The following is a 110,300-nucleotide window of genomic DNA, read 5'->3' on the forward strand; positions in this document are numbered from 1 at the left end:
AGTTCATTGGCTGCTTGGTTCGGTCGCATCAACTGACCAAGCAGCCCGTTCATCTAACCCGCTTTGTGAGGTACTGAGATTCTTTCCTCCCCGAGGTGCTCTGGAGTCTCCCGGACCCGACGACCGAAATCGAGCTGTGACTGGTGGTATAGCCCGCCGAAAAACAGACGGGACGGAGACGGTATTGGTGATGCCACGCAACGGACCGCCCGGGACCGTCCCATTACTTGGTTGTCGAGCGACAAACTAAACGGTCGTCCCTGATAGTCGAGGCGAACGTCATCCGAAGCGGTCGTCGACGAGCCGTCCACAGCCGCGGCGTACCCGCTCGGAGGCGGCCTGATTCGAGATATCGAGTTCCGCGGCGATGTCGCCGAGCGTCGTTCCGCGCGGAATCCCGAAGTAGCCACCCTCGTGGGCCAGTCGGAGTGCCTCGCGCTGGTGGCTCGTGAGGCGCTCGCGCGACTGCTCGCGCTCGGGGTCGCTGTCGTAGAGTCGATGGAGCCGGAAGTCGAGATCGCGGTCGAGACAGAACGTTCGAAAGGTGCCAAGCGCCTCACGGCCGGGAAAGCGCATCCGGGCGTGCCAGCGCCCGTCGTGATAGCACATTTCGAGCCGCGCGGCCCCGAGGTCTATCCACGTATCGTAGGTCACGACTGGGGCCGCGCCGGTCAGTCGCACGCGATAGAGCCGCCGGTCGCCCACACCGCTCACCTGATGGACGTCACTCACGGTTTCGTCCTCGTCGAGCGCTCGCTCGAAGCCATCGAGGTCGTCGCCGTGTGCCCAGCAGAACACGACCGGCATCGCAGAGCGCGTCCCGTACTCCCGCTCGATCTCGAGTTCGATGGACGAAACCGCCGTGAGCGCCGCCGTGAACGAGAGCCGGCCCGGGGCGAGGCTGTACTCGGCGATGACACTCATGCCGAGCATTATGATATCGAATGGCAAAAGGGGCTTGCCGACCCGGGTCGGTGCGGTGGCGTTGTGTCGAATCAGTTCGTCCCGGTGCGGGCGTCCGGCAACGACGCTCATACCGTCGGTCGGATGTGTTCGAGTATTGGAAACCAGCGCGACGGCGACCGAATTTTTCTTCGACGGCCGCCGGTTTTCCGACCGACGGTATCAGGCGACCAGCAACCACGCGAGCGCCACCGCGCCCGCGCCGACGACCGTGCTCGCCACGGCATGGACGCGCAACCGGTCGAGCCGTGCGTGGGCCTCGCCGTGAACGTGTTCGCCGCCGGTCTCACACTCGGGCAGGAAGTCCATGGCGATGTGGAGAAAGATGCCAGCGGCAAAGCCGAAAACGACAGCGTTGAGCGCCAGCGAACTCGGCGGTTCGGCCAGTCCCACGAGCAGCGCTGTGATACCGACGCCGGCAGCCGGCAGCGCGAGCACACCAACCGGTAACCCTTCCGCCCGGAGGCGGCCGGCGGCGGCATACCCCGCAGGGGCCTTGTGTGAGACGATGCTCAGCCCGAGCAACAGCCCGAGGTCCGGCAGGAGCGTGTACACCGTGCCGATGACGACGCCGGCGGCCAGCGCGTGGGCGGTGAGCTGTGCAGTCGTCGTTTCGAGCGGGAGGTCGAGATGCGTGAGGCGATGGCCGATGGTGTGGCCGGCGTAGCCAGCGAGCAGGCCGACCGCGATGCCGAACCCGCCTAGCTGGGGCTGGTAGCCGATGGCTTGGGGCACCAAGAAGACGGCAGCGCTCGTGACCATCGCGCCGCTTGCGAGACCGTCGGCCCGGACCGACCGCGCCGCTCCCCGCTCCCGCGAACGCCTGCTGACGGCCGCCCCGCCGACCATCGCGGCGAAGGCGACCCAGCCGACGACCAACAGTTTCCAGAGACCCGCGAACGCCCCGATTCCCGTCAGGACGACGAACACTACTGTTCCGACGACGCCGACCCACGATACCTGCTCGCGCCGTTCGAGACCGACTGCTCCGATGTTCTCCATTCTGTTAGCAATATCGGTGCGGAAGTTAATAAAACCGTCGAGCGCCGCCTCGGCACGTCACCCATCCGACGTGCCGGTGTCAGTCGTCTTTTATACGCGCCGCCATATCATCCACCATGAATCCGCTCGCGGCAGGGTCGGACGCCGAAGCGCTCGTCGGTCGGACGGTCTCGGTGGTCGGCGGGGGCTTCGGCGGGCTGTCGGCGGCGTGTTATCTCGCCGCTGCGGGGGCCGACGTCACGGTGCTCGAAAAGAACGGGCAGGTCGGCGGTCGTGCCTCGCAGTTCGAACAGGAGGGGTTTCGCTTCGACATGGGACCGTCGTGGTATCTGATGCCGGACGTCTTCGAGCGGTTTTTCGGCCACTTCGACGCCGACCGGGCGGACTACTACGGTCTCGAACGGCTCGACCCCCACTACCGAGTGTTCTTCAAGGACGGCGACCGCGTGGATTTGACGCCCGACCGCGACCAAGTCCGGGCCGTCTTCGAATCCTACGAAGAGGGCGGGGCCGCCGCGTTCGACGACTACCTCGACCGGAGCGAGCGCACCTACGAGGCGGCGATGGAGCGGTTCGTCTACACGGACCGCCCCCGACTCCGCGATTGGGTCGACACTGAGGTGTTTCGGTCCGCACCGGTCGGTCTGAACCTGCTGCGCTCGATGGAGTCCCATGTCTCGAACTACTTCGAGCATCCGAAGCTCCAGCAGATAATGCAGTACACGCTCGTCTTCCTCGGTGGCTCGCCCAAGAACACGCCCGCGCTCTATACGATGATGAGCCACGTCGACTTCAACCTCGGCGTCCACTATCCCGAAGGTGGGTTCGGCGGCGTCGTCGCCGGCATCGCCGACCTCGCCGAAGAACTCGGCGTCACCATCGAGACCGACGCCGAAGTGGCCGAAATCACCCGCCGGCGCGACGGCTTCTCGCTCGCTACCGCTGCGGGCGAGCACACACCGGACATCGTCGTCTCCGACGCCGATTACGCCCACACCGAACAGGACCTGCTCCCCGAGCACGAGCGCCAGTACTCCGAGGAGTACTGGGACGAGCGCACGCTCGCGCCCTCTGCCTTCCTGCTCTATCTCGGCGTCGAGGGCGACGTCGAACCGCTCGCCCACCACACGCTCGTCCTTCCCACGGATTGGGATGGCCATTTCGAGCAAATCTTCGAGGAGCCGGCGTGGCCCGACGACCCCGCGTACTACCTCTGTGTCCCCTCGAAAACCGACGACAGCGTCGCGCCGGAGGGTCACTCGAACCTCTTCGCGCTCGTACCCATCGCGCCGGATCTCGACGATACCCCCGAAATCCGCGAGCGCTACCGCGAGAAAATTCTCGACGATATCGCGACGAACACCGGTGTGGGCCTCCGTGGGCGCATCGTTCTCGAAGAGACCTTCTCAATCGACGACTTCGCCGAACGCTACAACAGTTTGCAGGGCACGGCGCTCGGGCTGGCTCACACCCTCCGCCAGACCGCGCTCTTCCGGCCGCCCCATCGCTCGGAAACCGTCCCGGACCTCTACTTCTCGGGGTCGTATACGACTCCCGGAATCGGCGTACCGATGTGTCTCATCAGCGGCGAGCACGCGGCGAACGCCGTCGTCGACGACCACGGATGAACCGCGAGCGCGTCCGTCGCGGGTTGAGTCGGTACAAAGAGCACATCCCGCCCGAAACGACCACCACGGGCTATCTCCTCCGACTCTCCCGGCCCCGATTCTGGTTTTACCTCGCCGGCCCGGTCATCGTCGGCGTGGTCTATGCCGTCGACGGTCTCTCCGACCTGTTCTCCCCGCTGGCGCTCGCGCTGTTTGCCTACTTCCTCGTGCCGGCGAACGTCTTCCTCTACGGTGTCAACGATGTCTTCGATGCCGACATCGACGAAGCGAATCCCAAGAAGGACGACCGTGAGGTGCGTTACACGGGCGACAGAACTGTTCTCGTTGCCGTTCTCGTGAGCGGCCTTCTCGCCGTCGGGTTCGTTCCACTCCTTCCGTCGGCAGCGCTCGCGGCGCTGGCGCTCTTTTTCTTCCTCGCCGTCGAGTACAGCGCGCCGCCGCTCAGGTTCAAGACCACACCGCTGTTCGATTCGCTGTCGAATGGGTTGTACGTGCTGCCGGGTGTGGTCGCCTATACGGCCATCACCGGCGAGCTGCCGTCCCTTTTCGCCGTGGCGGGCGGGTGGCTCTGGACGATGGGGATGCACACCTTCTCGGCGATTCCGGACATCGAGCCGGACAGGGAAGCAGGCGTTCGGACGACGGCGACGGCACTCGGCGAGCGCCGAACGTATGGCTACTGTGCGCTCTGCTGGCTCGCGGCCGCCGTTGCGTTCGCGTTCGTCCACGTTTTCTTCGCATTGCTCCTGCTTGCCTACCCAGTTTTAGTCTTCGCCATCGCCCGCTCGTCGGTCGATGTCGAGCGCGCGTACTGGTGGTATCCGGCGGTGAACACGCTCGTCGGGATGGTGATGACCCTCGGCGGGCTGTGGATGGTGGTCTATGGCGGCTGAACGCGCGACTCGGCAGCGAATCGAGGCACGGCTCGACAGGGCGGTCGCCGACAATCGCTTCACCATCGCGGTGGTCTTTCCGGTGGTCGGCGCGGCCCTCCTGCTGGCGAGCGCCACCGGTCTCCTCGACCCGCCGCTGCGATACAACCCGTATCTCATCCTCTTCGGCACAGTGATAATGCGCCTGCCGCTCGTGGCGGGTCTCGCGCCGCTTTACGACCGCCGGGCGGCCCTCGGCACGGGCGTGCTCGTCGCCTACGCCTTCGGCATCGAACTCGTCGGCGTCGTAACCGGGTGGCCCTACGGCGCGTTCGAATACACCATCGAACTCGGGCCGATGCTGTTCGGGGCTGTGCCGCTCGGTCTCCCCGTCTTCTTCCTGCCGCTGGTGTTCAACAGCTACCTGCTCTGTCTGCTCGTGCTCGGCGACACGGCCAACCGGCGCGCGGTGCGCCTCGTCGCGGTCATCTGTACGGTGTTGCTCGTCGACGTCGTGCTCGACCCCGGTGCGGTCGCCATCGGCTTCTGGAGCTACTCTGGAGGGGTCTTCTACGGCGTTCCCGCCTCGAACTACCTCGGGTGGGTGCTCTCGGCCACCGTATCGGTGTTCGTCCTCGACTACTCCTTCGACCGCACACGATTGAGGGAGCGCCTCGAAACCTGCGCGTTCATGCTCGACGACCTCGTGAGTTTCGTGGTGCTCTGGGGAACCATCAACGCCGTCTTCGGCAACTGGATTCCGGTGGGTATCGCGCTGGTGCTGGCCGGCGGTCTCATCGGAACTGAGCGCTTCGACGTGGCGGGCATCGGCGCGAGCGACCTGTGGAGCGGTTAGCGTGTGGGCGTCGCATCCTCGGGACCGTGGTGGCGACTCGGGCTGTGTGAGACGGTGCTCACCTTCGCAAAGACCGTCTCGGGGTCCTTGTTCCAGAGCCAATGCCAGCGGGTGCGCACGAGGAGGGAGAGCTTTCGCGCCGAGGAGAGTTCGGGCGTCACGGAGAGGGTGTCGTACCCACGCTCTCTGATGAGGCGGTGGTGGTCGGCATAGAGCACGGCCGCGAGCAGCACGGGAAACTGACAGTCATCGGGAAGGTATTTGATGCCGGCGACGCCTTCGCGGTAGCGCGTTTCCGTCCGTTCGAGTTCGCTCCGCATCAGCGCGGCGAAATCGCCGTCCATCCCGAAGCGTTGTATCTGTGCCTCGGTGACGCCGTGCTCTTCGAGGGCGGTTCGCGGAAGGTAGATGCGGTCGCGCTCGACGACGTCCTCGCGCACGTCGCGCAGGAAGTTGGTGAGCTGGAACGCCTCACCCAGTCGGCGAGCGTGCGGGCGCGCGATATCGGGGTCGTCGGGCTGCATGACCGCGGTCATCATCTCGCCGACGGCGGCCGCCGACCCGCCCATGTATTCGTCGAGTTCCTCGTGGGTTTCATACCTATCCGTGTCGATATCGGTTGCCATCGCCTCGACGAACTCCTCGACGGCGGTGTCGGGAATGTCGTACCGTTGTCGGAGGTCGCTGAACGCCGCCACGACCGAGTCCTCAGTTTCGCCACCGAGCGCTCCGTCCCGGAGTCGGTCGAGCTGCTCGCGTTGCTCGGACGGCGGCGGTCCGTTCGGGTCGTCGACGATCTCGTCGGCAACCCGGAAAAAGGCGTAGAGGACGTACGTCGCGTGGCGAACGCGCTCGGGGAGCAGTCGCGTCGCTACGTAAAAGGTCGTCCCCGTTCGCCGATGGATTGCCTTGCTCTCGGCAAGCTGTGTGTCGTCGACCATGTCAGTGAGTTTCGTTGGGGCGAGAGCGACTTATGTGTTTGTACGCTGGGAAGTCTAAGAACGAATTATAATAGAACCAACTGTTTTTCCGGCGATGAGCGACCCTCTCGGTCGGTCTGTCGAGCCGTGAACCGCTCGCCGTCAGAAATGTTTATCCATCCCAATACCATACACAGCGATACCGATGTTCGGAACAACCACGGCCAGAGACCTCGCCACGCGGCTCGATGCGAATGCTGACGATTACGTGCTCATCGACACGCGCCCGGCCGAGAGCTACGACTCGTGGCGCGTGAGGGGTGCCGAGAACGTCCCGTTCGGTCCGACCGAAACCCTAAGCGACGACCAGCGAGAACGGGTCAGCGAGTTGTCAAACGGCGACGAGATACTCACCATCTGCGGCAAGGGCGCGACATCGGCGCGGTTCGCCTCCGAACTCGATGCCAGCGGCTTCGAGAACGTCGCGGTCGTCACTGGCGGCATGCGCGAGTGGAACGAACTGTACGAGACCGCCGTGGTCGAGACCGGGACCGAGGACCTCCTGATCACCCAGTTCCAGCGCCGCGCGAAGGGCTGTCTCTCCTATCTCGTCGGCTCGAAGCGTGCGGGCGAGGCCGTCATCGTCGACCCCACCCGCCACACCGACCAGTACATCACTGCTGCCGCCGAGCACGGAATGGAAATCACGGACGTGCTCGACACGCACGTCCACGCCGACCACATCTCCGGCGGCCGCGACCTCGCGGCCAGACTCGACGTTCCCTACCGTCTCGGCGAGAGAGCGACCGAGCGCGACCTCGATTACGGCTTCGAGCCACTCGCCGACGGCGAGACGCTCTCTGTGGGGACCATCGACCTCGAAACGCTCGCGGCACCCGGCCACACCACCGAGATGGTCGCCTATCGCGTCGGCGACGAGGCGGTTCTGACTGGTGACAGCCTCTTCCTCGATTCGGTCGGCCGCACCGAACTCGAATTCGGCGAGGAAGGGGCCGAGACGGGCGCACGGATGCAGTACGAGACCCTCCACGACACGTTGCTCGAACTCCCTGAAGAACTCACCGTCCTGCCGGGCCACGTCACGGTCGAAAACGACGGGAGCTACGCCAACGCCGCGCCGGGCGACCTCGTCGCCGCCAGTCTCGACGACGTACAGAGCCGCCTCGACCTCGCGGCCCTCGACGAGGAGTCCTTCGTCGAGCGGATGGTCGAGAACGTCCCCAAGAAACCCGACAACTACGAGACGGTCATCGCCATCAACCGGGGCGTCGAGACCGTCGGGAGCGCTACCGAGGCGACGACCCTCGAAACGGGCGCGAACAACTGCGCGGCCTAACCAGTATAGACGCTACGCCGCTTCTCAAATCGTGTCGTCGGGGTCGTGTTCGTCGGCCATGCGTTCGACCTCGTCGGCGTATCGCTCGCGGCGGTCGGTATCGTCGACGGCTTCGAGGTCCGCGGGCGAGACGTCCTTCGCGGCGGTCACGGTGTCGACGCCGATGGCCTGTGCGGACAGCTCCCGCCGAAAGAGCCGCTCGCCGTCGGGCGTCGCGTACTTGAGGACGATGAGGTCCCGGTTGTTGTAACCGCGCTCGACGAGCCAGACGCGAACCGTCCCGCTTTCGTCCGTCATACCACCGAAAACGGCGACCACGCGGTTAGGCGGTTCGGTCCTGACCGTTCAGTCCATCTGTGAGGGGTCGCTCATACCCTCTTTGACCCCGAAGCTCACGAGACCGACGTTCACCGGCCACGCGACGAGGAAGCCAATCGACAGCGAGAACGCGAGCGCGAGCCAGAAGAGCGTCTCACCCATCGCCGCCTGACTCGCCAACAGCAGGTCCGTGCCGATGGCGGCGATCTCCATCAGCGTTATCGAGGGCGTCTCGCTCCAGAGCGCGTCCACGAACGCCTCTTTGAACCCGACGCCGTCCTGCATGAGCGGACCGACCGTCAGCGCGAAGCCGAAGACGTACGCGAGCGCGAACGTGACGCCGGCGACGGCGACGACACCCAATCCGAGAATCCCCTGCGCGAGCGTGATGCCGACGATTTCGCCCGCGCCACAGCCCGAATAGCAGTGCGAGGTCGAGCGAAAGCCCCGCTTCCACAGCGAGTCATGGTCGATCTGCGTGCGCCCGGTGTACCAGTAGACGGTGAGTCCGAGCGGCCCCGAATACGCCACCGTAAGGGTCCAGACGAACTTCATGAGCGAGCCGATGGCCCGATTGTGCTCGCGGAGGTCCCACCAGAGCACGCCGAGCGAGAGGGCAACGATGGCCACCCAGACGGCGAGCACGGTGGGATTCGAGAGAATCGGGCGCAGTACCTCGCGGATGGGTTCGAAGGCCCGTTCGATTGCCCTGACGATGCCGCCGGTGGCTGCGACGGGCGCATCGACCGCCGGTGCGGACGCTATCGTCTCCACTACGAACTCACTCATCGCCGGCGCTAAACCGGGCGTCGCCTATTGGGTTTTGGCTTGCGTTCTAAACCACAGATTCCTGCTGGTCGGGCTGACCAAACTACTGGGGGTTTAACGGTGTGGGTCCCAGCGACGACGTTCGGCTCACGCGAGCGACGCAGTCCCACTGAGAACCCGCTGGATGGCCCGCTCGGCGAGCAGCGTCGTCGAGCCGCTACCGCAGGTGCAGCCGCTGAGGACCGTCACCGTTCCGGCGGCCGCCACGCCGACCAGCACGGCGGCCGGAAGGCTCCACCACCGGCCGGTCAGCCCGACGGCGACGCCCACAAGCCCCACCAACACTGTGCCCGCGGTGAGATACAGCCGCTCCATCCCGACGCCGAGATAGCCGAGGACGAACAGCCGGTTCGCGCCGGCAACCGCCAGTGCAATCGAGCCGACCGCCGACTCGACAGACACCACCGGCCCGCGCGTACCGAGCCGGACGAACAGCCCGCCGGCCGCGAGCGCCCCGACGGCCACCGCCAGCACGGCCACCCCGAGCCCCATCTCCGAAATCCGTCCACCGAGCCGCGACCGTGCGGATGCCATACCGGTCGAAACGGTCCCTCGGCCTTCTATCCGTCGGCGGGTCGCGCCCGTCTCGCCGCTCGGTCACTCCTCACACAGCTGCTCGGCGAGTATCGGCACGAAGGTCCCGATGTCGGTGACCATGCCGACCGCCTGCGCGCTCCCGCGGTCGAGCAGTTGGGTGACGGTCGCCGGATTGATATCGACGCAGACGACCCGCGTCGATGAGGGTAGGCAGTTGCCGACCGCGACCGAGTGCAAGAGGGTCGAAAGCATGAGTACCATGTCGGCCTCGTGGGCCTGCTCGCGGATGGCGTTCTGCGCCTCGACCGAATCCGTGATGGTATCGGGCAGCGGGCCGTCGTCGCGTATCGACCCCGCGAGCACGAACGGACGGTCGTTCTCGATGCACTCGTACATCACGCCCGACTCCACCAATCCCCTATCGACCGCCTCCTCGATGCCACCGGCGCGGATGATTTCGCTGATGGTGTAGATGTGGTGTTTGTGGCCCTTGCGGGGGTGGTCGAGGGTTTCGGTGTTCATCCCGAGCGAGGTGCCGTAGAGGTCGCGTTCGAGGTCGTGAACCGCGAAGCCGTTACCCGCCGAGAGCATGTCGATGTACCCCTCACGGACCAGTCGGGCGAGGTCCTCGCGCGCGCCGGAGTGGACCAGCGCCGGCCCACAGACGGCGAGCACTGACCCGCCCTCGCGTTTGGTCTCGGCGATGGCCTCGGCGACTTTGGCGATGGTCGACTCCGATGGTCGCTCAGAGGAGACACCACCCTGCATGAAGCCAAAGGCCCCCTCACGATTTCGGGGCCGTTCGGGTGGGCGAACGCGAATACCGGTCTCGCCAGTCACGACCAGCTCGCCTTCCTCGATTGCGTTGAGCACTTTCGTGTATGCGCGCGGCCCGTCATCCTCGCGCTCGACGACCACCACACAATCCATCTCGATGCGCTCGACGGGAATCCATTCGCCGTCGTGGCGAATCTCCGTGTGGTGGTTCGTCGTCGAGTAGAAGTTCGGGGGGACGACCTGGTCGTCGGGGGCGGGTTCGAGCGTCGCGTCGACGGGATGGGCCGGCGTCGCGCCGTTCTGGTGGAGTTCGTGGACGATGGAGCGGAGGTCGTCTTCGGTGTCTGCAAGCACCGTGAGACGGGCGTACGACTCCTCGACTTCGCTTCGGCCGATTCGGAACTCATCGACCTCGAAGGAGCCTCCCAAATCCATGATGGCCCCGAAACACGCCTGCATCATCCCCGAGTCGATGATGTGTCCCGAGAGTTCGACCTCGCGCGAGATGGTCATGGGAAGGGATTTCCGCCGGCAGGTAAGTCGGTTGTGGGTCTCATATTGTCGGTCAGAAATCCGCCATTATTCGATTCGATCCATTCGGCCGCAATCTCTGGGTTTCCGACGGCGGCTGACGAAGTACGTCTGACCGACAATATCAGACGTCGGTCTGACGGTCCACGACCCAGTCGTCGTCGCTCCGCTCGGCGAGCCGGCCGTAGAGTGCGCGTAGCCCTTCCGGGTCGGTCCCGGGCAGGACGTGAAATTCGATTGCTCCGTCCCGAACTGAGACTCGAAAGACGTCGCCGGTCCCGGTGTCGTGGACGAGATACAGCGCCATCGGCAGGTCGAACCAGTCGCCGTAGATGTAGGCGTCGCCGTCGAGCACGCTCTTGAGAAGGTCGTCCAGCGTGCCGTTCTCGCGTTCGGCGGTGGGCGACAGCGAGAAGACGGTGGTCCCCTCGTATTCGAGACCCGCGTGACGCGAGTAGCGCCGTTCCGGGTGACGAGGAATGGCGAACGAGGGGTCCTCGGTCATGGATACGGGCGAATACGGCGTGATATCGTTTATATGTACGGGCGGGAGGTGGCGTCAGTCGAACTCGACCGGACAGTCGTTGATCTCGCCGCCGCGCATGCCGCGGGCGAGCCAGAACACCGAGAGGACGAGCGCGAGAAGCGAAAGCGCAGCGAATTCGAGTCCCTCGAAGGGCAACACCGTGAGCGAAGCCGTCACGCCGAACAGCGAGAGCACGCCCGCGAGCACGGCCGAGCCACAGGCCGCACAGCCAGCGCCGAGCGTGCCCAAGAGGACACCGGCGACGCTCGTCGTGCCCTGTGCAGCAGAGAGGGCGTGCTCGCGGAGGTGATAGACGACCATCGCCACGTTGACCCCGATGAGCACCGCGGTCACGACGAGCAAGATACCTTGGAGCACACCGTAGTTCGTCCCGATAAAGGGATACTGCTCGGCGAGAACCACGAACCGGCTGTCGAGCGGGAGCGCCCCCGAGAGGAGGAAGCCGGCGAGCGGGAGGTTCTGTGAGAGGACAAAGAGGGTTAGGCCGGCGAGCGAGGAGACGAGCGCGAGGAGCGTGTAGATGGGGATGGTGACGACCAACCGAACCGTGCGGGCCATCAGCCGCCAGTCGCGGGCACGGGTCGGCAATCGAACCGAGCGCGAGCGAGTGCTCATTTCGCCCCCAGTGCCTGCGCGAACACCTGATAGCTCTGTGCGCCACGGACTTCGGTCAGAAATTTCCCATCCCGGAAGAGATAGAACGTCGGCGTGCTCACGACGCCCGCGGCGTTGCCGGCGTCGGTGTCGCGCTGTACAGCCATATCGAACTTCTTCGCCTCCGCATCCGCGACGACCGCGGCGGCATCGACCCCCGTTTCAGCCGTGAGGAACTCCCGCGTGCGGTCGAGGACGTTTTCCTCCGAGAACTCCTCTTGGGTGGCGAAGTAGTGGTGTTCGAGCGCCCAGAACGGCTCTTCGCCGCGGGCGAGCGTGGCTTCGAGCGCCTGCATCGCGGGTTTGCCCCACGCGAAGGCGTGGGGGAAGTTCCGATAGACGAAACTCGCCTCTCCGGGGGCGACGAGCTTCGATTCGAGTTCGGGAAACGTGTTCTCGTTGAAGCGCCGGCAGTTGTGACAGGATGGGTCCTCGAAGGCGATGATGGTCCCGCGGGCGGCTCCGGGGGCTGGACCGAGAAACGGCTGGCCCGCGAGGGCCGCGGCCGCCGGATGGCCGAGGCTCCGAGCCGCCGGCTCCGTGGCCGCCCGTGACCCGTTCGACCCGTCGGTTTCGGTCGCCACGTTCGAGTTGCCGGCTGACCCCGAGCTTCCGCTCCCGAGGCAGCCGGCGAGCGCACCGGCCGTCACGGCGCTTGCGAGAAACGCTCGCCGTCGTAGTTTCATGGGTGTCACTCACGACGGGAGCGAGTATAGCCCTCCCTCGAACTGGCGTGGTGTGCGCACAAGCGCCGGCGGCTTTCCGACCGTCCTATGCACACAGCACATCGTCGTGGCCGATGGCGTTATTCCGGCTGCGCCCCTCTTTCGCGTCATGTGCGGGCGCTACACCCTCTTCACGCCGCCGGCCGACCTCGAAGAGCGCTTCGGTGCGAGCTTCGAGCACCAACCGACACCGCGGTACAACGCCGCGCCCGGCCAGTCCCTTCCCGTCATCACGAACGACGCACCAGAGACCATCGACACGTTCGAATGGGGATTGATTCCTCACTGGGCCGAAACCGCGAGCGGGAACCGCCCCATCAACGCCCGCGCCGAGACCGTCGCCGAGAAGCGGAGCTTTCGTGACGCCTACGAGAAACGGCGCTGTCTCGTGCTCGCCGACGGGTTCTACGAGTGGCAGGGTACGAGTGAGGGAAAACAGCCATACCGGGTGACGCTCGAAAGTGATGGACCGTTCGCGATGGCCGGACTGTGGGAGCGCTGGCAGCCGACCCAAAAGCAGACCGGACTGGGCAAGTTCGGCGATGGTGGACCCGAGACCGAGACCGACCTTGTCGAGACGTTCACCGTCATCACGACCGAGCCGAACGACGTGGTGGGGGAACTCCACGACCGGATGGCGGTCGTCCTCTCTCCGGACGAGGAGCGGCGGTGGCTCGCCGAGGGCGGCGCGGACCTGCTTCGGCCCTCCCCCGACGAGATGAGGGCCTACCCGGTCTCGACGGCCGTCAACGACCCCTCGAACGACTCGCCGGAACTCGTCGAGGAAGTCGATGCGGCCGCCTGAAAATCAGCGCTCGAAGAGGTCCTCGTGGCGCTCGGCGAGGTCGGTGTACGCTCCCGACGAATGGGCCTCGAATATCACCTCCGGGTCGAGCGTCGTCTCCGAAAGCGGCGTCACGGTCGCGGGCACGCCCCGGACGAACGACTCCGGCGGGATGTCGTAGCCCTCCGGTACCGTGGTCCCGCTCGCGACGACGCTGCCGGCCCCGACGGCGACATCGGAGTTCACCGTCGCGTTGAAGCCCACGAGCGCGCCGTCGCCGACCGTGGCGTCGTTGAGTATCGCGCCGTGGCCGACCATCACCCGCTCGCCGACACGCGAGGCGTGGAGGACAGCGTTGTCACCGACGTGTGACTGTGAGCCGATTTCGACCGGCGCGACATCGCCGCGGAGCACGACGCCCGGCCAGACGCTCGCGTTCGCCCCGACGGTGACATCGCCGACGAGCGTCGCGCCGTGGCTCACGGAGGCGTCCGCATCGATTTCGGGTGCTGCTCCCTCGAAGGCGTACTGGTTGCCCGCCATACACGACGAACGCACCCCGCGGATATACATCTATGGGGGTCGGTGACAGGGCGAACGGAAGCGATATGACCACGCCGTGTGGCGGATGGGTATGCAGCTGGCGCGCATCCGCACTTCGGAGGGAACTATCACCGGCGAACACCGCGATGGCGTCGTTCATACCGACCACGAGACGCACCGCCTCCCCGACGAGGGCGTCGAACTGCTCGCGCCGTGTGCGCCGTCGGCGCTCTACTGTGTGGGTCGCAATTTCGCGACGACGCTCGACCAGATGGACTACGAGCGCCCCGAGCGTCCGGACTTCTTCATCAAGCCGCCCGTCTCGGTGCTTCCCCCTGACCGCGAGATTCGGTATCCGCGCTTCACCGAGGAATTCACCTATGCGGGCGAACTCGCGGCCGTCATCGACCACTCGTGTACTGGCCTCGCCCCGGAAGAGGTGTCCGATGCGGTGCGTGGCTACACGATACTGAACGACCTCGACGCACTCGACCAGGACGGCCGCACGGCCAGAAAGGCCTTCGACGGCTCCGCCCCGCTCGGGCCGTGGGTCGAGACCGACGTCGACCCCGGCGGCATCGACATGAAAACCGAAATCAACGGCGAGGTTCGTCAGGAGGCCAACACCGACCGGATGCTGTTCGAACCGCACGAGGTGATTTCCTTTCTCTCCGAGCGGTTCACCTTCCGCGCGGGCGACGTGATTTCGTTCGGCAGCCCGGCCAATCCAGGACTGCTCGAACCGGGCGACGACATCACCATCACTTACGAGGGGGTCGGCACGCTCGAAAACTCCGTCGGGACCTAATCGACGTCGGCAGCCGCCGGCGCGGTCTCATCGTCCCGGTCGCCGATGCGATAGCGCGTTTCGAGGGGATAGCTCTCGTGGCGAAAGAGGACGAAATGGACCGCGAGCGCCACGGCCAGGAGCCCGAAATTCCACAGCGGCGAATCGTAGTAGATGACGTCGATGGCCATGGGTTTGTCATAGAGCGGCCAGAGCGGTTCGAGTGGCTGGGCAACGTCGGGTGCCGAGAGGAGGTCGGCGAAGATGTGGCTCAATCCACCGGTGAGAAAACCGCTCGTGGCGAAGACGAACACCGTCTCCTCGGTGATGGTTTCACTGTGTATCAAGCGGTTGGCGTTGAACCGCTCGGTGAGCATGTGCGCGGCAATGGCACCGCCGAGAACGCTCATGACCGCGACGAACAGTATCGTGTGGGTGATGCCGTGGTGTCGTATCGGAAGGAACGTCTTGAGCACGAGGTCAACGTCCGGAAGCATCGCCGTCACGAGCGCGAAGCCGGCAAAGGCGAGCGCGCCACGTCGCTTCCAGATGATCCATGCTGGTGCGGCGAACAGTAGCGCCATCGCCAGATGGCCGCTCACATCGACCATACGGGGTACACCGAGCGCTCCGATATACGGGTTTGGCTTTCGAAAGCCATCGAGTAAGCACGCGAAAAACGAGGCCTCGGTACTCATAGGGGTCGTCATCGCCGGGTGCCGAGTCCGGCTCGGAACGCGTCTCGTCATCGGCCATCGGCCGTTCGTCCGCCGGTCGAAAAAGGTGCCTCGTTCAGCCGATGGTGAACTCGTTGCCACAGTCGGTGCAGGCGAACGTGAAGGCACCCTGCTGGGTGAGGTCGAGGTCGTGGACGGTCTCCGCGTCGCACTCGCGGCAGTGGACGACCGATTCCATCTCGTCGAAGTCGTGGCGGGACTTCGGCGCGCCGAGGGCGAAGCCCACCACGCGCTCCTCGGAGTCGTTCTTGCCCACCTGGAACTCCCCGCGCTCGAAGCGGATGAGTTCGCCCGCCCCCACCTCGTGCTCCTCGCGTTCACGACCTACCTCGAAGGTCGCCGTGCCTTCCTGCACGTAAAAGACCTCCTCCTGGTCGTGATGGGCGTGAAGTCCGCCGGAAAATGACTCGCCCGGTTGGAGTTCGAAGTAGTTCATCGCGAAGTCCTCTGTTCCGAGGTCCCGCGAGACCGGCTTGCGCACCGAATGCACGCCCAAGGGATTGTTGACGACGGACACATCATCGATTGTGACCTTTTCCATATGCCGGCTACTGCTGGCCCCAACAAAAAGGTTCGTCCACCCACCGTTTGCTACGGTCGCTCACTCCGTTCGCTCCCTCGCAAAAGGTGGATCAAAAGCCAATGTCGCCCCCGCTCGCTCCCTTCGGTCGCTCGCGATACAGTTGCTGGCGAAACCGCCTCCGCTACCGCACCACAACCGTCTACTCGCCGACAGCCTCCACGATTTCGATCTCACTCCGACCTTTTTCCGCCTCGGGTTCGCCTCCGGCGAACCACTCGGCGCAAAAACGTCGATGAAAAAGTCCCGAACCCCACTTCGTTCGGCTCGGTGAACCGCTCGCTTCGCTCGCGGATGCTCACCCACCGACAGCCCCTTCTACGATTTCGATTTCCTCGTCAGTCAACCCATACAACTCGTACACGATTTCGTCGATCAACTCGTCCGTCCGCTCGATTTTCTCGTCGAACTCCGCCGCGCGCTCGCGGGCATCCATGTAGCGCTCGATGCCACCCTCGACATCTGCAAGCTTCGGCAGCGTCAGCCCCTCCAGCCTGTCGAGCGGCGAAATCGTCGCCGTGGCGTTGTCCCGATAGCCCGCAAACCCACCGGCCTCATCGACCGCGTGGGGCACGAACGCTGCGATGAGGTCGGCCTTGGCCTCACTCAGCCCGACGAACTCCATCGCCGGCACGGGGTCGAGCGTGGCATACCCCCGACCGTTCGTCTCGTACTCCTCGGGATTCTCGGGCTTCACGTACGGCACCGCCAGCACCCGCAGGCGGTCGCCATCGCGCTCGACCTGCGCGCCCGTCACCCGCAACTTCTCGAACTCGCTGTCGGCTGCGGTGTCAGTCAGCACCGACTCGGCCAGCCCGCTCGCCGGCTGGTAGAACTCCCCGAGGGTCGGGCCATCCTCGTAATTTCCGAGGTAATCGAGGAGGTCGAGATTGAGATTGCGACGCTGACTGTGTGTCTCATACATTTCACCTGCTAAGTGAGCAAGAAAGTCCGCAGGTTGTTCCACCGTAGAAATCGCGCTACTCTGCGCATGTTCTTCAGATAATTCCAAAAATTCCTCCTTGCGCTCGTCAGTAATACTTTGCTTTGGAACTTCATCCGGGAGCGGAACTGGTGCAAGATACGATGTCATGAATCGTCTGAAATCACCACGGAGGACAGGGCTGGTATGATAAATGTAGAACCACGTCAGTGAACTGTTCAACACCGCGAGCAAGTAACGTCGATTTCGGTTGTGGTTCTCCTCAGGAACGACTCCATATGCACTATTTGGGAGGTGAATGCCGCCGTTTTTGTCTAGTGTAAACTCTGACCGCTGGCAGACATCTGGGACGATGAGTTTCGCAGATTCGAATAATTGTTTCGTTCGAGGGCACCAGAGCGAGTACCACATCGGGTAATTCATCGACTCCGATCCACGATTTTCTAGTCGTTCACGGAACTCAGAGAGATAGCTGTATACCTTCGGGTAATTGCTCTCCAGCCGTTTTTCTGGCATTTCCTCCGAATTATCGTCCGTTGCGCGGTACGGATATATTACTGCCAAGTCAGTCTCGATTCCACCGTACCGTTCTATTTTGTCGCCATCCACGAGTGGTCGGACGATTTCGCTCTCGACTGCATACGTTTCGTCGTTTGCTCGGCTCCTGATTATATGCTGGTCGTCGTCCCACTCTTCGACTTCTACGAAGAGAACATCATTGTCGCCCGAAACAATCCCTTCTGATAGATATTCCGTCCTCTCATCAACAGTCACACCAGACGACTGCATCTTTTGTATTGCCTCTCGTTCAATCGGACCGGTAAGAATCCAACCAGCCTCATCCAATTCATCGGAAGGGATTTCACCCAACTCTACATCCGGAAGAGTTTGCTCCAGAGCGCTAGACTTGATCACTTCACCGTACTCCAAAGACTCCGAGCCAGACAAAAATAGTAAACAGGTGTACGTAGTTGCCCCCTCAAACACCTGACCCTGTCCAAAATCGATTATTTTGTCAAGTCTTTTGGTATCTGTAAGGAATGTCCTGAGTCCTTCGCCTGCGCCAGACTCGAAAAACTTGTTCGGTAGAATATATCCAAGATGGCCGGAGCGAGCCAGTTTAGAACCCTGTTCCGTGAAGAGCGCGTACAAATCGAATCGGCCTGTCGCTGTTCGATATTGCTCGGTTGCGTATTCGGCGAGTCGGCTATTTGTTTGTCTGATGTTCTGAATTTTCACATACGGCGGATTCCCCACAACTGCATCGAAACCCGCACTCGCCAGTCGCTCGCCGTCGCCGTCGAAGAAGACCGCGGGGAATTCGAGTTCCCAGTGGAAAAAGCCCTCCTCGTCGGCCATCGCCTGCGCCGTGCGGAACCAGTCGCTCGCCTCGATGTCGGCCCACTCGCCCTCGTCCTCGATGGCGCGGGCCATGCGCTCGATGGCATCCTCGGGCACGTCGAGTCCGAACTCACCGGCCGTGTGGACCGTCGCCATCGCCTGCAAGTGCTCGTAGAGCGGGTCCTCGCGGATTTCCGCATAGAGGTCTTCCATCGAGTGCACGTCGTCCAAGGTCTCGTTGTCGATGGCGAGCAGTTCGCCCATCCGGTCCATCACCTGCCCGAGCGCGCGCCGGCGAGTCTGGGCGAAGTCATACGCCAGCGTCACCTGCCCCGGCTCGTCCTCGTCGGCGAGCACCTCGGTGATGTCCGACCCAACCAAGGAATTCCCGGCTTTGAGGTGGTGGTCCAGAAAGGCAAGGGGCTGGTCGGCGGCGAGCGTTTCGAGCCACATCGAGAGTTTGGCCAACTCGACGGCCATCCCGTTGACGTCCACGCCATAGATGCATTCCCGCGAAATCGTGCGCCGGACCAACTCCTCGTCGAACAGCGACCCCGACTCCAACTCCCGGACGCGCTCCATCACCGCGTCGGCGAGATACCCCGTCGCCTTCGTCAGGAAGTGCCCGCTGCCCATCGCCGGGTCCAAAATCTTGAGGTCGGTCACGCGCTCCCAGAAGGCAATCACGTACTCCTCGGTGCCCGGCTCCAATCCGTCAAGCTCCTCCTCGATATCGTCCAACAGCGGCCCGACGGTCTCCTCGATGATGTACGTCACCACGTAGTCGGGCGTGTAGTACGCACCCGTGGCCTTGCGCTCGCCGTCGTCGTTCACGACATAGAGTTCGCCCTCCTCGACCGTCTCGACCGCCTCGGCCACGCTCACCTCGTCGGCGGGCTTCCAGACCTGTCCCCCGTCGCCCGCGACGGCGGCCTGCGCTTCGGGCGCGACGGCGAACTCGTGTTCGAGCAGGCCTTCATAAATCGTTCCCAGATGCCGGGTATCGAGGTCGGCGTAGTCCGCGGCGACGTGACCCTCGTCGGTCTCGGTCGTCGAGAGTCGATAGATGACTTCGGCGAGATGGCGGTCCGACACCTCGTTTGCGGCGAGAAATCTATGACTGTCCTCGTCGAACAATCCTCCATTGTACGCCGGAATCCCCAGTTCGTCGTTGCCCGAATCCACGAGCGCGAAGAGGTTTTCGAGCTGGCCCCACATCCGGGTCGCGTAGGAGGAAAACTCACGCTCGAAGTCCGCCTCGTCGGCGCGCTCGCCCACCTCGTCGATGACCTCGCGCCGGAGCGCGTCGAGGCTGAAGTTCTCCTCGTACTCCCGCGCGCTATCGGGGTCGTCCGGGTCGATGAGACCGCGCGACTCCGCATAGAGAACGAACATCAGTCGATAGAGCAACACCAACGAGTGCTCCTTCAACGCGGCGAGCCGCTGGTCGTCCGCGGGGTCGATGTCCAATCCATTGGTTGCGACGAACCCCTCGCCGAGCACTCGCAGCGCGGTGAACACGTTGTCCTGCAAGTCCTCGCCCAGTTCTTGGGCAGCGGTCTCGCTCTCGGACCACACCGTGTCGAGAAACGTCGTTCCCGACGATTCCCGGAACGCGGCCGGCCGGAAGAACACATAGAAGTATTTGAACACCTCGACACTGTCGGATTCGAGCAGGTCGACCAGATCGACCTCGTAGTAGGTTTCGGTTTCGTAGTCCTTCGTGCCGTACAGCCGCCACTTCTTCCCGTTCGTCAGGATGCCCCACGAGACCGATTCCGGCGTGTGTTCGAGGTAATACTTTATCTGGTGGGAGGCGTCCCGATAGGAGCGCGCCTCGCCGAACCGTTCGGTGAAATCGGCGTCCCACTGTTTGGCTTCGAGCACCGACAGCGATTGCCCATAGATTCCGGCGTACTCCCCGTCGGCTTTCATCGCCGCGGCGTGCCGGCGCTCGTCGGCGGAATCGTACAGCGCTCGGTCGATGGAGCCGCGCGCGTCGAGAATCGGCGTCTCCGGAAGCGATTCGTAGCCGAGAATCGAGAGCACTTCGTCTATCCAGTGTCGCCGGAGCGGGTCCTCGTCGTAGCTTTCGAGCGTGTCCCCTTCGGCCTCGTAGAGCGTCTGCAACTCTTCGAAGGCTTGCTCGGCTTCCGCGTCGCAGTCCCACTCGTCCAGTCCGAAGACGCGCTCGTCGAGATAGTAGCCCGAAAAGAGGTTCGAGTTGCGATACCGACCCGGAAGCGTCGCCTGACTCATTAGCCATTCGTCCAGCACCGCTGCCCATGAAACCTCGGGATCCGTCATCGGAGTCGACGGATAGTATATACTCCTCCGGGGCCAACGCCCGGTATGCCCGTGCCCGGCTACGACCCGGAGGACCTCGACGAGGAACTCGAAGCCACGGCCAGCGACGGGGAACTCCGCGCGCGCATGACCGACGAGGAGTTCCGGGAGTACGAAAACGGCGCACACCTCATCGAACTGCTCGACGAGGAGGACATCGACGACCTGCTACACGGCGAGTAGCCCGCATCCGAACGGTTTTGTCGCCGACCGTCCATCACCGTTCGTGGAATACAAAACCCTTGGCTCGACGGGACTGCGAGTCTCGGAACTCTGTTTCGGCACGTGGCGTTTCGGCAAACACACCGGCGACGTGCTCGAAACCGACGAAGAGGAGGCCCACGCTTTGCTCGACCGCGCGGCCGACCACGGCATCAACTTCATCGATACCGCGAACGTCTACGGCGATCCCTCCGGTACTGCCGAGGAGTACATCGGCAACTGGCTCGACGACCGCGACCGCAACGACTACGTGCTCGCCTCGAAGGTCTACTTCGACTACGGCGACGGCCCGAACGAGAGCGGTCTCGGTCGCAAGCACATCCGGACCCAAATCGAGGGTACCCTCGACAGGCTCGGTACTGACTATCTGGACCTCTACTATATCCACCGCTTCGACGAGGACACCCCTATCCGCGAGACCCTCCGCACCCTGAACGACCTCGTTCGCAAGGGGAAGGTCAACCACCTCGGCGCGAGCACGATGGCCGGCTGGCAGCTCACGAAGGCGCTCTGGCAGTCCGACGTCGAGAACCTCGAACGGTTCGACGTCACCCAGCCGCTCTTCCACGCCGCCTACTACGAGGACGTCTCCGAGTACCTGGAGGTCTGTGCCGACCAGGACCTCGCCGTCTGCCCGTACTCGCCGCTCGCGGGTGGGTTCCTCACGGGCAAGTACGAACGCGCCGGCGAGGACGTCCACGACGTCGAGTCGCCCGACGGCTCGCGGGGCACTTTCGACGAACTGTTCGACGACTACTACGTCTCCGAACGTGGCTGGGACGTGCTCGATGCCGTCCGCGAGGTCGCCGACGAACTGGACGCCAGCCCCGCACAGGTCGCGCTGCGCTGGCTCATCGCACAGGAGAGATTTACCTGCGTGCCCATCGTCGGCGCACGCACGACCGACCAGCTCGACGAGAACGTGGGTGCGGTCGAACTCTCCCTCAGCGACGACCAGCGCGAGCGTATCGACGCCGCGCGCGAGGGCGAGCAGTAACTCAGTCGCCGGTCGCGTTCGGTGCCTGTCCGGTTTCGAGACCCTCCTCTTCGGGCACGGTCTCGGTTTCCTCGAACGGCGTCCCCGTCTCGTCTGGCGGTGCTTGCCCCGTTTCGAGCGCCTCGCCGTCGGTCGAAAGTGCGTCGACGGACTCGCCATCCGTGCCCGCTCCGCGTTCGCCCTCACCGCTGGTTTCGTCACCACCACCGTTGCCATCACCACCACTTTCACCATCGTCGCTCGAACAGCCAGCGAGCGCGGCGATTCCAACCGTGACGAGGCCCGCAAGGTACGCTCGTCGCTCCATATCGTTCACCTCGACCGAGTGGGTGAACAAAAGCGTTCGGAGTTCGTGTCGGCGCGGCCGTATCGTTTAGTACTCACGTCGCCAACCGCCGCCGATGGCGTCAAACGACTACCGTGCCATCCGCTCGATTGCCGTCAACGCCGAGGACGTCGTGACGGCGCTCGAAGCCACCCGGCGGGGTGAATCGGCGGTGTTCCGGGTGACGCCGCCGTTCAGCGGGCGGATGCGCGCCCGCATCCACGTCGAGCACGCCGGCGAGTACGATACGACGCCGGAGCCGGTTCACATCGCACCCGCCCGCTTCGTTCCGGATGCGCCCGACTATCCGACGCCGGATGCGACCGAAGGGCGGCTTCGAGCGGATTCCGATGTCGAGTACACCGTCGAGCACCACCACGAACACCACACCGCGGCCGTGGCGGCGTGGCGCGAGACCGTCACCGATGCGATTACCGACTCGGTCACGCTCGACGGCGAATTCGGTCCGCATCGGGTCGCCGTCTCGGCGCTCGGGTAGTCGTCACGTTTTATCGGTCGCGTCACCCAGCACCAGTATGCCCGACGAACCGTCGATACTCAGCCACGAGGAGCGCGCGGTCGCCGCTGCCCTCGATGCGGGGACCGACCCGGTGACGATTGCCAACGAGCGCGACAGCTCCATCGAGGAGGTCGAGGCGGCCGTCGACCGCATCCGCGAGAAGACCGAGCGTGCGTTCGCCACGCTCACAGAAAGCCCCTTTACGGGGGACCTCGCCGCGGACCTCGACCCCGAGCGCCGCGCCGCACTCCGTACCGCGCTCGCTGAGGACTGAATCCCGTCGGGCGACAGTGTGATTCAAGACGAGCGCCGACCGAGCGCGGACATGGACATCGAGGGCACGATACTCGCCGGAACGGACTTCGACCCAATCGAGGGCCGAATCGTCATCGAGGACGGCCGCATCGAAACCATCGAGGAGACCACGACCGATTCGGAAAAGGTCGTCCTGCCGGCGTTCGTCAACGCCCACACCCACATCGGCGACTCCATCGCTAAGGAGGCCGGCGGCGGATTGGACCTCGACGAACTCGTCGCACCCCCCGATGGGCTGAAACACCGGCTGCTCCGGGCGGCGAGCCACGAGGAACTCGTCGCCAGCATGGGACGGACCATCGCGTTCATGCGCGAGGGCGGCACGGGCGCGTTCTGTGAGTTCCGCGAGGGCGGCGTCGAAGGCGTGCGCGCCATCGAGGACGCCCTCGCCGAATCGCCCATCGCGGCGACGGTGCTCGGCCGCGAGTCGGTCGCGGCGATGGAAGCCAGTCAGGGATTCGGTGCGAGCGGCGCGCGCGACGCCGATTTCGCGGACGAGCGCGAGGCGACGCGCGAGGCCGGGAAACTGTTCGGCATCCACGCCGGCGAGCGCGACGCCGAGGACATCGACGCGGCGTTCGCACTCGACCCCGACTTTCTGGTGCACATGGTTCATGCCGACGCCGACCATCTCGACCGGCTCGAAGCGGAGGGGTGGCCGGTCGTCGTCTGTCCCCGTTCGAACCTCGTGACCGGCGTCGGCCTGCCGCCAGTCGAGGACCTCACCGCCCACACCACCGTGGCGCTCGGGACCGACAACGCGATGCTCGACAGCCCGTCGATGTTCCGCGAGATGGAGTTCACCGCGAAGCTCACAGGGGTGTCGGCTCACGAGGTCCTCCGGATGGCGACCCTCAACGGGGCGGACCTCTTGGACATCGACGTCGGTATCGAGGCGGGCAACGCGGCGCGGTTGTGCGTGCTCGATGGCGACTCGCACAACCTCGCCGGCGCGCGCGACCCGGTGCGGGCGGTCGTCCGCCGGGCGGGCGTGAACGACGTCGAAGGGGTGGTGCTTCCCGCGGAAACCGACGACAACAGTTAACACGAAACGGTGCGAACAGTGTGGTATGTACGAGCGGATTCTCGTGCCGACCGACGGTTCGCCGGAGGCCGATGCCGTCGTCGACCACGCTGCCGGTCTCGCGGCCGTCCACGACGCCGACCTCCACGCGGTGTACGTCGTCAACACGGCGGGGTATGCCGGGCTGCCGGGCGACGGTGCGGTTGGCGGGCTGAGCGCGATGATGAACGAACAGGGCGAGACGGCGCTCGACCGGGCCGCCGAACGCGCCGGCGATAGCCCCACCGAGCGCGTGCTGGTCGAAGGCTCCCCGAGCGCGGAGATCGTCGATTACGCCGATGAGGCGGGCTGTGACCTCATCGTGATGGGAACGCATGGTCGCGGCGGCATCGACCGCCTCCTGTTGGGAAGCGTCGCCGAACGCGTCGTCCGCACCTCTCCAGTCCCCGTGCTCACCGTGCGCGTCGGCGGGAACCCCGACAACGGAACCGACGAGAGCGCCTAGGCGGGGCGCAGGTGTTCGCAATCACCGGCGTGAACGCGGACAGGTCCGTCGTCGGTCGTGACGACCAGCGTGCCCGGAAATTCGATTTCACGAGCTGTACCCACGACATCGCCCGTCGACGTCTCGACGCGCACTCGTCGCCCGAGCGTGAGCGCGTGGTCGCGCCACGCCGCGAGCACCTCTTCGGGGTCGGTGCCGAGTTCGTCGAACCGTTCGAGAAGGGTCTGGACGAACGCGCGGCGGTCGATTTCCTCGGTATGCGCGCACAGTCCGGTCGCGCCGTCGGGAAGCCCCTCCTCGTGGACGTTGATGCCGATGCCGACGACGACCCACGCGACGCGGTCGGCCTCGCCCTCCATCTCGGTGAGGATGCCCGCGAGCTTTTCCTCGCCGACGAGCACGTCGTTGGGCCACTTGATACCCGCATCGACGCCGTGCTCGCGGGCGGTTTCCGTGACTGCGACCGCCGCCGCGAGCGTCATTGTTGGGGCGTGGGCCGGCGGCACATCGGGTCGACAGAGGGCGCTCAGCCAGATACCGCCCGGCGGCGAGTGCCACGCGCGGTCGAGCCGGCCGCGGCCGCCGGTCTGTTCGTCCGCGACCACCGCGACATCGGTTTCGCCCTCGGTGGCGAGGTCGCGCGCGCGGGCGTTCGTGCTCGGCAGGCTGTCGTGATATTCGACATCGAAGGGTGCGTCGAGACCGAACGCGATGGCCGGGCCGCCGTAGTCCGGGATTTCGACCAAGCGATAACCGTCTCCGCCGCTCTCGATGGAAAATCCGGCCTCGCGGAGCGCCTCGATGTGCTTCCAGACTGCCGCGCGCGAGACGCCGAGGCGGGTGGCGAGGGCGGGTCCCGAGACCGCCTCGTCGGCGATGGCAGCGAGCACCGCACGGCGCGTTTCGTTCATGGAACGGCTACGACCGCCGAAGGATAAATGATGGCCGATGGCGCTGGCCGGCGCAGCGGCGGTCGCGGTTGCGGCGCGGTTGCGGTGCGGGTGCGGATGCGGTCCCTGGCGGATGAAGGGCGAGCGAACGGAGTGAGCGAGGGCTTCTGCGGTGCTGTGTGGTTGGTGGGTACGGTGTGGAGGGTGGTGGCATCCGCGCGAGCGCAGTGAGCGCGGTTTACCGCTCGCGCGGTTTGCGAGCGGGAGTTTTTAGTCCAGGTTTTTGCGAGGGGTTGAGCGCGCCTGCGGCGCGCGATCCCCCGAAGTAAAAACGTGGGGCCGGTCGGCGCGCGAGGGCGGCGGAATCATCTCGTCGGTGTCGAAGGTGGCAGGGAGCACACACCGGTTTGGCTCGTCGTTGACGTGGCTGTATTGGGTGGGTGCGTTCGCCAGCGGATGAGCGGGGTTGTCGGCGCTCTCGATGCGTGCCACCCGACAGTCGGCGAAGCCGCGCAGGCGTGCCTGGATGCCGCGCCAGTGATGGCGGGAGCGGTCGGGTATCGTGAGCGGCTCGTCTGGACACCAGCCCTCGTCGGTGGCGAGCAGCGTTCTGTTGGCGTTCGCCGCGAGCGCGTCGTGGTCGACGAGCACGCCCACACGGGCGTCGCGTGGTGCTCTGGCGGCGAGCACGTCGAGACCGAGATGCAGCGCGCGGTACTCGGCGACGTTGTTGTCGGGCGCGTGGTCGGGAAGGGCGAGCCGGGCGACGCGCTCGCCGTCGCGGGTCTCGATGACGACGCCGAGACCGCCGCCCGCGGCGCGAAAGGAGCCATCGGTGGCGACGTAGAACCCCCGGTGGTGGGTTCGCGGCGGGTGGGCGATGTGCGGGGTGGGCGAGTCGTCGAAGAGGTCACGCAGCGCCGGCCGGCCGTATGCGGCCATGCGATTCGTTGGCGCTACCGCAACTTAAAATATACGGCGGCACGCGCCGGGAGCGAAACGTTCAGGCGATGGTCAATCGGAGACACGCCATGCGCTATCGGAACCTGCTGGCGTTTCTCGCGCTCGCGTTCGTCTGGGGTACCGCGTTCATGGCCATCAAGGCCGGGCTGGGATATTTCCCACCCGTCCTCTTCGCGGCGTTTCGCTTCGACCTCGCGGCCATCATTATGCTCGGGTATGCGGTGTACGCGACCGACCGCTGGCGACCCAAAGGGAGAGACGAGTGGTTGCTGGTCGCCGTCGGCGGCGTGTTCATCATCGCGGGCTATCACGCCCTGCTGTTCATCGGCGAGCAGAACACCACGAGCGCCACCGCGGCGGTCATCGTCAGCCTCTCGCCGGTGCTGACGCCGGCGCTCGCCCGCGCGTTCCTCCCGAACGAGCGCCTCTCCAGAGTCGGCGTCGCCGGCATCCTCCTCGGACTGGTCGGCGTCGCCGTCCTCACGCGCCCGACGCCGGAGAACCTCCTCGGCGGGGACCTCCTCCCCAAGGCGTTCGTCTTCGCGGCGGCGGTCTCCTTCGCGCTCGGCAGCGTCACCTCGGAGCGGATTTCGGCGGCCCTCCCTGCGCCGACGATGGAGGCGTGGTCGATGGCCCTCGGAGCCATCGTGTTACACGCCGCGAGCGTGCTTTCGTCAGAATCGCTCGCGGGCGTCGAGGTCGCCATCCCCGGACTCGCGGCACTGGGCTATCTCTCGGTCGCCTCAAGCGCGGTCGGCTTTCTCATCTACTTCGACCTGCTCTCCAGACTCGGCCCGGTCGAAATCAACCTCGTCTCCTACGTCGCGCCGGTGTTCGCCGCGCTTTCGGGCGCGCTGCTGCTGGGCGAGGTCATCGACGCCGTCACCGTCGTCGGCTTCGTCGTCATCTTCTCGGGGTTCGTTCTGCTGAAACGCCGCGCCATCGCCGCCGAACTGCCGAGGGTTCGCGCCGCACTCTCCGGCGAGTGAGCACAGCGAGGGTATCGACTGCGGGGACGACGTTTTCGATTGCTGTCGTCGCCATCACTCCGTCGAGAACTCGTCGAGCGTCGCATGAACGCCCGGACGGACATCCGAGACGAGCGTGCCCTCGATGTCGAGACCGAGCACCGAGACGGCCACCGTCCCAATCCGCTCGGCGTCGTCGGCCGGCGCATAGACGCCGAGTCGCCACTGTTCGCGTTGGGTGGTCTTGAGCGCCTCGACAAGCGTCGACTGCCGGCCGAGCGGGCGAATCTCGCCGCTCACGACGACGCGCGTGGAGGATTCGGTCATGGTCGGGCGCGCCGGTACGTCGAGAATCACGCTCTCGGCATCGACGCCTGCCCGCTCGGCGATTTCGGCTTCCCACTCGCGGACCGTAGTGTGGTCGGCATCGACGAGTTCGTCGGGCGTGTCGCGGAGTTCGGCCCAGACCGCCCGCTTGTAGAGGTCGCGCCGGCCGAGGCGTTCTGCGTCCCTCGACGTGCGCTCGTCGTTCCGCAGCGTCACCAGTAGGTCGTGGTCGTCCATCCGGCGCAGTTCTGTCCCACTCAGGTCGCCGTCGAGCAGGCGCTCGGTCGCCCGGCGAAGCATCGCCTTGCCGATGCGGGCGACCGGGTGGTTGTAGACGACGGGGTTCATCAGCGCGCGCGCGAGCAACAGCGCCTCGGCCGTCTGGACGTTGCCCGCCGCGAGCGCGAGTTCGCCATCGACGAAGCGAAGTTCACGGACCAACCGGCCGTGGTCGATGGTGCCGTAGGGAACGCCGGTGTGGTGGGCATCGCGCACCAGATAGTCCATCCGGTCGACGTCGAGTTCGCCCGAGACCAGTTGACCGAGCCGGCCCTCGCCGGCGACCAGCCCCGCGATGCGTTCGGGGTCGAGGTCGTGGGCTTCGAGGATTTCGGCGACCTCGCCACGCGAAAGGAGTTCGTCCACGTCGTCGTGGTAGTCGCCGGTGTGGCGGTGGATGAGGGCTTCGAGGTTGTGGCTGTAGGGTCCGTGGCCCACGTCGTGGAGCAGCGCGGCCGCACGGACGCGCTCGGCCTGTCTGCCCTCGATACCGAGATGCGAGAGCGCGCGGTCGGCGAGGTGATACACCCCGAGACTGTGCTCGAAGCGGGTGTGGTTGGCCGAGGGGTAGACCAGATCGACGGTGCCGAGTTGGCGGATGTGGCGCAAACGCTGGACGGGTTTGGTATCGAGGAGGTCCTGTGCCACCTCCGAAACCTCGATGTGGTCGTGGACGCTGTCCTTGATGGTCTTCATTGGGCCTATTTTCGGCGCGTTCGGTGAAAAACTTCGGCCCTGTTCGTGTTTGTTGGCTCTCTCAGTGTCGGCTCTCCTGTAATCATCGACTCGATATTCACGCTACGACAGCCGACCACAACGAGAGGCCGCAAGCCACACCCTCCCCAACCGATTCGCTCACTCGCTGCGCTCGTTCGCTCATCCCTCGCACGAGTCGCACGTCTCCGACGTGCTCACGGGTCGCTTGCGCTCCCCGTTCGCATCCACGGCGCTCCCTTCGGTCGCACCGCGCTGCTCCCGCGCGCCGACGCCACCGCCCCGCTATCGAACGGTGGATTCCGTCGGCTGCGGTGAGCACAAGCGTTTACTCCGCCCGTCGTGGAGTCGGCGTATGGTGACGTTTCTCTCCGGGGGCACCGGCACGCCGAAGCTACTGGCCGGAGCGAGGGAGGTCTTCGACCCGGCGGACCTCACGGTGGTCGGGAACACCGGCGACGACGTGGAACTCGGCGGGTTGATGGTCTGTCCGGACCTCGATACCGTCCTGTTCGAGCGGGGCGGCGTCCTCGACCGCGAGCACTGGTGGGGCATCGACGGCGATAGTACCACTACTCACGACGAACTCCGCGACCTCTCGGCGCGGGCGGGCTTCGAGGCAGGCCCGCGGTATCTCGCCGACGAGCGCCAGACCGATGGTCCACGACTCGCACGCTGGCGACGCTTTTCGGCCGTGGGTGAGTTCATGACCATCGGCGACCGCGACAGGGCTATGCATCTCCTGCGGACGAGCCTCCTCAATGAGGGACACATGCTTACCGACGTCACGAAGCGCCTCGCCGACGCGTTCTCGCTCGATATCTCACTGCTGCCGATGAGCGACGACCCGGTGGCGACGATGGTTCACACCTCTGAGAGCGCGATGCACTTCCAGGAGTTCTGGGTCGCACACGGTGGCGAGCCGACGGTCGAAGACGTCGAGTTTCGGGGTGGCGAGCGCGCCGAGCCGACCGAGGAGGTGCTGGAGGCGCTCTCCGAGCCGGTGGTCATCGGCCCGTCGAACCCCGTGACGAGCATCGGGCCGCTGCTCGCGCTCGATGGCGTTCCCGAAGCGCTCGCCGAGACCACCGTGGTCGCCGTCTCGCCGTTCGTCGGCGACCGGCTGTTTTCGGGACCGGCGGCGAAACTCATGGAGAGCACGAACGTGGAGGCGAGCACCGCGGGAATGGTCGAATCGTACCCCTTCGCGGATGCGTTCGTCGTCGACGAGCGCGACCCCACCAGTCTCGGTCGGCCGACGGTCACGACCGACATCACCATCGAAAACCGAGAAGACTCGATGCGTGTCGTGCGGGCGGTTGCGGACGCGCTCGACCTCGCACAGGAGGCGGTCTGATGTTCGACCCTCGCCTCGCACTCGCGAGTCTGAGCGGCGAATCGGACGCCGCGTGGGCACGCCGAGCGGAAGCCCACGCCGGCGCGGCGTTTCTCGGCGGCATCGCCATCGACAAACCATCGAGGCGGGCCGCTCGGCAACTGGTCGACCGCGACCGCGAGGAGTTTCTGCCATCGGACCCGCTGGCGTTCGTCGACCGCGAACTCGGCGCACTCGACGACGCCCCGATTCGGGCGGGTTTCAACGTTCGCAGCGGCTCGCGCGCGCCCATCAGGGAGGCGGCCGAAACCTGCCACGAGCACGACGCCATCATCGAACTCAACGCCCACTGCCGACAGGACGAGCTGTGCGCGGTCGGCTGTGGCGAGACCCTGCTCCGGGACGCCCACCGCCTCTGCGAGCAGGTCGAGACCGCCGCCGACACAGGCGCAACGGTGAGCGTGAAGGTCCGAGCGGAGGTCCCCGGCGTCTCGCTGCCCGACACCGCGCGCTGGGTCGCGGCGGCCGGTGCAGACATCATCCACGTCGACGCAATGGATTCCGAATCCGTGATTCGTGATGTGGCGGACGCGACCGACCTGTTCGTCATCGCCAACAACGGCGTGCGCGACACCGCAACCGCCCGGGAGTACCTCGACGACGGTGCTGACGCCGTGAGCGTCGGCCGTCCAAGCGACCGGCCCGCGGTTCTCCGGCATGTACGCGAAGCGGTCGACGAGTGGTTCGAGACGCGAGTCGAGCAGGCGGGAGCGGGCGGATGAGAACCCCAGTCCAGAACGCCCAATTGGCACTGTTGCTGGAGGTCACGGGCACGCCCAAACCCGGCAACGTCGACCGCGCTCGCGAGTATCCCGACCTCCGTTTCGAGCACTTCATGGCCGGCGCGGTCGGGGCGAACGATGGACTCCGGATGGTCGGTACGGGCGAACCAGTCGGTGAGTCCTTCGAGCGAGCGGTCGCGGGAATGGCCGACCAGCGCGGCGGCAACACCCAGTTCGGCGCACTCTTGTTGCTCGTCCCGCTCGTCCGGGCGAGCGCGACCGGCGAACTGACGCCCGAGCATGCGGCCGAAGTGGTCGAGGAGACAACCGTCGCCGACGCCGCGGGGTTCTATCGCGCCTTCGAGCACGTCGACATGGGTATCGGCGACCCGCCCAAGGGAATGGAGGACCTCGACGTTCGCCGCGGCGCGGACGCGATTCCGGAACTCGAAGCGCGCGAACTGACGCTCGAAGACGTGCTCGCGGCGAGCGTCGAGTACGATGGCGTGGCCCGCGAGTGGGTCTCGCGCTTTTCGCGGAGTTTCGAGACCGCCGAGCGCATCGTGAGCGCCAATGGTCCGGTGCCGGACCGCGCTGCACGGGCCTTCCTCGAAGCGCTCGCGAGCGAACCGGACACCTTCGTCGTGAAGCGCCACGACGAGGCGACTGCCCGCGAAGTCACCGAGGCTGCGCGGGCAGCTCTCCGCGGCGATGTCGACCCCGAAACGCTCGCCGAGGAACTCGTCGCCGCCGAGGTGAATCCGGGAACGACGGCGGACCTCGTCGCGGCCGGGCTGTTCATCGCGCTCGAAGACGGACTCGCGGTATGACCGACTCGCAGGAGGTGGTCGAGTGGCCAGTCGAGCTTCGGGGCGTTACCGAATCGGTCGTGGGGACGCTCGGTCCCAATGGGCAGTGGAACTTCGCGGCGCTCGGTCTCCACGCCGGCGAACCGGTCACGGCACGCACGTGGGGGCGCACGCGAACGCGGCGCAACTTCCACGAAGAGGGCGGGGGCGTCGTCCAATTCTTGTGCGACCCGGTAGTGTTCGTCGAGAGCGCGCTCTCGATTCACGAACGCTCCTCGCCCGTGCATCCGGCGGCAGCGGCATGGGCGCGCGTCACAGTCGAATCGGTGGATGAAGGCGAATCGGACGGCACGGGATGGGAGCAGTGGGAACTCACGCCGGTCGAGACGGGTATCGAGCAACGGACTGTGCCGACGACCAGCCGCGGCTACGGCGCGGTCATCGAGGCCACCGTCGCGACTTCCCGGCTCGACGTGCCGGCCTACGATACCGACGAACTCCGCGAGCGACTCGACTACTTCGCCGACGTGGTCGCAACCTGCGGCGGCGAGCGCGAACGCGAGGCGATGGCACGCATCGGTGAACTCACGGCGTGGAACGACGAAATCGGGTGAACGTTACATACCGTCCGTGAATGACTGCCCCGACAGTTGATGATATCACGTCTTTCGTGAGATTTCTTCGATGGCGACAACGAATCGCCAGAATAGGTACAAACCCAAGATGGAGACGCAAACGATAACGATTTCGGCAATTGGGACGAACCACAGGAGTCGTGATGCAATCACGAGCAATACTGCGGCGGCGAGCGAACCAACGACAATGCGCTGATGACTGATTTCCGATTGTTGTTTCGTATCCATGACAAAATCGGTTTTCCTCCACCATACTATCGGTTTCGGCAACTATATTTATATTGACTCGTGTTCCGAATCGACGGTCGAACCATCTTCGAGCGGAGTGGCACGAGCGAGAACGGGCCGTTTATACGCCGGGCGAAGAAGGATTGGATATGGCAATCAAACCGGCCTACATCAAGAAGACGGGCAACCTGCTGCTCGAACGGTATCCGGAGGCGTTCTCGACCGACTTCGAGCACAACAAGGAGAGCGTCACTGCGCTGACGAACGTCGAGTCGAAGGGCGTTCGCAATCGCATCGCGGGCTACGTCGCGCGCAAGCAGCAGGGCGCTGTCGCCCAGTAGAACCTGCACCGACCAGAACAGTTTTCATCGGGTTTGTCCTACGTCGGGCAATGACACACGTTGGCGTCCTCGGTGCGACCGGAGCCGTCGGACAGCGGCTGATTCAACTGCTCGACCCGCATCCCGAGTTCGAACTAGCCTGCGTGACCGCGAGCGAGACGAGTGCGGGTCGGTCCTACCGTGACGCCGCGAAATGGCGCATCGAAACGCCGATTCCGGAGGAGGTGGCCAACTTGGAAGTTCGCCAGACCGACCCCGCGGCGATCCCCGACGACATCGACTTGCTGTTCTCGTCGCTGCCCTCCTCGGTCGGCGAGCGCGTCGAACCCGACCTCTGTGAGGCCGGTTATGTCGTCTCGTCGAACTCCTCGAACGCACGAATGGCCGAGGACGTGCCGCTGACGATTCCCGAACTCAACCACGACCACCTCGACTTGCTCGAAGTCCAGCGCGACGAGCGGGGCTGGGACGGCGCGCTCGTGAAGAATCCCAACTGCTCGACCATCACCGCAGTGCCGACGCTCGCGGCGCTCGATTCGTTCGGACTGGAGACCGCCCACGTCGCCACCCTGCAAGCGGTCTCCGGCGGCGGCTACTCGGGCGTGACCTCGATGGAGATCATCGACAACGTGCTGCCCCACATCGGCGGCGAGGAGGAAAAAATCGAGACCGAATCTCGCAAGCTTCTTGGCGAGTTCGACGGCGCGGAACTCAGCCATCACGATGCTGACGTGGCCGCCTCCTGCAATCGCGTGCCCACCCTCGACGGCCACCTCGAAAACGTCTGGGCCGAAACCAACGAGGAGGTCACCGCCGAGGACGCGGCGGCGGCCATGCGCGAGGCTCCCTCGCTCGACCTCCACAGCTCGCCCGCCCAGTTCATCGAGGTCTTCGAAGAGCCGGACCGCCCACAGCCGCGCCTCGACCGGATGGTCGGCGACGGGATGGGCGTCGCGGCCGGCGGCATCCGCGAGACGAGCAATGGAGTGCAGTACAACTGCCTCGCCCACAACACCCTGCGCGGGGCGGCCGGCGCGAGCGTGCTGAACGGCGAGTTACTCCTCGAAGAGGGTTGGGTCTGAGGCGACTACGCGACCTGATTCTTCAGGCCATCGTACTCGCCAGTGTCGGCCACGCGTCGCATGTTCTCGGCGAGGATGTCCGCGAGGCGCTCGTAATATTTCGGCGTGTTGCCGGCGTTGTGCGGCGTAATCAGGACGTTCTCGAAGCCCCAGAGCGGGTGGTCTTCGGGCAGCGGTTCGGGGTCGGTCACGTCGAGGGCCGCCCCGCCGATGGCGTTCGACTGAATCGCCGAGACGAGCGCCGCCGTGTCGATGACCGGTCCGCGCGCGACGTTCACGACCGTTGCATCCGGCGGCAGCGTCGTGAACTCCGCCTCGCCGATCATGCCCTCCGTCTCGTCGGTCAGCGGCACCGTGAGCACGAGGTGGTCGGTGCGAGCGAGCGCCTCGTGCAGGCGGTCGGGACCCACCACCTCGTCGGTCGGGCCACCCTTCTCGGGCGAGTGACGAATCCCGATGGTATCGACGTCGAAGCCCTGTAGCCGTTCGACGACGGCACTCCCGAGCGCGCCGAGTCCCGCGACCGTGACCGTCGAGCCGGCGAACTCGCCGACCGGGTAGGCACGCCACTCCCGGCGCTGTTTGCGTCGCCAGCCCTCGTGATGGCGGCGGGTGAGCGTGAGCAGGTATCCGAGCACGTCCTCGGCGATGTTGGGGCCGTGAACACCCGAAGCGGTCGTCACGCTCACCCCATGCCGTTCGATGGCGTCCATCGGGAGGTGGCCGTAGCCCGCGTACGAACAGGCGAGCAGTTCGAGGCTCTCAGCGCTGTCGAGGAGTTCCTCGTCGACCGTCTTGCCGGCGACCACTTGCGTCCGCGTGATGAGCTTTCGCTCCTCTTCGGGCGTGCGCGCCAACCGGATGTCGTACTCCGGGAGGCGCTCGCGCAGCGCCGCCGCGTACTCGCTGGCCGGGATGCCGTGGACGCCCTCACGGCGCACCACGATGTCCGGTTCGTCGCCGCTCATCGTCCATCCCTCGTTCGGGTCATGGCCGGTGTTCGGCGGCCACCGTCATTAAGTCCATCCGTTGGACCCGTCCTTTGGGACGACCGCCGAGCGGGAGACATTTATTCGCGGCGCTGGCCGGACTCGTATGGAGCGGATTGACGTGGCGGTCGTCGGCGGTGGCCCGGCGGGTACTTCGGCCGGACGGGCAGCGGCGCGACAGGACGCCGAGACGGTGGTGTTCGAGAAGGGCGTCCCGCGCGAGGACCGCGAAGCGTTGGGACCCGATTCGACCGACGCCGCGGGAATGCTCGACTACTGGGTCGACCTGATGGACCTCCCGGAGGCGGTTCCCGACGACGTGATCCTGCGCGAACTGGACGGGGCGACGTTCGCCGGCCCTACCGAGCGCATCACGATTCGGGAGACAGGGATGGACAGTTCGTCTCCCGATTTCGGCTTTACCTTCCATCGCGCGCGCTTCGACGACTGGCTGCGCGAGCGCTGTGAGGACGCTGGCGCTGCCTATCGGGTCGGCACGAGCGTCAAGGACGTCGACATCGACCGCCGCGGGAGCCACACACTCACGCTGCACGACGGTCACGAAATCGAGACCGAATACTTGATTCTCGCCGACGGGCCACAGCGGACGGTTACTCGTGGAGTGCTCGCCGAGTTCGTCGCGGAGCAACGGCTGGAGGACCTCGCCTCGAACCGCGCGAACCACATCGCCTATCAGGAGTATCGGGAGTTTCCGCCCGAACTGTTCGACGACGACCTCCTCAAATTCTGGTGGGGCGCGATGCCGGGCCACACCGCCTACCCGTGGGTATTCCCGAACGAGGGCCGTGTGGCCCGCGTGGGCCTCACGATGCCCATCGGTCTCGACATCGACGAGGTGCACAACCCCGGAAGCTACCGACTGCTCGAACCCGGCGACACGACGGTTCCCTCTGGAAAGAAGTACGTCGAACGGCTGCTCGAAACCGAGTATCCGGATTACGACCTCGCGGACTTCCCACTGGTCGAGAACCGGGGCAAGCGCGGCGGCACCGAGACCTATCCCATCTCCTCGACACGGCCAATCGATTCACCCACCGGCGCGAACGTCGCCATCGTCGGCGGTGCAATGGGTGCGACCTCCGCCTTCCACGAGGGCGGCGACCACGTGGCGGTGCGCACCGGCAAAATCGCGGGGTCGCTGGCGGGTGCGGGCGCACTCTCGGCGTACAACCGCGAGTGGAAGCGCGCGGTCGGCGACGAAATCCTCCGGAACGTCGCGATGGCCGACGTCGTGGCCGGCTTCGAACCCCCGGACTGGGACCGTGCGTTCGCAGCGGTCGGCCGCATGCTCGACGACGGACGGTATCGCGCGCTGCGAGCGCCGTTTGCCGGTCGCGCCGGTCTCTCGGTGCTCGCACGCTACGGCAAAGCGAAATTCGGCTATCGCAACGGTAGTTACGTCCAGCTTCGGGAATCGGAGTACGCCGTCTGATGCTGTCTGTCGGAAGTATCTACCGCCGAATTTTGTTTGCCAGTTCGCTTTCGCCCGATGGTGCCGAGAACAGCACGTGACGAGTTCCGACCGACAGCATGAGCCACGAACGGTTTATGCCTGTGGCCCGGACGACGGACGCGCGCCGTAGTCCTCGCCCGAGCACGTCCACACGGACGCGATGACGTGCGACGAACCCCGGCGTGCGATACTGGTCGTGCTACGCACGACCGAACGTGGAGCCGGTATCAACCGGCGACACGGGTTGCGCCATGCGCAACCGATTGCGAGGCCGGCATCAGCCGGCCGCGGATGGCCACCGACGGCCCGCCCGGCATAGGGTTTGCCGGCCGAGACGGCACACCGCCCGCGATGAGGCCGGTCGTTAGTGTTCCGGGCGATACCTCTCACTTTCGGATACGCTTGCTTCGCTCGCTACTCCTGCTCGCAGGTTGAGACTGGTCTGTGGAAGCGTTGAACCGAGTGGCCAACAGGTCGTATCGGAACCAGTGGACTTGCTGGCCTGTTATATCGTCAGCGTTCTTGCTCGAATACAAATTTCCACACCGCCATATCGTGCCGAGAACCGGCATATTTTTCAAGAACGATTAACACTCTGCAATATGGCACCGCATAGATATCGCAATCGTCTCCGAGACGCCGAACGAGGGATGGTTCCATGAGCGAGACGGAACGACGTTCGATTGGCGACCGCATCCGATCCGATTTCACCACCGAGGCATGGGTACTGATTCCCATCGGGGTCGGTATCAACATCGTCGTCGGCTCCATCGTCCAGACGCTTCGCCTGCCACTGTTTCTGGACACCATCGGCACGATGCTCGTGGCACTCCTTGCCGGGCCCTGGGTGGCCGCCATCGCTGGCGTCCTGACGAACGTGGTGCTCGGGTTCACGGTCGGTCCCCAGCTCATCCCGTTCGCCCTCGTGAACGTCGCCATCGCGCTCGTCATCGGCTATCTGGCACGGCGCGGCTGGTTCCGCATCAAGAGCACCGCCGGCTACTGGCGGCTGGTCGCCGCCGGGGTCCTCCTCGGCGTGGTCAACACGCTCGTTTCGACGCCCATCGCCGTGCTCCTGTTCGGCGGACTGACGGGCAGCGGACAGGACATCGTCACGACGGTGTTCCTCGCCGCGGGACTGCCGATCTGGTCTGCGGTCTTCGTCTCCTCGCTGCTCGTCGGTGGCATCATCGACAAGACCGCGAGCATCGTCATCGCCTATTTCGTCGCCAAATCGGTACCGAGTCGGTATCTCCCGACACGTGGCCAGGAAACGCTCGACACATGACGCGGCGTGGTAGCCGCGCCATCGGTTCGCCGCTCTCGACGGACCGGTTTGCCCCCGTTCGATGCCCGCCATGAGCGGTCACGACATCGACCCCGATGCGCTCCTGGAGAACACGCAGGGCGCATCGAACAGCGTCATCGGCTATCAGTCCGGGGATTCGTTTCTCCACCGGCTGAACCCGGTCACCAAACTCGTCCTCACGGTCGGCATCACCGCGATTGCGTTCGTGCTGCCCGGCTTCCGTGGACCACTGGTGCTGCTGGCGGCCGTGGTAGTGGTCGCGGTCGCGGCGGGCGTGGGACCGAGCGTGCTCCGGGTCGGGGTGGTGATCGGCACGCCGCTGGCGGTGATCCTGCTGGTCGTCCAGGGCTTTTTCTATCCCGGCAACGAGACGCCGTTGGTCGCCGTCGACGGTCTCCCCGTCGTCGGCACCGTGACGCTCTGGCTGGAGGGCGTGCGGTTCGCGCTGGGCATCCTCTTCCAGCTGCTCGTGGCGATCATCGCGATGTTGGCGACCATCGCCACCTCCCATCCCCGGAAGCTCACGGCGGCGTTGATAGAAAAAGGCATGCCGCGGAAGCTGGCATACGTGTTCATGGCCGCACTCCAGTTCGTGCCCCGCATCCGCGGGCGTTCGCAGGGCATCATCGACGCCCAGCAGGCTCGCGGTCTCGACACGCGCGGCAGCGTCCGGCGGCGCGTGCGCGCGCTCGTCGACCTCCTCTCGCCGCTTTTGATCAGCGAACTCATCGCCGCCCAAACGCGCGGGCTCGCGCTCGAAGCGCGTGGCTTCGGCCGGTCGGACCCGCAGACGGTCATCTACACCATTCCGGATGGGACCGTCGACCGGGTCCTGCGGTGGGGGACGCTCCTGGCAGTCATCGTCGTCATCGCCGGGGTGGTCCTCGGATGGGGATGATAGACTTCGATGACGTCTCCTTCAGCTACCAGACCCAGCCCGACGACGAGTTCGCGCTCGATGGCGTCAGCTTCGCAGTCGAGCGCGGGAGCTTCGTCGGCATCACCGGACCGACCGACGCCGGGAAATCGACGACGAGCCGCGCGATGGCGGGCTACATCCCCCACTTCTTCGATGGCGAGTTCTCCGGGCGGGTCACCGTCGACGGGCAGGAGACGACCGACACCACGGTCGGCGAGCTCTCGGACACGGTGGGGATGCTCTTCGAGGACCCCTTCGACCAGCTCACGGGTGCCGCGACGACCGTCTTCGAGGAGGTCGCCTTCGGGCTGGTGAACCGGGGGCTGCCCAAACAGGAAGTTCTAGATCGGGTCGCCGACAGCCTCGAAACGGTCAGTCTCACCGACCAGCTCGCGCGAAACCCCCAGCAACTGTCGGGCGGGCAGACCCAACGGCTGGCGCTCGCGTCGATCCTCGCGCTCGACCCCGAGCTGCTCGTCCTCGACGAACCCACATCCCAGCTCGACCCGCAGGGCACTCAGGAGATCTTCGACATCATCGCCGACATGGAGGGGACCGACTACACGGTCGTGGTCGTGAGTCAGGACCTCCAGCGACTGGGCTCGTCGCTCGACCGGCTGCTCGTCCTCGACGAAGGCGAGAAACGCTACGACGACGACCCCGAAGACGTCCTCGCCCGGGAGAGGATTTCCGAGCTGGTTCACGTTCCGACCACCGTTCGCATCGGCCGGCGACTGCGGAACGAGGGGTTGGTCGAGCAATCGAAGCCCCTGCCGCTGGATTTCGATGGCGCTGTCGCGGAACTCGAAGACCACGTCCGGACGGACCACGAACAAGCCGAACCTCGGGCGGGCGACGGCGGGGTCGAACCCCCGACGGCCGCCGAGGACGGGGAACCGCTCGTCGAACTCGACGACGTCCACTACCGCTACTCGGAATCGATCCACGCCCTCCGGGGGATTTCGGCGACGCTCGACGGGGGCTGTATCTGTTTGGTCGGACAGAACGGGGCGGGGAAATCGACGCTCGCCAAACAGCTGAACGGGCTGCTCACGCCGACCGATGGTCGCGTGCTCGTTCGCGGCACGGACACCCGCGAGACGAAAACCGCCGAACTCGCCCGCGACATCGGCTTGAGCTTCCAGAATCCCGACGACCAGCTCTTTCACGATACGGTGGAGGCGGAGCTGCGATACGGACCCCGAAACCTGGGATTTTCCGAGGAGGAGGCCGACGAGGCGGTCGAATCATCCCTCGAACGGATGGGCTTGGAGGACGTGCGCTCGAAGAACCCCTACGACATGGGAATCGCGCGTCGCAAACAGGTCGCCGTGGCGTCGGTGCTCGCGATGGACACGCCCGGCGTGGTGCTCGACGAGCCGACGGGTGGACAGGACGCCCCCGGTACCGAACTGCTGGCGCGGGTGGTGCGTGAACTCGTCGACGAGGGCAAGGTCGTGATACTCATCACTCACGACATCGAGTTCGTCCGCGACACCGCCGACCGGGTTATCGCCCTCGGCGAAGGTGAAATCCTGCTCGACGACGACCCGGCGTCGGTGTTCGCCGACCCGGAGACGCTCGCCCGGACGGACGTCACGCCGCCGAGCGTCGCCCGGGTCGCCGCCCGACTCGGCCTTCCCGCGACCGTGCTCACGATTGAGGACCTCTTCGAGTTCGTGACGTAGACGTCCGTTCGCTCGGAGCGACAGCCGGCCGCTCTGGGGGCCAAACACTTAACCTGCGATATCTCCGTAGCATGGAGAATGACCCAGCAGGTACTCTTCGATACCGACCCCGGCTGTGACGATGCCGTCATGCTCGCGATGGCGCTCGGCCATCCCGCCATCGAGGTCGTCGGGCTGACGACCGTCTGTGGCAATACGGTGGTCGAGAACACGACGCGGAACGCGCTTTCCATCCTCGAACTCGGGGACGCGACGGACGTACCGGTCGCGCGCGGCTGTGGTCGACCCCTCGTCGGGCCGCTCTCGACCGCCGAGGAGATCCACGGCGAGGGCGGCATTCGCGGGGACCTCCCGGAACCGACGACCGGGCCGGTCGATGTCCACGCGGTCGAGTTCATGATCGACTGCGCCCATCGGTACGGCGACGACCTCGCCATCGCCGCCGTCGGGCCGCTCACGAACCTCGCGCTCGCGCTCGCACAGGAACCGCGCCTCCCGGAGTTGGTCGGTGACATCTACGTCATGGGCGGAAACCCGTTGTCGCCGGGCAACAAGACGCCGGCGGCCGAGGCGAACTTCCACAACGACCCCGAGGCCGCCGCACGCGTCCTTCAGGACGGGCGGGTGACGCTCGTCGGACTGAACGTGACGAACGATGCGACGGTCCTGCCCGAGCGGGTCGAACGCTACCGCGCTTCGAACGGCGTATTGGAAACGGTCGGCGACTGGCTCGCCTATCCCGACGCCGCTCCGGGAATCTACGACCGAATCGGGTACGCGATGCACGACGCCGCCGTCGCCGCGGACCTCCTCGATTCGAACGTCCTCGCCGCCGAGACCAACTACTGTGAGGTCGATACGTCGAACGGTCCCTCCCGCGGCAGCGTCGTCTGTGACGTTTACGGCGTCACCGGCGAGGCCGCAACCACCGACGTGGCAGTCGATATCGATGTCGAGCGCTATCGTGCGCTCCTCGGGGACGGCGTCGAACAGTTCGCGGACGGGTGACACGTCGGCAACGCCCTCGCCGTTCACCATCGGCGGAAACCGTCCCTTGTTCGATGGCCCGTGATACCCGGACCATGGGGTGAACCTTCGACATATTACAGATGAGCATCGACTGGCCGAATGATGTCGGATTCCGACGTCGGTGGTGTCGTCGCTGCCGGATTGGTCTCGTTCGGCTGGCTCTCGTGGGTTACTGAAATCCCATATTCGACTCTCCACGTTCAAAATCAGCGGTGTTGGTACCTGCTCGTCCGGAGTCCCGTAGTAGTCGGACGAGAACATTCGTCACGGTCGGGCCGAGGTACTACCCCCGAATGGGAGCAGTCGTTCCGTCGCCAGACATTGCGCTTGCATGGTAGTCGTCTGATGGTTCCGTCGAGACCGCCTCGCGGCTGTTCTGGAACTCGGCCTGTGCCTCACCGAGCGACCGAGCAAGCTGGGGAAGTTTGCTCGGGCCGAACAGCATGACGACGACCAGCAGGATGACGACCAGTTCGAGTCCACCGGGAATCCCGACGAACAGCGGGACGGCCGGCTCGAACAGCCCTGTACCGATCATGCTGATGTACCTCCCTCGGTGGGCTGGGCCAGCGCGACGAACACCGCGCCCTTCATGCCCATCGCCTCGTGAGGTTCACAGACGTACTTGTAGACGCCCGGCCGGTCGAAGGTGTACTCGAAGGTGGTTCCCGTCTCGGCGACGGGCGGACCGCTGTTGAACGTGCCTTGGTCGGCGACGACGTTGTGGTCGCCACCGCCACCGGTCCATTTCCACGTCACCGTGGTGTGGGGCGAGACCGCCACCGCAGCGGGTCCGAAACCGTATTCGCCCATGTTGCCTTCCGAGCCCACTTGGATCGTGACTGCGCTCCGTCCGCGCATGTCGTGGGTGTAGTCGTAGTTGTCGGTGCCGTCGAACCAACCCTTGTAGTTGGGTTCGTTCGGAAGCTGTGGACCACTGGGCTGGCGCTGGGCGGCCCTGCCGGTACAGCCGGCAAGGCCAGCCGAACCCAGCACCGCCATAGCGCCGGCGGCTTTCAGGAAGTCCCGACGACTCGTGGTCATTTACCTCACGGCTCCCTTGGTCTCGGTGAGGTCGCTGGTTTCGGTCCGGGTGCGCTCGGTGGCCTTGCTGCGCCGTTCACTCAGGTAGAGGGAGGCGAGCAATGCGATCAACGCAATCTGGACGGTCTTGTCGGCCACGCCGATGGCGAAGTCGGGCATTCCCAGCTGGACCCACGCCGCGATTTGGGCGAGGGTGAAGGGGATGCCACCGAGGGAGAGCAGACGGTGGTCGAACGTCGTGCCCATCAATCCTGCGAGGGTGAGGAATCCCAACCCGGCGAGCAGGAAGGGAAGGAAGCTCTGTGTCCAGTAGAGGTACAGATGCACGCCGCCCGTGATGGCCGCGAGGGCGACGGCTCCCCAGTGTTTGGTGCCCATCGAACCGAGGGCTGGTCGGATGCCAATCGTGTTGTCCCTGATGTATCTCATAGTGCTCATTGTAAGTCACCAATGCTCTATAGGTATCACAAGTATATAAAGTTATCGTATATGTTAATACCATGAAATTGTCTTTTGATGGGAGCTTTACGAACGAACAGCGTGTTGTGGGTGCAACGAAGCCTTTCGGTACTATCGAGGTAGAGACAGAAGGAAGGGTTAAGCTTTCGGGATGCCTACTGATACGTACCGGGCACAGCCAAGCGAGTTTCTGCTCAGTAGCGTCACCACTGTGCCCGGGGACCTTTCATCCCTTCGATGTTCATCGATAGCTCAATGTCTCGACGGTTCGCACAGCACCGCCCAACCGCGGGCGAACGCGACCGTGGGCGAAACTCGCTGGTCGCGCTCCAGTATTTATATCCACGACCACCGTATCGTCGGGCCGATGAACAGGAACGGGTTCGTGAAACTCTCGGTGCTCGCGTTCGGACTGGTGCTGCTGAGCTTCCTGATTCTCGGCTTCTCCCGGCTCGTTCTGCCCTATCGGACCGCGCGCGTCCTCGCCGCACCGACGACGCTGCTCGCGTTCGCGCTGGTCTGCTATCTCCTCGCTCGGGCAATCCTCTCGAAACTCCACCTCGTCGAAATCGAGGAGTGATAGGGTGTATCGTCGGTTTTTAGTGATTTTCGATGCGTCGTGTGACGGGCTCGAATCCGGGAGCATCGAACGGCCGAATGGAGACGACACTCCCTCCGAGAGACCACAAACCGTTTTCACGCCGGCTCCGAACTGCTCGTATGGACGCAAACACCGTTGGGAACCTCCCGCCCGATAGACGGCGCGCACTCTTCGAGCGCGACGCGGGCATCGACGCCATCGCTGGCGACGTCGGCGACATCATCGAGCGCGTGCGCGAGGAGGGCGACGCCGCGCTGCGGGCGTACGCCGAGGAGTTCGACGACACCACCGTCGGCACCATCGACGTGACCGACGCCGCCGAGCGCGCCCACGACGACATCGACGACGACCTCAGGGAGGCCATCGAGACTGCCGCCGAAAACATCGAGGAGTTTCACGAACGCCAACTGCCCGACGACTGGCGGACGGATTTCGATGGCCGCGAACTCGGGCGGCGCTACCGACCAATCGAGCGCGTCGGCGCGTACGTGCCGGGCGGCGGGGCGGCTTACCCCTCCAGCGCGCTGATGACCGTCGTTCCCGCCAAGGTCGCTGGCGTCGAGCAGGTCGCCGTGGCCACGCCGCCGGCCGAGGAACTCAGTCCTGCGATGCTCGCGGCGCTGCACGTCGCCGGTGCGGACGAAATCCATCAGATTGGCGGCGCACAGGCCATCGCCGCGCTCGCCTACGGCACCGAAACGGTCTCGCGGGTGCACAAAATCGTCGGTCCCGGCAACCGATGGGTGACCGCGGCCAAAGCCGCCGTCAGAAACGACTGCGCCATCGATTTCCTCGCTGGGCCGAGCGAACTCTGCGTGCTCGCCGACGGGACGGCGAACCCGGAATTCATCGCGGCGGACCTGCTCGCACAGGCCGAACACGACACCGAGGCATCGGTCGTCGCCGTCACCGACGACGAGGCTCTCGCCGAGGACATCGTTGCGGCCATCGACCGGCAAATCGAGGGCCGCGAGCGCGAGACTATCATCCGTGAAGCGCTCGACAGCGACGCCAGCGGCGTCTTCGTGGCACGCTCGATGCCCGAGGCAGTCCTCTTCTGTGAGGAGTACGCCGCCGAGCACCTCTCGATTCAGGCAGAGGACGACGAAGCGCTGCTCGACCGTATCAGCAGTGCAGGCAGCGTCTTCCTCGGTTCCCACAGTCCGGTGGCGGCAGGTGATTACGCCGCCGGGCCGAACCACGTGCTGCCGACCGGCGGCGAGGCGCGCGTCACGGGCGGGCTGTGCGTCGAGACGTTCCTGCGCTCGACGACGGTCCAACGCCTCTCGTCGGACGCGCTCGACGCACTCGGCGACACGGTGCGGACGCTCGCAGCAGCCGAGGGACTGGAGGCCCACGCCGAAAGCGTCCGGGTTCGCGGGCAGGCCAGCCGGGACTGAGTAACCGACACGCGAGAGGTGCACGATTTCGACCGGCCGATGAAAGTGGGTGACACTCCGGCATAGGTTTTTACCGTTAGTGGACGAGACATCGATATGGACGAACCAGCCACCGAACGGAACGGCGGGGAAGACGGGCGTTCGCGGCGAGCGTTCATGGGCGATGCGACGCTCGTCGGCGCTGGCGCGGCCGCATTCGGCGTGGTCGGCAGCGGCGTCGCGGCCGCAAACGACGGCAACAACGGCAACGGCAGCAGCGGAAGCAACGACGTGAGCGACGTGGACGTTTTGAACTACGCGCTCACGTTGGAGCACCTCGAAGCAGCCTACTACAACGACTTCCTCGACAGCTACTCCGAGGGAGAAGTCGAAGGGTCGAAGGTGGCCAACTACTTCGCGCGGCCAACCCTCCAGTACTCGACCTACCAACAGATCGAGGGCGTCCGCGACCACGAGGAGGCCCACGTCGACGCGCTCACGACGACCATCAACGACCTCGGCGGGACGCCGGTCGAACCCGCCAACTACGAGTTCCCCTATTCATCCATCGAGGAGTTCGTCACGGTCGCCGACCGCCTCGAAGCCGTCGGCGTCTCGGCATATGCGGGCGTCGCGCCGATGATCGACAGCGACGCGGTGCTCGAAGCCGCGCTCTCGATACACTCCGTCGAGGCGAACCACCAGACGTACTTCCAACTGCTCAACCTCCAGCGGCCAGCGCCGAACGCGTTCAACCCCGCCCGCTCGATGGACGAGGTGCTCGGTATCGCCAACCAGTTCATCGTCGACGAGGACGGCGGTGGAAACGCCGATGGCGAGGGCGAACTCTCGGTCGCCGGCCTGAGCGCCGACGCCGACGGCACCGACGCTAACAACCTGAACGACGAGTACATCACCTACGAGAACACCGGCGACGGTCCCCTCGACCTCTCGGGCTGGACGGTCACGGACGAGTCGGCCACGACCTATCGGTTCCCGGATGGATTCACGCTCGAACCGGGCGCGCAGGTCACGCTCTACACCGGCAGCGGCACGAACACCGACACGGAGTTGTACTGGGGGCAAGCAACCGAGGTCTGGAACAACGGGGCCGACACGATGACCGTCGCAAACGCCGACGGGGAGACCGTCCTCCAGCGCTCGTATCCCTGAATACGGTCGTGACGAATCGCTGTCCGAACGGAACGAGCGGCCGTCCCGAATCCGCCGCAAGCGACGCGTCGACGGGTGAGCGCTGAATGCCCGATAGCGATGGCGACGACCACAGTGAATTCGTCTTCGGCGAGGAGCGTTCGGCCGACACCGACGCAGCTCCCGGTCGCGCTTCGAGGCGAACCATCGCTGCTGCGGTGTTTTTCGTCGTCATCGTCGCACTCGTCGCCATCTATCCGTTCGCATCGAGCGCCGTGACTGGGTTGTTCGGGAGCAGTGCCGACGGCGCAGGGGGAGCGAACGCAACGGCTGGCCCGACCAATGCAGCCGGCGAGACGGTGGGGACCGAACCCACCGGCGAACCGGCCGAGACGAACGCCACGATGGGGACGCGGGTGGACACGGTGACCACGACTGCGACACGAACGCCGATGGCCACGCCGACCACAACGCAGACGTCCGATACGCCGACAGCGACGGCGACACCGACCGCGACCGAAACGCCCGCATCGGCCGCCCCGGCAATCGAGTCGTTCGCCGTCACCGACCGGTCGGCCGACGGGGCAGCGCGCTTCGACATCGGCTGGAACGTCACCGACGCCGATGGCGACCTCGTGGCAGTCCGGGCGACGGTCGTCGCCGACCCCGACGGCGAGGCGCGGACCGTTGCACAGCGGCGCTTCGATGCCGGCGGAGCACAGTCGACCGGCGACACGACCTTCGAGGTCCCCGAGGGGAGCGGCGCGGTCTACGAACTCTCCATCGAGGCCGTGGACACGAGCGGCAACACCGCCTTCGAACTCACGCGTGAGGTCGCCGACGGCAGTCCCGACGGATGACCGGTCGTCGATACGCGGTCGCGCGGGTCTCGAAACCTTCAAACGCCATCCCATACGACGTGGCACAATGGCAGCCTTACCGTACGAGACGGCCGCGTTTGCGCTGTTCGCGCTCGTCACCATCGCGGGTGCTCTCGGCGTCGTCCTGATGGAGGACGTCTGGCACTCGGCGCTCCTGCTCGGGGTGACGCTGTTGAGCGTCGCCATCCACTACGTGATGATGAGCGCGGAGTTCCTCGCCGCGATGCAGATACTCGTCTACGTCGGCGGCGTGCTCATCCTCATCACCTTCGCCGTCATGCTGACACGGGTCGACGACCCGAAGGAGGCAGTGTCGTGACCACCCGACCGAAGGTGAAATCGGGCAGTCATCTCCTGCCCGGTCTCGTCGCGGTCGCGCTGTTCGTCGTCCTCGTCGCCGTCTTCCTGACGAGTTCGTTCGACGCGCCGGTGGGCTTTCCCGGCGGTGGCTCGGTAACTGCAGCCATCGGCTACGCCCTCTTCAACCTCGACGGTGGGGCCTACCCGAGCGAGGGCTTTCTGGTCGCCTTCGAGGTCATCGACCTCGCGCTCGTGGCGGCGCTCGCGGCCGCGGTGATGCTCGCAAAGACCGAGGAGAACGGTCGCATCGCGGGTGCGCTGCGATTCATCTCGCCCGACCGCGACGCCGACGAGGGCGAAACTGCCCGTGCCGACGGCGGCCGTGAGGTGACGACCGAGGAGGAGGGCCGCTGATGGTCCCCGTCCAGTATTACCTCGTCCTGTCGGCGGCGATGTTCTGCATCGGACTGTTTGGAATCCTCACCCGCCGGAACGCGCTCGTCTTCCTCATGAGCGTCGAGATCATGCTCACCGCCGCCAACATCAACTTCGTTGCCTTTTCGTTCCAGCACGGCAACCTCACCGGACAGGTGTTTAGCTTGTTCACGATTGCACTCGCTGCGGCGGAGGTCGCGGTCGGCATCGGCATCATCCTCGTCCTCTACCGCAACTTCCGCGGCGTGGACGTAACGCAAGCGGCGACCATGAGGTGGTAACGATGGCGGCATTCGACTACGCGCCGGCGATAGCGCTGCTTCCCTTTGCCTCGTTCGTCATCGCGTTGTTCGCCGGACAGTACATGCCCAAACGCGGCGCGCTCGCGGGCATCCTCGCCACCGGTGGCTCGCTCGTGCTCTCGATCTGGATGGCCGTTTCGGTCGCGGCCGGCAACACCTACAATCGGGTGCTCTATACGTTCGTCTCGCCGGAAGCCTTCGACCTCCATCTCGGTATCCTTATCGACCCGCTCGCGGCGATGATGCTGATTATCGTCTCGCTCGTCGCCTTCCTTGTCCACGTCTTCAGCCTCGGCTACATGAACGACGAGGGCGAAATCGGCCTGCCTCGCTACTACGCCGGTCTCGGTCTCTTCACGGCGAGTATGCTCGGGTTCGTCATGGCCGACAACCTCTTTATGGCCTTCATGTTCTTCGAGATGGTCGGGCTGTGCTCGTGGCTGCTCATCGGCTTCTGGTTCCGTGAGGAGGCCCCGCCGAGCGCCGCGAAGAAGGCCTTTCTGGTGACGCGCTTCGGCGATTATTTCTTCCTCGTCGGCGTCGTCGCCGTCTTCGCCACCTTCTCCACGGCGACCTTCGCCGGTGCCGAGAGCTTCGTGCGACTCGCCGAGGAGGCACTCGCCGGCAACGCGAGCGCGGTCAACACCTTCGGCTTCGACCCACAGACGTGGTTCGCCATACTCGGATTGCTCGTACTGGGCGGCGTCATCGGCAAGTCCGCCCAGTTCCCGCTGCATACCTGGTTACCTGACGCGATGGAGGGTCCAACCCCCGTGTCGGCGCTCATCCACGCCGCGACGATGGTGGCGGCGGGCGTCTACCTCGTTGCGCGGATGTACGGCTTCTACGCGCTCCTCCCGACTGTGCTCGCGGTCATCGCCTTCATCGGTGGATTCACGGCGCTGTTCGCGGCGTCGATGGCCGTCGTCAAACGCGAAATCAAGCAAGTATTGGCCTATTCGACCATCTCACAGTACGGCTACATGATGCTCGGGCTGGGCGTCGGCGGCTACGTCGCCGCGACCTTCCACCTGATGACCCACGCCTTCTTCAAGGCGCTACTGTTCCTCGGTGCGGGGTCGGTCATCATCGCCATGCATCACAACGAGGACATGTGGGATATGGGTGGGCTGAAAGACCGCATGCCAGTAACCTACTGGACGTTCCTCGCTGGCTCGCTGGCGCTCGCGGGCATCTTCCCCTTTGCGGGCTTCTGGTCGAAGGACGAAGTGCTCTACGAGGCGCTCGTCCACGGCCTCAACGACCCGCTTCTGTTGGGCGCGTACGCGATGGGACTGCTCGCCGTCTTCCTCACCGGGTTCTACACCTTCCGGATGGTGCTGCTCACCTTCCACGGTGAGCCGCGCACCGACACGGCCAGAAATCCCCACGGGGTGCGCTGGAACGTCAAGGCTCCGCTCGTCGTGCTTGGCACGCTCGCGGTCGTTGCCGGGTTCATCAACATGGTGCCGGTCGCGGAGGTCACGGGACTCGAAATCGAGTTCCTCCACAAATGGCTCGAACACGGCATCCAAGGGGTGAACGCCGAGCACTACGGCGAACTGATTCACGACGTCGCGGGCTACACGGCAGCCAACGTCTCACCGTTGCTGCCTGCTGTGGTCTCGCTTGCGCTCGCGCTCGCCGGTGCTGGACTCGCCTACTCGCTGTACAGCGGTCCCGCTCCCGACACACACACCGACCGACTCGGCAGTATCAAAACGCTACTCATGAGCAACTACTATCAGGACGAATATCAGGTCTGGCTGGCGAACGCGACCGCACGGGTCGCGCGTGCGGCCGATACGTTCGACCAAGGGGTCATCGACGGCACAGTGAACGGCGTTTCGAGCGTGAGCCTGTTCTCGGGCAGTCGCTTGAAACGCGTACAGACCGGGGTCGTCACCAACTACGCCGCGCTGCTCTCGCTTGGTCTCGTGGCGCTGCTGGTGGTCTTCGGCCTGCTCGGGGGGTGGTTCTGAATGATTATCGAGCTTCTGCTCGCGTTCTGTCTCATCGGTGCGGCGGTCGTGTTCGTCCTGCCGGACGAGTACGCACCGGTCGGCGCGCTCGCGGCGAGTCTGTTCCCACTGGTCACGAGTTTCGTCATGTGGTTCGGCTTCGACGGCTCCGGGAACGCCTTCCTCGGTGGGGAACTCGCCTACGAGACGATGGTCCAGTGGATATCCTTGGGACCGTACGCCATCAACTGGCACGTCGGCGTCGACGGCATCAGCATGCCGCTTGTGGTCCTCGCCACGCTGCTGACGACGCTCGCCATCCTGACGGCGTGGACGCCCATTGACGACCGGCGCTCACAGTTCTATGGGCTGATGTTGCTGCTCGAAGCGGGCCTGCTCGGCGTGTTCGTCGCGCTCGATTTCTTCGCATGGCTCGTCTTCTGGGAGGTCGTACTGGTCCCGATGTACATGCTCATCGGGGTCTGGGGCGGTCCCAGACGCAAGTACGCCGCCGTGAAGTTCTTCGTCTACACGAACCTCGCCACGCTGGTGATGTTCCTCGGGTTCATGGCACTCGTGTTCGGGCTGGGTGATTCGGTGTCGAGCCTCGACATGCCCGCCATCGCACAGGCCATCCGCGCCGGCGAACTCGGCTCGCTCGCTGGCTTCGGGCCGAACACCATCAAGACCGTGGCCTTCATTGCCATGTTCGCCGGCTTCGCGGTCAAGGTTCCCCTCGTGCCGGTCCACACGTGGCTGCCCGACGCCCACGTCGAGGCCCCGACGCCGGCCTCGGTCATGCTGGCGGGCGTCCTGCTGAAGATGGGGACCTACGCACTGCTGCGATTCAACTTCACGATGCTGCCCGATGTCGCCGCACAGCTCGCGCCGTTCATCGCGTTGCTTGCTGCCGTCTCGGTCATCTACGGCGCGATGTTGGCGCTCGCCCAGCAGGACTTGAAGCGCATCGTCGCCTACTCGTCGATCTCCTCGATGGGCTTCGTCATCCTCGGACTGGTCGCCTACACCGAGTACGGACTGGGTGGGGCGACCTTCCAGATGATTTCGCATGGCCTGCTCTCGGGGCTGCTGTTCGCCTGTGTCGGCGTCATCTACAACACGACCCACACCCGGATGGTCGGCGACATGGCCGGGCTGGCCGACCGCATGCCCGTCACGACTGGCATGTTCGTCGCCGGCTCGTTCGGCTACATGGGGCTGCCCTTTATGGCGGGCTTCATGGGTGAATATTTCATCTTCCAGGGCGCGTTTGCCGCTGACTTCGCCGGGTCGATGGTCTTCACGGCGGTGTCGATGTTCGGCATCGTCATCGTCGCGGGCTACTTCCTCTATGCGATGCAGCGGACGCTGTTCGGCGAGTATCGCCTCGAAACCGACTATCAGGTGGGTCGGGCAGCGGTCCACGACATCGTGCCGCTAGCGGTGTTGGTCGTGTTCGTCATCGTGCTCGGCACCGCGCCGAGCATCTTCTTCGACATGATAACGGATGCGGTCGGCCCGATGCTGGGAGGTGGGCTGTAGATGGCCCCGCTTCCGGACTGGGCGACGGCCGCACCGGCCATCCTGCTCGGGCTGACGGCGCTCGCCCTGCTGGTCATCGACAGCATCAGCCCCCGCACGAAGAATCGGAACCTGCTCGCGGGCACGACGCTCGTGGGGACGCTCGCGGCGCTCGCGGCGGCGGTCGGACTGTTGGTCACCGGTGTGGGCACCAACGGCGGCGTCTCGATTTACGGGGGCCAGCTCGTCGTCGACGGGATGAGCCTGTTCTTCACGATCATCTTCACGAGCGTCGCGGCGCTCGTCACGCTGGCGAGCTACGACTACCTCGCCGGCGAGACCGAGCAGGCCGAATACTATGCGCTCGTCATGCTCGCCGCTACTGGAATGGCCCTGATGGCCTCGGCGGGCAGCCTCGCGGTCGTCTTCGTGAGCTTCGAGTTGCTCTCGCTACCCTCCTACGCGCTGGTCGCGTTCCTGAAGACCAACCGCGGTAGCGTCGAGGCCAGCCTGAAGTACCTCCTCATCGGCGCGCTGTCGTCGGCCATCCTGCTCTACGGCATCAGCCTCATCTACGGCGTCACCGGCGGACTGCTGTTCGAGACGGTCGCCGCGAACGTTCAGGACAGCGGTCTCACCGGGATGCTCGGCGTCGGCGTGTTGATGGTGCTCGGCGGGTTCGCGTTCAAGATGGCGAGTGTTCCCTTCCACTTCTGGGCACCCGAGGCCTACGAGGGCGCGCCCGCGCCCATCTCGGCGTTTCTCTCCTCGGCATCGAAAGCCGCCGGGTTCGTGGTGGCCTTCCGCGTCTTCACGGTGGCGTTCGGTCTCGACATCACTTCGAGCGTGGACTGGGTGCTCGCCTTCCAAGTTCTGGCTGTGGTGACGATGACCCTCGGGAACTTCGCCGCTGCGACGCAGGACAACGTCAAACGAATGTTGGCGTACTCATCGATTGGGCAGGCGGGCTACGTGCTCATCGGGCTGGCCGCACTCGGCGGTGGGCAGAACGCGCTCGTCCTCGGGGCGAGCATGACCCATCTGCTGGTCTACGGGTTCATGAACACCGGGGCCTTCCTGTTCATCGCGCTCGCCGAACACTGGGAGGTCGGCCGGACCTTCGAAGACTACAACGGTCTCGGCAGGCAGGCCCCGGTCGCCTGTGCGGCGATGTCGGTGTTCGTGTTGAGCCTCGCCGGCATCCCGCTCGGCGGCGGGTTCCTCTCGAAGTACGTCCTGTTCGGCGCGGCCGTCGGCGCTGGCTTCTGGTGGCTCGCGGCCATCGCGGTCGTCAACAGCGTGCTCTCGCTGTACTACTACCTGCGCGTGGTGCGCGCGATGTGGTTCGAGGAGCCGAACGGCAATCTGACCATCGAGAGCTACCCCATTGGCCTCTACACCGCCGTCGTCGCCGCCGCGGTCGTCACGGTCCTGCTGATTCCCACGTTCGGATTCATCTCCCAGCCAGCAGTTGACGCCGCTGCTGCACTCTTCTGAGTTGGTTCACGGTTCTGATTCATTCGTTTTCACCCTGCCGCCAGCGGCGGCTTTGCGGTTGCGGTGCGGGCCTTGGCGGATGAAGGGCGAGCGCACCAGGCGCGAGGGCTTCGGCGGTGCTGTGCGGCGGCGGTTGCGGAGCGGTCGGCTGGAGCGCGTCTGGCGTCAGCCGGGCGCGCGACGATGGGAAAGGTAGGCCTGCGGTGCAGAAGCGGCAGATGGCGGACTCAGCGCGGGCCGGGCCACGCGCCCGGCACGCGCAATGCGTTGCTGTGCGGTCCTGGTGTCCTGCCGAGCGGAGCGAGGCAGGGCTCGGGAGAGCGACGCTCTCCCGGTGGACATGAAAAGGGCGAGCGAGCGCGCCGAGTCGTTCGAAAGGCGCTTCGCGCCTTTCGTGATGACGAGAGAGCTTCGCTCTCTCGAACCACGCGAGCGAGGGCTTTCAGGTGCGGAAGGACTCCCCGCAGCCGCATTCGCTCACGACGTTGGGGTTTTCGACGTGGAAGCCAGCGCCTTGGAGACCGCCCTCGAAGTCGAGGACGCTGCCGCCGATGTAGTTCATGCTCGCGGGGTCGACGAACACTCGGAGGTCGTGGTGTTCGTACACTTCGTCGTCGTCTTCGGGTTCGGTATCGAAGCGCATCCCGTAGGAGAGACCGGCACAACCACCTTGTTGGACGAACAGCCGCAGGCCGGCGACTTCGGTGTCCATCCCTTCGCCGTCGAGGAGGTCGAGCGCCTGTTCGGCGGCGGTCTCCGAGACCTCGATTTCGGGTGCCGCGTCGGCGCTTGCAGCCGTGCTCATGAATATTGATTCGTCGCCAGCGGGTTAACGGTGACGGCGAGTGTGGCGGGGGAGTGGCAGGCGGGCGACCGTCAGTGGGCCGGTCGTGCAGTGGCGCTACAGCACGCGCTTGCCGAGCGCGCTCGCGGCGAGTTCGGTGGCGAGTTCGGCGGTCTCGTTGTGCGAATCGAGAATCGGGTTCACCTCGACGACTTCGAGCGACCGGAGCGCGTCGTCGTGGCCGGCGACCAGTTCCATCGCCGAATGGGCCTCGCGGTAGGTGACGCCGCCGCGGACTGGCGTGCCGACGCCCGGAGCGTGGCTCGGGTCGAGCCAGTCCATGTCGAGGCTCACGTGCATCCCTCCGACGCCGTCGGTGGCGATGGCGAGTGCCTCCTCGGTGACGTCGACGACGCCGCGCTCGTCGATGTCGGACATCGTGTAGGCGGTCATGTCGCTGTCGCGGATGCGCTCGCGTTCCGGGTCGTCGACGCTGCGCAGGCCGACGAGTGCGACGTTCTTCTCGGAGAGATTCGGGGAGTTTGCCCACGGCGTGTCGGCGAATTCGCCCATCCCGAGCGCGGCCGCCAGCGGCATGCCGTGGACGTTTCCTGAAGGAGTGGTTTCGGGTGTGTTGACGTCGCTGTGGGCGTCGAACCAGACCGCGCCGATGTCGCTTTCCCGTGAGGCACCCGCGAGCGTGCCGATGGCAATCGAGTGGTCGCCACCGAGGACGAGCGGGAGCCCGCCGTCGTCGAGCGCCCCAGCGACCTCGTCGGCGAGTCGGGTGCAGACCGCCTCGACTTCGGGGAGATATTTCGCGTTGGTCGCGGTCGCACTCGCGTTTGGGTCGCGCTCCTCGGCGTGTGGCACCGTGAGGTCGCCCGCCTCTCGGCTGGGACGGCCGATGTCATCGAGCGCGGTCGACAGCCCCGCATACCGTATCGCCGACGGTCCCATGTCGACGCCGCGCCGGTCGGCTCCGAGGTCCATCGGCACGCCGATAGTCCGAATCGTCATGACGGGACTGCGAGAGGGTGGTATAAAAATCGACGTGTTACTGGTACTGCGCGCAGACGCGCCGAATGCCCTCGTCGAAGTCGATTTGCGGTTCCCAACCGGTCGCTTCCGTCATCTTCTGCGGGTCGGCCATCGTGTCGTGGACGTAGGCGTGGTCGGGAATCGGGTTCTCGACGTACTCCGGCTCGATATCGGAATCGAGTTCCTCGGTGAGTCGTTCGACGAGCGTGTTGATGGTGTAGCTCTCGCCGGTACCGAGATTGTAGATACCGTTCAGTCGATTGTCGGCGGCGCGTTCGAGTCCGCGAACGACGTCATCGACGTGGGTGAAATCGCGCGTCTGCGTGCCGTCGCCGTAGATTACCGGCGAGTCGCCGTTGGCGATGTCGTCGGCGAACTGCGCGATGAGGTTCGCGAACTCGCCCTTGTGCTCTTCGGCCCCGCCGTAACCCTGATAGACCGAGAAAAATCGCAGGCCGGCCATGTCCATGTCGTAGTAGTGCGCGAAGTATTCGCCGTAGCGCTCACGGGCGAGCTTCGAGGCCTCGTAGCCGGTGCGGGCTTTCACGTCCATGTCCTCGGGCGATGGCTCGGTGCGGTCACCGTAAATCGAGGAGGTCGAGGCGTACACCACGGTGTCACAGCCGTCGTTGCGGGCCTGTTCGACGGTGTTGACGAACCCCTCGACGTTGACCCGGGCACCCTTTTGGGGGTCGTCCTCGTGCATCGGTCCCGACGAGAGCGCCGCGAGATGGAACAGTACGTCGATGTCGGTTGGCAGGTCGTCGTCGAGCACGCTCGCCTCGACGTACTCGACGTCCGTATCGAGATTTTCTGGGGTGCCGAGATAGCCGTCGTCGAGAGCGATGACGTCGTTGTCCGTCGCGAGGTGGTTCGCGAGGTTCGAGCCGATGAAGCCTGCCCCGCCGGTGACGAGTACGCGGTGTCCGTTCATGAACGAACAGCGTGGGCGGGTCGTCATGTTTCTATCGGAATACGGTCCGAATCCATTGCGGCGCGCCGCAGTCGCCTCGTGGCTGCGAGCCGACAGCCGTCGGGTTTAAGGTGCGGTGTGCCGAATGACACGATATGTCATCTATCGAACTCACGGACAGCCAGAAGAAGATCCTGCAGGAACTCGTCGACCTCTACCGCGAGAGCGAGAGCGCGGTCAAGGGCGAAGCCATCGCCGAGATGGTCGACCGCAATCCGGGCACCATCCGCAACCAGATGCAGAGTCTGAAAGCGCTCCAGCTCGTCGAGGGCGTCCCGGGACCGAAGGGCGGCTACAAACCCACGGCCAACGCCTACAGCGCGCTCGATATCGAGGAGATGGACGAGCCGGAATCCGTCCCGCTCAGCCACAACGGCGAGGTCGTCGAGAACGTCAACGTTCAAGAAATCGACCTCCTCAGTGTCCATCACCCCGAGAAGTGCCGCGCGGAAATCCACATCCAGGGCTCGGTACGGGACTTCCACGAGGGCGATACCGTTACCGTGGGACCGACGCCGAAATCGAGCCTCGCCATCACGGGACGGGTCGATGGCATCGTCGATACCGACAACACCATCATCCTCGACACCCAGAGCATGCGAGCGCCCGCCGAGGGCTGACCGTAACCGAACTCCGTCGTGCTTGCGGTCGTCGCGGAACCCGTTTTCCGCCGTAGTCGGGTATCTCCATCGCTGTGTACGCTCTCCGGTGGCCATCGACCCATCGAGCATTCCACACCATCGAAAATTCGATGGGTTCGCTCGACTCACTCGCCGGTGAACTCGGGGTCGCGGCCGTCCATGAACGCCATCACGCCCTCGGCGAAGTCGTCGGTTTCGACCATGCGGTCCTGGGCGCGCGCCTCGGCACTCAACGTTTCCTCCAGCGAGCGGTGACTGCTCCGGAGGAGCAGACGTTTCGCCTCGCCGACCGCGCGGGTCGGCCGCGAGAGCAGCATCTCGACACGTTCGGTAACGAGTTCGTCTAGCTCGTCCTCTGGAACTGCGTCGGTGGCGATGTCGAGTTCGACGGCCTCGTCGGCGTCGACCCTCCGTCCGGTCGTCACCAACTCCATCGCCGTCCGCAATCCGACGAGGCGCGGGAGAACGTGGGTCGCGCCGGTGTCGGGCACGAATCCGATGTCGGTGAATCCCCACGCGAACACCGCAGCATCGGCGGCATAGACGAAATCACACGCCGTGGCGATGGATGCCCCCGCACCGACCGCCGGTCCCGACACGTTCGCCACGACGGGTTTTTCCATCCGCATGAGGGTCGTCACGATGGCGTTCAGCCCGCCTTCGAGTTCCTCGGCCGGGCTGGCCACGTCCATACCGCTTGTGAGGTCGATGCCCGAACAGAACGCATCGCCCTCGCCGTCGACGACCACACACCGTACCGAGGAGTCGTGGGCGAGCTCGCGGAGGGAGTCGGCCATCGTCTCACAGGTCGCGGGGGAGAGCGCGTTCTTGCGTTCCGGGTTCGACATCGTGACGGTCGCTACCTCGTCTCCGTGAGACACATCGATCTGCGTCATGGGGAAGCTTTCGTTTCACTTCGTCTAACCACGTCGCCGGTCAATCGAGGCTATTCAAGCCGTGCAAAGCATCTCTCACTCTCCGACAGAACGGAGCATTGATTTCGCTGTCGATGCGTATACCAAATCGTTGGCCGGCTTCCGAGTGAGTCGCCCCAGAATCGGAAATAGAATACGTCTGCACCCACCGTTCCCACCCAGAACAATGACCGACGATATCGACGATACCGTGGCCCGGTTCAAACGCCCACTTCTCTACGTGATGGGACTCCTCTACGTCGGGGCTGGCGTGATGCATTTCGTCGTCCCGAAGGTCTATGCTCAAATCGTCCCGCCGGCGTTTCCCCGACCGCTCGGTCTCGTCTATTTCTCGGGTATCGCCGAAATCGTCCTCGGCACCGGCGTCCTGCTCCGCCGGACGCGCCGTCGGTCCGCGTGGGGCCTCATCGCTCTGTTGCTTGCCGTCTTTCCGGCGAACGTCCATATGGCGACCAGCGAGATGGTCCCCGATGCGGTCCCCGACTGGGCCGGCGGCATCGCTCGGGGAGCACTGTGGGCGCGCCTCCCGCTTCAAGGCGTCTTGCTGCTCTGGGCGTGGTGGTACACGCGCTTGACCCCCGAGAACGCCGAGTGAGGTCCGGCTCCGAACGATACAATCAGCTGACGAGTGGGCTCTAGTTGTGCTGCCCGAGGTATCGTCGATCCGCTGGCGACACCCGCCAGTTCCCGACGCGCGGTGGTTCGTCGACCCGCCGAGTGACTCCGGGACAACGGTTAATGGTCCCTCGCACGATGGGGAACTCGTGCAGAACCCGCTTGTCGCCCTCGCCCACCGTCTCTTCGGGGAGCGCCGCTCCGACGAACGGACCGCCGAGGCCGAGGGACGAACGATGCTTGAGGCCGCCAATGACATTCGGGAGAACCCTCGTACCGTCGAGTGCCGCGACGGCCGGGCGCTCGGCTACGCCGACTGTGGCGACCCCGCCGGCGACCCGCTGGTCGTCTTTCACGGCTTCCCGAACTCGCGGGTGTTCGGCGCGCTCTTCGATGGAGTCGGCCGCGAGCGCGGGCTTCGAATCGTCGCGCCCGAACGGCCCGGTATCGGGGTCTCGGACCCGCTGCCGAGTCGAACGGTCGCCGACTGGACCGCCGACGTGGCCGACCTCGCTCGCGCGCTCACGCTCGATTCGTTTCCGGTGCTCGGCGTCTCCGGTGGTGGTCCCTACGCGGCGGCCTGCGCCGCCGGACTTCCCCGCGTCGAGCGCGCGGCCATCGTCTGTGGGCTTGCACCCCTCGAATCGGTTGGCTTTGGCGACCGTCTGCCCTTCCTGCTGGCCGAACACGCCCGGCCGCTGGCGACGCTCTCGCTATGGGCCGATGGCCGCAACGCTCGCAGGAATCCCGAGAACTATCTCACCTCGCGTGCGGAGGCGAGCGCCGACACGGATGAAGAGCGGTGGCGCGGCGAGATGGGACAGGTGCTGCTCGAAAGCGGCCGCGAGGCGGTCAACCGCCACGGCTACGGCCCGCTCGTGACCGACCTCGCTGTGCCTGCCCGCGAGTGGGGCTTCGACCCCGGGAGCATCGACGTTCCCGTTTCGCTGTGGTACGGCAAGGAAGACCACATCGTGCCGCTCTCGATGGGATTTCACTATGCCGAGGCGATTCCGACCGCCGAAGCCCATATCTATCCGGGACAGGGCCATCTCTCGGTCATCGAGGAAAATCAGGGACGGGTTCTCGACGCGCTCGTCGGTAGCTAGTGCTCGACCAACTCGATGAGCACGCCACCAGTGGACTTCGGATGCAGGAAGGCCACCTCGTGGCCCCACGCGCCCGCCCGTGGCTCCTCGTCGATGCGCTCGACTCCATGCCCCTCCATTCGGTCGAGCACCCCCCGAATATCGTCGGTCGCGAGCGCGAGATGGTGGATGCCCGGCCCATTTCTGTCGAGATAGCGCGCGATAGTTCCCTCGTCGATTGGTTCGAGCAATTCGAGATAACTGTTCCCGCAATCGAGAAATCGGACGTCCATCCCCTCGAAGCGCTCCTCGTGGACGACCGGTGTGTCGAACAGGTCGGTGTACAGGTCCGCGAGTCCGTCGGCGTCGTCGGTGGCGATGCCGGCGTGGTCGATACGCATGCGTACCCTCGTGTGCCCCCGAAAGATGAGTGTATGGGCTGGCGGGACTACTACTCGTCCGTAAATAAGGAAAACAATTATGATGGTCTGGCCTAAGGCGTCGTTGTGAGTCAATCACACTCAGCCGAGAAACAGTCGCTGTACGAGCGCCTCGGCGGCGCGTACGGTATCGCCGGAGCAGTGGACGACCTTGTCGACCGCCTGTACCACAACGATGCCCTCAACCAGAACCCCGCAGTACGGGAATTCCACGAGGAGGGCGGCGAGGCCGGCTTCAAGTATCTCGTGACGGCGTGGTCAATCGAGGCGACCGGCGGGCCGGCGGTCTATCCGGGTCGAGACATGGACGAGGCACACGACGACCTCGACGTCAGCGAGCGCGAGTTCCAGATGGTCTATGACCTCATCGAGGCCAGCCTCTATCAGGTGGGCGTGCCCGAACAGGAGTGCGGCGAGTTCATGGACATCATCGAGAGCTACCGAGACATGGTGGTCGCCGACCGCGACTACGGCGGCGAGGACGTGCCGGAGTTCGTCGAGAGTCCGGCTTCCTACTGAATACCGACCTGCATTAGAGTGCGGCCCCGCCCTGATGCTCGCCGAAGACCTCGCGCAGCGTATCGGCGATTTCACCCGTGGTTGCCTCGGCTTTCACCGCGTCGATGATATACGGCATCAGGTTGTCCTCGCCCTCGGCGACCTCCTGTAATGCTGCGAGCGCCTCCTCGGCCGTTTGGTCGTCGCGCTCGTCGCGCACGGTTTGCAGGCGCTCGCGCTGGCGCTGTTGGTCCTCCTCGGTGACCTCCTCGATGTCCATCTCGGGTTCCTCGTCGACCTGATACTCGTTGACGCCGACGATTATTCGTTCACTCTCCTCGATTTCTTGCTGGCGCTCGAAGGCCACGTCCTGCACTTCGCGCTGGACCCACTGGTCGTCGATGGCCTGTAACATGCCACCTCGCTCGTCGACGGTCTCCAAAATCTCGAAGGCCTCCTCCTCCAGCTCGTCGGTGAGACTCTCGACGTAGTAACTGCCCGCGAGCGGGTCGATGGTGTCGGCGGCACCCGACTCGTGGGCGAGAATCTGCTGGGTCCTGAGTGCCGTGCGGACGCTCTCCTCGGTCGGGAGGGCAAGCGCCTCGTCCTTGCCGTTGGTGTGAAGGCTCTGCGTGCCGCCGAGAACGCCGGCGAGCGCCTGATAGGCCACGCGGACGATGTTGTTGTCGATCTGCTGGGCGGTTAGCGTCGAGCCGGCAGTCTGGGTGTGGAACTTGAGCTTCTTCGAAGCGGGACTGTCGGCGTCGAAGCGCTCGTCCATAATCTGCGCCCACATCCGGCGTGCAGCCCGGAACTTGGCGACTTCCTCAAAGATGTTGTTGTACGAGGCGAAGAAAAAGGACAGTTGGGGCGCGAACTCGTCGACCGCGAGACCGGCCTCAATCGCCCGCTCGACGTATTCGATGCCGTTGCCGAGGGTGAAGGCGATCTCTTGGGCTGCGGAGGAGCCGGCCTCGCGGATGTGATAGCCCGAAATCGAGATGGTGTTGAAGTTCGGGACCTCACTCGCACAGAACTCGAAGATGTCGGTGACGATGCGCATCGACGGTTCGGGGGGATAGATGTAGGTGTTGCGCGCGACGTACTCCTTGAGCACGTCGTTCTGGATGGTTCCCCTCAATTCCTCGCGGTCGACACCTTTCCGGTCGCCGACGGCGATGTACATCGCCAGCAGGATGGAGGCGGGCGCGTTGATGGTCATGCTCGTCGAGACCTCCTCCAAGTCGATTCCCTCGAAGACGGTCTCCATGTCGTGAATCGAGTCGATGGCGACGCCCGATTTGCCGACCTCGCCGGCGGCCATCTCCGCGTCCGAATCGTAGCCCATCTGGGTGGGCAGGTCGAAGGCCATCGACAGTCCCGTTTGGCCCTCGTCGATGAGGTACTGATAGCGCTCGTTGGTCTCTTTGGCAGTGCCCATGCCCGCGTACTGGCGCATCGTCCAGAGCCGCCCGCGGTACATCGTCGAATACACCCCGCGAGTGTAGGGTTCCTCGCCCGGAAAGCCGAACTGCTCGTTATACCTGCGTTCGCCGACGTCATCCGGCGTGTAGAGGCGGTCTATCTCGTGGCCATCGGTATCGGTCGTGAACTCCTCTTTCCGTTCGCCGAAGCGTTCGAGCGTCGGCGCGAGCGTTTCCTCTTCCCACTCCTCCTTCGCCGCACGGATGTCGGCGAGGTCGTCGGCGTCGAACATGGTTCGAATGGACGGCGCGCGCCCTTAACGTTTCACTGCCTACTCGGTGTCGTACTTGTAGGTCGCGCTCTCGGAGTCAATGCCGAAGTCCTCGGGTGTCTCCTCGATTTCGTCGTCCTCGTCCGTGGCGCTTGCGTGTTTGAACCGCTCTCGGAGGCGGTCGGGCATCGAAAACCCCTCGACGGAGACTGAGAGCGCGACGGCCCCGGGGACGCTTCCCTCACGCTTTTCGTCGAGTCGGTCGTCGAGTTTCGCGGGGAGGCCTTCCCTATCGAGCCGCTCGAAACCGAACTGTTCGAGGTAGTCGGGCTGGTCGGTGAGCGAAGAGACTCTCTCGAAGCCCTCGTCGCTCGCCCTGTCGAGCAGGCGCTCGATGACATGTGCGCCGACGCCCTGCCCGCGCCAGTCTTCGAGCACGCCGATGCCGGTGAGTTCGCAGACCCGCTCGTCACCACGGTGGATGCGAATCCGGCCGAAGCCGACCTTCTCGTTCGAGCTTTCGTCGATGGCGACGACGTAATCCCGCGAGCGGAAGGCGGCGCCGTCCAGCCCCATCGCCTCGATATGGTCCAGAAGCCAGACCTCCTCGCGGTTTCTCGCGTTCCGGACGTACATGGGGGCGATAGCCGCGGTGGCTATAAAAAGGGTCGCTTAGTAGGGTATCACGACGAGCGCGACCGCGAGAAACGGAATCAGTAGGAGTAGCATCGTCGCCGCGTAGCCGAACATGTCGCGGGCGCGGATGCCGGTAATACCTAACAGGGGCAGCGCCCAGAACGGCTGGAACAGATTCGTGTGAGCGTCACCGACCGCGTAGGCCACGACGGCCTGTCCCGGCGGCACGCCGAGTTCGTTGGCCGCTTGCAGAACCGTCTGGCCCACCACGGTCCACTCGCCGCCGCCAGAGGGGACGAAGAAATTGATGAACCCCGCCGTAATCCACGCGATGGCCGGGAACGTTTCGGGCGTCGAGACCGAAACGAGGGCCTCGGCGAGCGTCGTCGACAGCCCTGAGGCGTTCATCATGCCGATGATGCCCGCATAGAAGGGAAACTGGAGGATGATGCCGCTGGTCGCTAGAACGGCCTCGCCGAACTCGTTTTCGTAGGCTTTCGGGCGGGTGAACAGCGCCAGCCCGATGAACAGGAAGGCGAAGTTCATCACGTTGAGGTTGAGCGCGCCCAGTCCCTCCTGGTAGAACGTCCAGAGCGCGACGCCGACGCCGGTGAGCGCGATGACCGCGCCGATGGCGCGGCTGTTGTTGATGCGGTCGCCGACCGTCCGCTCGCCGTCGGTTTCGGTGGCTACTGCCGATTCCTCACCGCCGTCGGGAGCCGCGCCGTCGAGCTGGCCCCGTGGGACGAACTCGGTGATACCCGCGGAATTTTCGGGGTCGGGTGAGAGCAGATACAGCGCGATGGCGGCATACGCGATGCCCGTGACCGTGAGCGTGAGCGAGTACGTGCTGAAGATGGTCCGGGAGGTCGAGATGAGACCGTCGACAATACCCTGTTCGATGAACACGTTGCCGGGCGTGTTCATCAACAACGGTGCCGACCCGGCGAGTCCCCAGTGCCACGTCAGCCCCATCCCCATGTAGCCCGCGACACAGAGGAGGGGATAGTGCACCGCAAGCCCGCGACGGTCGGCTTGGCGGCCCATCTCGCGGGCGAGCACCGCGCCGACGATGAGTCCGAGACCCCACTGTATCCATGAGACGACCATCGCGACCACGCCCACGAGGACGACCGCCTGCCTGCCACTGTTGGGCACCGACGCGACCCGCTCGATGGCGCGCCGCACGAACGGATGGTAGGCGAGCACGTAGCCGGTTGCGAGGATGAGCACCATCTGCATCGCGAAGGTCAGCAGCGTCCAGAACCCGTCGTACCAGTAGCCGACCATCGCCGCCGGGCCCGCGCCCTCGATAACGATTCCGCCGAGGAAGACGAGGTAGCTGAGGATGAGGGCGAACAGAAACGGGCTCGGCATCCACTCTTCGACCACGTCCGCAACGCGCGACCCGAACCGCTGAACCACCGTTCCGCCGGTGCCTGTTGACATAACGAGTACGATGGCTTATCGTGGGCGGATAACTCTTTCCCAGCGACCGCCCGCCGCCGGTCGCACAAAGATACTTGTCGAATCCGACGGAAGGTCGGGCCACGATGACCTCAGTACCCGATACCGACGACATCGTCCACGAACCCGCACAGGAATTCGTCGAATCCACGAACGTGTGGGATTTTATGGACGAATACGACATCGACGACTACGACGAACTCATCGCCCGGACCTGTGGCGAGGTCGAGGGGGTCGAGCAGTCGGGTATCGAGTGGTTCTGGGACGAACTCGTCGATTACCTCGACATCGAGTTTTACGAAGACTACGACGAGGTGCGTGACGACTCGAACGGGCCGCAGTTCTCGGAGTGGTATCCCGGTGGAGAGATCAACATCGCCCACAACACGCTCGACCGCTATGCCGAGGGCGACACGCGCGAGAAGACGGCCTGCCTCTGGGAGGGCGAACCCGGTGAAGTGCGCGACCTCACCTTCGGCGAGCTGCACGCACAGTCGAACCGCGTGGCCAACGCCCTCGAAGAGCGCGGCGTCGAAACAGGCGACACAGTAGGGTTGTATATGCCGATGGTGCCCGAAATCACCGCAATCCTCTACGGCTGTTTCAAGGTCGGCGCGATTGCCGTGCCCATCTTCTCGGGCTTCGGCGTCGATGCGACCGCCACCCGCCTCGCCGACGCCGAACCCACGGTCCTGTTCACGGGTGATGGGTTCTATCGCCGCGGCAGCGAGGTCCGATTGAAGGGCGCTGCCGACGACGCTATCGAAGAATCCGGCCACGTCGAACACACCATCGTCTTCGACCGGCTGGGACTCACGCCGGAGGGCGACGGCGCGGTGCCGTGGGACGACACACAGGACGAAACGTGGAGCGCGGCCGTCGAGGGCCAGAGCGACGAGTACGCGACGAAAGAACTCGACGCGAACGCCACCGCCATGCTGCTCTACTCGTCGGGCACCACCGGCACGCCGAAGGGCATCGTCCTCCCGCACGCGGGCGTCCTGCTGAAGTGTGCGATGGAGATATTCTTCGGGTTCGACCACGAGGACGACGACCGATTCTTCTGGGTGTCGGACATCGGCTGGATGATGGGACCGTGGACGCTCATCGGCAACCACGCCTTCGGCGGCACGGTGATGCTGTACGAGGGTGCGCCCGACCACCCCGACCCCGACAGGTTCTGGCGGATGATCGACGACCACGACCTCACCCAGTTCGGCATCTCGCCGACGGCCATCCGCGCGCTGCGCAAACAAGGCGACGACTGGGTCGAAGACCACGACCTCTCCAGTCTCCGAGCGCTCGGCTCGACCGGCGAGCCGTGGGACCCCGAATCCTGGAATTGGTTCTACGAGAACGTGGGGGGCGGCGACACACCGATAATCAACATCTCCGGCGGCACGGAAATCTGTGGCTGCTTCCTGATGCCGCTGCCGATACAGCCGCTGAAACCCTGTACGCTCGGCGGCCCAGGATTGGGGATGAACATCGATATCGTGAACAGCGAGGGAGAAAGTGTCGCCGACGCACACGAGAGAGGGTATCTCGTCGCGCGCGATTCGTGTCCCTCGATGACGAAGTCGCTCTGGAGCGGCGACGACCGCTACCTCGACGAATACTGGTCGACGTTCACCGAGCCGCCGCTGTGGAACCACGGCGACTGGGCACAGAAGGACAAAGACGGACTCTGGTTCCTGCATGGGCGAGCGGACGACGCCCTCAACGTCGCCGGACGCAAGGTCGGCCCGGCCGAAGTCGAGGCCGCGCTCATCGAACACGACGACGCCAATCAGGCCGCCGCGGTCGGCGTCCCCGACGATACCACCGGGACTGCCGTCGTGGCCTACGTCGTCCTCGAAGACCACGCCGAGGTCTCGGATTCGCTGCGCGAGGAACTCAAAGCACAGGTCGGCGCGGAGCTGGGCAAACCGTTCAGACCGCGCGAGGTGCTCTTCGTCGATGAGTTCCCGAAGACTCAGTCCGGGAAGATCATCCGCCGAGCCATCGCGTCGGTCTACCGGGGCGAAGAGCTGGGTGACATGGACTCCATCGAGAACCCCGGCGCGCTCGATGCCGTCGGGCAGGCGCGGTAGCTCGCACACGCCGATTTCGCCACCCCACGCGCGGAAAGCCTGATACTGCCGCCCGCCCAACGTCGTGTATGAGCACGCGCGCATGGCAGGACCGCATCGTCGGCGACCGGATGACCGTCGACCAGGAGTTCACCGATGCGGTCGAAGGTTCTCGGTTCAGCCGCCAGCAGTGGGGCCTCATCATGACGGCCGTCGAGTTCGAGATTCACCATTCGGGCGATGACTCTGCCCGCCTCGTCGCCAATACGGACAAACTGCCCCACGTGATGGGCGAACTCGACGACATCGACGCGCGAACGAACCCGATGGGCGGGAGTGATTCGGACGGTGGCGTCATCGACTCGCTCAGGGGACTGCTCGGTGGGAACGATAGTGGGAACGACGAGCAGCTCCCCGCGGCCGAACGGCTCGCCGAGGAGTACGCAAAACGGTTACAGACCCATCTCGAAGAGCAGGGCAAGTGGGATGAAATCCGCGCCGCCGCGCGCGACTAGGGACTGCCGCCGCGAAAGAGCGTCCGCTCCTCGGTCTCGTAGATGTTGATGAGTTCGGTCACGATCTCGTCGTACGATTCCTCCTCGACGCGGAGTGCGTCGAGGCGTTCGACGGTGTCCTCGTCGAGCGATATCTCGGGCATGGACTCGCCATGCGTGCGCGAGCGGTTTAACCCCGACGGTCAGAGCCGGTCGAGTAGCGCTCGCTCCATCTCCTCGGTCGTGGCCGTGCCGCCGAGGTCCGGCGTGTGCGGGCCGTCGGCGAGGACTTCCATCACCGCCGTCCGAATCCGTTCGGCGCTTTCCGATTTATCGAGGAACTCACAGCACATCGCGGCGCTCAGCACCGTCGCCACGGGGTTTGCGACGCCCTCGCCGGCGATGTCCGGCGCGCTTCCGTGTACCGGTTCGAACAGCGCACGCTCCGGGCCGATGTTCGCACTCGGCAGCAATCCGAGGCCACCGACCAGCCCGGCCGCCAGATCGGAAAGGACGTCGCCAGCCAGATTCGGACAGACCACGACGCCGTAGTCGGCGGGATTCATCACGAGCTCGGTCGCTAGCGCGTCCATCAGGTGGGTTTCGTAGTCGGTTCCTCGCTCGTCGGCCACCCGCGCTGCGGTATCGACGAACAGTCCGTCCGTCCGGGCCATCACGTTCGCCTTGTGCGCCACGGTCACGTCGTAGTCGTGCTCGGCGGCGTATTCGAACCCGAACTCCGCGATGGCCCGCGATGCGGGTTCGGTGATGACGCGCGTGAGCGTCCGCACCTCCTCGGTGAGGTCGCTCTCGATGCCCGCATAGACCCCTTCGGTGTTCTCGCGGACGAACACGAGGTCGGCGTCGGGATGGAGCGCGTCGACACCGGGATACGCTCGCGCCGGACGGATGTTCGCGAACGACCCGACCGCACTGCGGAGGGGAAGAATCACGTCCGCCGCGCTCTCGCCGGCCGCACCGAACAGCGTCGCATCGCTCGTTGCGGCCGCTTGTTTCGTCTCTGCCGGCAACGGCTCGCCAGTTTCCGCCTCGACGCTGTCGCCGGCGTCGTACTCAGTGAATTCGAACTCGCCGACCGCATCGAGCACCGACACCGCGACCGGCACCACTTCCATACCGATACCGTCGCCCGGTATCACGGCGATCTCCTCAGTCATCGATGTAGGGCAGCGCGGCGGCCGTCTCGGCGACCGCACCCGAATTCGATTGCATCAGTGCGGTCGTGTCCCAGACGCCATCGACGAGCGCTCGGCGCTGGGCCTCGTCGACCTCGACGGTGGTCTCGTCGTCCCCATAGCGCACCGTCTCGTCGGCGACGTCGATATCGAGGTTCCCGTCGGGGTTCGCGTCGACCCACTCCTGGATTTCGGCTACCGTCTCGTGGTCGGCGGTCACGGTCGGTATCCCGAGCGCGAGACAGTTGCCGGCAAAGATTTCGGCGAAGGACTCGCCGATGAGTGCATCGATACCCCAGCGCATGAGGGCTTGGGGGGCGTGCTCGCGCGAGGAGCCACAGCCGAAGTTGGCGTTGACGACCATCACCGAGGCGTCGCGGAAGCGCTCCTCGTTCATCGGGTGGTCCTTCTCGTTGTCCTCGTCGTCGAATCGCTGGTCGAAGAAGGCGAACTCGCCGAGACCGTCGAAGGTGATGACCTTCATGAACCGCGCCGGAATGATCTGGTCGGTGTCGATGTCGTTGCCGCGGATCGGAACGCCAGTTCCCGAAACCGACTCGACGGTTTCGACCTCGGTATCGCTCATTGGGCCGTCACCGCCGGCAGTTCGCGCACGTCGGTGACCTCCCCGGTGATTGCCGCCGCCGCGACCATCACCGGACTCATCAACACCGTGCGCCCGTCCTTCGAGCCCTGTCGACCGACGAAGTTCCGGTTCGACGAGGAGGCACAGGCTTGGTCGCCCTCCAACTGGTCTTCGTTCATCCCGAGACACATCGAACAGCCAGCGCCGCGCCACTCGAAGCCGGCGTCGGTGAAGATTTCATCGAGACCCTCGTCCTCGGCGGCGGCCTTGACGCGCTGACTGCCCGGTACGACCATCGCGCGCACGCTCGTATCCACATCTCGTCCTTCGACCACCTCGGCAGCGTCCCGGAGGTCGGCCAGTCGCGCGTTCGTACACGACCCCAAGAACGCGACGTCGACCTCGTAGCCCTGCATCGTTTCGCCGGGTTCGACGCGCATGTGCTCTTGGGCGCGGCGTGCGGTGTCCCGTTTGTCCTCGGGTAACTCTTCGGGGTCGGGAATCGATTCGGTAACTCCAATACCCTGCCCCGGCGTGGTCCCCCACGTCACGACGGGTTCGATTTCGTCGCCGTCGATGGTCACGACGTCGTCGTATTCGGCATCCGCATCCGAGCGAATCGACTCCCAGTATTCTCTGTACTCAGCGAATTTTTCCTGTTCGTCCCGGAAGGCATCCGTCTCGCGGAGCCACTCGTAGGTGGTCGCGTCGGGATTGACGTAGCCCGCGCGCGCGCCGCCCTCGATTGACATGTTACAGATGCTCATCCGTCCCTCCATCCCCAACGATTCGATGGCCTCGCCGGCATACTCGTAGACGTAGCCGACACCGCCATCGACGCCGAGCTTGCGGATGATGGTCAGGATGACGTCCTTGGCCCCTACATGACTACTGAGTTCACCAGTGACTTCGATCTTCCGGACCTTCTTCTTGTCCATCGCAATCGTCTGAGTGGCCAATACGTCACGAATCTGGGAGGTTCCGATGCCGAAGGCGAGCGCGCCGAAGGCTCCATGAGTGGAGGTGTGCGAATCACCGCAGACGATGGTCACGCCGGGCTGGGTGAGACCCTGCTCCGGGCCGATGACGTGGACGATGCCCTGATTCCCGCTGCTCGGGTCGTCGAATTCGATGTCCGAGTCCCGGACGTTTGCCTCCAGTTCGCTCATCATCTCCTCGGCGGCGTCGTCGGCGAACGGCCGGGACTGGTCGGCGGTCGGAACGATGTGGTCGACGGTGGCATGGGTTCGGTCGGGATAGGCCACTTCGAGGTCGCGCTCGCCGAGCATGCCGAAGGCCTGTGGACTCGTGACCTCGTGGATGAGGTGCAGGCCCACGAACAGCTGGGTCTGACCGGTGGGCAGTTCCGTGACGGCGTGCTCGTCCCATACCTTGTCGTAGAGCGTGCGCTCGCTCATCGGGTCCCGTCGCGGCCTTCATTACCGCGCTCGAACACCCGGTTGGCTTCGGCCTCGTTCGGCGGCTCGTGGTCGACGTCCTTCATCCGCATCTCGCCGGTGTCGTCGGTCTCTTCGGGGTCCGCTTCGCGCTCGTCCTCGCCACGGGTTCCGCCGTCGGAGCGCTCAGCGCTCCGACGAGGTTTGCGCCCACTCCGTTCGCGCTCACTTCCGGCAGACGTTCCGTCTGCCGACGTTCGCCTCGTTTCGCTCGGCTCACCGCCGTCGGCCGCCACGGCCGGCCCGCGCTGATAGACCACCGCCTCGCCGAACGGCCGCCCGGTATCGGGGTGGGTGTGGTCGACTGCTTTCATCTCGGTTCGCCGTTCGCTTGTGTTCTCAGTCATCTGCTTGCACTCGCTCTTGTTCGCTCTGGTCTTCTTCCGGTTCCTCTGCCCACGCGAACAGCCCGCGCAGGCGCTCGCCCACGTCCTCGATTTCGTGGTTCTTCTCTGCTTCGCGCAACTGACGGTAGGCGGGCCGGTTGGCTTGATTCTCCGCGATCCACTCGCGGGCAAACGCCCCATTCTGAACGTCTTCGAGGACCTGCTCCATGTTCTCGCGGGTGTGCTCGTCGACCACGACATCGCCCTTGGTGAGTCCGCCGTATTCGGCCGTATCCGAGACCGAATCCCACATCTCGCCGAGTCCACCCTCGTACATCAGGTCCACGATGAGTTTCATCTCGTTGAGGCACTCGAAGTACGCCATCTCCGGGGAGTAGCCGGCATCGACGAGCGTCTCGTAGGCCTGTTTGATGAGGCTCGTCACGCCGCCGCAGAGCACCGCCTGCTCGCCGAAGAGATCGGTTTCGGTTTCCTCGCGGAACGTGGTTTCGACGACGCCGGCACGGGTGCAGCCGATGGCCTGTCCGTAGGCGAGCGCCTCGTCCGTTGCCTCGCCCGTCGCGTCCTGATAGACCGCGAGCAAGCCGGGCGTCCCTTGGTCGTTCTCGTAGTTGCGCCGGACGAGATGACCCGGTGATTTGGGCGCTATCATCGTCACGTCCACGTCCTCGGGTGGTTCGATCTGTCCGAAGTGGATGTTGAACCCGTGGGCGAACTGGAGCGTGTCGCCAGCGTCGAGTTCCTCGGCGATGTCGTCGTAGACCGCCGGCTGCACGGTATCGGGCACGAGCATCGAGACGATATCGGCTCGCGCGGCGGCCTCGACGGGCGTCGCCACGTCCAGTCCGTCCTCGCGGGCGGCGTCGCGCGAACTCGACCCCTCGCGGAGACCCACCACCACGTCGACCCCGCTGTCGGCGAGGTTCTGGGCGTGGGCGTGGCCCTGCGAGCCATAACCCATCACGGCCACGGTCTTTCCCTCGATGGCGCTTTCCTCTACATCCTCGTCGTAGTGTATCGTCGCGTGTTCTGTCATGGTTCGTGTACTCGTTCGTACCGCTCCTCTTCTGCGTGTGTCGTCCACTCCTCGCCGCGAGCGAGCGCCGTCTGGCCGGTTCTGGCGAGTTCGCGGATGCCGAACTGCCGAAAGGCGTCGATGGCGTCGTCGATCTTCTGCTCGTCGCCGGTGATCTGCACAGTAATCGTTCGTGGCCCGGCGTCGAGCGTCTCGCCCTCGTACATCCGCGTGACGGCGTGGACCTTGTCGGGTTCCTCGCCGTGGACTTTCAGGACCACCAGCTCCCGACGCACGGCGTCGTCACCGAGTTCGCGCACCGAGATGACGTTGACGACCTTGGCGAGCTGTTTTTCGACCTGCCGGACGCCCGGTTCCGGCTCCTCGATGACCAGCGTCACGCGGGAGGTCTCAGGATTGGTCGTCGTCCCCACGGTGAGGGACTCGATATTGAACTGCCGGCGCGAGACCAGCCCCGATATCTTCGCCAGCACGCCCGGCTCGTTCTGCACGAGCGCCGATAATACTGTGCGCCGCGGCTCGTGTTCGGCCCCGGTCTCGGGGTCGATGCGGATACCCTGCGCGTTGCGCCGGCCCGACGGGTGGGGTCGCTCCTCGGGGGCCGGTCCCTGCAATCCCTCCGTCATAGTTGGTCCTCCGTCAGCACGAACTGGCCGTTCGCACCACCACTGGGAACCATCGGATAGACGTCTTCGGTCGGGTCGATGTACGCGTCGACGACCGCAGGACCATCGTGGGCCAGCGCCTCGTCGATGACTGCCTCGACGTCGTCGTAGCCCTCCATCCGGAACCCGCGCGCGCCGAACGCCTCGGCGAGCGCAGCGAAATCGGGCACCCACGGGTACTCAGAGGCCATCCGCCGGCCGCCGTGGAAGCTGTCCTGCCACTGGCGCACCATACCGACGGCCTCGTTGTTCAGGATTATCACGGTGATATCGAGGTCCTCCCTGACAGCAACGGCGAGTTCCTGGAGCGTCATCAGGAACGAACCGTCGCCGTCGAAACAGACCACCGACTGGTCGTCATCGGCCGCCATACGGGCACCGATGGCCGACGGCAGCCCGTAGCCCATCGTGCCCAATCCGTGCGAGGAGACCCACGTTCGGGGTTCGGTATACGTCCAGTACTGGACCGCCCACATCTGGTGTTGGCCGACGCCCGTGGTGACGATGGTGTCGTCGGCCGTCGCCGCATCCACCGCCTCGACGACGAACTGCGGCTTGAGCGGGCCGTCCTCGTCCATCGAGTAGTCCATCGGGTAGTCGGTCTTCCACTGCTGGCACTGCTCGACCCATTCCTGAAAACGCTCGCCGGTGGCCGACATGTCCGCCGCGCGCTCGTCGGCCATCGCCTCGCCCACCTGTTCGATGACGGTGCCGGCATCGCCCAAGAGCGGATAGTCGGCGTGGACGTTCTTCGAGATCTCCGCCGCGTCGATGTCGGCGTGGATGATTTCGGCCTCGGGGGCGAACGTCTCGACCCCGCCCGTCAGGCGGTCGTCGAAGCGGGTTCCGACCGCGAACAGCACGTCACAGTGGGTGATGGCCATGTTCGCATAGCCCGTGCCGTGCATCCCCGCCATCTCCATGGCGAGGTCGTGGTCTTCGGGGAAGACACCCACTGCGGGCATCGTCGTCACCACCGGAATCCCGTACTCGGTGGCGAACGCCCGCAGCTCGGCGCTCGCCTCGCCCTTGATGACGCCACCACCCGCCAGAATCACGGGCTTTTCGGCGCGGGCGAGCACACCGGCGGCCGTCGAGACGGCCTCGCCGTCGGCACGTTCGGGCGGGTCGTACGTCTCGGGCGTCACGCCCTCGCCCGGTTCGCGCTCGGTCGTGCCCGTGGTCACGTCCTTCGGGAGGTCGACCAGCGTGGGACCCTGCCGGCCCTCGCGGGCGAGCGCGAACGCCTCGCCGACCGTATCGCCGACCGTATCGGAATCGCCCGCGAAGTAGTTCTCCTTCGTTATCGGACCTGTCACTCCCGTGGTGTCGGTCTCTTGGAAGGCGTCCGAGCCGACCATGTCCGAGGGAACCTGTCCGGTGAGTGCCACCAGTGGGTCGGAGTCCATCGAGGCATCGGCGATGCCGGTCACGAGGTTCGTCGCGCCGGGTCCGGAGGTCGCCAAGCACACTCCGGGCTCGCCGGAGACGATACCGAAGGCGTCGGCCGCGTGGGCCGCGCCCTGCTCGTGGGCCATCGTGACGTGGGTGAGGTCGGAGTCGTACAGCGCGTCGTAGACCGGCATGATGGCCCCGCCCTGCACGCCGAAGAGGTGTTCGACGTCGGCCCGTTCGAGCGCCCGCGCAACCGACTCCGCACCGGTCGTCACGGGCTGCTCGTCGGTCTCGACCGTCTCGGGCGGTTCGGTCACCGCTTCCTCGGCGCGCTGGGTCGGCTGGCCCTCGCTCATCGGTCGCCTCCGTGGTTCGTTGTCGGTGCCGCTCGGTCGTCGCGTGTGGTCGTTGCTGGCTGTCGTGTGGTCATCGGTTGGCAGTCGTCGGCTGTCGCGCGTGCTGTTCGCTGTGCGGGATGCGTCGGGGTCGAAGGAGGTGGCTGTGTAGGGGCTACGCCCCTACAATAATGAGACCGCGCGCGCCGACCGCGCCGCTCGGAACCGGCGTGCTCCGAGCGGTCGTCGGTCGTGTCATCGTGGTCGATTCCATCACGGGAGTGGTAATAACCCTTGCGCGTCGTGCAAACATTGCCGCGGACGTGCGGGTCGGGAGCCACCCGCTGCTGGTGGGATGGGGCGTTCGGCGGGGCCATTCTCAGGCGTTGACCTCCGTGCGTTCGGTCTCCCGGATGCCGACCTCGCGGGCGAATCGTTCGAGCACAGCCATCGTGACGCGCTCTTTCTCCGCGCCGAAGTCCTTCACCCGTCGGGTACACTCGCGCACTTCGTCGTCGGTCGGCTGGAATCCGGCTTCATGCAGGCGTTCGCGCACCGAGTGTGTGCCCGTGTGTTTGCCGAGGACGAGTTCGCGCTGTGCACCGACCATCTCGGGGGTCATCACGCCCGGCTCGAACGTGTCGGAGTTCTCGATGACGCCGGCGGCGTGGATGCCCGACTCGTGGCTGAAGGCGTTCTGCCCGACGACGGGCTTGTTGCCCGGCGTGTCGATGTCGCTCGCGCGTTCGACCAGCCGCGAGAGTTCCGTGATGCGGGTCGTGTCGATGCCCGTGTCGACGCCATAGAGCGATTCGGCGCTCATGACGACCTCCTCGTAGGCGGCGTTGCCGGCGCGCTCGCCGATGCCGTTCACACTCACTTGGGCCTGCGCCGCGCCGTTCTCGAAGCCCGCGAGCGCGTTCGCACTCGCCAGCCCGAAGTCGTCGTGGGTATGGACGTCGACCTGCGCGTCGGCGACCTCGCAGACCTCGGCGATGAGGTCGCCGAATCTCGTCGGAGTGGCCACTCCACAGGTGTCGGGAACGTTTATCCAGTCGGCACCCGCTTCCGAAGTGGCCCCGATGACGTCTACGAGGTACTTCTCGTCCGTGCGAGTGGCGTCCATCGGCGAGAACATCACGTCGACGCCGGCCGCCTTCGCACGCTCGACCGCCGCGACCGAGCGCTCTTTCATCTCTTCACGGTTCGAGTGCATCGCGTCTTCGAGCTGCACATCGCTGGTCGAGGCGAAGACGTGGACCATCTCGACGCCCGCATCGAGCGCCGCCTCCACGTCCGCATCGACCACGCGCGCCAGTCCACAGGTCGTTACTCCCGTGCTCTCGGCGATGTCACGGACGGCTTCGAACTCGGCATCGGAGTTCACCGGGAAGCCCGCCTCGATGACATGGGTACCCATCTCGTCCAGCACGGCCGCTATCTCGCGCTTGTCGTCGTAGCTGAACGAGGTGCGTGGCGACTGCTCGCCGTCGCGCAGCGTGGTGTCGAAGACCCGTACAGAATCTACTTCAGTCGTATCTCCCAGGGTGCCCTGGAAGAACTCGATCCGCCGGGGTCTCCGACGAATCCTCCGTGTCCGCGTCGTGGTAGGACATTACGCTCGACCGAATGGCCATCACACGGATAAACCTACCGCTCCGGAATTTCCGTTCGGTCGGTCTTCGAGGCATGAAATCGAAAAATCGCCAGCATTCAACGGCCTTGTCTCCTCAGTAGTTCCTTATATCATACCATCGGCCGCGACGCGCCGGGCGGTCCGATTGGCGTGCATCCGCGCCCGATTCGACGCGAAATCCGACCCGAGGCGCTCGCGCGCGGCGGTCGACGAACGGCACGCACGCGAAAATTTTTGCACGGGTGTGCCGATGGTCGAGGCATGGTTTCCCACAGCGGTCGAGTGAGGAACATCGGCGGAGGGTCGACGGCGTGAGCGTGCTCGATACGCTCGAACGAGCCAGTACCGTTGCGAGCACGTACTTCGTGGTGTGGGTACTGCTGTTTTCGGCTGCGGCGCTCGTCGCTCCGTCGGGATTCACGTGGATTTCGCCGTACATCACGCCGCTTTTGGGTATCATCATGCTCGGAATGGGACTGACGCTGCTGCCGGAGGACTTTCGGCGCATCGCCGAGCGCCCGCGCGACGTGGCCATCGGCGCGCTCACGCAGTGGCTCGTGATGCCGCTCGCGGCGTGGGCTCTCACCATCGTGCTCTCGCTCCCGCCGGCGCTCGCGGTCGGCGTCATCCTGTTGGGTGCCGCGCCGGGCGGGACGGCCTCGAACGTGATGACCTATCTGGGCAAGGGCGACGTCGCGCTCTCAGTAGCCATCACGACGGTGACAACCCTCGCCGCACCGGTCGTGATGCCCGCGTGGGTCGTCGCGCTCGCGGGCGAACAGCTCCAAGTGACGTTCGCCCAGATGTTCACGTCCATCGTGCAGGTCGTCCTGATTCCGGTGATCGCGGGCTTTGCGCTCCGACTGGCCTTGGACCGCTACGCACCGCGGGCCGCCGAAGCGGGATTGAACGTCTTTCCGGCGGTCAGCGTCGTCGCCATCGTCGCCATCGTCGCGGCGGTCGTCGGGCTGAACGTCGAGAACATCCTGACTGCGGGCGGAGTCGTTTTGCTTGCGGTCGTCGCCCACAACGCCATCGGACTGGGTGCCGGCTACGGCGTCGGCCGCGCGAGCGGGATGTCGTCCGAACGGGTCCGGGCATGTACCTTCGAGGTCGCCCTCCAGAACAGCGGGCTCGCGGTCGCGCTTGCGACTGCGTACTTCAGCCCGCTCGCAGCGCTCCCACCCGCACTGTTTAGCGTCTGGCACAACGTCACTGGCCCGGCGCTCGCGACGTATTTCTCACGGCAATCGGCGGGGACGACCGACGCGGGGGCCGCGAGCGCCGACGACTGACGACAGAACACCTGTCGGAGAACCGCTGTGGCGCTTGAGCCGTCACGAATCACGAACGGCTCCGCTGATGCTGTGAGACACTCTCGGGTGACGGGATGTTTCCTCAGCCGAGGAGAAGCACGAGCGTAACCACAGCGATGGCTCCAAATCCAGTGAAGTACATCACGTATTCCAACCGCGTGGCCGGTACGACCGCTGCCATCGCGGCGGGGTTTCTCGACGCACCACCGGCCTCTACCGGACTCGCCGTCTGCATCCCGCCGGTCTCTCCACCAGTGCTAGACTGCATCTCACCGACCGCAGGACCCGGCCCGATTCCGGGAGCCCCGAGCAACAAGACGAGCGCCAGAACCGCGACGGCAACGAGCACAAGCACGACAGCACCGAGTGCGACGTCGAACACACTGGCAACGAGTATAACGATACCTGCCGTTACCGCCCCGGCACCGAACCCGAACAGTGAGCCTCGTTCTACCAGCTTTTCCAGTCCCATAGCTCCGACTACCCTTGGGTATGGTATATGTTTTCTGTAAACTGAGACAGTCATCAAACACTTCCTTCGTCCTGCTATCTCGTCTGCTGGCGACTCTCTGCGAGCAGCTAGCGATGGCGAATATACTCGCCGATAATGAGAAGGTTGATTCTTCGAGTCTGGTGAGCGGATACCGATGACCGAGCAAGGAAACACGTGGGTCGCGTTCTTGGTCGTGGGGTTGGCGCTCGTGGTCGGTCGTCGGTGGTGGACCGTTGGATACCTCGGCGTGGTTCGTTCAGTACGCGTTCGTGGGCACTGGGCTACTGCTAACCGGAGTCGGATACTATCGGGCACGGTTGGCATCCGTCCTCGACTGACTCGTGAACTGTGTCGGCCGATGCACCCGAAGACGACGGTCGGTTTCCCGGCTGCTCGCGTCCCAAAACGAGGGTTTTTCTCCCGGCGCGGTGAGATGCCGCCATGAGCGAGTTCGACCTCGACCTGCAGGCCGTCGAAACGGAAATCGAGGACGAAACCGACGAGCGCACCCATCGCGTCGTTCTCGGCGTGCTCGACGGGCGAACGCCGAGCGAGGAATGGGTCGCCGAAGTCGACGACGACGCGGTGCTCGTCCTCGCCGTCGAGGGTGACCTGAATCGCCTCGCCAGCGGCTTCGCGCGCGACGTCCGCGAGATGGGCGGCGAACTCATCCACTTCCGGAAGTTTCTGTTGGTGACGCCGCCCGGCGTCCACATCGACACCGACCGGCTTGACTGACGGCAACTCGACGAAAAATCGAATCGGGTGGGAGGTCAGAAGTAGATGTCGGCGATCTTGTCGGCGGTGCGCAATGCGAGTGCCTGCCCCGAATTAGTGGGATTCGGGCCGCCGACGCCGTTTGCCATCGCGGAGTGGTCGGCGACGAACAGCCGGTCGACGTTCTGTGCTTCGGCGTTCGCATCGAGGACTTTGCCCATCCGCATCGAGGACTGCATATGCAGCAGTAGCGGCGGCCACTCCGCGCGGTGGACGTGTGAGGCCCCCGCCTCGCGGTGGATGTTCGCCGCGATGCGCGCGAGTTCGTCGCGCTTGTCGTTGTCCTCCTCGCTCGGTTCGTAGCGCACCTTCGGGACGGGACCGTGCTCGTCGGAGAACGTCTCATCGAGCGAGACGCCGTTGTCCTGATGGGGGAAGTCGTCGGTGAGCACCAGCAGCGCCTTGGTCTGTCGGTAGTTCGCCATCCGGCGTTTGAGTTCCTCGCCGACGACGTACCCGCGGGTGTCCCACGGCTCACCCTCCGCAACGGGCGTGTCGAAGCTGTACCCGGCCTCCGTGAACAGGTAATCCGCATACGAGACCAGTCCGGGGGTCATCCCGATGTCTTCAAGTCCCCCGACGCCGGGCTTGTCGAAGCGAACTGCCGAGTTCTGGCCGACATAGGGGTCCATGTGCTCGACCTCGGGATTGATGTTCGCCACCGTCTCGTCGTCGTAGACGCCGACGACCCAGTCGAACCAGTGGGTGGTCAGTCCCTTGCCGACCCAGCCGTCGTCCGGCAGTCCGGCGTTGAGCCACAGACGGGGCGACTCGATACAGCCGCCCGCGAGCACCACCGTATCGGCAGCCACTGTCTGAGACCGGCCGGACCACGAATCGCGGAACGTGACGCCGGTGGCTTCGAGGTTCCCCGCGCCTTCGTCGGTGGTGATGTCCGTGACGTAGGCGTTGGGTCGGACGGCGACGTTGCCCGCATCGGGGTCGTCGTTCGTATCGAGCGCCCGCGGGACGTAGGCGACGTTGCTCGACTTGCGGGATTTCTCCCGCACTGGCGCGTCCACGGGCGAGGAGGCCCCCTGGAACTCGTCGCCGACGAGTGGGTCACCACGGAACCCGTCCTCGTAACTGAACGAGCCGTCGTAATCGGCATCGAGTTCGTCCGGCGGTTCGCTGATGGCGTTGGCCTGCGGCCGCCAGCCCGTCTCGGTGACGTTCAGCGTGTCGATGCGGTCGTACCCTGCGCCCGTCGCGCCCTCGATGAACACCTCCTCCTTCGCGGTCATCGGGGCCTGCTGGGTGCTCGTGAGTTCCTCGTTCAACTGGTAGTAGGGAACGAGTTCCTCGTAGTCGATGGGCCAGTGGGGCTGGTCGTTGAAGGCGTGGGGATAGCCTCGGGGATGGTTGGCGAAGTAGTGCAGCGACGTACCGCCCACTGCGCCGACCTGCCAGATGAACGCGTTCTGGTGGAGGTTCCGGAACCACGGCGCTCGTGAGTGGTCGGCGGGACCCACCCGGAGATACCCATAGGTCGGGTCGTTGGCGTCGGCCTCGCGGTGGGTGAACTGCTCGTCGAGCAGCTTTCCATCGAGGTCGTCGGGGTCGGTGCTGACGGTGCCGCCCGCGTCGGCGTGCGGCTGGGGCCATTTTTCGTTTCCATGCCACGGCCCACCTTCGAGGATGAGGACGTCGATGCCGTGGTCTTTGGCGAGTTTCCACGCGGCGGCCGGGCCGTCCGCGCCGGCACCGATGACGACGACGTCGGGGTCATTCATTGGGTCTCACCCCCGATGCCCGCGATGACGTCCTCGCCGGTCAGGTCGTCGGGAAGGTCGAGGCTCCCGGTGTCGGGGTCGGCGAACCCGCCGGGGACGGCGTGTCGCCAGTTGGCCGCGTGGCCGGGGGCGGGTCCGGGATAGCCGCTCTGCTGGCGGCTCTGGACCTCGTCGGGCGGTATCTGCATCTCTCTGTCGGTCGGGTTCTCGGTCTTGGTGGCTCCCAGACCCGACCACTCGGTGTAGTAGCCAAAGCCGTGCAGCCCGTTGACGGCCATCACGACGTACTTCAGGATGCCGACCTGCGGGACGAAGGGTGAAAGCAACTCGTCGAGGCGGTCGATGACGCTGCCATCGACGATGGTCCAGAGACAGCGTAAGCGGTCTTCCCGCGAGAGCTGGGCGAAGGTGCCACCCGCAGGGAACTGCTCGCTGCCGCGCGAAATCGCGTCCTCGTTTTTGCCGAGCGCGATGAACTCGGCGGCCACGATGTCGAAGACGAGGGTGAACGCCGCCGCATAGGGATAGTTCTGCACCACTCGGTGGGTCGTTTCGTTGGTCGTCTCGACGAGCAGGTCGAACTCGGCGGGACCGGACGTCGAGGAGACGTCCTCGGCGAAGGAGACCTCGTAGCGTTCGAGTGGCCCGAAACTCAACTGTTCTTCGAGCGCTTCCTCGCTCACATCGAGGTCGAGGATGCTGATGTCCGTGAGGTTCAACACGGCATCGAGCGCCGAATCGGGACCGACCAATCCGCCGAGGTTCCGCAGGTCGAGACCCGTCTCGAACATGTTCACCGGCATCTCGGCGTCCGAGGGACCATCGAGCAATCCCTTTTCAGTCACCATCTCGGCACGGACCTCCTGGAAGTGGTTGAAGTCCCAGATGAGGAACTTCTCCAGCCCCACATCGAGTCCGCCGGGAACGTGCTCCGGCCCGAGTTCGCTTTCCAACTGTGGGGTACGGGGAACGATGGCGTCGACGATGGCCCGGTAGGTGTCGACCGTGTGCGGGTCGCTCGGAATCGAGTCGTTCAGAACGTCCTCTGCCTCCGCTATCGTCGCGCCGGACATCGACAACGCGGCGAGACCGCCGATGCCCTTCATGACGCCGCGCCGTGTCGCCGATGTGTCGGTTCGTTCGTTCATTGTCGATTGTGACCCCTTCACAACTACTGCGTTGAGACATCAACAGATAAGTGTTTTGTTAGCTATTCTAGCACGTCTGAAACACGTACTCAAAAACTCGACTGCTATCGATCAAAATCGCCTCAAGTCATGCGATTCCAATCGATATATTCTGTTTTCAAAAGACGAAATATATTTCACCCACATCCGGCCCAAATCGCCGTGACAAAATTTTTCTATCATATATTTTTCCGTCTCAGTATCCATATCCAATATTTCTGTATCCGGTTTTCGTTCGATATTACCGGACAATCTAAAGGGGTACGAGTCCTCCTTCGACCGTGACGAACTACCCTATCGCGGCGGTCAAGGTCTCCCACGACGTGCTCACGGTACTCGCCGACCGGGGCGATGTCGGAGTCACCGAGGTCGCCACCGCGCTTTCCCTGCCGAAGAGTACGGCCCACGACCACCTCCGAACGCTGGAGCGCGTCGGCTCGGTGGTCAACGAGAACGGCCGCTACCGGCTGAGCATGCAGTTCCTCCATTTCGGTAAAATCGCCCGGAACAACAACGAACTGTTCGTCCGGGGTCGCGACGAGGCGCTTGGTCTCTCGGCGGCCGTCGGCGACTCGAAGTACGTCCAGCTGGTAACCGAGGAAAACGGGCGCTGTGCGGTGTTGCTGGCGACGCGCTGGCAACGGGAGAGCCTTCCGCCGAAGGCGACGGACGTCTACCCGACGCACGTCCCCCTTCACACGAACGCGCCGGGCAAGGCGATTCTCGCAAGCATGGACTCCGAAACGGCCGAGCGAGTGCTCCTCGAACAGGGGTTGGAACGGCGAACGCCCGCGACGATCACCGACGAGGACGAACTACTGTCCGAACTGGAGCGCATCCGCGGGAACGGCTACGCAACCGACGCCGGGGAGTTGATTCCCGGCATGACGGGCGTCGCCGCTCCTATCGTCACCGACGCCGACGTTCACGGGGCCATCGCGGTCTACGGTGCCACCGAGGAGTTCGAAAGCGACCGGCACGACCCACCCATCGCCGACGTGGTTCGAGACGCCGCCGACGAGATACAAGCCAACCTCATCTTCGCCCGTGACTGACGGCGTGGTCGCCGGTCGGTCGGACGACTGTCCGGCAATAGCGGACGAACCTTGCCGTTCTCGCAGCCCTGTTAGTTTCCCGGTAATACTCGGTAGAACATGTATCAGACTCGTCGCAGAAACGCCTATGGTAGCAGCTGCCAAGGAATATCCATGAATTTCGCCACCCGTGCCGACCTCGCGGCGCGGAACGCACCGACCGCCCTCGCGGTTGGCGACCGGAACCACTCAGTCACGTTCGAACAGTTGACCGAGCGCTCGGACCGCATCGCCGACGCGCTGGCCGACCGGGGCGTCGAAACCGGCGAGCACGTGGCGCTCGACCTGCCAAACGGCGTGGCGTTCGTCTGTACGTATCTCGGCGTCTTGAAACGTGGCGCGGTAGCGGTCCCGATAAACACGCGCTTTACCGACCAGCAGATACGGTACGTACTGAGCGACAGCGGTGCGGTCTGTGTCGTCACGAACGGCACTGCCGACGGCGAGAGCGAGGAACATCGGTACGGGGACCTGCTCGACGACGGAACGGTCGAACACGAGCCACTCCCGCGGCGAAGCGAGGAGCTGGCCGAACTGCTGTACACGAGCGGGACGACCGGCGCGCCGAAGGGCGTCTATCATACCCATGGGAATCTCGCGGCGAACGCCGACGGGTACATCAGCTACAACGAGTGGCGCAGGGAAGATGTGGCACTCACCGTCTGTCCGTGCTTTCACGTCACCGGTCTCAACATCACCACGACGCCCTTCCTCGCCCTCGGGGCGGAAAACCACCTGCTCGAAACGTGGCACATCGAGGCGTTTCTGGCGGCAGTCGAGCGCCACGGCGTCACCTACACGTTCCTGATTCCGACGATGGTCGTCGAGTTACTGGACTGCGATGGTATCGATGCGTACGACCTCTCGACGCTTCGGTCCGTCGGCGTCGGCGGGTCGCCGATGCCGAACGAGCGCATCGCGGAGGTCGAGCGGGCCCTCGACTGTGTGCTGCTCGAAGGCTACGGGATGACCGAGACGACGCCGCTTGCGGCGCTCAACCATCCGGGACCGAACGGGCGCAAGCCCGGCAGCGTCGGCCGTCCGGCGGGGGAGGCGGTCGAGGTACGTATCGAAGAGCCCACTACTGGGGAGGCAGTCGAACGGGGCGAACGCGGGGAACTCCTCTGGCGTGGCGATACGGTCACGCCACGATACAACAAGCGCCAGCTCACCGAAAGCACGTTCGTCGAGCGCGCGGGCAAGCGCTGGCTCACATCCGGCGACATCGGCTGGATGGACGATGATGGATTCCTGTTCGTCGTCGACAGAATAGAGGACATGTTCACGACAGGGTGTGGCGACGTCTCGCCGCGTGAGATCGAGGCAGTCATCTACGCCATCGACCCCGTACAGAAGGTCGCCATCATCGACCGAACCGACGACGTCCGCGGCGCGGCCGTGGTGGCAATCGTCACGCGCCGGAGCGAGGAGTCAGTCTCGGCGGCCGACATCAAACGCGCCTGCGAGCGCGAACTACAGAGCCACGAGGTCCCCGACCGAGTCGTGTTCGTCGAGGAGTTCCCACGCACCGCGACCGGCAAAGTCGACCGGGGCGCGCTCCGAAGCGAGTTCGGCTAACCGACGAAGGTCAGGAAGTGGCCATCGGAGTCCCGAACCCTGATTCCCTCCTCCCGATGCTCGACCGACCGCACCGACTCCCGCACCGCGTCGAGCGCTCTTTCGGGGCTCTCGACGCCGATGCCGAGGTCGACGTGGACGCCGCCGCGCGCGTCAGCCAGCCCCAACTGGGGTTCCCAGAGTTCGAGGGCGAACCTCCCTCCTGTGAGCCGCGTCCGACGGCGCTCTCCCCCGTGGTCGACGATGTCCATCCCGAGGTCGGTGTAAAACGACTCGGCGCGGGCGAGGTCCTCGACTTCGAGGACGACCTCGAACACCCCGCACACTCCCGGTCCCGGCTCGTCCGTTTCGCCGAGTTCGACGCAGTTGCCCTCGGTATCGTCAAAATATAGCGAGCGCGCGCTGCCGAAGGTGTGCTCGTCGAGCGTGAAACTCCCGGCGAGGCGCTCGTACCAGTCGTCGTATTCGTCGGCGGGAATCGAGAGCGCGTAGTGGGTGTGGAGTCCGCCACGGGGAATAGTTGAAGGTCGGCGGAGCACGAGGTCGGTCTCGCCGGCCGCGAAGGCGACCTCGGTGTCGGTCTCGCGGCTGGTATCGAGCTGCAAGTGCTCGCGGTAGAACGCGCTCGCGTGGTCGAGATATTTCACTTCGAGGGCGAGCCAGCGCAGCGCCGAAATCATACCTCCTGATTGGTCTCAGGGTATAAATATCCGCCACCGACGCGCTCATCCGCCGCCGGTCCGAGTGGTGGATATGCCGATGAAGGGGACGGGAACGGCGGCGTACGAGGAGATCGACCGCTTCGAGGGCGGCGTCGGCTGGCTCGCCTACCCCGACGAGCGGATGCAGCGCGCGAGCCACGCGCTCGCCACCGACGCGGGCGTCTGGCTGGTCGACCCCGTCGACGCCGCGGGCATCGACGACCTCCTCGCCGAGTTCGGCGAGGTCGCGGGTGTCGTCGTGCTGCTGGACCGTCACAAGCGCGACGCCGCACGCTTCGCCACCCGTCACGACGTATCAGTTTTCATCCCGTCGTGGATGAGCGGCGTCGCCGGCGACATCGACGCGCCGGTCGAGCGCTTCGATGGTGAACTCGACGAGACTGGGTATCGACTCCGAATGGTCGCCACCCCGCTGTGGCAGGAAGGCGCGCTGTATCACGAAGATGATGGAACGCTCGTCGTCTCGGAAGCACTCGGCACGGCCGCGTACATGCGAACTGACACCGAACGATTGGGCGTCCATCCGGCGCTTCGCCTGCTACCGCCCCGGAAATCGTTTCGGGACTTCACGCCCGAGCGCGTACTCGTCGGTCACGGTGCGGGCGTCCACGAGCACGCGAACCCGGCGCTCGGGGCGGCGCTGTCGGGGTCGCGCCGTCGCGCGCCGGCGCTCTACCTGAAAACCGCCCGACTCGCTCTCTCGGGCTGACTCGACGGGATTATGTCGCTCCCGAACCACGACCCGAGTGAGAGACGGTGGTGTATGCGACCTCTGGCTTGGCGGAAGCACTGTGCGACCTCGCCCGAGAGGCCGAACCGGAGTCGGTGACGATATCGCTTGCGACCACATCGGCCGGCGAGTTCACGGATTCGCTGCCGACCGAGACGCCCGTGTTCACGCATTTTTACTTCCCGGAAGCCGGCCGGTCGCTGTCGGCGGTGTTCGGGATGGACCTCGGCATGCCGGCAGGCCAGACGCAGGGCCGGTTCGTCTCGCATCCACAGGGGCGGCTCGAACTCGCCCGAACCGACGACCTTCATGGGGTGGTGTTCGTCGCGGTCCCGCCGTGGGAACGGAACGACCTCGCGGTCTTCTCGCGCAACGGTATCGAGCAGTCGCTCGACCTCGTCGATGCCGAGCCGCCGGCCGAGTTCCTCGATTAGCCCAAATACCCCAGATCACGGAGCTGCTCGGCGATCTCGTCGAACTGGGCTTCGGTGAGTTCGCCCTGTTTCTGGTGTTGGATGACGATGCTGCGCAACAGGAATCGAACGAGGTCGCTCGTGCTCTGGAAGCTCGTCCCTTCGATGGTCTCCTCGACCCGGTCGGCGAGGTCTTTGGGGATGGAGACGGTCGTGTAGTCGGTCATGCCGGAAAGAGGGGAAACGCGCGGATAGTCGTTGTGTTGTTTCGATTCCTCACTCGGTCAGACCGTAGCCGCGCTGGAAGAGGACGATGTCGGTACCGATGACCGCGACCGCCGCGCCGACGAGCACCGCGAGCGAGACGTTCGGGTCGATATCGGCGACGCCGAGGAACCCATAGCGAACGCCATCGACCATGTAGACCATCGGGTTCAGCAGCGAGACCGTCTGCCAGAAGTCCGGCAGCGCCGACAGCGGGTAGAAGACCGCGCCGAAGAACACGAGGGGGCGGATGATGAACTGGTTCATCACCGTGAGATAGTCGAAATCGCGCGCCCAGAGACCGCCCATGACGCCGAAGCCCGCGAAGAGAATCGTGATGACGAGGACGAACGCGACGACATATATGGGGTGGGCGAGGCTCACGGGCGGAATGCTCCCGTCGAGGTTCGTGAAGACAGCACCGACGACGGCGACCATCACCGCGATGACGATGCCCCGCAGCGCGCTCGCGGTGACGTAGGCGAAGACCATCTCCACATACGAAAGCGGCGACGTCTGCACTTCGTGGATGTATTCGTTCCACCGGCCGTGGAAGATGGTAAAGGACGCATTCTGAAAGGCGTCGCTGGTCGCCCCGAGCACCACGAGTCCCGGCAGGATGAAGAGGATGTAGGGGATGCCACCGGTGGCGCTGATGCGCCCGCCGAGGATGACTCCGAAGACGACGAAATACAGCGCGTTCGTTATCGCCGGCGGCAGGAACGTGTTCCACGGCCGGCGGACGTATCTGAGTATTTCGCGGCGAACGAGCGTCCGCAGCCCGACCGAGGCGAGACTCACGGCGAGACCTCCGGTGACGTGCGTTCGCGCTGCTCGGCGTCCCGGCTGTCCTCGCTATCCCCATCGCCGCCCCCGCCGCTATCGCCGGTCAGGGCGATGAACACCTCTTCGAGCGACGTGCGCGCGATGTCGATGTCCGTCACCGTATATCCTTGTCGGTCGAGCTGGCGGATGAGGGCGGGTGCGACTTCCCCACCGGTGGGGGCCGTCGCCACGACCGTATCGCCGTCGATTTCGACCGACTCGACGCGCTCGACGTCGATGTCCGAGACCGTCGCCGGCGGCTCGCGCAGGCGGAGTCGAACGGTGTCGTTGCCACGCGCCATCAGCTCGTCCGGGCTGGCGACGGTGACCTTTCGTCCATCGTCCATGATGGCGACCTCGTCACAGAGGCGCTCTGCCTCCTCGATGTAGTGGGTCGTCAGCAAAATCGTGGTGCCGTCGTCGTTGAGGTCGGTGATGATGTCCCAGAGGTCGTGGCGGAGTTCGACGTCCACCCCGGCGGTGGGTTCGTCGAGAATCAGCAGGTCGGGGTCCGAGACGAGCGCGCGGGCGAGCATGAACCGACGTTTCATTCCGCCGGAGAGCCAGTCGAAGCGCGAATCGCGTTTCTCGTAGATGCCCACCGTCCGCAGGGCGTCGTCGGCGCGTTCGGCGGCCTCGGCCTTCGGAATGCCGTGATAGCCTGCCTGATGGACCAGTACCTCGTGGATGGGAAAGAAGCGGTCGACGTTGAACTCCTGTGGAGCCAAGCCGATGCGCGAGCGTGCCCGTCGGTACTCATCATCGACGTCGTGGCCGAACACCGACGCCTCGCCGCCGGAGTTGCCGACCAGTCCCACGAGCACGTTGATGAACGTCGTCTTGCCCGCGCCGTTCGGCCCGAGCAGGCCGAAGAACTCGCCCTGCTCGACGTCGAGCGAGAGACCGTCGAGCGCCCGAACGTCGCCGTAGTTCTTCGCCAAATCCGTCGTCGAGATTGCGAGCGACACTGACCCGAACTAGCGCTGGCGAGTGATTAAGGGTGTTGACTTCACCCCGCTCGACCGTCAGCTCTCGGCAGGCATCGCCCGTCCCTCGGCGTCGTACTTCTCGCGGAACTCGCCGATTAGCTGCCCCATCTTCGCGTACCAGTCGTTCAGCATGCGCTGCATCTCGTCGGCGACGACGTCGGGGTCCGTGGGACGAAAGACATGGTAGTAGCCGCCCTGCTCGTAGTTGACCTGTTCTTTCTGGACGAACCCCGCCGTGAGCAGGCGCTGGAGCGAGCGATAGACCGTCGAGCGCTCGCGGTCGACCTCGGCGGCGATGTCGTCGACCGTCAACGCCTCGTCGCTACCGACGACGACCGCGAAACACTCGCGGTCGAGGTCGGTGAGACCGTGGAAACACTCGAGCAACCCCTCGCATTCCATGTCCGAACGGAGATGCTCGACCATCGCATCGGGCATAGCGAAGATTGACGAGCGACGGCTAAAGGTGTTGTGTATGGTGGGCACGACTGCACACGACCGGCTTCGAGCCGACTCGCCGTCGCCGCTGTTCCACCGAGGCAGGGAAACGAAACCGGTTTTTGTCGCGCCGTTCGAGAGCGGAACAGTTGATGGTCTCCGCGCTGCTGGTCGTCGGCGTGCTCGTGGCGGTGTTCGTCGGCTACAACATCGGCGGTTCCTCGACGGGGGTGGCCTTCGGCCCGGCGGTCGGCAGTCGCATCACCGGCAAGACGCTTGCTGCCGTGCTGTTCACCGGCTTCGCACTGCTCGGCGGCTGGACGGTCGGCCGCGAGGTCGTGACGACGATGGGCGGTGAAATCGTCCCCGCAGGCGAGTTTACCCTCGCCGCGAGCGTCGTCGTGCTCTTCTTCACCGGTCTCTCGTTACTCATCTCGAATCTCTTCGGGGTGCCGGCCTCGACCTCGATGACCGCCGTCGGCGCGATTGCGGGACTCGGCGTCGTGACCGATTCGCTCAACGAAACCGTGATGTTCGGCATCGTCTCGGCGTGGATCATCGCCCCGCTGGTCGCCTTCTGGGCCGGCGTCGTCATCGGGCGGTACATCTATCCCCACCTCGACGCGCGCATCTCCTTCGGCCGTATCGAGGACGGCCTGTTCGCGCTCGACCGCTCGGGGACACTGCCGCGACCGATGCTCAAGGAGGGTGCGACCGTCCGCGACGTCATCGGCGCGGCCGTCGTTCTGTTGGTCGCCTGCTATAACGGCTTCTCGGCCGGCGCGTCGAACACCGCGAACGCGGTCGCTCCATTGGTCGGGAGCAACGCCATCACCGTCGAGCAGGGCGTTCTCCTCGCCGTGGGCGCGATGGCAATCGGCGCGTTCACCATCGCCCGGCGCACGCTCGATACGGTGGGTGACGGCATCACCGACCTGCCGATTCTGGCGGCGATTCTCGTCTCGCTCGTCGGCGCGACCATCATCACGATACTGTCGAATCTGGGCATTCCGGCGAGCCTCGCGGTGAGCATGACCTCCTGCATCATCGGTCTCGGCTGGGGACGGTCGAGCCGCAGCGTGACGCTGGCCGACGCCGCGGGGTCGGCCATCGAGGGCGAGGGCAGACCCGACTTCTCGGTGGGCGCACTCGCCGCCGAGGGAACCGACGCCGGCCGACCGGACCCCGGCCCGACCGTTGGCGACCTCGCGACGGGCGACGCCGCAACGGAGTCGACGCCGGCCGACAACCCGGCCGAAGGAGTGCCGAAAATCGGCGAAGAGAAGCCCGAGGAACTGCCGACCGATGACCTCTTCGACGCGGCGGCCACCGGCCGCATCGTCACGCTCTGGCTGCTCACGCCGACCGTCTCGGCCATCGGCTCGTATCTCGTCTTCGCGCTCTTTTTCTGAGCAGCGCTCGCCGAACGCCACCGAGACTCACGCGCCGAGCAACGACACACAGCCGGCGGCGACGATGCGCGCGACCTCGACCACCTCGCCGGTGTAGACGAACTCGCCAGCCCCGTGGATGTTCTCGCCGTCCGGACCGATAATTACTGTGGGCAGCCCAGCCCGGTGGCCGAAGTAGTTGAAGTCACCGACGCTGGCGAAATGGCCCACGTCGGAGACGTCGCCGGTGACGCGCTCGACTCCCCTCGTCAGCGCGTCGACGAGCGGGTCGTCGGGGTCGGTGACGTACGGTCCGTAACGGACGTCGGGTGCGGGCGCGTCCCGAAACCCGATGTCGACGGCGGAATCGAGACCGAGGTCATCCACGACGCGCTCGGCGTCGGCGCGAACACGGTCTTCGTCCTCGCCGATGACGACGTGGCGGTCGACCAGCAGGCGGCAGGATTCGGGCACCGAGAGCGTCTCGCCGCCGCCATCGATTTTCAGCGGACAGACCGAGCCGTCGCCGAGGCGTTCGTGAGTACCCACCTCGATGTCGGCGAGCGCACCGGCCAGCCGCCCCGCATCGACGACCGCGTTCGTCCCCTTCTCGGGCTGGGAGCCGTGGGCCGCTTTCCCTGTGACGGTGATGTCGTAGAGGAATCGTCCGCGCGCGCCGAGCAGTAGCGCCGGGTTTTCGATGTCCTCTTGGGCGAGAATCGGTCCGGGCTCGGTGACGATGACGCCGTCGCAGTCGTCGGTGATTTCGTCCCGGATGAGCTGGTTCGCGCCCAGTCCGTAAGGACCCTCCTCGTCGACGACGGCGCTGAAGAGCACGTCGCCGGCGAGGTCGGCCTCGGCGAGCGCTTCGAAGGCGACCATGATGGCCGCGAGACCACCCTTCATATCGCAGGCCCCCTGCCCGTAGAGTCTCCCGTCCTCGATGCGCCCCGAGAGCGGGTCCTCCTCCCACGCCTCGACCAGTTCGACGGTGTCCATGTGGGCGTTCAACAGCAGCGTCGGAGCCTCGGAGTTCGTTCCCGAAAGCCGCGCGAGCACGTTGTTGCCCTCGAAGCCCGTGATATCCGACTCGCTGACCAGGTGATACTCGGGGTCGAGTCCGCGCTCGTCGAGCCAGTCGTGGACGAATTCGGTGATTTCGGCCTCCTCGAAGTACGGACTCTCGATGCGCACGAGTTCCTGGAGCAGCGAGATCGTCTCGTCGTGGTCGATTCTCTCGGCGATTCCATCGATTGCGTCCACGACCGCGGCGTCGGTGGCTGTGCTGTCGTCGGACGGCGTATCAGTCATCCGACGGCACCTCCTCGATGTCGGGGTCGTACTCGGTCGAGGGCACGCCGGGCAGCGTATCGAGAACCGCCCCGACATCGATGCCGGCCCGTCGCCCACGATACCAGTAGACGCCGAAGACGGCGAGACCGACGAGTATCCACGGCACGTAGATGATGAGCGAACCCTGATAGGCCTGTGTGAGCAGCGCGAACGCGCCGAGTGCGCCGACAGCCCCTGTGAGATAGAGGGTGCCACCGAGGTCGAAGCCCGCCTGTTCGATGAGTTCCGTTCGATAGACGCGGGCGTACAGGAGCGTCACCGAGACGGCGAAATACGCGATGAGGTAGCTGAACGTGGCGATCTTGATGGCTTGGTCGAGACCCGTCGTGTAGAAGGTGAGCGCCGAGGAGACCACATAGAGGGTGAACAGCGACCAGTGGGGCGAGCCGAAGCGGTCGTTGACGGCCGAAAACCAGCGTGGGAAGACGCCATCCCACGACCACGAGTAGGGCATCTTGATGCCGGCGGCCATCACCGCGTTCACGCTGGAGGCGGTGGCGAGCAGGCCGCCGATGGCGACGATAGCCGACCCGTTCGCCCCGAGGAATACTTCGGCGGCGTCGGCGAGGGGTCGCGCCGACTCGGCGAGCACGGTGTAGTCGGCCACGACGCCGTAGATGACCGCTGCCGTCCACATGTAGAGGACTGTGAGAATCAGCGTCCCGCCGACCATCGCCAATGGAAGGTTTCGGGAGGGATTCTTGACCTCCGCACCCATCTGCCCCGCGACCGCGATACCGATGTAGGCGTAGAAGAGGGGCACCGCGGCGGCGAGGAAGCCGTCGAAGCCGCCAGTGAAGAAGGGCTGGTAGTTCGCGGTTTCGACGGTGAACGTACCTGGAATCACGAGCACGAGAATCGAGACGACGAGCAGGCCGAAGATGAGGTTCTGGACGAGGCTGTACCCCCGAGAGCCGACGAGGTTCACGAGAAAGAGCACGGTGAGCAGGCCGAAGCCGACGAGTGCGATTTCGGCTTGTCCCGCGATGAGGTCGGGGAAGAACACTTGGAGGTAGCTGCCGAAGCCGATGGCGAGGACGGCGTCGGCGGCCATGTAGCCGAGCCACTTCGACCACGTGACCAGAAAGCCCGGAAGGCGCGTGTTGAACGTCCGCGAGACGTAGGCATACGAGCCGGCCGCGCCCGGAAACACCGTCGCCATCCAGCTGTAGTTGATGGCGATGGCCGTCGCGAGCGCTCCCGCCACAGCGACCACGAGGATGACGCTCGGGCCGGTCGTTGCGCTCGCGGTGCCGAGCGTAACGAACAGTCCGGCACCGAGCGTGCCGGCGACGACGGTGCTCATCGCGCCGAGCGGGCCGATGTTCCGCGCGAGACTCCGGTCGTCGTTTCGCTGTGCGTCCGACATACTAGTGTATTGCCGTGTGATGGCATAGCAGCCGTCTCTAGCATGAACGGGTCAGCGGCCGAGCAGCTTCGCCTCGGCCGTCCGGAGATGCTCCAGAAAGGTCGCCTTCGAGACCCCGAATTCGGCGGCGAGGTCGGCGGCGCTCGCCTCGCGCGGCCACCGATAGTAGTCCCGGCGGCGCGCGAGGTCGAAGGCCTCGCGCTGGCGCTCGGAGAGGTCATCAGTCGGGAGGACGCCGCTCGCGCTGTAGGCAGTGGTGAGATGCTCGATGCGGACTTCGGCGTTCATCTCCTCGCGGACGCCCTCGATGCGCTCGGTCACCGCCTCGCGGCTCGCGTCGACGAGCACCGTCCAGCACTCCCGGCCATCACACATCCGAACCGGCTCGTCGGGGATGAACCCACGCGAGACGAGCGCGTCGTTGATGGAATTTTCCTGTTCGTAGCGCACCACGATTGCGCGGCTCGCGCTGCCGGGAACGGGCGTCTCGCTCGGCCGTGCGTTCGCCTCCCAGACCGAATCGGTCAGCGACGAGGTGCGCGTTGCCTCGATCAGGGCCTCGACCGCGGCGGTCGTCTCGCCGTAGACGGTGAACCGACCGGTCGCCCTGCCATCGATGAAATAGACGCCGTGGCCGAGCAGTCCGCCATCCACTCCCTCGGTCACCTCAAGCGTCCAGCAGTCGGGATGCCAGATGTCGAGCGTCACCCGTAACCCCGTCGAGCGTGCTGAACCCATCCACGAGAGTTTGCTCTACGCCCGCAAAAGCCGTTCGCCGCTGATGGTGCAAAGAGCTATGTTGAATGAAAACAGTATGTATGGTGATTACTATGGACACCGACATCGAGACGCTCCTGCGTTACCCCCTTCAGTCCGAGACATGGCTGTCGACCGTGCTCATTGGCGGCATCGCGCTGTTGCTCTCGTTTCTCCTCATCCCGCTGTTCGTCGTCGCGGGCTACGGGATGCGGGCGATTCGCGCCGGCATGGACCGCGCCGCCGAACCACCGGTTTTCGACGACTGGGGTGAGCTACTGACGGAAGGATTCGTCGCCAGCATCATCGGGTTCGTCTACCAGCTCGTCCCGACGGTGGTCTTTTTCACCGTCGTCGGTGGGTCGCTCGCCGCACTGGTGACCGGTTCCGACCTCGGGGCCGGCATCGGGGTCGTCGGCCTGTTCGGCGGGCTGTTCGTCTGGTGGTTGCTCGCCATCGCCTTCGGCTACGTTGGCGTTGCCGGCGTTGCGAACTACGCCCGGGAGGGCAGCTTCGGCGCTGGCTTCGACCTCGATACCATCGCCAGCGTCGTCACGTCGCGCGAGTACCTCCTCGCGTGGGTATATGTCGTCCTCTTGAACATCGCCGTTGGAATCGTCGGTACCGCTCTCAACGTCGTGCCGATTCTCGGCGGCATCGTCGGCGTGTTCGTCGGGTTCTACGCGTTCATCATCGCGGCGTGGCTGCTCGGCGACGGATTCGCCGCAGCCACCAAGCGGGGACCGCGAACCACGTCGACCGGCGACTCGCCCATCGGAGTCGGCCGCTCGAAACCGTGACTGGCCACACTCACCGAACTGGAAGAGGCCGACGGGTCGCCGGAGAACGGTCACGGGGCGCTCACTGCTCCCCAAGCCGAACTGCTCACGGCGGCCGTCGAGGAAGAGTATTTCGACGTTCCGCGCCGCGTCACGATGGCCGACCTCGCGGCGAAGTTCGATATCTCGAATCAGGCGGCCTCCGAACGGCCGCGCCGGGGTCTTTCGAACGCCCTCCGGAACGGCGTCCTCAGCCATCCGAACGTGCTCTGAGTCGGCCGAACGGGAGACAGCGAGTCCGTAGCGACGGTAAAATCTGTGGTTCCCGCTTTCAATCGTCCTCCGTGGCCTCTGCGTCGGGCGGATTCTGGCTGCTGGAGCGAGTGCTCGTCCCGAACAGGACCGTCTCCTCTTGCAACAGGAGATTACCGTACTGCTGGCGGAACGATTTCGTCAGCCCGATGATGGTCACGAGACCGAGGACTGCTATCGGCAAGGCGGTGATGGCGGCCGCCGACTGGAAGGCGTTCGCCTTGCCGATGAGGATGAGAATCGCCGCGACGGCCCCCAACAGGACGGCCCAGAAGACGCGGCTGATCGCCGAGGGACTTTTCTTCCCGCCAGTGGTCAACATCGCGAGCGCGAGCGACGACGAATCCGCCGACGTGACGAAGAAGGTCACGATGAGCACGATGAAGCCGACGAGTAGCAGCGACCCGAGCGGCAGCGCGCTGTAGAGCACGTAGCCCGACACGGACTCGCCGAGTCGGTTGATGGGGCCGAGCAGGTTCGCCCGGCCGGTGTGCTGGAGCCAGACGCCGGTGGTGCCGAGGATGATGAACCATGGGACCGACGCCAGCCCCATCGCGCCGGTGCCGGTGAAAGCGACCTCGCGCACGCTGCGCCCGCGCGAGATGCGCGCGATGAACAGCCCGACGAACGGCGACCACGCCAGCGGCCACGCCCAGAAGAAGACCGTCCAGCTGTTGGCCCAAGAGTTGTTGTTCGCGGTGTCGAGAAAGAGGCTCATGCTGAAGAAGTCGGTGATGACGCCGCTCATCGCGTTGACCGACGTCTGGAGGATGAATACGGTCGGGCCGACGATGAGCGTGGCGACCATCAGCACGAAGAAGAGCACCATGTTGAAATCCGACAGCCGACGGATGCCCCTGTCGACGCCGAGCAGCAACGAAATCGTAAAGAGCACCGTCATGCCGGTGATGACGAGCATCGTCCCCGCGTCGCCGAGGGCGACGCCCCACTGGTATTCGAGACCCGTGAGGAACTGCCGGCCGATGAATCCGAGCGAGGTCGCCACGCCGCCGAGAGTCGCAAACACCGCGAGCACGTCGACGAGCGTCGCCCAGTTGCTGTCCTTGATGCTGTCGGCACCGATGAAGGGCGTCAGAATCGACGAGACACGCAGCGGTGCGCCGTGGTTGTAGACGTAATACCCGATGCCGATACCGAAGAGGGTGAAGCCGACGTACTGGGTAAACATCCAGTGGAACGCCGAGTACTGCACCGCAATTGGTATCGCGGCTGCGGATTTATCGGCGACCTCTCCGTACAGCGGCGGGACGTTGCCGTAGTGGAGCAGCGCCTCGGTCGGTCCCCAGAAGGCGGTGCCGGCCGCAAGCCCCGCCGAATACAGCATTGCAAAGTACGAGAAGTAGCTGTACTCCGGCGACTCGTCGCCGAAGCGGAGGTTCCCCCACGGCCCGACGATGAGAAAGCCCAGAAACAGCAGGAAAAACAGCATGACGATGAGATAGCCCCAGTTGAAATTCGAGAGTACGAACGCCTGCAACCCGCTGACGGCACTGACGAACGTGTCGGGGACCAGTAAGAACAGCGCGATGAACAGCAACGCGAGACCCGCCCCGAAGGTGAACACTATCGGGTCGACCTCGTCACGGAACTCCTCGATTGGACCCATCTCGGAACTCACGGCGTCTCACACTCCGTTTCGGAGCCGATAGCCTCGGGATAGCGCCCCAACGATTCCTCGGTCGTCCTGGTTTCGTTCGGGTGCGGGGCGACCGTCCGTCCGAGGGTCTGCGTGGGGTCGACCCAGTACCGAAGATTTGATTCGATGCCGTCGCCGAGCAGTGTGCCTGTATACCGTGTCATCTGCGTACCTCTATCACATCATCGGGAAAGACCCTGTTAAATCTTGCGGGAATTCGTATTCGGTGTAAACGGTTCGCGTTAATAGTGCGCTCGGCATCCCGGCCGACTCGCATCCAAAGACGGTGTGAGGGCCAGTTTACGGCTCGCCGAGATACGCGATGGCGTCCATCTCGACGGCGACATCGCCCGGTAGCCGCGAGACCTCGACACAGACGCGGGCCGGCGGCGTCGAGGGGAGGCACGCCCCATAGGCGTCGTTCATGGCGTCGTAGTCGTCGAGGTCGGTGAGATACACGGTCGTCTTCACGAGGTCGGCGAGCGAACCGCCCGCAGCCGCGACGGTGTGCTCGACGTTGCCGAGGACCCGTTCGGTCTGCGTGCCGACATCGCCCGCGACCTCCTCGCCGGTCGTCGGGTCGACCGGACCGTAGCCCGAGACGTAGAGCGTATCGCCGGCGCGGACGGCCTGCGAGTAGGGGTTGTCGTTCCGCGGCGCGTCGTCGGTCGTGATGCGTTCGGTCATTGCGCGGTCGGCTGCTCGGCGGTCGTCACGTGTGCGATGGCGTCGGCGACGACATCGAGTGCGGTGTCGGCGAGGTCGTCGGTGAGAACCAGCGGCGGCAACAATCGGAGGACGTTGCCGTGGCGGCCGGCGGTCCAGACGAGGACCCCGTGCTCGTAGCAGTACTGCTGGATCGCATCGACGAGGTCCGAATCAGGGTTTCCGTCCGCGTCGACGAGCTCAGCGCCGACGAACAGCCCTCTTCCGCGAACATCGCCGATGTGGCTGTTGCCGTCGGCGACCTCCCGCAAGCGCGTGCGGATGTCTTCGCCGAGGTCGTGGGCGTGGGCGAGCAGGTCGTGCTGTTGGATGTACTCGATGGCACGACTACCGGCTCGCATCGCCACGACGTGCCCGCGATAGGTGCCGGCGTGGTCGCCGGAGTCCCACGTGTCGAGTTCCTCGCGGTAGATGGTCGCCGAGAGCGGGAAGCCGATTCCCCCGAGCGCCTTCGCCGTGGTCATGATGTCCGGGGTCACGCCCTCGTGTTCGCCGGCCCACCACTGGCCGGTACGGCCGAGTCCGCTCTGAATCTCGTCGAATATCAGGGGCAGGTCGTTGCGGTCGGCGATGTCACGAAGCCCGGTGAGAAATCCTTCCGGCGGAACGACGACGCCACCCTCGCCCTGTATCGGTTCGACGAAGATGCCCGCCGGATTGGCGAGACCACCGTAGGGGTCTTCGACGATGGCCGTGACCTCTTCGAGCGCGTGTTCGACGGCCTCTTCGGGTGATTTTTCCTGTGCGAACGGGTCGGGATAGGGTGCGTGCACCACGTCGGCGAGCAGCGGCGTGTAGTGCTCTTTCGCTCCGGTGTTCGACGTGAGGCTGAGCGCGCCGCTGGTCGCGCCGTGGTAGGCACCCCGAAAGGCGATGAGACCGTCGCCGCCCGTGTTGTACTTGGCGAGTTTGATGGCCGCCTCGATGGCGTCGCTGCCCGTAGGGCCGCCGAAGACGACGCGGTTGTTGCCCTGGAGGTCGCCCGGCGCGATGTCGTCGAGCTTCTCGATGAGTTCGAGGCGTGCCTCGGTCGGGAAATCGACCGTGTGCACCAGTTTGTTGGCCTGTTCGTGGACCGCTTCGAGGACGTAGGGATTTGCGTGGCCGACGTTCAGCACGCCGATGCCGCCGAACATGTCGATGAACGTGTTGCCGTCGGCGTCGCGCACCGTCGCGCCCTTGCCCGCCTCGAACGCGATGGGGATGTCCTCGGGGTAGGCGACGGCGCTGCTGTCGATTTCGCGCTGTTTTTCGAGCAGTGCCTGTGATTCGGGACCGGGGACGTTCCCGACGCTCGGGGCATCGTCGAAATGCAGGTCGTCGATGGGTGGACTATCGACCATGATAGAGGTCATGACGAACGAACGTAAATAACTTGTCCACAGTTATTATGGCTACTATATACAGAAACCGTATCCAACTTGCCGAGAGTGGGCTGGTCTCTATGAAATCCGTTTTCACCGTACACAAAATTTATGACGCGATTCGCCGAAGGACGTGAGAGACCCATGCCCGGTGGTGTATTCGAACAGGCAGAGTACGAGCGGCGTATCGAGCGGACGAAAGAGCGCATGCGCGAGCGGGAACTGGATGCGCTCGTGGTGACCGACCCCTCGAACATGAACTATCTCGCGGGCTACGACGGCTGGTCGTTTTACGTCCCGCAGGCGGTCATCGTCACCCACAAGCGCGACGAACCCATGTGGGTCGGTCGCGGAATGGACGCCAACGGCGCGCGGGCGACGACGTGGCTCGCAGAGGAGAGCATCCACGCCTACAGCGACGACCACGTCCATTCCCCCTACGACCTCCATCCGATGGATTACGTCGCCGGGGTGCTGGAGGACCTCGGCGTCGGCGACGGGACAATCGGGGTCGAGATGGACGCTTACTACTTCACCGCGAAGTCCTCCCAGCGCCTGCGCGAGGGACTGCCCGAGGCGAGTTTCGCGGACACGACGCTGCTCGTGAACTGGATACGGATATACAAATCCGAGCGGGAGTTGGAGTACATGCGACAGGCAGCGCGCATCTCCGAGAACGCGATGCAGGCCGGACTGGAGGCGGTCGGCGAAGGCGTGCCCGAGTACGAGGTCGCCGAAGCCATCTACGCCGCGCTCATCGAGGGCACGGAGGAGTACGGTGGCGATTACCCCTCAATCGTCCCGCTTTTGCCCTCGGGCAATCATACAGGAACGCCGCATCTCACGTGGACCGACCGCCGCTTCGACGAGGGCGACCCGGTCATCATCGAATTGTCTGGCTGCCGGAACCGCTATCACTCGCCGCTCGCGCGCACGACGTTCGTCGGCGACCCGCCGGAGAAGCTGACGACCACGGCCGAAATCGTCGTCAAGGGTATCGACGCCGCGCTTGAGGCCGCCGAGCCGGGCGTCACCTGCGAGGCAGTCGAGAAAGCGTGGCGCGAGGTCATCCAATCATATGGCATCGAGAAGGAAGACCGCATCGGCTATTCGATGGGCCTTGGCTACCCGCCCGACTGGGGCGAACACACCGCGAGCCTCCGTCCCGACGACGAGACGGTGTTGGAGGAGGACATGACCTTCCACATGATTCCGGGCATCTGGCAGGACGACGTCGGCGTCGAGATCAGCGAGACCTTCCACGTCACGGCGACCGGTGCAGAGACGCTCGCCGAGTTCCCACGAGAACTGTTCTCGACCTGATCGGACGCTGGTGAATTGCCTCCGAATCGAATCAGTACTCTTCAACAGAAATCTACTGCACGATGCGTTCCGGCGATGGACACTCGACGGTCGTAGTCCTGTCCGTCTTGGCGAAAATGCACGTATCACCGAAGCAGGATACAGACTAGTAACTATCGATCACTGAGAATCCATGGCGGGTTGATGTGATGAACCAGCTCTGCGGCCTCAACGTATGGGAGAATTCGACGTTCTCCCCTCCCCCTCCCCCACAACCCAGTGTTCGTCGTAGTCCGTTCCCTCTCGTAGTGGCCAACCGCTTCGCCGTGAACCACGAGCTGGCTTTCGTCATCGCCGCGGGGCTGCAACAGAACGGGGTGCATGTCCGTGGTCGGCGCAACGTTCGCGGCGCGGGCCTGCACGTACTGGGAGACGCCGGTTTCGCCCCAGCGATGCTTGAGAGTTACGACCGCCCGCGCGTCGTCGCTCATGTTTTGGGCTTTGTACGGTGCGACCGAGATACCCCTTGAAAGACGTCGACAGAGACCGGCCACGACCGTACTGTTCCCGACGTGGCTCGCCGTTCCGGCGACGAGCAGGGCCGTGTCATCAGTATTCGGTTCCCTTCCGCGCGCGGTGGCCCGCATCGAAGGGATGTTTCCCCTTTCGCACGTTCGTCACGAGGTCGGCGTGGTCGTCAATGTAGTCGGGATTCTCGTGGCCGCCCGTGAGGACGAGTTCGAGGTTTGCGGGTTTGGTTTCGACGAGTTCCACGACCGCGGATGGCTCGACGAGACCGCGGTTCGCGGCGTACAGTATCTCGTCGAAGATGAGCATATGCATACCGTCCTCGGGTGGTCCATCGAGCGGCAACGGCGATTGCAGGTCGGCGTCGTTCGCCGCGGCGAGCAACTCACGGGCGCGTTCGAGCGCACCGCGGGCTTTCGCGGCGTGCTCGTCGTCGGCCGACCCATCGAGGAACCCGTGCCAGCCGTAGTGACCGCTGTTCTCGTAGGTGAAGCCGGCCATCACCGCGATGGCGTTGTACTCGCCGCGGGTCGCCTCGACGCTCGACGCCCCGCCCTTCATGAACTGGAGCATATGGACCCGGTAGCCGTGTCCAGCGGCTCGGAACCCCATCCCCATCGCCGCCGTCGTCTTGCCCTTTCCGTCGCCCCACCATGCGTGGACGAGTCCGAACGCCGCCGGTGCTGCTGGCTCGATGGGGCGAGCGTCCGGCGATTTGCCGCTTCCGGGCGTCCTTTGGGACTGTTCTCCGCTATCGCGTTCGTCGGTGGTGTCGTTCGTCATTGGTGGTATTCGGTGGTATCTCGTATCCGCGTCGGCGGTCGGTACGTTCTCGCGAAGGGAGGGAATCGCTCGTTCACGGCGTGAACACCTCCGCACGTCGGTCGGTGACGACCCCGTGTTCGGCGTCCGCGACCGAACGGGGAACCTCTCGTTCGGCGTATCGTGAGCGGAAACTCGCTCGGACTGCCTCGCGGACGCATGCACGAGCGGCAGCACCGACCGGCGTCGCGCTCCCGGCGAACGTCGCCGGTTCCCCGGTCTCGTCGCTGCCGACGACGACCGCGTCCGTCGTCGTGCCCGAAAACCCCGACTCGGCCAGTAGCGTCGCCGTCTTCGCCTCGACGACGACCCCGAGGAGCTGATGTCGGCTAGGTAGCTGATCAATGCACGGATCGAGTGTTCGTTCCGGCTATTTACTCACTGTGATAAACAACCGCTGACCAATCTCGGATCACCATCCCGGAATCGGGCAATCAAGGCATGAAATAAACACCCGCTGAACAGTGCCGCCGCTCACGGACCGACGGTCACGGAAGTGATCGGACGTCAATCAGGCGGATCGAGACCGTAGAACTGCTTGGCAACGGTCAGAAACTGGTTCGCATCGACGCGCGGCGCGTATGACGTGTTCTCGCCGTCGATGGTGAGCTTCACCAGCAAATCGACCAGCCGCCAAACGTTATACAGTACGCACGCGAACACGAAGTTGAAGAACCGATAGTCGCGCTCGGTCGAGGTGGTCCGCACCATGAAGTGCTTCTGCTTCTTGAAGCCGTTCTCAATACCCCAACGACGGCGATACCACCGGATCAGCCGCTCGATCATATGGATGAACGCTCTCCCGTCCATCTGCTGATCGCTAGCGTCACGCGCTGTCACGTATGGATGGTTCGTCTCGAACACCACGGTTTCGGAGGTATCCACGTCTCCGTCCTGCGCCTTCTGCTTGCGTTCTTCGACTTCCTCTTCACGCTGGATGTCCGCGAGCAGCCGCGAGAACGACATCCGCTCGCTTGGTTCACCTCCTACATCGTCGAATTCCCACTCGCCGCACATCTCTTTCCACACTTCTGAGAGGCTGTCGTCGTCATCGTCATCCGAATTCGACCGTTGCGGGAGGTAGATTTGCTTGCGTGTGGCCGTGGCCTCGGGTGTCTCCTCCTCGGTGACGTGGAAGCGCTTGCCGTTCCGATACATCCACGCGATGGTGTCGGCCTCGTCGCTGCGCTCGAAAATACGGGTGGGATTCAGGTAGTGGATGCCGTATTCCTCACAGGTCTTCTTGACGGGCTTACTATCGAACTCGCGGTCCATCATTACGAGGTCGATGTCGACCATCTCGGTCGCCTCTGACAGCAGCTTCTCAACGATCTCATCTTTCGACTGTCCACGCACGCGCGGGATAGCGTCGAGCACGAGCGGGACGTCCATCCCGACGATTTTGAGCACCGCCCACTGGTAGTAGTCGTTTCCGTCCTTGTACCCGAGAATATCATTCTCGTGGTCGTCCACGTCGCCGGTGAACGGGAAGCCCTTGGTCACGTCGATGGCCGCCATGACTGTCCCGTTGAGTTCACCGTTCTGGCGGCCGCGAGCGATCAACATCCGCGTGGTGTTCCGGAGCATTTCCCGGATCTCTTCGACCGAGAGCTTGCCGATCTGGTAGCGGTGGGTCGATCCCGTTGGAATGCGCTCCCGCGTGGTGTCGAGCGAGAATGAGCCTGGACCGCTCCGGGCGTACATGTCCTCGCGCATCCCCATGTAGGCGTGCTGTTCCCAGAAGGCGTTCTCGTGGATCTGCCAGTTCTGGCCCCGTTTGAGCACGAACGCGTCGGTCACGAACGGCTTGGCCTGCTGCCAGACCTCGTCGGTCTTCTGGGCGAGGAGCTGGCGTTCGGGATCATCGCCGGACTGTGGCTCGTCGGCCTCATCGGTGTCGACTCGCTCGGGAAGGGAGACATCGCAGGTGCGCGCGGCCGTGACGATTCTGTCCGCGCACTCCTGCACGGCGTCGCGCAGTTCCTCGCTGAAGCGCTCGTTCCACCCTCGCCAAAACGTCGACTGTGCCGGGAGCGTCTCGAAGCCGAGTTCACGGCGGAGCGGCGGATTCACTCGCAGGTGGTCGTGGAGCGCGGTCTCGTCCCAGTCGTTGATCTCCTCGACGATGAACGCCCGCACCAGTAGCGCCACCGAATATGGTCCCGAGTACGACACTAACGAATCGTGCGCGGCGAACGTGAGGTGGTCGATCGGCAGATCGCAGACCAGCGTCTCGATGTCCGTGTAGTCCTCGCAACGCTCGCAGCGCGACTGCGCGATGGTCGTGACGTCCGCGACGAATCTATCGAGGTCGACTGCCTCTTCAGAATCGAGGTCGAATAACCGGGATCGCTCGGGATGATCGGTGGCGCTGGCGGCGAGAGTCGGTGTGACCGACTTCGCGGTGTCGTCCGGTCGGTCTGCGGCTGGTGCCTGCGTGTCGATGCGTGCGTCGGTGTCGAGTGATTCGGTCTCCGACGGTGAGTTCGTACCCATGGCATGTGCATCACCGTCACCACAACTCACCCGACAGGCGGACGCTGGGCGGTGTCTCGTCCGTTACGTGCGTCCACTGTGGTGCCATAGGTTTCTGTCGGGTACGACGACCGTCCCGCCACCCGGATATAATCCGTTCGGTTTCGCCTGGAGGAGAGGCTAGCTCCGAGTGCGTTCTCTTCCGCGAACAGTCACCGCTCTGGAGTTCTCGGTGAAGTACTCGGCCGCGCACCGCGGACATCAAGCGACGGGGGTTTCTTCTCGCCAGCGTCGACCTTCGCGTGCTCGAGACGCCACTGGTCGCAGTTTGCCTCGGTCCATGCGAGGATGCTCTGTGCGTGGAATCGGGAGTTTCGAAAAGCGGCCGTAGTGTGTTTCTCACGGTCTTTTCCCCCGCGGATATGGATCTGTGCGCGAGTATGCTCAGCAATCATCTACTAGCGGGGGACCTGTCTTCTACGATGCAGTATGCAATTCTCGACCAGCAGAAGATTAAAATATATCACAAAACTTTTATCCTAGAGCCTGAAGTTGATATATTTGGACGATGTCCGAAAGCAACGACACGTTATATCGATTGGACCGACGAGCGCTGCTACGAAACGCTGCGGCCGGAGTCACGCTTTCCGGAGTCGCCACTTCGCCTGCTGCTTCGAGGTACACAGGGCCGCGTGGAGACGAATTCGCGTCGGTGAAAGGCCAGAAGCTTGCACTTGCTGGAGAGATCACCTCGCTCTCGCCGAGTATCAACGAACGTGCACGCGTTCAGAATACGCTCGATACGATGGAAACACAGATCGAGAACGGGAACGTCGATGTCTCGACAGCGATCGACGCCATCGAACGGATGAAGATGGGTGAGAACGTCACGGAGTCGACCATCGCTGCGCTCGGACCGGGCGTTGCACAGAGCCCGGAAAATAGCAGTTCGCTGGTCGGGGCTCCAAGCGATTCTCCGGCCGCCAACGGTGGGTTCGATATTGCGGGTACGACGGTCCAAAATGGACTGTTCCTTACCACTGGTCTCATTGCCGCTAGTACCTCTTTTGCTAAACTCGCAGGGTCGGTCGGAACTCTTTCACGTCTCGATGATGCTGTTTCGCGCGTTGACGATGCATTGAGCGTCGTGTTCGGTGGGATTCCGTTCGTCGCGGACCGACTCAAGGATGCAGCGAAAGCGATCAAGGGCGATGTCGTCTCGAAGATCGAATCGGAAGGGATCAAGGACGGACAAAAGCTGTATGAATTCGTTGCAGGTGAGGTCGAAGATGTCAGAGACCCACTCGCTAACGACCTCCTCCGTCAGTATGAACAAAATCTCGGAAATCCACCGATCGACGGCAAACTCGCGGAGCTGGACGATTCCCTCGGTGCTGATAGTGGAAGCGTAAACTTGTCGGGCACTCAGAGCGGGGCGAGAACTGCGGCGGCAAACGGCATGGACCGCCTGAACCAAGAACTCCGTGAGACTAAGAACGCACTCGACGTGACGAACTTCATCGCCACTGTCAGCGGTCTTCTCGCTGTTGCCGGCGGAATACTCACCGTCCTTTCAGGAGGAAGCCTGGCAATCATCGGTACAGCGCTTTCGGTTCTCGGCACGTTCTTCTCACTGAGCTTCACATTCTTAGCCATTACAGCAGGCACGGCCGGACTGGCCGACGCCCGAAAGGAACACAACACGGCGCTCGATGGCGTCATCAGCGGCACGTCGGGGGTGTGACCGATGGCACAGTCAGCACTCCTCAACTCCCTGGATGAGGTAAGGGCGGCCCTCAAAGACGAAGACTACGAGCGTCTCGATGCGGAACTCGATGCGTACCAAGCGGCGTATCAGGAAAGCCTCCTCACCGAACGTCTCACGCTACGCCGATCACAACTCAGCCGGACGGAGATGGACATCTCTTCGGAGACGCAAACGATACTCACCGAGTACGAAAACCAGCAGGGAGGCACAAATACTGCGCGGGCGGGACTTCTCGCTGGCGGGGATATACTGTTGTTCGATCCGGAATCGGCCGACAGTTCCGAGTTGGTTGGCGGCGTTTCCGACCTTCGCAATCAAGAGACGGCGCTGAACGACCGCATGACTGCCGCCCGTGGTGCTATATCCGATTTCGACCTTCCGGCCCGGATCGCCCTCCTCTCGGCGGAGCCTGAAACGAGATCGCCAGTCTTCGGTTCGATGGTCAGTATAGATGTCACTGTTGCGAACATCGGCGACGCATCCGCTGAAAACGTTTCTCTGAGCGTCGAGTCGTCTCTACCAGTTTCGCCGTCGGAGACGACCCTCGGATCTGTTGTCGCTGAAGAAACCGAAACCGTCTCAGTCGCTGTGACAGCGAACGAGCCAGGTGAACACGAAGTGACGTTCACGGCCAAGACCACAAACGCGGACACCGAATCAGTCTCAGCATCAATAACTGTACTATAGGCTATTGCATCTTCGAGATTGACTGGTCTGCGAGAGATTGAGACAGATTAGTTCTGAACTGTCTCTCACGTTAGGGGACAGACGAGAATATACGGATATGTTCACCGCTCAAAACAGATGGGTTCCCTTAGAACAACCAATCAGGGATGCTCCAACCACAAGTTCTGCTTCTCAGAAGAGACGCGTCGCTCAAAAGAAGCTTCGCCGTACCGACGAACTGTCAGATAATACGTGAGGGAGACAACATCAACGACGGTTTCCCACAACGCTTGGCGGTCAGCGCCACCGCGACGAGCGAAACCACCGAGAGGAGCATGTGGGTTCGCACGTTCTTCTCTTTGCGTGCGCGTGGGCGTTCCAACCCGGCGAACGATTTCAACCGGCTGATGACCCGCTCGACACCCGCCCGTAGGTGGCGGTTCATCCGCTCTTTGATCGCGTGGATGATATAATTGTGTTCGTCGTTATCGGTTTCAACACCGTAGTCTGACAACAGCGTCTGTGGCAGCAGTTCCAGTGCGTCGTGGACAGTCTCGATCTCTTCGCTGTGGTCTTCGAACAGAGATTTGATCTCGTCTTTGAGTGCTTTCAGCGGGCTTGACCGACGCGGATTGATCGCCGTCATGAGCGGCGTATCCAGTATCTCCTGGCACTTCTCTCGGTTCGAAGTACTGTCGAAGCCAGCATCGGCGAACACCGCTTCGAGATCAGCAGTGTCGTAGAGGTCGTCGTACTTCTCGATCAGCGGCACGAACATCCGCTGGTCGTTGCGCTTGCCGGTGGTCAACAAGGCGGCGACGGGTAGCTCGATTGCCGCATCGATCACGAGGTACGCCTTGTAACCGTAGAACTGGCCTTCATGGACGCCCCAACTGGCACCCTCGATATCACCGTTTTCGATCTCTTGACGCGTGTTCGCCCACGCGTGCATGTGTGTCGCATCCACCACAGCATACCGGCCAGCCTGATCCTCTTCTTCAACCAATTCGGTTGTCATTGCCTGGAGACAGTCTTCCAGCTCGGTCGGAGGAATCACGTCGAACGACCGCCAGATAGAGGTTCCATCAGGAACATCGGACGGCTCGTCGTAACCGAGAGTACCTTTGAGACGATGACTGTGACGCACGCGTGTCTCGGTCGTCTCGAACGAGTCGTCGTGGAGTTGGCGAAGTAGAAGGGCTGCGGCTCGATCAGACGCGATTGAGTCGATATGCTCGTCCGCGATGGTCGTGAACTCGGTGAGAATCTCTTCGGCGAAGAGGTGGCGATCCGCTGGCGACTCGCCCGGCAGATCGATTTCGACGGATGTGTTCGTGCGGCGTTCGGTGAGTTGCCGGTCTCGTTTGTGCGCCCACGTGTGGACGTAGAGGGTGGTGTCACCGAGCTCAATGGCGGCGATGTCATTGGTGTCGGCCAACTGAGCGAGAGCACGGTAGCACGGTCGGCTGAGAAGATCGCACGCTTCAGCCGCCGTCAGACCGGATGGACGGTTGAACGCGAGATATTTGAGCGTCTTCTTGGTGGTTCCCTGCTTGTGGAAGACGACTTCCTCGGTTCCGTCGGCTTCATCCTCGACTTCAGGTCGCCAGAAGCCGTCGGTATCCGCTCGATGGCCAACGGTATACTTACTGGCGATGTATTGGTTGTTCTGGTTGAGAGACGTATAGAATTCTCCGCCGTCTGCGGTCATCTTCCGGAGGTACCAGTCCGGGATGGTCGTTCCATCGCGGAGCGCTGGCTTGGTGCTGAATCCACGATTGGTCCGGAGAAATGCTCGAACCTCCTCGGCATAACGCTCCGTTTTCAGCATGCGTAGGATACTATTGCACGATTCACTCCGAAAGGATACTGCCGAACATCTTCGTGGTGTTCCCAGCCACTGAGAATCACGACTACGGTTATTCTTTCGTCAGTAGTATGGCCATGTGTGATGAAATCGTCTGCACTAACCGGGCGGCGAACGTTCCTGAAAACGGCGGTGGCAGTGTCGGTCGCCGGGCCGCTTCTTGCTGGGTGTACCAGTTCAGGAACCACCAACAGCGGTGATGGATCCTCTGCCGCCGATAGTGGCGGTACTCCGACCACCAGTAACAGTGCTGGTGGTGGGGCGGCTACCGATAGTGCGTCAGCGTTCGGCGGCTGGCTTGATAACACCGCCAATTACGACAGCGTAGCCGACAAGACCGGTGCGAGCAAAGTCACTGTTGAGGTTGGAGCGGAGGGGAACAATGGTCCATATGCGTTCGCGCCGCCAGCGATCAGGATCGGAACGGGAACGACGGTCACGTGGAAATGGACTGGCAAGGGTGGCTCTCACAACGCCGTCGCACAGGATGGGAGCTTCGAAAGCGAGCTAAGCGCTGAGAAGGGCCATATCTTCGAACACACGTTCGAGAAAAGTGAGAGCTACAAATACTTTTGCTCCCCGCACAAGGCGATGGGAATGAAAGGTATCGTTGTAGTAGAATGATTCGTCGCCATCGCCGGGACCAAAGCAGAATCACTATGCGAGAGCTGCCTTTGCTGGCTTTCGGGCTCTTGCATTGGGGTCGCACTGATTTCCGGCCGCCGGTCTAGTTCGTTCCCTACCTAATCAGGGATTGCGGCTGTTCTCAGGGACTGGGAATCTACGCTATTCCCATTGACGTTCTCTTTCTCTCTTCAGATGTGATGTACCGGAGCTCCAACCACGGTCGATGGACCCCGCTCGGTCACTGGCATTCAGTGGCTAGTACGCGTCGGGTTGCACGCCACGCAAGCGGTATTGGTTCGCTCGCGGTGAACAGAGCAGTCGTCGCCACCACGTCGCCATGAGTGCTGAAGCACTCGGCTTTCCGTGGTGGGTTCGGATGGCTCATTTCTTCAATCTCCTCTTTACCACACTGCTGATTCGAAGCGGTATCGAAATCATCAGTGGCCATCCGAAGTTCTACTGGAGCGACCACGGGATTCCGGGCACCGAATGGCTCCGCCTCGGTGACGAAAAACGAGAACCCATCGAGAAGGAAAAACGCCCAAGTAGTGAGGAAGATGAAGACTCCTCGGAAGAGAAAATCGCTGTCGGAGATGGAGCAGGTGTCGAGATCGAAGCCGAACTCGAAACACCGACGGAGAGCAACACGACGGACAACGATCTCTGGACGGCCGAAGACGAGTCCGACCCATACCCGTCGTGGCTCGCGCTACCGGGCAAGGACAACCTCGGACTCGGGCGTCACTGGCATTTCTGGGGAGCACTCGGCTGGACGCTCACCGGGGTGATCTATGTGGTGTTGTTGTTCGCAACGCCGCAGTGGGAGCGCCTCGTCCCCACCTCGTGGGCGATCTTCCCGCAGGCGTGGGACAATCTCATCACCTATCTTCAGTTGCAGATACCGCACGCGACCGGCTACAACGCACTCCAGCAGCTCACGTACTTCAGTGTGATTTTCATCCTCTCGCCGCTGATGATCCTCACGGGACTGGCGATGTCGCCCGCACTGCGCGCAACTTTTCCGCGACTTCTCGGTCGTGCCCGCCAGCCAGCACGCAGCATCCACCTGATCGGGATGGTCGTGTTTGTGCTGTTCATCATCGGCCATGTCGGCTTGGTCGTGGCGCACGGGTTCTGGCACGAGATGGGCAAGATCGTGCTGGGCACTGCGGGTGCCCCCTTTTGGCGCACTGTCGCGTTCACCGTGCTCGGCCTGAGTATCGTCATCGTCTTTCACATCGTGGCGACCCGTGAGTCGCTCCGCAAACCCATGCGAACCAAAAAACTCCTCGAAATCGGCGTCGATCCGCTTCTCGATTTCCTCTTTTACAGCCGCACGGCCGATGGGTTAGATGCCGGTCGTACCTCCGAGTACGCCCGTGTCAATGGTCGGCCACCGCGAAACGAAGAGTATCAGGAGCATAGGAAAAGCGATTTCGCGGACTGGACGCTCGACATCGACGGACTCGTGGAAAATCCGATGACGCTTTCGTTCGATGATCTGCGCGACTTCGAAAAACAGACCCAGAACACGCGCCACGACTGTATTCAGGGCTGGACGTACTACGCTGAGTGGGGCGGCGTTCGCGTCGCCGACCTCATTGAGGAGTGCCAGCCCACCGACGAGGCCAACTACGCCGTCTTCTGGACGCTCGATGAGAAATGGGAAGACCCGGAGGTCGATGGCTACTACTACGAGGTCATCGACATGAACACGGCGAGCGAGCCGATGACGATCCTCGCCTACGAGATGAACGGCGAGGACCTTCCCATCCCCCACGGCGGCCCTCTCCGCTTGCGGGGCGAGAGCATCCTTGGCTACAAGATGGCCAAATGGGTCTGTGCCGTCGAGTTCGTCGAAGACTACGAGGACATCGGCAAAGGCCAAGGTGGCTGGCGTGACGACACGCTGAACTACCTCCCGTCGGGTGCCGGTCTCTGAGGCATCGATTCGATCCAAGTGCCGGTTCACCTGTCTCCACTCACTGACCCATGCCTACCGACGATACCGGAGCCAAGCGCGACACACAGCGCACCGAGGACCGGCCAGCCGTCGATACACCACCGTCCCGTGTGTGTTCATCTCGTCATTCACGCGATGGCTGGACCGCGTTGAGTCGCATCACCGGGCGTGTTCGCAGTCGATTCGCCAATCCGTTCGATCCGGGTTCGTTCGCGCTGGTCATGGCAACGGGCATCGTCTCGATTGCCGCGCAGTTGGGTGGGATGACCCGTATCGCTGTCGCCCTGTTTGGAGTCACCGCGACGGCGTATGTGCTGCTGGGGCTGCGTACCGTTGTTCGTCTATGCGTGGACCCTCGAGAGTTTCTTCACGACCTGTTCGACCACGACCACGGACTCAACTGCTTGACGATCGTTGCTGGGAGCTGCATCCTCGGGAATCAGATTCTCGTGTTCACGGATATCCAAACGATTGCGATAGGGCTGTGGCTCCTCGGAGTCGTCCTCTGGATGGTCTTCATTTACGCGATTTTCCTGCGAATCACCGTTCGAGAGACCGATGAACCGCTCGCGGAGGGGATTCACGGTGGATGGCTCCTCACTATCGTCGCAACACAGTCAGTGTCCGTTCTCGGCGGATTGGTCGCTTCATCCATCCCAGCATACGAACGGCAGGTGCTGTTCGTTACAGTGGTGACGTATCTACTGGGTGCGATGTTGTATCTCATCATTATCACGCTCATTTTCTATCGGTTGGCATTTTTCGGATTCGATCCGCGTTCGGCCACGCCACCGTACTGGATCAGTACCGGAGCCGTGGCGATCACGACGCTTGCTGGTGCGACGTTGCTATCGAACGCGTCGCGCTGGGGGTTTCTGGACGGACTCCGGCCCTTTATCGAAGGGTTCACGCTGTTTTTCTGGTCCACGGGCACGTGGTGGATCCCGCTACTCGTTCTCTTGGGAATTTGGCGTCACGTGGTCGGCGATATTTCGCTTCCATACACACGCCGGGGTTATGGTGCGAGGTATTGGGGGATGGTGTTTCCGCTGGGGATGTACGCCGTCTGCACGTATCGGTTAGCGGAGATCACTGAGTTGAATTTTCTCTCCGTGATCCCACGCTACTTCGTGTATATCGCTCTTCTCGCATGGTTGATGACGTTTTTCGGGCTACTGCACACGCTCGGTGGTGATCTCCTCAAC

Annotated in this window: 112 protein-coding genes and 2 pseudogenes (1 of these 114 running past the window's edge); 55 read left to right on the forward strand and 59 right to left on the reverse strand. The window is 64.4% G+C overall.

Translation table 11 applies throughout. The features are described from left to right. Positions 1-279: 279 nt before the first annotated feature. Complete coding sequence (locus ACQUQO_RS09530; protein ID WP_435077754.1) at positions 280-924, reverse strand: helix-turn-helix domain-containing protein; 645 nt, start codon at positions 922-924, stop codon at positions 280-282. A 201-nt stretch (positions 925-1,125) separates the two neighbouring features. Beyond that, on the reverse strand, positions 1,126-1,965 hold the full coding sequence (locus ACQUQO_RS09535) for a ZIP family metal transporter (protein WP_435077755.1): 840 nt from the start codon (positions 1,963-1,965) through the stop codon (positions 1,126-1,128). A gap of 116 nt (positions 1,966-2,081) precedes the next feature. Between ACQUQO_RS09535 and ACQUQO_RS09540 the strand changes: the two genes are divergently transcribed. From ACQUQO_RS09540 to cruF, 3 genes are read left to right on the forward strand one after another with little or no spacing between them, the layout of a single operon-like run. Then, entirely contained in the window at positions 2,082-3,593 is a 1,512-nt protein-coding gene (locus tag ACQUQO_RS09540) for a phytoene desaturase family protein (RefSeq protein ID WP_435077756.1), read from the forward strand. Next, positions 3,590-4,486, forward strand: a complete 897-nt coding sequence (locus tag ACQUQO_RS09545; RefSeq protein WP_435077757.1) for a prenyltransferase — start codon at positions 3,590-3,592, stop codon at positions 4,484-4,486. The genes ACQUQO_RS09540 and ACQUQO_RS09545 overlap by 4 nt, the downstream gene beginning before the upstream one ends. After that, entirely contained in the window at positions 4,476-5,321 is an 846-nt protein-coding gene (cruF, locus tag ACQUQO_RS09550; protein WP_435077758.1) for a bisanhydrobacterioruberin hydratase, read from the forward strand. The genes ACQUQO_RS09545 and cruF overlap by 11 nt, the downstream gene beginning before the upstream one ends. Here the strand turns inward: cruF and ACQUQO_RS09555 are convergent. Further along, complete coding sequence (locus ACQUQO_RS09555; RefSeq protein ID WP_435077759.1) at positions 5,318-6,262, reverse strand: phytoene/squalene synthase family protein; 945 nt, start codon at positions 6,260-6,262, stop codon at positions 5,318-5,320. The genes cruF and ACQUQO_RS09555 overlap by 4 nt on opposite strands. A 184-nt stretch (positions 6,263-6,446) precedes the next feature. Here ACQUQO_RS09555 and ACQUQO_RS09560 point away from each other — a divergent pair, with 184 nt between their 5' ends. Continuing rightward, positions 6,447-7,598 (forward strand): MBL fold metallo-hydrolase, encoded by a 1,152-nt coding sequence (locus tag ACQUQO_RS09560; RefSeq protein ID WP_435077760.1) that lies wholly within the window; start codon positions 6,447-6,449, stop codon positions 7,596-7,598. A gap of 24 nt (positions 7,599-7,622) precedes the next feature. Here ACQUQO_RS09560 and ACQUQO_RS09565 read toward each other — a convergent pair whose 3' ends face one another. The 7 genes from ACQUQO_RS09565 to ACQUQO_RS09595 form a co-directional block, all read right to left on the reverse strand. Further along, entirely contained in the window at positions 7,623-7,895 is a 273-nt protein-coding gene (locus ACQUQO_RS09565) for a hypothetical protein (protein ID WP_435077761.1), read from the reverse strand. A gap of 48 nt (positions 7,896-7,943) precedes the next feature. After that, complete coding sequence (locus tag ACQUQO_RS09570) at positions 7,944-8,705, reverse strand: DUF4396 domain-containing protein (RefSeq protein ID WP_435077762.1); 762 nt, start codon at positions 8,703-8,705, stop codon at positions 7,944-7,946. 126 nt (positions 8,706-8,831) lie between these two features. Continuing rightward, positions 8,832-9,278, reverse strand: coding sequence for a hypothetical protein (locus tag ACQUQO_RS09575; RefSeq protein ID WP_435077763.1), 447 nt, complete (start codon positions 9,276-9,278; stop codon positions 8,832-8,834). Positions 9,279-9,341: 63 nt separating this feature from the next. Further along, positions 9,342-10,571: a TIGR00300 family protein gene (locus ACQUQO_RS09580; RefSeq protein ID WP_435077764.1), complete on the reverse strand. Its 1,230-nt coding sequence runs from the start codon at positions 10,569-10,571 to the stop codon at positions 9,342-9,344. Between the two features lie 142 nt (positions 10,572-10,713). Further along, a complete protein-coding gene (locus tag ACQUQO_RS09585) occupies positions 10,714-11,094 on the reverse strand; it encodes a hypothetical protein (protein ID WP_435077765.1) in 381 nt (126 codons plus the stop codon). A gap of 54 nt (positions 11,095-11,148) precedes the next feature. Beyond that, positions 11,149-11,751, reverse strand: coding sequence for a hypothetical protein (locus ACQUQO_RS09590; RefSeq protein ID WP_435077767.1), 603 nt, complete (start codon positions 11,749-11,751; stop codon positions 11,149-11,151). Next, positions 11,748-12,476, reverse strand: a complete 729-nt coding sequence (locus ACQUQO_RS09595; RefSeq protein WP_435077768.1) for a DsbA family protein — start codon at positions 12,474-12,476, stop codon at positions 11,748-11,750. The genes ACQUQO_RS09590 and ACQUQO_RS09595 overlap by 4 nt, the downstream gene beginning before the upstream one ends. Positions 12,477-12,624: 148 nt before the next feature. On the opposite strand from ACQUQO_RS09595, the gene ACQUQO_RS09600 reads away from it, so the two are divergent. Continuing rightward, positions 12,625-13,320, forward strand: a complete 696-nt coding sequence (locus ACQUQO_RS09600; protein WP_435077769.1) for an SOS response-associated peptidase — start codon at positions 12,625-12,627, stop codon at positions 13,318-13,320. Positions 13,321-13,323: 3 nt separating this feature from the next. Here ACQUQO_RS09600 and ACQUQO_RS09605 read toward each other — a convergent pair whose 3' ends face one another. Next, on the reverse strand, positions 13,324-13,842 hold the full coding sequence (locus ACQUQO_RS09605) for a gamma carbonic anhydrase family protein (RefSeq protein ID WP_435077770.1): 519 nt from the start codon (positions 13,840-13,842) through the stop codon (positions 13,324-13,326). A gap of 91 nt (positions 13,843-13,933) precedes the next feature. Here ACQUQO_RS09605 and ACQUQO_RS09610 point away from each other — a divergent pair, with 91 nt between their 5' ends. Further along, positions 13,934-14,650, forward strand: coding sequence for a fumarylacetoacetate hydrolase family protein (locus ACQUQO_RS09610; RefSeq protein ID WP_435077771.1), 717 nt, complete (start codon positions 13,934-13,936; stop codon positions 14,648-14,650). Here the strand turns inward: ACQUQO_RS09610 and ACQUQO_RS09615 are convergent. The 3 genes from ACQUQO_RS09615 to ACQUQO_RS09625 form a co-directional block, all read right to left on the reverse strand. Further along, on the reverse strand, positions 14,647-15,240 hold the full coding sequence (locus ACQUQO_RS09615; protein ID WP_435077772.1) for a metal-dependent hydrolase: 594 nt from the start codon (positions 15,238-15,240) through the stop codon (positions 14,647-14,649). The two genes, ACQUQO_RS09610 and ACQUQO_RS09615, sit on opposite strands and share 4 nt — an antisense overlap. A gap of 181 nt (positions 15,241-15,421) precedes the next feature. Further along, positions 15,422-15,907 carry a cupin domain-containing protein gene (locus ACQUQO_RS09620; RefSeq protein WP_435077773.1) on the reverse strand — a complete coding sequence of 162 codons (486 nt, stop codon included), beginning with the start codon at positions 15,905-15,907 and terminating at the stop codon, positions 15,422-15,424. A 337-nt stretch (positions 15,908-16,244) separates the two neighbouring features. Further along, positions 16,245-20,489 carry an Eco57I restriction-modification methylase domain-containing protein gene (locus ACQUQO_RS09625; protein ID WP_435077774.1) on the reverse strand — a complete coding sequence of 1,415 codons (4,245 nt, stop codon included), beginning with the start codon at positions 20,487-20,489 and terminating at the stop codon, positions 16,245-16,247. A 93-nt stretch (positions 20,490-20,582) separates the two neighbouring features. Here ACQUQO_RS09625 and ACQUQO_RS09630 point away from each other — a divergent pair, with 93 nt between their 5' ends. Together ACQUQO_RS09630 and ACQUQO_RS09635 are read left to right on the forward strand one after the other, a co-directional pair. Then, positions 20,583-20,759, forward strand: a complete 177-nt coding sequence (locus ACQUQO_RS09630) for a hypothetical protein (protein WP_435077775.1) — start codon at positions 20,583-20,585, stop codon at positions 20,757-20,759. 43 nt (positions 20,760-20,802) lie between these two features. Further along, positions 20,803-21,795, forward strand: a complete 993-nt coding sequence (locus ACQUQO_RS09635; protein ID WP_435077776.1) for an aldo/keto reductase — start codon at positions 20,803-20,805, stop codon at positions 21,793-21,795. Between the two features lies 1 nt (position 21,796). Here the strand turns inward: ACQUQO_RS09635 and ACQUQO_RS09640 are convergent, their stop codons facing one another. Beyond that, positions 21,797-22,102: a hypothetical protein gene (locus ACQUQO_RS09640; protein WP_435077777.1), complete on the reverse strand. Its 306-nt coding sequence runs from the start codon at positions 22,100-22,102 to the stop codon at positions 21,797-21,799. 94 nt (positions 22,103-22,196) lie between these two features. Here ACQUQO_RS09640 and ACQUQO_RS09645 point away from each other — a divergent pair, with 94 nt between their 5' ends. Genes ACQUQO_RS09645 through ACQUQO_RS09660 form a run of 4 tightly spaced genes read left to right on the forward strand, consistent with a single transcriptional unit; the run spans position 22,197 to position 24,484 of the window. Beyond that, positions 22,197-22,619 (forward strand): hypothetical protein, encoded by a 423-nt coding sequence (locus ACQUQO_RS09645; protein ID WP_435077778.1) that lies wholly within the window; start codon positions 22,197-22,199, stop codon positions 22,617-22,619. Positions 22,620-22,656: 37 nt separating this feature from the next. Next, complete coding sequence (locus ACQUQO_RS09650) at positions 22,657-22,914, forward strand: hypothetical protein (protein ID WP_435077779.1); 258 nt, start codon at positions 22,657-22,659, stop codon at positions 22,912-22,914. A 51-nt stretch (positions 22,915-22,965) separates the two neighbouring features. Next, positions 22,966-24,000, forward strand: coding sequence for an amidohydrolase family protein (locus ACQUQO_RS09655; RefSeq protein ID WP_435077868.1), 1,035 nt, complete (start codon positions 22,966-22,968; stop codon positions 23,998-24,000). 25 nt (positions 24,001-24,025) lie between these two features. Continuing rightward, positions 24,026-24,484, forward strand: a complete 459-nt coding sequence (locus tag ACQUQO_RS09660) for a universal stress protein (RefSeq protein WP_435077780.1) — start codon at positions 24,026-24,028, stop codon at positions 24,482-24,484. Here ACQUQO_RS09660 and ACQUQO_RS09665 read toward each other — a convergent pair. Both ACQUQO_RS09665 and ACQUQO_RS09670 read right to left on the reverse strand, forming a co-directional pair. Beyond that, entirely contained in the window at positions 24,481-25,395 is a 915-nt protein-coding gene (locus ACQUQO_RS09665; RefSeq protein ID WP_435077781.1) for a biotin--[acetyl-CoA-carboxylase] ligase, read from the reverse strand. The two genes, ACQUQO_RS09660 and ACQUQO_RS09665, sit on opposite strands and share 4 nt — an antisense overlap. Positions 25,396-25,644: 249 nt before the next feature. Then, on the reverse strand, positions 25,645-26,316 hold the full coding sequence (locus tag ACQUQO_RS09670; RefSeq protein ID WP_435077782.1) for a ribonuclease H: 672 nt from the start codon (positions 26,314-26,316) through the stop codon (positions 25,645-25,647). Between the two features lie 89 nt (positions 26,317-26,405). Here ACQUQO_RS09670 and ACQUQO_RS09675 point away from each other — a divergent pair, with 89 nt between their 5' ends. Continuing rightward, on the forward strand, positions 26,406-27,326 hold the full coding sequence (locus ACQUQO_RS09675) for a DMT family transporter (protein WP_435077783.1): 921 nt from the start codon (positions 26,406-26,408) through the stop codon (positions 27,324-27,326). Between the two features lie 54 nt (positions 27,327-27,380). Here ACQUQO_RS09675 and ACQUQO_RS09680 read toward each other — a convergent pair whose 3' ends face one another. Continuing rightward, entirely contained in the window at positions 27,381-28,607 is a 1,227-nt protein-coding gene (locus ACQUQO_RS09680; RefSeq protein WP_435077784.1) for an HD domain-containing protein, read from the reverse strand. Positions 28,608-28,980: 373 nt separating this feature from the next. Between ACQUQO_RS09680 and cofD the strand changes: the two genes are divergently transcribed. The 6 genes from cofD to asd all read left to right on the forward strand — a co-directional run bounded on the left by cofD (position 28,981) and on the right by asd (position 33,838). After that, positions 28,981-29,982, forward strand: a complete 1,002-nt coding sequence (gene cofD / locus ACQUQO_RS09685) for a 2-phospho-L-lactate transferase (RefSeq protein ID WP_435077785.1) — start codon at positions 28,981-28,983, stop codon at positions 29,980-29,982. Beyond that, the gene (locus ACQUQO_RS09690; RefSeq protein WP_435077786.1) at positions 29,982-30,743 is read left to right on the forward strand and encodes a tRNA-dihydrouridine synthase; all 762 of its coding nucleotides are present in this window, start codon (positions 29,982-29,984) and stop codon (positions 30,741-30,743) included. Before cofD ends, ACQUQO_RS09690 begins: the two co-directional genes overlap by 1 nt. Continuing rightward, a complete protein-coding gene (locus ACQUQO_RS09695) occupies positions 30,740-31,573 on the forward strand; it encodes a triphosphoribosyl-dephospho-CoA synthase (RefSeq protein ID WP_435077787.1) in 834 nt (277 codons plus the stop codon). Before ACQUQO_RS09690 ends, ACQUQO_RS09695 begins: the two co-directional genes overlap by 4 nt. After that, complete coding sequence (locus tag ACQUQO_RS09700) at positions 31,570-32,166, forward strand: DUF447 domain-containing protein (RefSeq protein WP_435077788.1); 597 nt, start codon at positions 31,570-31,572, stop codon at positions 32,164-32,166. Before ACQUQO_RS09695 ends, ACQUQO_RS09700 begins: the two co-directional genes overlap by 4 nt. Positions 32,167-32,564: 398 nt before the next feature. After that, on the forward strand, positions 32,565-32,756 hold the full coding sequence (locus ACQUQO_RS09705; RefSeq protein ID WP_435077789.1) for a 30S ribosomal protein S17e: 192 nt from the start codon (positions 32,565-32,567) through the stop codon (positions 32,754-32,756). A 50-nt stretch (positions 32,757-32,806) separates the two neighbouring features. Continuing rightward, the gene (gene asd / locus ACQUQO_RS09710; RefSeq protein ID WP_435077790.1) at positions 32,807-33,838 is read left to right on the forward strand and encodes an aspartate-semialdehyde dehydrogenase; all 1,032 of its coding nucleotides are present in this window, start codon (positions 32,807-32,809) and stop codon (positions 33,836-33,838) included. 5 nt (positions 33,839-33,843) lie between these two features. On the opposite strand, the gene ACQUQO_RS09715 is transcribed toward asd, so the two are convergent. Further along, positions 33,844-34,806: a D-2-hydroxyacid dehydrogenase gene (locus tag ACQUQO_RS09715; protein WP_435077791.1), complete on the reverse strand. Its 963-nt coding sequence runs from the start codon at positions 34,804-34,806 to the stop codon at positions 33,844-33,846. Between the two features lie 127 nt (positions 34,807-34,933). Between ACQUQO_RS09715 and ACQUQO_RS09720 the strand changes: the two genes are divergently transcribed. The 5 genes from ACQUQO_RS09720 (at position 34,934) to ACQUQO_RS09740 (ending at position 41,225) form a co-directional block, all read left to right on the forward strand. Next, the gene (locus tag ACQUQO_RS09720; RefSeq protein WP_435077792.1) at positions 34,934-36,280 is read left to right on the forward strand and encodes an NAD(P)/FAD-dependent oxidoreductase; all 1,347 of its coding nucleotides are present in this window, start codon (positions 34,934-34,936) and stop codon (positions 36,278-36,280) included. Positions 36,281-36,959: 679 nt separating this feature from the next. Further along, positions 36,960-37,589 carry an ECF transporter S component gene (locus ACQUQO_RS09725; protein ID WP_435077794.1) on the forward strand — a complete coding sequence of 210 codons (630 nt, stop codon included), beginning with the start codon at positions 36,960-36,962 and terminating at the stop codon, positions 37,587-37,589. Positions 37,590-37,659: 70 nt separating this feature from the next. Then, on the forward strand, positions 37,660-38,508 hold the full coding sequence (locus ACQUQO_RS09730; RefSeq protein WP_435077795.1) for an energy-coupling factor transporter transmembrane component T family protein: 849 nt from the start codon (positions 37,660-37,662) through the stop codon (positions 38,506-38,508). After that, the gene (locus ACQUQO_RS09735) at positions 38,505-40,217 is read left to right on the forward strand and encodes an ABC transporter ATP-binding protein (RefSeq protein WP_435077796.1); all 1,713 of its coding nucleotides are present in this window, start codon (positions 38,505-38,507) and stop codon (positions 40,215-40,217) included. Before ACQUQO_RS09730 ends, ACQUQO_RS09735 begins: the two co-directional genes overlap by 4 nt. Before the next feature lie 78 nt (positions 40,218-40,295). Beyond that, positions 40,296-41,225 (forward strand): nucleoside hydrolase, encoded by a 930-nt coding sequence (locus ACQUQO_RS09740; RefSeq protein WP_435077797.1) that lies wholly within the window; start codon positions 40,296-40,298, stop codon positions 41,223-41,225. 304 nt (positions 41,226-41,529) lie between these two features. Here the strand turns inward: ACQUQO_RS09740 and tatA are convergent, their stop codons facing one another. From tatA to ACQUQO_RS09755, 3 genes are read right to left on the reverse strand one after another with little or no spacing between them, the layout of a single operon-like run. Then, positions 41,530-41,784 carry a twin-arginine translocase TatA/TatE family subunit gene (gene tatA, locus ACQUQO_RS09745; RefSeq protein WP_435077798.1) on the reverse strand — a complete coding sequence of 85 codons (255 nt, stop codon included), beginning with the start codon at positions 41,782-41,784 and terminating at the stop codon, positions 41,530-41,532. After that, positions 41,781-42,290 carry a halocyanin domain-containing protein gene (locus ACQUQO_RS09750; protein ID WP_435077799.1) on the reverse strand — a complete coding sequence of 170 codons (510 nt, stop codon included), beginning with the start codon at positions 42,288-42,290 and terminating at the stop codon, positions 41,781-41,783. Before ACQUQO_RS09750 ends, tatA begins: the two co-directional genes overlap by 4 nt. After that, positions 42,291-42,728: a hypothetical protein gene (locus tag ACQUQO_RS09755; RefSeq protein WP_435077800.1), complete on the reverse strand. Its 438-nt coding sequence runs from the start codon at positions 42,726-42,728 to the stop codon at positions 42,291-42,293. Positions 42,729-43,116: 388 nt separating this feature from the next. Between ACQUQO_RS09755 and ACQUQO_RS09760 the strand changes: the two genes are divergently transcribed. The 10 genes from ACQUQO_RS09760 to ACQUQO_RS09805 all read left to right on the forward strand — a co-directional run bounded on the left by ACQUQO_RS09760 (position 43,117) and on the right by ACQUQO_RS09805 (position 52,778). Continuing rightward, entirely contained in the window at positions 43,117-43,329 is a 213-nt protein-coding gene (locus ACQUQO_RS09760) for a hypothetical protein (protein WP_435077801.1), read from the forward strand. Between the two features lie 140 nt (positions 43,330-43,469). Continuing rightward, complete coding sequence (gene hisD / locus ACQUQO_RS09765) at positions 43,470-44,750, forward strand: histidinol dehydrogenase (RefSeq protein ID WP_435077802.1); 1,281 nt, start codon at positions 43,470-43,472, stop codon at positions 44,748-44,750. A gap of 96 nt (positions 44,751-44,846) precedes the next feature. Further along, positions 44,847-45,902: a ferritin-like domain-containing protein gene (locus ACQUQO_RS09770; RefSeq protein WP_435077803.1), complete on the forward strand. Its 1,056-nt coding sequence runs from the start codon at positions 44,847-44,849 to the stop codon at positions 45,900-45,902. 86 nt (positions 45,903-45,988) lie between these two features. Continuing rightward, entirely contained in the window at positions 45,989-46,741 is a 753-nt protein-coding gene (locus ACQUQO_RS09775) for a hypothetical protein (RefSeq protein WP_435077804.1), read from the forward strand. Positions 46,742-46,808: 67 nt separating this feature from the next. Beyond that, positions 46,809-47,081: an NADH-quinone oxidoreductase subunit J gene (locus ACQUQO_RS09780; protein ID WP_435077805.1), complete on the forward strand. Its 273-nt coding sequence runs from the start codon at positions 46,809-46,811 to the stop codon at positions 47,079-47,081. Continuing rightward, positions 47,078-47,476 (forward strand): NADH-quinone oxidoreductase subunit J, encoded by a 399-nt coding sequence (locus ACQUQO_RS09785; protein WP_435077806.1) that lies wholly within the window; start codon positions 47,078-47,080, stop codon positions 47,474-47,476. The genes ACQUQO_RS09780 and ACQUQO_RS09785 overlap by 4 nt, the downstream gene beginning before the upstream one ends. After that, entirely contained in the window at positions 47,476-47,778 is a 303-nt protein-coding gene (gene nuoK / locus ACQUQO_RS09790; RefSeq protein WP_435077807.1) for an NADH-quinone oxidoreductase subunit NuoK, read from the forward strand. Before ACQUQO_RS09785 ends, nuoK begins: the two co-directional genes overlap by 1 nt. A gap of 2 nt (positions 47,779-47,780) precedes the next feature. Then, positions 47,781-49,781, forward strand: a complete 2,001-nt coding sequence (nuoL, locus tag ACQUQO_RS09795) for an NADH-quinone oxidoreductase subunit L (protein ID WP_435077808.1) — start codon at positions 47,781-47,783, stop codon at positions 49,779-49,781. After that, on the forward strand, positions 49,782-51,302 hold the full coding sequence (locus ACQUQO_RS09800; protein WP_435077809.1) for a complex I subunit 4 family protein: 1,521 nt from the start codon (positions 49,782-49,784) through the stop codon (positions 51,300-51,302). It begins immediately after the preceding gene. After that, positions 51,303-52,778 (forward strand): NADH-quinone oxidoreductase subunit N, encoded by a 1,476-nt coding sequence (locus tag ACQUQO_RS09805; protein ID WP_435077810.1) that lies wholly within the window; start codon positions 51,303-51,305, stop codon positions 52,776-52,778. A gap of 442 nt (positions 52,779-53,220) precedes the next feature. Here the strand turns inward: ACQUQO_RS09805 and ACQUQO_RS09810 are convergent, their stop codons facing one another. The 3 genes from ACQUQO_RS09810 to ACQUQO_RS09820 form a co-directional block, all read right to left on the reverse strand. After that, the gene (locus tag ACQUQO_RS09810; protein ID WP_435077811.1) at positions 53,221-53,583 is read right to left on the reverse strand and encodes a HesB/IscA family protein; all 363 of its coding nucleotides are present in this window, start codon (positions 53,581-53,583) and stop codon (positions 53,221-53,223) included. A 96-nt stretch (positions 53,584-53,679) separates the two neighbouring features. Then, positions 53,680-54,582 (reverse strand): arginase, encoded by a 903-nt coding sequence (gene rocF, locus ACQUQO_RS09815; RefSeq protein ID WP_435077812.1) that lies wholly within the window; start codon positions 54,580-54,582, stop codon positions 53,680-53,682. 37 nt (positions 54,583-54,619) lie between these two features. Next, on the reverse strand, positions 54,620-55,537 hold the full coding sequence (locus tag ACQUQO_RS09820) for an NAD-dependent epimerase/dehydratase family protein (RefSeq protein ID WP_435077813.1): 918 nt from the start codon (positions 55,535-55,537) through the stop codon (positions 54,620-54,622). A 134-nt stretch (positions 55,538-55,671) separates the two neighbouring features. Here ACQUQO_RS09820 and ACQUQO_RS09825 point away from each other — a divergent pair, with 134 nt between their 5' ends. After that, positions 55,672-56,196, forward strand: coding sequence for an Rrf2 family transcriptional regulator (locus ACQUQO_RS09825; protein ID WP_435077814.1), 525 nt, complete (start codon positions 55,672-55,674; stop codon positions 56,194-56,196). Between the two features lie 146 nt (positions 56,197-56,342). Here ACQUQO_RS09825 and ACQUQO_RS09830 read toward each other — a convergent pair whose 3' ends face one another. Next, positions 56,343-57,113 (reverse strand): enoyl-CoA hydratase/isomerase family protein, encoded by a 771-nt coding sequence (locus ACQUQO_RS09830; RefSeq protein WP_435077815.1) that lies wholly within the window; start codon positions 57,111-57,113, stop codon positions 56,343-56,345. Positions 57,114-57,318: 205 nt separating this feature from the next. Here ACQUQO_RS09830 and ACQUQO_RS09835 point away from each other — a divergent pair, with 205 nt between their 5' ends. Further along, positions 57,319-57,747 carry a DoxX family protein gene (locus ACQUQO_RS09835; RefSeq protein WP_435077816.1) on the forward strand — a complete coding sequence of 143 codons (429 nt, stop codon included), beginning with the start codon at positions 57,319-57,321 and terminating at the stop codon, positions 57,745-57,747. Between the two features lie 169 nt (positions 57,748-57,916). Next, on the forward strand, positions 57,917-58,876 hold the full coding sequence (locus tag ACQUQO_RS09840; RefSeq protein WP_435077817.1) for an alpha/beta fold hydrolase: 960 nt from the start codon (positions 57,917-57,919) through the stop codon (positions 58,874-58,876). On the opposite strand, the gene mce is transcribed toward ACQUQO_RS09840, so the two are convergent. Beyond that, entirely contained in the window at positions 58,873-59,256 is a 384-nt protein-coding gene (gene mce, locus ACQUQO_RS09845) for a methylmalonyl-CoA epimerase (protein ID WP_435077819.1), read from the reverse strand. The genes ACQUQO_RS09840 and mce overlap by 4 nt on opposite strands. A 105-nt stretch (positions 59,257-59,361) precedes the next feature. Between mce and ACQUQO_RS09850 the strand changes: the two genes are divergently transcribed. Then, positions 59,362-59,814 (forward strand): group I truncated hemoglobin, encoded by a 453-nt coding sequence (locus tag ACQUQO_RS09850; protein ID WP_435077820.1) that lies wholly within the window; start codon positions 59,362-59,364, stop codon positions 59,812-59,814. Positions 59,815-59,827: 13 nt separating this feature from the next. Here ACQUQO_RS09850 and ACQUQO_RS09855 read toward each other — a convergent pair whose 3' ends face one another. The 3 genes from ACQUQO_RS09855 to ACQUQO_RS09865 are packed head-to-tail and all read right to left on the reverse strand — an operon-like array spanning position 59,828 to position 63,574. After that, the gene (locus ACQUQO_RS09855; protein WP_435077821.1) at positions 59,828-61,510 is read right to left on the reverse strand and encodes an acyl-CoA mutase large subunit family protein; all 1,683 of its coding nucleotides are present in this window, start codon (positions 61,508-61,510) and stop codon (positions 59,828-59,830) included. A 39-nt stretch (positions 61,511-61,549) separates the two neighbouring features. Next, positions 61,550-62,125, reverse strand: coding sequence for a GNAT family N-acetyltransferase (locus ACQUQO_RS09860; protein ID WP_435077822.1), 576 nt, complete (start codon positions 62,123-62,125; stop codon positions 61,550-61,552). A 36-nt stretch (positions 62,126-62,161) separates the two neighbouring features. Further along, positions 62,162-63,574 (reverse strand): short-chain fatty acid transporter, encoded by a 1,413-nt coding sequence (locus ACQUQO_RS09865; RefSeq protein ID WP_435077823.1) that lies wholly within the window; start codon positions 63,572-63,574, stop codon positions 62,162-62,164. Positions 63,575-63,678: 104 nt separating this feature from the next. Here ACQUQO_RS09865 and ACQUQO_RS09870 point away from each other — a divergent pair, with 104 nt between their 5' ends. Together ACQUQO_RS09870 and ACQUQO_RS09875 are read left to right on the forward strand one after the other, a co-directional pair. Then, entirely contained in the window at positions 63,679-65,685 is a 2,007-nt protein-coding gene (locus ACQUQO_RS09870; RefSeq protein ID WP_435077824.1) for an AMP-binding protein, read from the forward strand. A gap of 68 nt (positions 65,686-65,753) precedes the next feature. Continuing rightward, positions 65,754-66,179, forward strand: a complete 426-nt coding sequence (locus ACQUQO_RS09875) for a DUF5799 family protein (RefSeq protein ID WP_435077825.1) — start codon at positions 65,754-65,756, stop codon at positions 66,177-66,179. On the opposite strand, the gene ACQUQO_RS09880 is transcribed toward ACQUQO_RS09875, so the two are convergent. The 9 genes from ACQUQO_RS09880 to ACQUQO_RS09920 form a co-directional block, all read right to left on the reverse strand. After that, a complete protein-coding gene (locus ACQUQO_RS09880; protein ID WP_435077826.1) occupies positions 66,176-66,322 on the reverse strand; it encodes a DUF7557 family protein in 147 nt (48 codons plus the stop codon). The two genes, ACQUQO_RS09875 and ACQUQO_RS09880, sit on opposite strands and share 4 nt — an antisense overlap. A gap of 39 nt (positions 66,323-66,361) precedes the next feature. Beyond that, complete coding sequence (locus ACQUQO_RS09885) at positions 66,362-67,336, reverse strand: isocitrate/isopropylmalate dehydrogenase family protein (RefSeq protein ID WP_435077827.1); 975 nt, start codon at positions 67,334-67,336, stop codon at positions 66,362-66,364. Further along, positions 67,329-67,940, reverse strand: coding sequence for a 3-isopropylmalate dehydratase small subunit (leuD, locus tag ACQUQO_RS09890; RefSeq protein ID WP_435077829.1), 612 nt, complete (start codon positions 67,938-67,940; stop codon positions 67,329-67,331). The genes ACQUQO_RS09885 and leuD overlap by 8 nt, the downstream gene beginning before the upstream one ends. Next, the gene (gene leuC / locus ACQUQO_RS09895; RefSeq protein ID WP_435077830.1) at positions 67,937-69,358 is read right to left on the reverse strand and encodes a 3-isopropylmalate dehydratase large subunit; all 1,422 of its coding nucleotides are present in this window, start codon (positions 69,356-69,358) and stop codon (positions 67,937-67,939) included. Before leuC ends, leuD begins: the two co-directional genes overlap by 4 nt. Then, entirely contained in the window at positions 69,355-69,744 is a 390-nt protein-coding gene (locus tag ACQUQO_RS09900; protein ID WP_435077831.1) for a hypothetical protein, read from the reverse strand. The genes leuC and ACQUQO_RS09900 overlap by 4 nt, the downstream gene beginning before the upstream one ends. Continuing rightward, the gene (ilvC, locus tag ACQUQO_RS09905; RefSeq protein WP_435077832.1) at positions 69,737-70,780 is read right to left on the reverse strand and encodes a ketol-acid reductoisomerase; all 1,044 of its coding nucleotides are present in this window, start codon (positions 70,778-70,780) and stop codon (positions 69,737-69,739) included. The genes ACQUQO_RS09900 and ilvC overlap by 8 nt, the downstream gene beginning before the upstream one ends. Further along, the gene (gene ilvN / locus ACQUQO_RS09910; RefSeq protein WP_435077833.1) at positions 70,777-71,406 is read right to left on the reverse strand and encodes an acetolactate synthase small subunit; all 630 of its coding nucleotides are present in this window, start codon (positions 71,404-71,406) and stop codon (positions 70,777-70,779) included. The genes ilvC and ilvN overlap by 4 nt, the downstream gene beginning before the upstream one ends. Continuing rightward, positions 71,403-73,196, reverse strand: coding sequence for a biosynthetic-type acetolactate synthase large subunit (gene ilvB, locus ACQUQO_RS09915; RefSeq protein WP_435077834.1), 1,794 nt, complete (start codon positions 73,194-73,196; stop codon positions 71,403-71,405). The genes ilvN and ilvB overlap by 4 nt, the downstream gene beginning before the upstream one ends. Before the next feature lie 358 nt (positions 73,197-73,554). After that, positions 73,555-74,763, reverse strand: coding sequence for a LeuA family protein (locus ACQUQO_RS09920; protein ID WP_435077869.1), 1,209 nt, complete (start codon positions 74,761-74,763; stop codon positions 73,555-73,557). A gap of 359 nt (positions 74,764-75,122) precedes the next feature. Between ACQUQO_RS09920 and ACQUQO_RS09925 the strand changes: the two genes are divergently transcribed. Further along, positions 75,123-76,106, forward strand: a complete 984-nt coding sequence (locus ACQUQO_RS09925) for a bile acid:sodium symporter family protein (RefSeq protein ID WP_435077835.1) — start codon at positions 75,123-75,125, stop codon at positions 76,104-76,106. 103 nt (positions 76,107-76,209) lie between these two features. On the opposite strand, the gene ACQUQO_RS09930 is transcribed toward ACQUQO_RS09925, so the two are convergent. Next, positions 76,210-76,653 carry a hypothetical protein gene (locus ACQUQO_RS09930; RefSeq protein ID WP_435077836.1) on the reverse strand — a complete coding sequence of 148 codons (444 nt, stop codon included), beginning with the start codon at positions 76,651-76,653 and terminating at the stop codon, positions 76,210-76,212. Positions 76,654-77,061: 408 nt separating this feature from the next. On the opposite strand from ACQUQO_RS09930, the gene ACQUQO_RS09935 reads away from it, so the two are divergent. Beyond that, positions 77,062-77,358, forward strand: coding sequence for a DUF5779 family protein (locus tag ACQUQO_RS09935; RefSeq protein WP_435077837.1), 297 nt, complete (start codon positions 77,062-77,064; stop codon positions 77,356-77,358). 35 nt (positions 77,359-77,393) lie between these two features. Here the strand turns inward: ACQUQO_RS09935 and ACQUQO_RS09940 are convergent, their stop codons facing one another. Beyond that, positions 77,394-79,130 carry a GMC oxidoreductase gene (locus ACQUQO_RS09940; RefSeq protein ID WP_435077838.1) on the reverse strand — a complete coding sequence of 579 codons (1,737 nt, stop codon included), beginning with the start codon at positions 79,128-79,130 and terminating at the stop codon, positions 77,394-77,396. Continuing rightward, positions 79,127-80,278, reverse strand: coding sequence for a hypothetical protein (locus ACQUQO_RS09945; RefSeq protein ID WP_435077839.1), 1,152 nt, complete (start codon positions 80,276-80,278; stop codon positions 79,127-79,129). The genes ACQUQO_RS09940 and ACQUQO_RS09945 overlap by 4 nt, the downstream gene beginning before the upstream one ends. Before the next feature lie 320 nt (positions 80,279-80,598). Between ACQUQO_RS09945 and ACQUQO_RS09950 the strand changes: the two genes are divergently transcribed. Further along, on the forward strand, positions 80,599-81,372 hold the full coding sequence (locus ACQUQO_RS09950; protein WP_435077840.1) for an IclR family transcriptional regulator: 774 nt from the start codon (positions 80,599-80,601) through the stop codon (positions 81,370-81,372). A gap of 153 nt (positions 81,373-81,525) precedes the next feature. Then, positions 81,526-82,989, forward strand: coding sequence for a class I adenylate-forming enzyme family protein (locus ACQUQO_RS09955; protein WP_435077841.1), 1,464 nt, complete (start codon positions 81,526-81,528; stop codon positions 82,987-82,989). On the opposite strand, the gene ACQUQO_RS09960 is transcribed toward ACQUQO_RS09955, so the two are convergent. Further along, on the reverse strand, positions 82,986-83,669 hold the full coding sequence (locus tag ACQUQO_RS09960; protein WP_435077842.1) for a VOC family protein: 684 nt from the start codon (positions 83,667-83,669) through the stop codon (positions 82,986-82,988). The genes ACQUQO_RS09955 and ACQUQO_RS09960 overlap by 4 nt on opposite strands. A gap of 73 nt (positions 83,670-83,742) precedes the next feature. Between ACQUQO_RS09960 and ACQUQO_RS09965 the strand changes: the two genes are divergently transcribed. After that, positions 83,743-84,420 (forward strand): hypothetical protein, encoded by a 678-nt coding sequence (locus ACQUQO_RS09965; protein ID WP_435077843.1) that lies wholly within the window; start codon positions 83,743-83,745, stop codon positions 84,418-84,420. A gap of 47 nt (positions 84,421-84,467) precedes the next feature. Continuing rightward, positions 84,468-84,875, forward strand: coding sequence for a hypothetical protein (locus ACQUQO_RS09970; RefSeq protein WP_435077844.1), 408 nt, complete (start codon positions 84,468-84,470; stop codon positions 84,873-84,875). On the opposite strand, the gene ACQUQO_RS09975 is transcribed toward ACQUQO_RS09970, so the two are convergent. The 4 genes from ACQUQO_RS09975 to ACQUQO_RS09990 are packed head-to-tail and all read right to left on the reverse strand — an operon-like array spanning position 84,872 to position 87,370. Beyond that, positions 84,872-85,081: a ribbon-helix-helix domain-containing protein gene (locus tag ACQUQO_RS09975; protein ID WP_004054695.1), complete on the reverse strand. Its 210-nt coding sequence runs from the start codon at positions 85,079-85,081 to the stop codon at positions 84,872-84,874. The genes ACQUQO_RS09970 and ACQUQO_RS09975 overlap by 4 nt on opposite strands. A gap of 49 nt (positions 85,082-85,130) precedes the next feature. After that, complete coding sequence (locus ACQUQO_RS09980) at positions 85,131-85,919, reverse strand: ABC transporter permease (RefSeq protein ID WP_435077845.1); 789 nt, start codon at positions 85,917-85,919, stop codon at positions 85,131-85,133. Beyond that, positions 85,916-86,911, reverse strand: coding sequence for an ATP-binding cassette domain-containing protein (locus ACQUQO_RS09985; RefSeq protein WP_435077846.1), 996 nt, complete (start codon positions 86,909-86,911; stop codon positions 85,916-85,918). Before ACQUQO_RS09985 ends, ACQUQO_RS09980 begins: the two co-directional genes overlap by 4 nt. A gap of 57 nt (positions 86,912-86,968) precedes the next feature. Then, positions 86,969-87,370, reverse strand: coding sequence for a helix-turn-helix domain-containing protein (locus ACQUQO_RS09990; protein WP_435077847.1), 402 nt, complete (start codon positions 87,368-87,370; stop codon positions 86,969-86,971). A gap of 152 nt (positions 87,371-87,522) precedes the next feature. Between ACQUQO_RS09990 and ACQUQO_RS09995 the strand changes: the two genes are divergently transcribed. Further along, on the forward strand, positions 87,523-88,782 hold the full coding sequence (locus tag ACQUQO_RS09995; protein ID WP_435077848.1) for an anion permease: 1,260 nt from the start codon (positions 87,523-87,525) through the stop codon (positions 88,780-88,782). Positions 88,783-88,809: 27 nt separating this feature from the next. Here the strand turns inward: ACQUQO_RS09995 and ACQUQO_RS10000 are convergent, their stop codons facing one another. The 3 genes from ACQUQO_RS10000 to ACQUQO_RS10010 are packed head-to-tail and all read right to left on the reverse strand — an operon-like array spanning position 88,810 to position 92,221. Then, positions 88,810-90,072, reverse strand: coding sequence for a M20 family metallopeptidase (locus ACQUQO_RS10000; protein ID WP_435077849.1), 1,263 nt, complete (start codon positions 90,070-90,072; stop codon positions 88,810-88,812). Next, positions 90,065-91,483: an APC family permease gene (locus ACQUQO_RS10005; protein ID WP_435077850.1), complete on the reverse strand. Its 1,419-nt coding sequence runs from the start codon at positions 91,481-91,483 to the stop codon at positions 90,065-90,067. Before ACQUQO_RS10005 ends, ACQUQO_RS10000 begins: the two co-directional genes overlap by 8 nt. 51 nt (positions 91,484-91,534) lie before the next feature. After that, positions 91,535-92,221 carry a helix-turn-helix domain-containing protein gene (locus tag ACQUQO_RS10010; protein ID WP_435077851.1) on the reverse strand — a complete coding sequence of 229 codons (687 nt, stop codon included), beginning with the start codon at positions 92,219-92,221 and terminating at the stop codon, positions 91,535-91,537. Between the two features lie 92 nt (positions 92,222-92,313). On the opposite strand from ACQUQO_RS10010, the gene ACQUQO_RS10015 reads away from it, so the two are divergent. After that, entirely contained in the window at positions 92,314-93,039 is a 726-nt protein-coding gene (locus ACQUQO_RS10015; protein ID WP_435077852.1) for a DUF4013 domain-containing protein, read from the forward strand. A gap of 18 nt (positions 93,040-93,057) precedes the next feature. Continuing rightward, positions 93,058-93,291, forward strand: a complete 234-nt coding sequence (locus ACQUQO_RS10020; RefSeq protein ID WP_435077870.1) for a helix-turn-helix domain-containing protein — start codon at positions 93,058-93,060, stop codon at positions 93,289-93,291. A 58-nt stretch (positions 93,292-93,349) separates the two neighbouring features. On the opposite strand, the gene ACQUQO_RS10025 is transcribed toward ACQUQO_RS10020, so the two are convergent. From ACQUQO_RS10025 to ACQUQO_RS10040, 4 genes are all read right to left on the reverse strand, one after another. Continuing rightward, a complete protein-coding gene (locus ACQUQO_RS10025; protein ID WP_435077871.1) occupies positions 93,350-94,957 on the reverse strand; it encodes a BCCT family transporter in 1,608 nt (535 codons plus the stop codon). 8 nt (positions 94,958-94,965) lie between these two features. After that, positions 94,966-95,151 (reverse strand): hypothetical protein, encoded by a 186-nt coding sequence (locus ACQUQO_RS10030; RefSeq protein WP_435077853.1) that lies wholly within the window; start codon positions 95,149-95,151, stop codon positions 94,966-94,968. A gap of 136 nt (positions 95,152-95,287) precedes the next feature. Then, positions 95,288-95,674, reverse strand: a complete 387-nt coding sequence (locus ACQUQO_RS10035; RefSeq protein WP_435077854.1) for a RidA family protein — start codon at positions 95,672-95,674, stop codon at positions 95,288-95,290. Next, complete coding sequence (locus ACQUQO_RS10040) at positions 95,671-97,056, reverse strand: aspartate aminotransferase family protein (protein ID WP_435077855.1); 1,386 nt, start codon at positions 97,054-97,056, stop codon at positions 95,671-95,673. The genes ACQUQO_RS10035 and ACQUQO_RS10040 overlap by 4 nt, the downstream gene beginning before the upstream one ends. Positions 97,057-97,221: 165 nt before the next feature. On the opposite strand from ACQUQO_RS10040, the gene ACQUQO_RS10045 reads away from it, so the two are divergent. Next, complete coding sequence (locus tag ACQUQO_RS10045) at positions 97,222-98,400, forward strand: M24 family metallopeptidase (protein ID WP_435077856.1); 1,179 nt, start codon at positions 97,222-97,224, stop codon at positions 98,398-98,400. A 255-nt stretch (positions 98,401-98,655) separates the two neighbouring features. On the opposite strand, the pseudogene ACQUQO_RS10050 reads toward ACQUQO_RS10045, so the two are convergent. The 4 genes and pseudogenes from ACQUQO_RS10050 to ACQUQO_RS10065 form a co-directional block, all read right to left on the reverse strand. Then, positions 98,656-99,026 (reverse strand): annotated as a pseudogene (locus ACQUQO_RS10050) (cobyric acid synthase); the annotation flags it as partial. Further along, positions 98,989-99,690 (reverse strand): cob(I)yrinic acid a,c-diamide adenosyltransferase, encoded by a 702-nt coding sequence (locus ACQUQO_RS10055; RefSeq protein ID WP_435077857.1) that lies wholly within the window; start codon positions 99,688-99,690, stop codon positions 98,989-98,991. The pseudogene ACQUQO_RS10050 and the gene ACQUQO_RS10055, both read right to left, overlap by 38 nt. Positions 99,691-99,763: 73 nt before the next feature. Next, a pseudogene (locus ACQUQO_RS10060) lies at positions 99,764-100,048 on the reverse strand (adenosylcobinamide amidohydrolase); the annotation flags it as partial. Between the two features lie 188 nt (positions 100,049-100,236). Further along, positions 100,237-102,225, reverse strand: coding sequence for a transposase (locus tag ACQUQO_RS10065; protein WP_435077858.1), 1,989 nt, complete (start codon positions 102,223-102,225; stop codon positions 100,237-100,239). A 691-nt stretch (positions 102,226-102,916) separates the two neighbouring features. Between ACQUQO_RS10065 and ACQUQO_RS10070 the strand changes: the two genes are divergently transcribed. Both ACQUQO_RS10070 and ACQUQO_RS10075 read left to right on the forward strand, forming a co-directional pair. After that, positions 102,917-103,948, forward strand: a complete 1,032-nt coding sequence (locus ACQUQO_RS10070; RefSeq protein ID WP_435077859.1) for a hypothetical protein — start codon at positions 102,917-102,919, stop codon at positions 103,946-103,948. A 3-nt stretch (positions 103,949-103,951) separates the two neighbouring features. Then, positions 103,952-104,659 (forward strand): CARDB domain-containing protein, encoded by a 708-nt coding sequence (locus ACQUQO_RS10075; RefSeq protein ID WP_435077860.1) that lies wholly within the window; start codon positions 103,952-103,954, stop codon positions 104,657-104,659. Positions 104,660-104,879: 220 nt separating this feature from the next. Here the strand turns inward: ACQUQO_RS10075 and ACQUQO_RS10080 are convergent, their stop codons facing one another. Continuing rightward, complete coding sequence (locus tag ACQUQO_RS10080) at positions 104,880-106,469, reverse strand: transposase (RefSeq protein ID WP_435077861.1); 1,590 nt, start codon at positions 106,467-106,469, stop codon at positions 104,880-104,882. A gap of 120 nt (positions 106,470-106,589) precedes the next feature. Here ACQUQO_RS10080 and ACQUQO_RS10085 point away from each other — a divergent pair, with 120 nt between their 5' ends. The 3 genes from ACQUQO_RS10085 to ACQUQO_RS10095 form a co-directional block, all read left to right on the forward strand. Further along, positions 106,590-107,129 carry a halocyanin domain-containing protein gene (locus ACQUQO_RS10085; RefSeq protein WP_435077862.1) on the forward strand — a complete coding sequence of 180 codons (540 nt, stop codon included), beginning with the start codon at positions 106,590-106,592 and terminating at the stop codon, positions 107,127-107,129. A gap of 340 nt (positions 107,130-107,469) precedes the next feature. Next, on the forward strand, positions 107,470-109,074 hold the full coding sequence (locus tag ACQUQO_RS10090) for a molybdopterin-dependent oxidoreductase (protein ID WP_435077863.1): 1,605 nt from the start codon (positions 107,470-107,472) through the stop codon (positions 109,072-109,074). A 131-nt stretch (positions 109,075-109,205) separates the two neighbouring features. Then, positions 109,206-110,300: the 5' portion of a tellurite resistance/C4-dicarboxylate transporter family protein gene (locus ACQUQO_RS10095; RefSeq protein ID WP_435077872.1), read on the forward strand. The gene runs 27 nt beyond the window's last position; 1,095 of the gene's 1,122 nt are visible here — the first part of the coding sequence; the start codon lies at positions 109,206-109,208; its stop codon lies off the right edge, out of view.

Origin of the sequence: Halococcus sp. AFM35, from assembly GCF_051195015.1 — an archaeon.
GTDB lineage: Archaea > Halobacteriota > Halobacteria > Halobacteriales > Halococcaceae > Halococcus.

Excerpts from the sequence above, each read along its gene's own strand:
- ACQUQO_RS09530 (WP_435077754.1), bottom strand. The coding sequence starts at position 924 with ATGAGTGTCATCGCCGAGTACAGCCTCGCCCCGGGCCGGCTCTCGTTC.
- ACQUQO_RS09535 (WP_435077755.1), bottom strand. The coding sequence starts at position 1,965 with ATGGAGAACATCGGAGCAGTCGGTCTCGAACGGCGCGAGCAGGTATCG.
- ACQUQO_RS09540 (WP_435077756.1), top strand. The coding sequence starts at position 2,082 with ATGAATCCGCTCGCGGCAGGGTCGGACGCCGAAGCGCTCGTCGGTCGG.
- ACQUQO_RS09545 (WP_435077757.1), top strand. The coding sequence starts at position 3,590 with ATGAACCGCGAGCGCGTCCGTCGCGGGTTGAGTCGGTACAAAGAGCAC.
- cruF (WP_435077758.1), top strand. The coding sequence starts at position 4,476 with ATGGCGGCTGAACGCGCGACTCGGCAGCGAATCGAGGCACGGCTCGAC.
- ACQUQO_RS09555 (WP_435077759.1), bottom strand. The coding sequence starts at position 6,262 with ATGGTCGACGACACACAGCTTGCCGAGAGCAAGGCAATCCATCGGCGA.
- ACQUQO_RS09560 (WP_435077760.1), top strand. The coding sequence starts at position 6,447 with ATGTTCGGAACAACCACGGCCAGAGACCTCGCCACGCGGCTCGATGCG.
- ACQUQO_RS09565 (WP_435077761.1), bottom strand. The coding sequence starts at position 7,895 with ATGACGGACGAAAGCGGGACGGTTCGCGTCTGGCTCGTCGAGCGCGGT.
- ACQUQO_RS09570 (WP_435077762.1), bottom strand. The coding sequence starts at position 8,705 with ATGAGTGAGTTCGTAGTGGAGACGATAGCGTCCGCACCGGCGGTCGAT.
- ACQUQO_RS09575 (WP_435077763.1), bottom strand. The coding sequence starts at position 9,278 with ATGGCATCCGCACGGTCGCGGCTCGGTGGACGGATTTCGGAGATGGGG.
- ACQUQO_RS09580 (WP_435077764.1), bottom strand. The coding sequence starts at position 10,571 with ATGACCATCTCGCGCGAGGTCGAACTCTCGGGACACATCATCGACTCG.
- ACQUQO_RS09585 (WP_435077765.1), bottom strand. The coding sequence starts at position 11,094 with ATGACCGAGGACCCCTCGTTCGCCATTCCTCGTCACCCGGAACGGCGC.
- ACQUQO_RS09590 (WP_435077767.1), bottom strand. The coding sequence starts at position 11,751 with ATGAGCACTCGCTCGCGCTCGGTTCGATTGCCGACCCGTGCCCGCGAC.
- ACQUQO_RS09595 (WP_435077768.1), bottom strand. The coding sequence starts at position 12,476 with ATGAAACTACGACGGCGAGCGTTTCTCGCAAGCGCCGTGACGGCCGGT.
- ACQUQO_RS09600 (WP_435077769.1), top strand. The coding sequence starts at position 12,625 with ATGTGCGGGCGCTACACCCTCTTCACGCCGCCGGCCGACCTCGAAGAG.
- ACQUQO_RS09605 (WP_435077770.1), bottom strand. The coding sequence starts at position 13,842 with ATGGCGGGCAACCAGTACGCCTTCGAGGGAGCAGCACCCGAAATCGAT.
- ACQUQO_RS09610 (WP_435077771.1), top strand. The coding sequence starts at position 13,934 with ATGCAGCTGGCGCGCATCCGCACTTCGGAGGGAACTATCACCGGCGAA.
- ACQUQO_RS09615 (WP_435077772.1), bottom strand. The coding sequence starts at position 15,240 with ATGGTCGATGTGAGCGGCCATCTGGCGATGGCGCTACTGTTCGCCGCA.
- ACQUQO_RS09620 (WP_435077773.1), bottom strand. The coding sequence starts at position 15,907 with ATGGAAAAGGTCACAATCGATGATGTGTCCGTCGTCAACAATCCCTTG.
- ACQUQO_RS09625 (WP_435077774.1), bottom strand. The coding sequence starts at position 20,489 with ATGAGTCAGGCGACGCTTCCGGGTCGGTATCGCAACTCGAACCTCTTT.
- ACQUQO_RS09630 (WP_435077775.1), top strand. The coding sequence starts at position 20,583 with ATGCCCGTGCCCGGCTACGACCCGGAGGACCTCGACGAGGAACTCGAA.
- ACQUQO_RS09640 (WP_435077777.1), bottom strand. The coding sequence starts at position 22,102 with ATGGAGCGACGAGCGTACCTTGCGGGCCTCGTCACGGTTGGAATCGCC.
- ACQUQO_RS09645 (WP_435077778.1), top strand. The coding sequence starts at position 22,197 with ATGGCGTCAAACGACTACCGTGCCATCCGCTCGATTGCCGTCAACGCC.
- ACQUQO_RS09650 (WP_435077779.1), top strand. The coding sequence starts at position 22,657 with ATGCCCGACGAACCGTCGATACTCAGCCACGAGGAGCGCGCGGTCGCC.
- ACQUQO_RS09655 (WP_435077868.1), top strand. The coding sequence starts at position 22,966 with ATGGACATCGAGGGCACGATACTCGCCGGAACGGACTTCGACCCAATC.
- ACQUQO_RS09660 (WP_435077780.1), top strand. The coding sequence starts at position 24,026 with ATGTACGAGCGGATTCTCGTGCCGACCGACGGTTCGCCGGAGGCCGAT.
- ACQUQO_RS09665 (WP_435077781.1), bottom strand. The coding sequence starts at position 25,395 with ATGAACGAAACGCGCCGTGCGGTGCTCGCTGCCATCGCCGACGAGGCG.
- ACQUQO_RS09670 (WP_435077782.1), bottom strand. The coding sequence starts at position 26,316 with ATGGCCGCATACGGCCGGCCGGCGCTGCGTGACCTCTTCGACGACTCG.
- ACQUQO_RS09675 (WP_435077783.1), top strand. The coding sequence starts at position 26,406 with ATGCGCTATCGGAACCTGCTGGCGTTTCTCGCGCTCGCGTTCGTCTGG.
- ACQUQO_RS09680 (WP_435077784.1), bottom strand. The coding sequence starts at position 28,607 with ATGAAGACCATCAAGGACAGCGTCCACGACCACATCGAGGTTTCGGAG.
- cofD (WP_435077785.1), top strand. The coding sequence starts at position 28,981 with ATGGTGACGTTTCTCTCCGGGGGCACCGGCACGCCGAAGCTACTGGCC.
- ACQUQO_RS09690 (WP_435077786.1), top strand. The coding sequence starts at position 29,982 with ATGTTCGACCCTCGCCTCGCACTCGCGAGTCTGAGCGGCGAATCGGAC.
- ACQUQO_RS09695 (WP_435077787.1), top strand. The coding sequence starts at position 30,740 with ATGAGAACCCCAGTCCAGAACGCCCAATTGGCACTGTTGCTGGAGGTC.
- ACQUQO_RS09700 (WP_435077788.1), top strand. The coding sequence starts at position 31,570 with ATGACCGACTCGCAGGAGGTGGTCGAGTGGCCAGTCGAGCTTCGGGGC.
- ACQUQO_RS09705 (WP_435077789.1), top strand. The coding sequence starts at position 32,565 with ATGGCAATCAAACCGGCCTACATCAAGAAGACGGGCAACCTGCTGCTC.
- asd (WP_435077790.1), top strand. The coding sequence starts at position 32,807 with ATGACACACGTTGGCGTCCTCGGTGCGACCGGAGCCGTCGGACAGCGG.
- ACQUQO_RS09715 (WP_435077791.1), bottom strand. The coding sequence starts at position 34,806 with ATGAGCGGCGACGAACCGGACATCGTGGTGCGCCGTGAGGGCGTCCAC.
- ACQUQO_RS09720 (WP_435077792.1), top strand. The coding sequence starts at position 34,934 with ATGGAGCGGATTGACGTGGCGGTCGTCGGCGGTGGCCCGGCGGGTACT.
- ACQUQO_RS09725 (WP_435077794.1), top strand. The coding sequence starts at position 36,960 with ATGAGCGAGACGGAACGACGTTCGATTGGCGACCGCATCCGATCCGAT.
- ACQUQO_RS09730 (WP_435077795.1), top strand. The coding sequence starts at position 37,660 with ATGAGCGGTCACGACATCGACCCCGATGCGCTCCTGGAGAACACGCAG.
- ACQUQO_RS09735 (WP_435077796.1), top strand. The coding sequence starts at position 38,505 with ATGATAGACTTCGATGACGTCTCCTTCAGCTACCAGACCCAGCCCGAC.
- ACQUQO_RS09740 (WP_435077797.1), top strand. The coding sequence starts at position 40,296 with ATGACCCAGCAGGTACTCTTCGATACCGACCCCGGCTGTGACGATGCC.
- tatA (WP_435077798.1), bottom strand. The coding sequence starts at position 41,784 with ATGATCGGTACAGGGCTGTTCGAGCCGGCCGTCCCGCTGTTCGTCGGG.
- ACQUQO_RS09750 (WP_435077799.1), bottom strand. The coding sequence starts at position 42,290 with ATGACCACGAGTCGTCGGGACTTCCTGAAAGCCGCCGGCGCTATGGCG.
- ACQUQO_RS09755 (WP_435077800.1), bottom strand. The coding sequence starts at position 42,728 with ATGAGCACTATGAGATACATCAGGGACAACACGATTGGCATCCGACCA.
- ACQUQO_RS09760 (WP_435077801.1), top strand. The coding sequence starts at position 43,117 with ATGAACAGGAACGGGTTCGTGAAACTCTCGGTGCTCGCGTTCGGACTG.
- hisD (WP_435077802.1), top strand. The coding sequence starts at position 43,470 with ATGGACGCAAACACCGTTGGGAACCTCCCGCCCGATAGACGGCGCGCA.
- ACQUQO_RS09770 (WP_435077803.1), top strand. The coding sequence starts at position 44,847 with ATGGACGAACCAGCCACCGAACGGAACGGCGGGGAAGACGGGCGTTCG.
- ACQUQO_RS09775 (WP_435077804.1), top strand. The coding sequence starts at position 45,989 with ATGCCCGATAGCGATGGCGACGACCACAGTGAATTCGTCTTCGGCGAG.
- ACQUQO_RS09780 (WP_435077805.1), top strand. The coding sequence starts at position 46,809 with ATGGCAGCCTTACCGTACGAGACGGCCGCGTTTGCGCTGTTCGCGCTC.
- nuoK (WP_435077807.1), top strand. The coding sequence starts at position 47,476 with ATGGTCCCCGTCCAGTATTACCTCGTCCTGTCGGCGGCGATGTTCTGC.
- nuoL (WP_435077808.1), top strand. The coding sequence starts at position 47,781 with ATGGCGGCATTCGACTACGCGCCGGCGATAGCGCTGCTTCCCTTTGCC.
- ACQUQO_RS09800 (WP_435077809.1), top strand. The coding sequence starts at position 49,782 with ATGATTATCGAGCTTCTGCTCGCGTTCTGTCTCATCGGTGCGGCGGTC.
- ACQUQO_RS09805 (WP_435077810.1), top strand. The coding sequence starts at position 51,303 with ATGGCCCCGCTTCCGGACTGGGCGACGGCCGCACCGGCCATCCTGCTC.
- ACQUQO_RS09810 (WP_435077811.1), bottom strand. The coding sequence starts at position 53,583 with ATGAGCACGGCTGCAAGCGCCGACGCGGCACCCGAAATCGAGGTCTCG.
- rocF (WP_435077812.1), bottom strand. The coding sequence starts at position 54,582 with ATGACGATTCGGACTATCGGCGTGCCGATGGACCTCGGAGCCGACCGG.
- ACQUQO_RS09820 (WP_435077813.1), bottom strand. The coding sequence starts at position 55,537 with ATGAACGGACACCGCGTACTCGTCACCGGCGGGGCAGGCTTCATCGGC.
- ACQUQO_RS09825 (WP_435077814.1), top strand. The coding sequence starts at position 55,672 with ATGTCATCTATCGAACTCACGGACAGCCAGAAGAAGATCCTGCAGGAA.
- ACQUQO_RS09830 (WP_435077815.1), bottom strand. The coding sequence starts at position 57,113 with ATGACGCAGATCGATGTGTCTCACGGAGACGAGGTAGCGACCGTCACG.
- ACQUQO_RS09835 (WP_435077816.1), top strand. The coding sequence starts at position 57,319 with ATGACCGACGATATCGACGATACCGTGGCCCGGTTCAAACGCCCACTT.
- mce (WP_435077819.1), bottom strand. The coding sequence starts at position 59,256 with ATGCGTATCGACCACGCCGGCATCGCCACCGACGACGCCGACGGACTC.
- ACQUQO_RS09855 (WP_435077821.1), bottom strand. The coding sequence starts at position 61,510 with ATGTTCGACGCCGACGACCTCGCCGACATCCGTGCGGCGAAGGAGGAG.
- ACQUQO_RS09860 (WP_435077822.1), bottom strand. The coding sequence starts at position 62,125 with ATGTACGTCCGGAACGCGAGAAACCGCGAGGAGGTCTGGCTTCTGGAC.
- ACQUQO_RS09865 (WP_435077823.1), bottom strand. The coding sequence starts at position 63,574 with ATGTCAACAGGCACCGGCGGAACGGTGGTTCAGCGGTTCGGGTCGCGC.
- ACQUQO_RS09870 (WP_435077824.1), top strand. The coding sequence starts at position 63,679 with ATGACCTCAGTACCCGATACCGACGACATCGTCCACGAACCCGCACAG.
- ACQUQO_RS09875 (WP_435077825.1), top strand. The coding sequence starts at position 65,754 with ATGAGCACGCGCGCATGGCAGGACCGCATCGTCGGCGACCGGATGACC.
- ACQUQO_RS09880 (WP_435077826.1), bottom strand. The coding sequence starts at position 66,322 with ATGCCCGAGATATCGCTCGACGAGGACACCGTCGAACGCCTCGACGCA.
- ACQUQO_RS09885 (WP_435077827.1), bottom strand. The coding sequence starts at position 67,336 with ATGACTGAGGAGATCGCCGTGATACCGGGCGACGGTATCGGTATGGAA.
- leuD (WP_435077829.1), bottom strand. The coding sequence starts at position 67,940 with ATGAGCGATACCGAGGTCGAAACCGTCGAGTCGGTTTCGGGAACTGGC.
- leuC (WP_435077830.1), bottom strand. The coding sequence starts at position 69,358 with ATGAGCGAGCGCACGCTCTACGACAAGGTATGGGACGAGCACGCCGTC.
- ACQUQO_RS09900 (WP_435077831.1), bottom strand. The coding sequence starts at position 69,744 with ATGACTGAGAACACAAGCGAACGGCGAACCGAGATGAAAGCAGTCGAC.
- ilvC (WP_435077832.1), bottom strand. The coding sequence starts at position 70,780 with ATGACAGAACACGCGACGATACACTACGACGAGGATGTAGAGGAAAGC.
- ilvN (WP_435077833.1), bottom strand. The coding sequence starts at position 71,406 with ATGACGGAGGGATTGCAGGGACCGGCCCCCGAGGAGCGACCCCACCCG.
- ilvB (WP_435077834.1), bottom strand. The coding sequence starts at position 73,196 with ATGAGCGAGGGCCAGCCGACCCAGCGCGCCGAGGAAGCGGTGACCGAA.
- ACQUQO_RS09930 (WP_435077836.1), bottom strand. The coding sequence starts at position 76,653 with ATGACTGTCTCAGTTTACAGAAAACATATACCATACCCAAGGGTAGTC.
- ACQUQO_RS09935 (WP_435077837.1), top strand. The coding sequence starts at position 77,062 with ATGAGCGAGTTCGACCTCGACCTGCAGGCCGTCGAAACGGAAATCGAG.
- ACQUQO_RS09940 (WP_435077838.1), bottom strand. The coding sequence starts at position 79,130 with ATGAATGACCCCGACGTCGTCGTCATCGGTGCCGGCGCGGACGGCCCG.
- ACQUQO_RS09945 (WP_435077839.1), bottom strand. The coding sequence starts at position 80,278 with ATGAACGAACGAACCGACACATCGGCGACACGGCGCGGCGTCATGAAG.
- ACQUQO_RS09955 (WP_435077841.1), top strand. The coding sequence starts at position 81,526 with ATGAATTTCGCCACCCGTGCCGACCTCGCGGCGCGGAACGCACCGACC.
- ACQUQO_RS09960 (WP_435077842.1), bottom strand. The coding sequence starts at position 83,669 with ATGATTTCGGCGCTGCGCTGGCTCGCCCTCGAAGTGAAATATCTCGAC.
- ACQUQO_RS09965 (WP_435077843.1), top strand. The coding sequence starts at position 83,743 with ATGCCGATGAAGGGGACGGGAACGGCGGCGTACGAGGAGATCGACCGC.
- ACQUQO_RS09975 (WP_004054695.1), bottom strand. The coding sequence starts at position 85,081 with ATGACCGACTACACGACCGTCTCCATCCCCAAAGACCTCGCCGACCGG.
- ACQUQO_RS09990 (WP_435077847.1), bottom strand. The coding sequence starts at position 87,370 with ATGCCCGATGCGATGGTCGAGCATCTCCGTTCGGACATGGAATGCGAG.
- ACQUQO_RS09995 (WP_435077848.1), top strand. The coding sequence starts at position 87,523 with ATGGTCTCCGCGCTGCTGGTCGTCGGCGTGCTCGTGGCGGTGTTCGTC.
- ACQUQO_RS10000 (WP_435077849.1), bottom strand. The coding sequence starts at position 90,072 with ATGACTGATACGCCGTCCGACGACAGCACAGCCACCGACGCCGCGGTC.
- ACQUQO_RS10005 (WP_435077850.1), bottom strand. The coding sequence starts at position 91,483 with ATGTCGGACGCACAGCGAAACGACGACCGGAGTCTCGCGCGGAACATC.
- ACQUQO_RS10010 (WP_435077851.1), bottom strand. The coding sequence starts at position 92,221 with ATGGGTTCAGCACGCTCGACGGGGTTACGGGTGACGCTCGACATCTGG.
- ACQUQO_RS10015 (WP_435077852.1), top strand. The coding sequence starts at position 92,314 with ATGGACACCGACATCGAGACGCTCCTGCGTTACCCCCTTCAGTCCGAG.
- ACQUQO_RS10025 (WP_435077871.1), bottom strand. The coding sequence starts at position 94,957 with ATGGGTCCAATCGAGGAGTTCCGTGACGAGGTCGACCCGATAGTGTTC.
- ACQUQO_RS10030 (WP_435077853.1), bottom strand. The coding sequence starts at position 95,151 with ATGACACGGTATACAGGCACACTGCTCGGCGACGGCATCGAATCAAAT.
- ACQUQO_RS10035 (WP_435077854.1), bottom strand. The coding sequence starts at position 95,674 with ATGACCGAACGCATCACGACCGACGACGCGCCGCGGAACGACAACCCC.
- ACQUQO_RS10040 (WP_435077855.1), bottom strand. The coding sequence starts at position 97,056 with ATGGTCGATAGTCCACCCATCGACGACCTGCATTTCGACGATGCCCCG.
- ACQUQO_RS10045 (WP_435077856.1), top strand. The coding sequence starts at position 97,222 with ATGCCCGGTGGTGTATTCGAACAGGCAGAGTACGAGCGGCGTATCGAG.
- ACQUQO_RS10055 (WP_435077857.1), bottom strand. The coding sequence starts at position 99,690 with ATGACGAACGACACCACCGACGAACGCGATAGCGGAGAACAGTCCCAA.
- ACQUQO_RS10065 (WP_435077858.1), bottom strand. The coding sequence starts at position 102,225 with ATGGGTACGAACTCACCGTCGGAGACCGAATCACTCGACACCGACGCA.
- ACQUQO_RS10075 (WP_435077860.1), top strand. The coding sequence starts at position 103,952 with ATGGCACAGTCAGCACTCCTCAACTCCCTGGATGAGGTAAGGGCGGCC.
- ACQUQO_RS10080 (WP_435077861.1), bottom strand. The coding sequence starts at position 106,469 with ATGCTGAAAACGGAGCGTTATGCCGAGGAGGTTCGAGCATTTCTCCGG.
- ACQUQO_RS10085 (WP_435077862.1), top strand. The coding sequence starts at position 106,590 with ATGAAATCGTCTGCACTAACCGGGCGGCGAACGTTCCTGAAAACGGCG.
- ACQUQO_RS10090 (WP_435077863.1), top strand. The coding sequence starts at position 107,470 with ATGAGTGCTGAAGCACTCGGCTTTCCGTGGTGGGTTCGGATGGCTCAT.